Genomic DNA, 103,487 nt, shown 5'->3' on the forward strand with positions numbered 1-103,487 from the left:
CCCGCCGCGGCGGCGAGCGGCTGCGGGGCCGGTGTCCCGGAGCCGTCGCGGCGGCCGTTGGCCTCGGGCAGCTCGACCGGGGCGCCGCTGGCCGCGGCCGCGCGCGCCGGAGCGTGACCGGCCCAGGCGAAGACTAGGGCGTCCTCGCCCTTGAGGAAGCGGTGGCACCGGACGCCGCCGGTGGCCCGGCCCTTGGGCGGGTACTCGGTGAACGGCGTGACCTTGACCAGCCCATGCTCGGTGCCGGGCAGGGCGGTGGAGGACCCGGACGCGGTGACCACCACGGAGCCGGCGGGGTCGTCGACCACGCCGAACCAGGCGACCGACTCACCGGACGCGAGCCGCACCCCGGCGATGCCGCCGCCGCCGCGACCCTGGGGACGGACCCCGTCGGCGGAGAAGTGCAGCAGCTGGGCGTCGCTGGTGATGAAGCACAGGGTCTCGCTGCCGGTGGCGAGCTGGGCCGCGCCCACGACCTCGTCGCCGTCCTCGAGGCGGACGACCTCCCACTCGTCCTTGCCCAGCACCTCGGGGTTGACCCGCTTGACCGTGCCGCGGCGGGTGCCGAGGGCCAGCCCGGGCCCGTCGGCGGTGAGCGTGCACAGGGCGAGCGCCCGCTCGCCGGTGTCGAGCGGCAGCACCTCGCTCATCTGGAGCCCGCCGTTGAGGTTGGGGTCGTTGGCCGACGGCGGCAGCACGGCCGTGACCTCCAGCATGCTGAGCCGCAGCACGCGACCGGCCGAGGTCAGGACGCCGATGTCGCCTCGAGCGGTCGTGGCGACGGCCGAGACCACGACGTCGTGGTTGGTGCGGTCCCCGCCGGAGCCGAACGGCTCGTCGGTGCTCGAGCGGGCCAGCAGGCCGCTCGAGGAGAGCAGCGCGTAGCAGGGGTCGTCGGTCATCTCGACCGACGCGGAGGCCGCCACGGGCGCCGCGGCGCCGAGCAGGACCGTGCGGCGAGGGGTGCCGTAGGTCTTCGCGACCTCGGTGAGCTCGTCGCTGACGACCTTGCGCAGCAGCTTGTCGTCGCCCAGGATCGCCTCGAGCTCCTCGATCTCGCGGCGCAGCTCCTCCTGCTCCTTCTCGAGCTCGATGCGGCTGAACCGGGTGAGCCGCCGCAGCTGCATCTCGAGGATGTAGTCGGTCTGGGCCACCGAGAGGTCGAAGACCGACATCAGGCGCTCGCGGGCGGTCGCGGCGTCGTCGCTGGTGCGGATCACCTGGATCACCTCGTCGATGTCGAGCAGGGCGATCAGCAGCCCGTCGACGAGGTGGAGCCGGTCGGCGCGCTTGTTGCGGCGGAACTGCGAGCGGCGGCGCACGACGTCGTAGCGGTGGTCCAGGAAGACCTGGAGCATCTCCTTGAGGCCGAGCGTGCGCGGCTGGCCGTCGACCAGCGCGACGTTGTTGATGCCGAAGGAGTCCTCCATCGGCGTCTGGCGGTAGAGCTGCTCGAGCAGCGCCTCCGGCACGAAGCCGTTCTTGATCTCGATCACCAGGCGCAGGCCGTGCTCGCGGTCGGTGAGGTCCTTCATGTCGGAGATGCCCTGGAGCTTCTTGCCCTGCACGAGGGTCTTGATGCGCTCGACGACCTTCTCGGTGCCCACGCCGTAGGGCAGCTCGGTCACGACGATGCCCTTGCGGCGCCCGATCGTCTCGATCCGGGCGGTGGCGCGCATCCGGAACGAGCCGCGGCCGGTCTCGTAGGCGTCGCGGATGCCGTCGAGGCCGACGATCTTGCCGCCGGTGGGCAGGTCGGGCCCGGGGACGAAGCGCATCAGGTCGTCGACGGTCGCCTTCGGGTGCGAGATCAGGTGGCGCAGGGCCTGGACGACCTCGACGAGGTTGTGCGGCGCGCAGTTGGTGGCCATGCCGACCGCGATGCCGGTCGTGCCGTTGACGACCAGGTGCGGGATCGCCGCGGGCAGGACCGAGGGCTCCAGCTCGCGGGAGTCGTAGTTGGGCTTGAAGTCGACCGTGTCCTCGTCGATCGAGGCGGTCATCGCCACGGCGGCGGGCGCCATGCGGCACTCGGTGTAGCGCATGGCGGCGGGGGAGTCGTCCGGCGAGCCGAAGTTGCCGTGGCCGTCGACGGTCGGCAGCCGCAGCGAGAACGGCTGGGTCATCCGCACGAGCGCGTCGTAGATCGCGCCGTCGCCGTGCGGGTGCAGGCGACCCATGACCTCGCCGACGACGCGGGCGCTCTTGACGTGGCCGCGGTCGGGGCGCAGGCCCATGTCGTTCATCGTGTAGAGGATCCGGCGCTGGACCGGCTTGAGGCCGTCGCGGGCGTCGGGCAGCGCGCGGGAGTAGATGACGGAGTAGGCGTACTCGAGGAACGAGGCCCGCATCTCGTCGCCGACGTCGATGTCGAGGATGTGCTCCTCGAAGTCGTCGGGGACGGGCGGCTGGGGAGTACGACGTGCCATGGGCCCATCCTCTCCCGCACCGACCGGACACCTGGAGGGGGCACGCCGTACACCGGGGACGGGATAGATTGCAGCGGTGAGCGCCGAGCCGACCGAGGAGACCGTCGTTCCCAGCGCGCCCCGTCACTGGGAGGCCGACGTCCTGCTGCGCGACGGGCGCACGGCCCACATCCGGCCGATCCAGCCGGACGACGCCGAGCTGCTCGTGGAGTTCTACGCCCGGGTCTCCGACACGTCGAAGTACTACCGCTTCTTCAGCCCCATGCCGCTGCTCTCGGAACGCGACGTCAAGCGCTTCACCCAGGTCGACCACCAGCAGCGCGTGGCCCTCGTCCTGATGCTCCAGGGCCGGATGATCGCCGTGGGCCGCTTCGACGTGGTCCACCCCGGCGAGGCCGAGGTCGCCTTCCTCGTCGAGGACGAGCACCACGGCCGCGGGATCGCGCAGCTGCTGCTCGAGCACCTCGCCCAGGCCGGTCGCGAGCGCGGAGTCGAGCGCTTCACCGCCGAGGTCCTGCCCGACAACCACCGGATGATCCAGACCTTCCGCGACGCCGGCTACCGCGTCGCCAGCGAGTACGACGAGGGCGTGCTCATGCTGGAGTTCTCCATCGACCCCACCGAGACCGCGATCGGCGTGATGCGCGGGCGCGAGCACCGGGCCGAGGCTGCGTCGATCGAGCGCTTCTTCAACCCGCGGTCGGTGGCCGTCATCGGCGCCAGCCGCCGCCAGGACACGATCGGCCAGGCGCTCGTGCGCAACCTCGTGACCGGCGACTACACGGGCCGCGTCTACGTCGTCAACCAGAGCGCCACCGCCGTCTCGGGGATGCCGGCCTACAAGTCGGTGAGCGAGATCCCCGACGACGTCGACGTCGCGATCGTCGCCGTGCCCGCCGACGCCGTCGAGGACGTCGTGCTCGACTGCGCGGCCAAGGGCGTGCACGGCCTGATCGTCGTCTCGTCCGGCTTCGCCGAGACCGGCGACGAGGGCCGCAAGCGGCAGCGTCGCCTGGTCGGCCTGTCGCGCTCCTACGGCCTGCGCCTGATCGGCCCCAACTGCCTCGGCGTCATCAACACCGACCCGACGGTGTCGATCAACGCCTCCTTGTCGTCGGTCATGCCGGCGCGCGGCCGTGCGGGCTTCTTCTGCCAGTCCGGCGCGCTGGGCTCGGCCATCCTGGAGAAGGTCAAGAACCGCGGCCTGGGCCTCTCGACGTTCGTCAGCGCCGGCAACCGCGCCGACGTGTCCGGCAACGACCTGCTCCAGTACTGGGAGGAGGACGACTCCACCGAGGTCGTCCTGCTCTACCTCGAGTCCATCGGAAACCCGCGCAAGTTCTCCCGCATCGCCCGACGGGTCTCGCTGCGCAAGCCGATCATCGCCGTGCGCTCGGGCCGCACGACCCAGGGCGTCCCGATGGGTCACGCCGTACGCCGGATCGCGGCGCCGCCGCAGGCCGTCGACGCGATGTTCCGCCAGGCCGGCGTCATCCAGGTCGACACGCTGGAGGAGATGTTCGACGTCGCCCAGCTGCTCGCCCACCAGCCGCTGCCGCGGGGGCGCCGCGTGGCGGTCGTGGGCAACTCCGACGCGCTCGGGCTGCTCGCCGTCGACGCGGCCGTGTCGGTCGGGCTGGTCGTCAACAAGTCGGTGGCGCTGGGCGCCGAGGCCACGGCCGACGACTTCGAGGACGCTCTCGACGCCGCCATCGACGACCCCGACATCGACTCGGTCATCGCCGTCTACATCCCGCCGCTGAACGTCTCCGGCGAGGACGTCGCCAATGTCCTGGCCGCCGTGGGGGAGCAGTCCGACAAGCCGCTCGTGTCGTCGTTCCTCGGCGCCGAGGGCGTGCCCGAGCTGCTGCGCGTCCCCGACGTCGCCGGCTCCACCGCCGGACGCGGCTCGGTGCCGTCGTACCCCGCCGTCGAGGCCGCCGTGCGCGCCCTCGCCCGCGTCGTGGAGTACGCCGTGTGGCTGCGCACCCCCGACGGCCCCCAGCCCGACACCGCCGACGTCGACCTCGGCGCCGCCCGTCGTCTCGTGACCGCGGCCCTGGCCGAGCACCCGCAGGGCGTGGCGCTGACGCCCGCGCAGACCCGGGAGCTGCTGGCCGCCTACGACATCGACGTCTGGGAGTGCCGCTCGGTCGACACCCTGCAGGAGGCGCAGGACGCAGGCCGCGAGCTCGACTGGGACGTCGTGCTCAAGGCGACCTCGCACCCGCTGCGGGAGCGCCCCGACCTGGCCCACGTGTGGCGCAACATCGACACTCCCGACGAGATGCGCGACGCGTGGGAGACGCTCACCGAGCTGGTGGGCCAGCCCGAGACATCCGGCTTCGTGGTGCAGAAGAACGCGCCCCCGGGGGTGCCGGTGGCCGTGCGCAGCATCGAGGACCCGCTCTTCGGGCCCGTGGTGTCCTTCGGGATCTCGGGGCCGATCATCGAGCTCCTGGCCGACAAGTCCTACCGGATCCCGCCGTTGGGCGCCCGCGACGCCGCGGCCATGGTGCGCGAGGTGAAGAGCTCCCCGATGCTCTTCGGCTACCGCGGCGCCGACGTCGTCGACGTGGGCGAGGTGGAGCGGCTGATCTCGCGCGTCGCCCAGCTGCAGAACGACATGCCGCAGGTCAGCGCGCTCGAGCTGTCCCTGGTCCTGGCAGGCACGACCGGCGCCAGCGTGCTCACCGCCGAGGCGCGGGTGGAGCCGGTGGCCGACGCCCGCTCGGACCTGTTCGTGCGGCGGATGCCCGAGCTGCCGGGCGACACCCTGCCCAGCTGACCGGAGCGGCTCCCGCGGCCGCGGCGTCACCTCGGTGCCGTCGCCGGGGGAGTAGTGACAGACTGACCGCATGCGCAGCACCCGGACCGACGACCGCGACCGCACCCTGGAGCTCCGGAAGGCCATCGCCCGCACGGGCTACTACCCCGAGGTCGTCGCCGACGGCGTGGACGCGGCGGTCGCCGGCGAGCAGGTGCTCTCCTTCTACGTCCACCACGAGCCCACCTTCGAGCGCGACGAGGTGCGCCGCCACCAGAGCGTGATCGTGCTGACGCCCTCGCGGCTGATCCTGGCCCACACCGACGAGCACGCCGGCGACGACCTGCTGCCGGAGCCCTACACCTCGACGTCCACGGAGGCCATCGCCCTGTCGGCGGTGAAGTCCGTGGTGGTCACGCGGATGACCGCGAACCCGACCTCCGGGCCCACCCCGCCCGCCGAGGCCGTCATGACCATCGGCTGGGGCGGCGTCAGCCGCATCGACCTCGAGCCGGCCGCCTGCGCCGACCCCGACTGCGACGCCGACCACGGCTACACCGGGGTCCTCGCCTCCGACGACTTCTCGCTGCGGGTCAGCGCCGCCGCCGACGGCGGCGAGGCGGTCGCCGGGCTGCTATCCTTCGCCGAGACCCTGTCGGCCCGCACCCACGCCGGGTGAGCGGCTTCCTCGAGCCCGCCTACGGGCAGCGCTCGCTGGGCGACATCGTCCCCGCCGTCGCGAAGGCGCTGGGCGTGCCGGGCGCCGCCGAGCCCACGGGGCTGGTGCTGCCCGACGCGGCGTCGTACGTCGTGTTCCTGATCGACGGCCTCGGGGCCCGCCTGCTCGAGCGCTACGCGCACGCCGCGCCGTACCTCTCGAGCCTGCTGGCCGGGCAGGAGCCGGCCACCGCCGGCGTCCCGTCGACGACGGCCACGAGCCTCACCTCGCTCGGCACGGGCCTCAGCCCCGGCACCCACGGCATGGTCGGCTTCACCTCCCGCGTCCCCGGCACCGACCGGCTGCTCAACGCGTTGTTCTGGGACCAGGACGTCGACCCGCGGGAGTGGCAGCCGCACGAGACGGCGTTCGCGCGGCTGCAGCGCTCGGGCGTGCCGGTGACGGTGGTCAACAAGCGCGAGTTCCGTGACAGCGGGCTGACGGTGGCCGCCCATCGCGGCGGTGAGTTCGTGGGGGCCGACAAGGTCGGCGAGGGGATCGCCGCCGCCGTCGCCTCCTCGTCGGTGCGGCCCTCGCTCACCTATCTCTACGACGGCGACCTCGACTGGACCGGGCACCGCTACGGCGTCAGGTCCAGCCAGTGGCTGATGCAGCTGTCGATGATCGACGCCGAGGCCGAGCAGCTGCGCGAGGCGCTCCCGAGCCACACCCGACTGGTGGTCGTGGCCGACCACGGGATGGTCGACTCCCCGCCGGAGAGCCGCATCGACGTGGACGAGCACCTCGAGCTGCGCGACGGTGTCGCCCTCCTGGGCGGCGAGGCGCGCTTCCGCCACCTCTACTGCCAGCGCGGCGCCGTCGACGACGTCGTCGCGACCTGGACCGAGCGCCTGGGTGAGCGCGCCGAGGTGATGACCCGCGAGACCGCCATCGCGCGCGGCTGGTTCGGTGCGGTCGCGCCGCTCGTGCTTCCCCGCCTCGGCGACGTGGTGGTGGCCGCCCGAGGGGACCACGCCGTGCTGTCGTCGGTCGACTTCCCGTACGAGGCGAGCCTCGTCGGGCTGCACGGCTCGCTCACCGAGGACGAGATGCTGATCCCCCTCGTCGTCGACTGAGCCGGAGCCGACCTAGCCGGCGTCGACCCGCGCCGTGTGCTCCAGCACGGCGCTCGCGAGCGCCTCGGGCGCCTCCTGCGCCACCAGGTGCCCGACCCCCGCGAGGTGCACCGACGTCACGTCGGCTCCCGCCACCTGGCCGAACGTGCTCGCGGTGAACGGGTGGCTCGCGGCGTCGACGGTGAGGACCGGCATCGAGAGCGGGGACGCCTCCGCCAGGGCACGGGTCCGGCCGGCGTCGGCGAACAGCGACCGGTACAGCCCCGCGCTGCCCCGCCAGGCGTGGGGGCGGGAGTAGGTCCGGACGAACTCGACGGCGTCCTCCTCGGTGACCGTGCCCGGCGCCGCCATCAGGGACCAGGCCCAGTCGAGGAGGGCACGCTCGTGGCCGGGGAGCAACAGCTCCGGGATGCCTGGGGCGCCGAGCATCCCGACGTGCCAGGAGCCGCCGTGGTTGACGTCGGCGAGCGTCTCGAGCCCGAAGCCGGCCAGCGTGCTCTCGACGGCCACCAGGCTGAGCACGTCGTCCGGGTGCCGGGCCGCGAGCTGGAAGCCGATGCCGCCGCTGATGTCCTGGACGAGCAGGTGCACGGGTCCCTCGCCGAGGTGCTCCACGAGCCGGTGCAGGTCCGCCACGGAGTCCGCCTCGTCGTAGTCGCCGTCGCCGTTGCCGGAGTCGCCGAAGCCGCGCAGGTCGACGGCGTGGACGCGGTGCTCCCGGGCCAGCAGCGGGATCAGGCGGTGGAAGGCCCACCAGGTCTCGGGCCAGCCGTGGACCAGCAGGACGGGGGAGCCGGCCGCGCCGGCGGAGACGTGGTGCAGCCGGGTGCCGTCCAGGTCGGTGAGGTGATGCGTGACCTCCGGGATGGTGGCGGCGGACGGGGCGGTGAGCGTCACGGGGACTCCTGCATAGTGGACAACGTGGTTGTCCTCCACTATAGACAACTCAGTTGTCTTGTTCAAGTCGATCGTATGCTCTGCCGCATGTCCCGATCCGGCGCCGACCTCGCGCTGCTGATGCTGGGCGGATTCCGGGTGCTGGCCGACCGGGCGACCGCCGAGCTCGCGGCGCGGGGTCACGACGACGTGCGCCCGGTCCACGACTTCGCCCTCCAGGCGATCCTGTCGGGTGCCGACAGCGCCTCCGAGCTGGGCCGCCGGATGTCGGTGACCAAGCAGGCGGCCGCCAAGACGATCGCGGCCCTCGAGGAGCGGCGCTACGTCGTGCGCGAGCCGGACCCGGACGACCGCCGTCGGATGCGGCTCCAGGTGACCGACCACGGCCTGGCCATGCTGCGCGAGGGGGAGGCGATCTTCGACGAGATGCGCCGCTCGTGGGAGGAGCAGGTGGGCGCCGACGTCCTGCGCGAGGTCGAGAGCGCGCTGCGGGCGCTGGTCGGCGACCGGACGGTCCGGCTGGACTCACCGGGCTGGGTGGGCCACGAGCTCGAGTCGTAGCCGGAGGGGGCTCAGCCGAACGGCAGCGGCTCCGCGGCCAGGCTCACGGCGTGGGCCCGGGCGGCGGTCAGCCGGCGCCGGTGGTGCTGGCGGCAGAGGACCTCGTAGGACACCTCGGCCGGCTCGCCGGCCACCGCCTCGTCCGGCTGCTCGACGTCGCCGACGACGATGACCTCGCCCTCGACCACCATGACGCCGTCCTCGGTGCGCGCGTTGTGGGTGGCGCGCTTGCCGCACCAGCACAGGGTCTCGACCTGGAGCACGTTCATCCGGTCCGCGAGCTCGACCAGGCGCGCGCTGCCCTCGAAGAGCGAGGTGCGGAAGTCGGTGAGGATCCCGAACGCGAAGACGTCGATCTGGAGCTCGTCGACGACCTTGGCCAGGTCGTCGACCTGGGCGCGCGTGTAGAACTGGGCCTCGTCGCAGATCAGGTAGTCGATGCGGCCGCCCTGGGTGAGGGCGTCGACGACGTAGCGCCAGAAGTCGAACTCCGGCGCCACCTCGATCGCCTCGTGCGCCAGGCCGAGCCGGCTCGACAGCGTGGCCTCGCCGGCGCGGTCGAGGGTGGTGAAGATCCGCCCCTGCCGACCGCGCACCGCGTGGTTGTGGTTGGTCTGGAGCGCCAACGTACTCTTGCCGGAGTCCATGGTCCCGGTGAAGAAGTGCAGTTCCGCCACGCGGCGCATCCTGTCACGGGCCATCACGGAGAAGGGGCGGCGACCTCCCACAGGTGCCCGTCAGGGTCGGCGAACGTCCCGGTGTGGCCCCACGGACGCTGCTGCGCCGGGCTCACGACCTCGCCGCCGGCCTCTGCTGCCCGGGCCAGCAGGCCGTCGACCTCCGCCGGGGACCCGGCGGCGAGGCTGAGCAGGCACTCGGCCGTGTCGCGGGCCGCCGTCGTCCGGCCGGCCGTGACCCACCCGAAGCCGTCCGTGGGGATCAGCATCACGTGCAGCCCGTCGTTGAGTGCCACCTGGAGGGGCTCGGGCACACCGTCGTCGGCGGGCTCTCCGGGGGTGGCGAAGCCGAGGGCGGCGAAGAAGTCGTGGGCTCGCCTGCGGTCGTCGGTGGGCAGGCACAGGGTGACGCGCTGGGTCCTCATGCCTGCTGGACCCGTCGCGGACGACGGACTCATCGCTCCGGGCAGGATGGGCGCATGACGACCCCGAGCCCGCTGATCTCCACCTCCGAGCTGCGCGACCTCCTCGTTGAGGATCATGCCGGGCCCACGCTGCTGGACGTGCGCTACCGCATGGGCGGTCCCTCCGGCCCCGAGGTGTACGCCGCCGGCCACCTGCCCGGCGCGGTCTACGTCGACCTCGACGCCGACCTCGCGTCGCCTCCGGGCGCGGGCGGGCGGCACCCGCTGCCGGACCCGGCGGCCTTCGAGCAGGCGATGCGGCGGGTGGGCGTCTCCTCAGGGCGCCCGGTCGTGGTCTACGACGACTGGTCGGCGCACGCCGCGGGGCGGGCGTGGTGGCTGCTGCGCCTGCACGGACACCCGGACGTGCGCGTGCTCGACGGCGGGCTGTCGGCCTGGGTCGCCGACGGCGGTCCGGTCGCCCAGGGGAGCGTGGCCCCGGAGCCGGGCGACTTCACGCGCGCGGAGTTCCCGGGCATGCCGGTGGTCGACGCCGACGGGGTGCTCGACGTCGAGGTGCTGGTCGACGCGCGCGCCGCCGAGCGCTACCGCGGCGAGGTCGAGCCGGTCGACCCCGTGGCCGGCCATGTCCCGGGTGCGGTCAACGTGCCCACCTCGTGCAACCTCGCCGATGACGGGCGCTTCCGCTCCGCCGAGGAGCTGCGCGCCGTCTACGAGCAGGTCGGCGCGGTCCCGGGGGCCGACGTGGCGGTGTACTGCGGGTCGGGCGTGACCGCCACCCACGACGTGATCGCGATGGAGCTCGCCGGAGTCACGGCGGCGCTCTACCCCGGCAGCTGGAGCGGCTGGGTCGCCGACCCCTCGCGGCCCGTCGAGCGCTGAGCTCGGAGGGTGAGCGGGGTCACGGCGGCGCCACCCCTTGGGGGGGAGCTGCTCGGGCGCCACGGGGGCACCGGCCGCCCGTACGACGTACACGACGTGACGGGTATCCGACCCGTCGAAGACGGGCATCGTCACGTCGGCGTCATCCCCGAGGAGACACCCATGTCGAGCACCACCACGAGCAACCACGCCTCCCAGAGCGACCGCGCCACCCACGACCGGCGCCTCAGCACGGAGACCAAGGCGTCGTTCAAGACGACCGAGCTGGTCGCCTACGTCGCGGCCGTCATCGGCGTCCTGGTCGCCGCCGCCATGGTCGACCGGGGCGACTTCGGCGCGCAGGAGGCCTGGTTCTACGTCACGCTGCTGACCATCGGCTACATGGTGAGCCGCGGCCTGGCCAAGTCCGGCAGCCGCGACTTCTACAGCGACGCGAAGCGCGACCACTGATCCTCAGGCGCTGCCCCGGCCCCTCGAGGGGCCGGGGCAGCGCGCTTCCCACTGCCAGGAGTCCACGATGTTCCTCTTCTTCAACAACCGCCTCGGCTGCGCCGGCTCGCTGCTGGTCTCGCTGGCCCTGAGCACCGTCCTGCTCCTCGTCCTGCTGCTCCTCAACCGCTGAAGGTGTCCTGCCCATGATGTTCCTGCTGCGCCTGCTGCTGTGGTCGGGCGCCTCCGTGCCCGCCCCCCACGACACCGACCGCGAGGGCCCGCTGTCTCACCAGTGAACGCCCCTGAACAGTCGCGCCAGCATGATCTGCACGGACTCGCGGTCCCCGCCCGTGTCGTCGTCACCCCTGGCGGCGGGCGAGTCGGGGAAGACGTGGTAGGCCAGGTTGAGCAGCCGGAAGGACAGCTTCGGGGCGACCGTGTGGGCCACCGCGCCGACGTTGCCGAGCAGCGTGTTGATCTCGTGGGGGCGTCCGACCATGGCCTCGACCACGAGGTCCGCGGCCTGCGCGGGTGAGATCGTGGGGAACTTGTCGTAGAGCTTGGTCGGGGCGATCATCGGCGTCCGCACCAGCGGCATGTGGATGTTGGTGAAGGTGACGCCGTCCCCCACGAGCTCGGAGGACACGACATTGCTCCACGAGTCGAGCGCCGCCTTCGAGGCGACGTATGCCGAGAAGCGCGGGGGGTTGGTCTGGACCCCGATCGAGCTGACGTTGACGACGTGGCCCCGCCGCTGCTCGCGCATCTGCGGCACCAGCCCCATGACGAGGCGGATCGCGCCGAAGTAGTTGAGCTGCATCGTGCGCTCGAAGTCGTGGAACCGGTCGTGCGAGAGCTTCAGGGACCGCCGGATCGAGCGGCCGGCGTTGTTGACCACGAAGTCCACCGACCCGAGCTCGGCCACGACCTGCTCGCACAGGCGGTCGATCGCCTCGAGGTCGGACAGGTCGCAGGCGAAGACGTGGGCGGTGCCGCCCCGCCGCTCGATGGCGGCGCGCGTCTCCTCCAGCTTGTCCTTCCCGCGCGCGACCAGCACCGGGATCCCGCCGGCCTGGGCGACCTTCAGCGCGGTGACCTGGCCGATGCCGGACGAGGCGCCGGTGATCAGGACGCGCTTGCCGCTGAGCGCCTCGCGGATGCGGGGGTCGCGCCCGGTCGACGCGTCGAGGTGCTCCTCCCAGTAGCTCCACAGGACCCCGGCGTAGGCCTCCAGGTCGGGAACGCCGATCCCGGAGCCGGCGAGCGCCCGCTCGGTGCGGCGGGAGTCGAAGACCGCGGAGAACGAGCTGTGGCCCAGGACCTCCGCCGGGACCCCGAGCCGGCCGAGCGTCTGGTCGAGCACCACCTGGACCAGCGGGTTGCGCACCACCTGCGTCGCGATCGTGGCGGGCCGCAGCGCCCGGGGGACCAGCGCGAGCGGGCCGCGGGGCACGCCGCGGTCGATCGGCGTCGCGAACGTCGGGGCGCCGGCCGCGGCGCAGAACGTATTGACCATGTCGACGACCGGCTGTGGCTCGGGGTTGACCAGGTGGAAGGCCTCGCCGTCGCGGTCGGGCAGGTGGGCCAGGTGGTCCATGGCCGCGGCGACGTAGTCGACCGGTACGACGTTGGTGTCGCCCAGGTCGACGCCCACCAGGGGCAGCCAGGCCGGCAGCCGGTCGCGCAGCTGCTTCATCAGCGGGAAGAAGTAGTAGGGGCCGTCGACCTTGTCCATCTCGCCGGTCGTGCTGTCGCCCACGACGATCGCCGGTCGGTAGACCCGCCAGGGGACCTCGCACTCCTCGCGCACGATGCGCTCGGACTCGTACTTGGTGCGGTGGTAGGGCGAGGGCAGCCGCTGGCCCTCCGCGAACATCGTCTCGTCGAAGCGGCCCCGGTGGTCGCCGGCCGCCGCGACCGAGGACACCTGGTGGAAGCAGCCGGCCTCGAGCCGACCCGCCAGCTCGACGGCGTGACGGGTGCCGCCGACGTTCAGCTGCTCGTTGGTGGCGTCGTCAGCGGTCATGTCGTAGATCGCCGCGAGGTGGAACACGTGGTCGATGCGGCCGCGGTGCTCGGCCACCCAGTCCTCGTCGACGCCGAGCCCCGGCTCGGCCAGGTCGCCGACGACCGGCACCACCCGCTCCGAGCCCCACTGCCGCGTCAGCGCCTCCAGCCGCGCCAGCGACCCCTCGCGCACCAGCACGAACACCTCGCCGTCGCGGTGGTCGAGCAGCTCCTGCACGAGGTGGCGCCCGATGAACCCTGTGGCGCCCGTCACGAAGTACGACATGCCGCGAGGCTACTCGCCCTCGTGGCCGACCCACGGCGCTCCACCGTGGGTTGAGCTGGCGCCACCGGGGGTCGAGGAGGCGCGCCACCGTGGCTTGAGGAAGGCGCGCCAGCGCCTGTCTCGAAACCCTCGTCCACAGGGGGGCCTCACCGGCGTCGACGTCGGCACCACGATCGGCCGACGTGGGCGGAGGCCTGGGTCTACATCCTTCAGTGCAGTGACGGCAGCTACTACGCGGCAGCACGATCGACCTCGAGGGACGGGTCAGCGCGCACGACCTCGGTCTCGGGGCGGCGTACACGAGCCGGCGCCGCCCGGTCCGCCTGCTGCGGGCGGCGGAGTTCTCACGCAAGGACGACTGCCCGGAGGTTTCGAGACGGTTGCTAGCGCAACCTCCTCAACCTCCGGTGACTCGTGCCTCGCGCGTCATTGGTCGCTCCCGCCGAACATGATCTCGTCCCAGCTGGGGACCGAGGCGCGGCCGCGCTTCTTGGCCGGCTTGCGTCCGGCGGGCTCGTCGGCGGCCGGGTCGTCGGCCGGCGCGTGCTCGGCGGCCGCGGCGTCGCCGGCCTCCTCGCGGAGCTCGGGGTCGTCGGAGTCGGGGCTCTCGTCGAGGAAGGCCTCGACCGGCTCGTCGGCGGCGGGCGGCGCGTCGTCCTTCAGGAGCTCGAGGACGTCGTCCCCCAGCGGCAGCTCGTCGGCAGGTACGGCGGACAGCCGGCGGGTGCGGGCCTGCCGCAGGTCGTCGCGCGGCTCGGCCGGAGCCGCCGGGGCGGCCTCCTCGGCGACGGCCTCGCCGACCAGCCAGCGGGCGTCGTCGTTGTCGAGCAGGACGTAGCTGCCCGGCACGTCGTAGGTGAGCTCGGCCGTGCCCTTGCGGCGCAGCGTGCTGAAGGTCGCGCGCAGCGCCCAGCGGCCGTCCTCGCGCCGCCAGGCGTCCCACGACACGGCGTCGGAGGTGACGTTGAGCGAGCTGAGGTGGGCCGCGACGGCGTCGCCGAGGATGCGGGCGCCGCCCTCGCCGGAGCCGCGGCGCACCGAGGAGCGCTGGGCGCGCTGGGCGACGTGCTCGCGCTCGGCGAGCACCGGGCCGGCGTAGACCATGATCCGGTCGACGCTGGTCTGGGCGGACTGCGCGACCGCCTCGGGTGTCTCGCCGGCGCGGATCCGGGCCTGGATGTCGCGGGGACGGAGGGATGAGTCCATCTGTATCTCCAACTGGCCGAGGCGAGAGGCGTCGCCGCGGGTCGCGGCCCGCAGGCTCTGGTCGATGTCGAGTGTGAACTCGGCGCCCGCATCGCTGACCAGCAGGAGGCGCTTCCCGTCGTCGCTCACTCCAGCGAGCGTGAGGTGCGCCATGGGATCAGCTTCCTGGTGTCCTGCGGTGTGGGTGGGGATGAGCCTTCGGTGCGTCCGAGCCTACGCCAGCCGGACGTCCTCGCCCGGTCATGGCCCGGCGTGCCCGACGGATAAATCTGCGACCTGACCAGCCACTACGCTGCGGACGTGCCCGGCACCCTCGTGACCCTCGACCTGGTGGGGATATTCGTCTTCGCGATGTCCGGCGCCCTCGTGGGCGTCCGCAAGGAGGTGGACGTCTTCGGGGTGCTGGTCCTCGCCGGGACGACCGGCCTGGGCGGAGGCTTCCTGCGCGACGTCCTGATCGACGCCACGCCGCCCGCGGCGCTCGCGGACTGGCGCTACCTGCTGGTGCCGGCCGCCGGGGGACTCGTCACGTTCGCCTTCCACCCGGTGATCGGGCGCCTCGAGCGCAGCATCAACGTCCTGGACGCGTTCGGGCTCTCGCTCTTCTGCGTCACCGGGGCTACCAAGGCCCTGGAGTACGGCCTCGGCCCGGTGCCCGCCGCCCTCATGGGCATGGTCACGGGCATCGGCGGCGGGATGGTGCGCGACCTCCTGGCCGGCCGCGTTCCCGTCATCTTCCGCGGCGAGCTGTACGCCACGCCCGCCCTGGCCGGCGCCGCCATCGCGGTGGTGGGCACCCGCAACGACCTCCCGGTGCTGGCGGTCGCGCTGGCCGGCGCCGGCGTCTGCCTGGTCTGGCGGCTGCTGGCGATCTGGCGCGGCTGGCAGGCCCCGATGCCGACGGGCCCCGCCAGCGTCTGACCAGTCAGTCGACGCTCAGTCCAGCAGCCGCCCGTTCGGCAGGGCGATCTGCGCACGGGGGACCCCGGCGTCCTCGACGACGAGCTCGCACTCCCCGGTGGTCACCTCGCACCCGAGCAGGCTCTGGTAGCGACTGGTGATCGGCCCGGACGACAGCACCCCCACCGTGTCGTCGTCCAGCCAGCCGAACGGCAGGGCGAAGCTGAGCGCGGCCGAGGGGATGTCCAGAGGCACCGTGGTGCCGTCGACGCCGATGACCCGTGCCTCGGTGCGGCCGCCGTTCTCGATGTCGGGCAGCGGAGCCGCGTAGGCGAACCACGCGCCGTCGGGCGACAGCTCGCCCTCGACGGCGGTCACGCCGGGCAGCCGGACCGCCGACTCGCGCGTGGTCCCGACAGCCACGCCCCTGCCGTCACGGAACGCGATCACCCCGTCCTCCACGTCGAGGATGTCGCGCCCGTCGACGGCGTCGGGGTCGATGACCTCGGTGTCCTGGGTCGCGAGGTCGACGGCGACCGCCCCGCGGACGTCGCGCCAGTAGGCGGTGCCCCCGTCGAGGGCGTAGAAGTACGCCGGGTCGGCGCCGTCGGCGGCCGAGTCCATGCCGTCGGAGGTCTCTCCGCCGGCGAACGTCGCCTCGTCGTTGGTGCTCTGGTCGAACGTCATGAACGCCGGCGCGGGCCCGCTGGTGTCGTCGACCCACCCGACCAGCGCGCTCCCGGCGTCGGTGACCAGGTGGGGGTCGGTCGCGTCGGTCCGGCCGATCGGGTCCACGTCGCCGTCGGTCACGGAGTAGACCGTGCCCTCGGGGTCGGCGAAGACGTAGCCGTGCGTGGTCGCGACGTAGGCCCGGACCTCGTGGCCCACGTCCAGCGCGTCGTCGCCGGCCAGGATCACCGACGAGGTGGCCCAGGACACCACGCCGTTGGGCAGGGTCTCGGTCGCTCCGTCGCTGGGGTCGACGCTGGGACCCGGAGCGGCGTCGCCGTCCCGCAGCGTCGGGACGACCACGGCCGCCGCGAGGGCCAGGGCGGCGAGGGCGCCACCGGCCACGGCACCGCGCCGGCGCCGCACCCGGCGGTCGCCCGCTCGCACCAGCGCGTCGACGTCGCTCGCGGGGAAGTCCGTGCCGGCGGCACGGTCGTGCAGCAGGTCGCGCAGCTTGTCGGTCATCGGTTCACCACCGTGTCGGTCTGGGGGAGGAGGTCGTCGGCGGCGTCGCCCAGGTGCGCGCGCAGACTGGAGAGACCGGCCGCGACCTGGCTCTTGACCGTGCCGACGGCACAGCCCATCGCGTGCGCGGTCTGAGCCTCGGTGAGGTCCTCGTAGTAGCGCAGGACGATCGCGGCCCGCTGCCGGGGCGGGAGCCGCCGCAGCCCCTGCCAGAGCCACTCGCTCTGCGCCACGCTGTCCGCGTGCCCGGGCACGGAGCCGCCAGGGCCGCCCGGGCCACCCGGGCCGCCAGAGCCGCCCAGGTCCTCGGCGAGGATCCCGGGTCGCTCGTGGGTCCAGCTGCGCCGCCGGAACCACGAGATCGCGGTGGTGGTGATCGCCTTGCGGCAGTAGGCCTCGGCGTTCGCCGGGTCGCGCAGGCGCGGCCAGGCCGCGTAGGTCTTGACCAGGGCCTCCTGCACGAGGTCCTGGGCGAGCGCGGTGTCGCCCACCATGAGGTACGCCGCCCGGTGCAGGGCCGCCGAGCGCGCGGTGACGAGCTCCGCGAACTCCTCACGCCTGCTCATGTCTGGCCTCTCGTCATGTACCCCAGACGCGGTGAGGCCCCCGGAAGGTTCGGTCGGGCTCGCGAGGGGCTAGGGCCCCAGCACCCGCCGCAGGTAGCCGTTGGCGAAGACCCGGTCGGGGTCGAGCCGGTCGCGCATGGCCAGGAACTCCTCGAATCGCGGGTAGAGCGGGGCCAGGCCGTCGGCCTGGCGGGTGTGCACCTTGCCCCAGTGGGGGCGCCCGCCGTGGGCGCGCATGATCGGCTCCATGAGCGCGAAGTACGCGGTGTGGTCGGCGCGACGGTGCGTGTGGAACGCGAGGTAGAACGAGTCGCGGCCACCAGCGGTCGACAGCGGGATGTCGTCGGCCGGCGCGACCCGGATCTCGACGGGGAAGCTCACGTGCAGGTCGGAGGCGTCGAGGGCCGCACGGGCCTCGCGCAGCGCCGAGAGACCGGCCTCGCGCGGCACGGCGTACTCCATCTCGCGGAAGACCACGTCGCGGTCGGCGACGAAGACCCGGTGGGCGACGTCGGAGTAGGTGCGCGCCCCCAGGACGCGGGCGTTGACGCGGTTCATCGGCGGGATCACCCGCGGGGCGAGGTTGGCGGCGGCCGTCAGGGCCCCGAAGGCCCGGTTGGACAGCAGGTCGTCGTCGAGCCAGGCGCGCAGCCGTGGCAGGGGGGACGCCTCGGACAGGTCGGCGTCGAGGCGGTCGTTGCGCTTGGTGAGCAGCCGGTCGGTGTGGGGGAACCAGTACATGTCGACGTGGTGGCTCTCGGCCGTCATCTGGTCGAACGACGACAGCGCCTCGTCCCAGCCCATCGGCTCCTCTGTCGCCTCCAGCAGGAAGAGCGGCTCCACGCGGAACGTGAGCCGGGTGAGGACGCCGAGCGCGCCCAGGCCGACCCGGGCGACCTCCAGGACGTCGGCGTTCTCGGACTCGGTGGCGCGCAGGACCTCGCCGGTGCCGGTCACCAGCTCCAGGCCGACGACCTGGGCCGCCAGGCCGGCCGCGACCCCGCCCGTGCCGTGCGTGCCCGTCGAGATCGCGCCCGCCAGCGTCTGCTCGGCGATGTCGCCCATGTTGTGCAGGCTCAGACCGAGGGCCTCGAGACCCGCGTTGAGGTGCTTGAGCTGCGTGCCGGCGAGCGCGGTCACGGTCATCGCGTCGCGGTCGACGGCGACGATCCCGGTGAGGCCCTGGGGACGCAGCATCGTGTGCTCGGGGGCGGCGATGGCGGTGAAGCTGTGGCCGGTGCCGACCATCTTGACCGTCGTGCGGGCGTCGCGGGCGCGCTCCACCTCGGCCACCACGGCCTCCACGTCGGGGGGAGTCGCGGTGCGCTCCGGGCGGGCGGTCACGAGCCCGGACCAGTTCTTCCACTCAGTCACGCGTCATCACGGGCACCACGGTAGTGCGAATCGGCTGTCGTGCGGATCGCCTGCGCCGCCAGCACGGCGAGCACGCCGCCGCCGACCGGGACGAGGTAGGCCGCCGACGCGCCCTGGTGGTCGACGAGCACGCCGGCCAGGGTGGCGCCCGGTGCGACCCCGGCGACCAGGCCCGTGTGGAGGAACGCCATGCCCTCCGTCAGGCGCGACGGCGGGACGACCCGCTCGCACAGCGACATGGTCGCGATCAGGGTGGGCGCGATGGCGAAGCCGGCGACGAACAGCACCGCCCCCATCACCACCATCGAGTCGATGAAGGCCAGCGGCAGGATGGCCACGGTCATCGCGAGGGTGCCCCACCGGAGCCGGTGCTCGGGGCCTCGGCGCCACGTCACCGCGCCGCTGAGCACGCCCGCGATCAGGCTGCCGGCGGCCCAGAGGGCGAGCAGCGGTCCGGCGAAGGCCTTGGCGTCCTGCTCCTCGGCGAACGCCACGGTGGCCACCTCGGCGGCGCCGAAGAGCAGCCCCAGCATCGTGGAGACCACCGTCAGCGGGACCACGATGCGCCAGGGGATGCGGGCGCGCTCCGAGCGCGCGGCCGCCGGACGGTGCCGCGGCGGCTCGGTGCCGCGCTGGGCGGCGAACGCGTAGGTGCCCAGGACCCCGGCGACCAGCGCGGTGACCAGCCCGGCGGCGGGGTGCACCGACGTGGCGAGGACGGTCACCAGGATCGGGCCGGTGATGAAGACCGCCTCGTCGGCGACCGCCTCCAGCGCGAACGCCGTCTGCAGCTCGTCGGGGTCGCGGGTGGCGTGCGACCAGCGGGCGCGCACGCAGCTGCCGACCGAGGGCAGCGAGGCGCCGGCCAGGACCGCGAAGAGGTAGGTCAGCGCGATCGGCCAGCCGGAGTCGACCGACCACATGAGCAGCGCCAGCGCCACGCCCCACACGGTGATCACCACCGGCAGCACCCGCGACTGGCCCAGGCGGTCGAGCAGCTTGCCCTGCAGGATCGCGAAGAACGCGTTGGCGAGCAGGTGGGCCGCCGACACCGCGCCGGCCACGCCGTAGGAGCCGGACGCGTCCTCGACGAGCAGCACGATGCCCAGGCCGACCATCGCGATCGGCAGGCGGGCCACCAGGCCGGTCGCGCTGAAGAGGGCGGTGCCGGGCTTCGCGAGGATCCGGTGGTAGGCGCTGATCATGGCGTCCGAACACTAGATCCATACGATGGGGGAGTGCCCAATCCAGACGCCTCCCCGTACGACGCCGTCCTGCTCGTCTCGTTCGGGGGCCCCGAGGCACCCGACCAGGTCGTGCCCTTCCTCGAGAACGTCACCCGCGGTCGCGGGATCCCCCGCGAGCGGCTGGAGGCGGTCGGCGAGCACTACTTCCTCTTCGGCGGCCGTTCGCCGATCAACGACCTGAACCGCGACCTGCTGGCCTCCATCCGCGCCGACCTCGCCGAGGCCGGGATCGACCTCCCCGTCTACTGGGGCAACCGCAACTGGGACCCCTTCCTGCGCGACACCCTCGCCGAGATGGCCGCCGATGGCGTGACCCGGGCGGCGTGCTTCGTCACGAGCACCTACTCCTCGTGGTCGAGCTGCCGGCAGTACCGCGAGAACCTCTTCGACGCGGTCGACGGTCTCGAGGGCGCCCCCGTGCTCGACAAGCTGCGTCACTACTTCAACCACCCGGGCTTCGTGGAGCCCATGGTCGACGCCACCCTGGCGGCGCTGGCCGACCTTCCCGAGGAGGTCCGGGCGGGCGCGCACCTGGCGTTCGTCACCCACTCGATCCCCGACGCGATGGCCGACACCAGCGGGCCGGAGGGCGGCGCCTACGTCGACCAGCACCTCAGCGCCGCGGAGGAGATCGTGCGCCAGGTGTCGGAGAGCACCGGCACCGCCCACCCGTGGGAGCTCGTCTACTGCTCGCGGTCGGGCTCGCCGCAGACGCCGTGGCTGGAGCCGGACGTCAACGACCACCTCGAGGCGCTGCACGAGGCGGGCGTCCCCGCCGTCGTGATGGTGCCCAGCGGGTTCGTCTCGGACCACATGGAGGTCGTCTACGACCTCGACACGGAGGCCCTGGCGACCGCCGAGCGGCTCGGCCTGCCGGCCCGCCGCGCGGCCACCGCCGGCACCGACCGGCGCTTCGTCGCCATGGTGCGCGACCTGCTGCTGGAGCGCGCGGCCGCCGAGCGCGGCGAGGCGGTCACCCGCACCGCCATCGGCCGCCTCGACGCCCGGTGGGACCGCTGCCCCGTCGGGTGCTGCCCCAACCCCCGGGCCGAGCGGCCCGCGCTCTGCGGCGAGGCATGACCCGCCCCGACGCCGCCGCGCTCGCCGACCTCGCGCTCGACACCGCCCGGCTGGCCGCCGAGCTGGTGCGCGGGCGGCGTGAGGCGGGGGTCAGCGTGGCCGACACCAAGTCCAGCGACGTCGACATCGTGACCGAGGCCGACCGGGCCGCGGAGACCCTGATCCGCGACACCCTCCGGGCGGCCCGCCCCGACGACGCGTTCCTCGGCGAGGAGGGCGACGACGAGGCCGGCACCACGGGCGTGCGGTGGGTCATCGACCCGATCGACGGCACCGTCAACTTCCTCTACGGGCTGCCCCAGTACGCCGTCTCGATCGCGGCCGAGGTCGACGGCGAGGCGGTGGCCGGGGTCGTGCTGAACGTCGCCACCGGGGCCGAGTGCGTCGCCCGCGAGGAGGGCGGCCGCGTCGTCGCCCGCCGCGACGGGCGACCGCTCGCCGTACGGGGGGAGGCGCCGCTGTCGCACCGCCTGGTCGGCACCGGCTTCTCCTACGACCGGCACGTGCGGGTGCTCCAGTCGGAGGCCGTGACCCGGCTGCTGCCGCGCATCCGCGACGTCCGTCGGCTCGGCTCGTGCGCGCTCGACCTGTGCGCCGTGGCGGAGGGCCAGCTCGACGCCTACGTCGAGGAGGGGGTCAACCTGTGGGACCACGCGGCCGGTGGTCTGATCGCCCGCGCGGCCGGCGCGCGCACCGAGACGGTCACCGGCATCGGGGGGATGACGCTGCTGCTGTGTGCGCCAGGTCACGGGTTCGAGGAGTTCCGCGACGCCGTCGCCGAGGCCGGTTTCATGGCACCTGTCACCATCAGCCTTGAAGGGGAATAGCCGCACGTCAGAGGCTGTTCCGGCCACGTCGCGTAACCGGTGTTGGCCGGACCGCGGAGATAGTGCAAAATCTGGCCCGCCACACACAGCCGAAGGGAGTGAGCGACGCAATGGCCACCGACTATGACGCACCGCGTAAGAACGAGGAAGAGCAGTCCGAGGAGAGCATCGAGGAGCTCAAGGCGCGTCGCCACGACAAGAACTCCGGCAAGGTCGACGAGGACGAGGCGGAGGCCGCCGAGGCGTTCGAGCTGCCCGGCGCCGACCTGTCGCACGAGGAGCTCGCCGTCGAGGTGAAGCCCAAGCAGGAGGACGAGTTCACCTGCATGAGCTGCTTCCTGGTCCACCACCGCAGCCAGCTGGCCGACAGCAAGAAGATGATCTGCCGCGACTGCGTCTGAGGACGACGGTCGGGTGTCCGCTCAGGACACCGGCGTCGGGGCGGAGGCGTCCTGGCCGTCCTTCTCCATGCCCGGGGGAAGGTGCCCGGTGGAGCGCGCGTAGTAGTGGGCCGCCTTGCGGGCGGCCAGCATCCGCGCCAGGGCGATGAACGTGCCGCTGACCGTGGCCCAGGCCACGGCCTCCCAGACGTCGACGTCGGGGTCGGCCGGGTTGGCCGGCGGGTTCTTCCCGGTCGCGGCCTTCCAGGAGGTGTTGATCACCTTTTTCGAGACCGCGGCCGCGCCGATGGCGGCGCCCAGCGAGAAGAGGGTCCAGATCTTGGAGCTGTCGGAGGCCATGACCAGAGCCTAGGGCCGCACTCCTCGAGGTCGGTTAGTGACCCGCGCCACGGGCGTGCGACAGGGCCTCGGCCAGGCGCTCGGGGTGCCGTGTGCTGAGCAGCCAGTACGGCGTGGGGTCGGCCGGGTCGGCGATGACCACCCGGACCGCGCGCTTGAGGTAGGGCCGCAGCACCAGGAACGCCCGCGCGTCGGCGTCCACGCCGGCCGCCCGGCGCGCCTGGTCGGCGTCGAGGGCGGTCACGCCACCGAGGTGGCGCACCTCGATGTGGGCACGGCCGGCGCGCAGCTCGCCGTCGCGCACGACGATGCGGGCCGATCCGTAGGAGACCAGCGCTCCCGCGAGCAGCGCCATCGCCAACGCCGTGACCACCCAGGCCACCGGCCCGGGGACGGCCACCACGAGGGCCAGCCAGAGGGTCGCGACCAGCATGGTCCCCTGGACCCACCAGCGCAGCGGGACCTTGAGCCGCTCGGCGTACGCGATGTCGGCGGCGCTGGTCACGGGGCCAAGCCTCCCATCCCGGCGGTGAGCCACGGTGCACTAGGGTCCGTCCGTGCCTACGCCCGAGCCCACTCCCGCGGCTCCCGGGGCCGCCGGAGGGGTCGCCATCGAGGTGGTCCGCCTGGACCCCGAGCTGCCGCTGCCGTCCTACGCCCACCCGGGCGACGCCGGCGCCGACCTGGTGACCACCGTCGACGTGACGCTGCGCCCGGGGGAGCGCGCCCTGGTGCCCACCGGGGTCGCCATCGCGCTGCCGGACGGCTACGTCGCCCTCGTGCACCCCCGCTCCGGGCTGGCCGCGCGCCACGGGCTGTCGATCGTCAACACCCCGGGCACCGTCGACGCCGGCTACCGCGGCGAGATCAAGGTGCTCCTCATCAACCACGACCAGGCCGAGACGATCGAGCTCCACCGGGGCGACCGGGTGGCCCAGCTCGTCGTCCAGCGGTTCGAGCGCGCCCACTTCACCGAGGTCACCGAACTCCCCGGCAGCGCCCGTGGTGCCGGGGGTTACGGTTCTACCGGGGGCTTCGGCCCATCCTGACCACGAGGAGTAGCACGTGAAGTTCCGCCGCAAGTCCGACGCCGACGCCGTCCCCGAGACGGTCGTCGAGAGCGACTCGTCGGAGGCCGACCGCGGGCCCACCGGCCCCTACGACGTGGACGACCTGCCCGAGGGCGAGGACCGGGTCGACCTCGGCTCGCTCGTCATCGAGCCCGAGGCCGGCCGTGAGCTGCGCCTGCAGGTCGACGAGCAGTCAGGCGACGTCCAGGCCGTCGTGCTGGCCGGTGCCGACGGGGCCGTGGAGCTGCGGGCCTTCGCCGCGCCGCGCAACGGCGACCTGTGGGCCGACGTGCGGCCGCAGATCGCCGCCGACATGGCCCGCCGCGGCGGCACGGCCACCGAGCGCGAGGGCGCGTTCGGCCCGGAGTTGCTCTGCGAGCTCACCGTGACCCGTGCCGACGGCTCGACCGGCTCCCAGCCGTCGCGCATCGTCGGCGTCAACGGCCCCCGCTGGCTGCTGCGCGCGACGTTCCTGGGCCGCCCCGCCGTCGAGCCCGAGGGGGCCGCCGCGTGGGAGGACACCCTGCGCCGCGTGACCGTGCGGCGCGGCGGCCACGCCCTGCCCGTGGGGGAGCCGCTGCCGCTGGTCCTCCCCGAGAACGCCCGCCGTGCCGACGCCCCGTCCGAGTGAGGCGCCTGCCGTGAGCAAGCTGCGACGCACGATCAGCCGCTGGGCCAACAGCTCCGACCAGCACGCGGCCGACCTGCGGCGCACCTACGCCGACGCGGGCGTCGGCACGATCGCCGACGCGCCCGACCGCGAGACCGTGCGGCTGCGCGGCACGCTGCGCACCGTGACGCTGCGCCCGCGCGGCGGCGTACCGGCCCTGGAGGCGGAGCTGTTCGACGGCTCGGGCGTCCTCACCGTCGTGTGGCTCGGCCGCCGGCGCATCGCGGGCATCGCACCGGGCCGCTCGATCGAGGTGGGGGGGCGCATCGGCACCCACGACGGCGTCCGGATCATCTACAACCCGCGCTACGAGCTGATGCCATGAGCGAGGCCACCGCCCCGGACCAGGCGCCGCAGCCCGCGCCGCAGGCCAGCGTCGCGACGGTCGAGGAGGTCGTGCGCGCCCAGCTGTCCAAGGCGCTGGGCGGCCGGCGCGGGATGCTCGAGGCCGCGGTCCCGACCGTGCTCTTCACGATCCTGTGGCTCACCACCCGCGAGCTGACGCTGGCGCTGAGCGTCAGCATCGGCACGGCGGTCGCCGTCCTCGCCGTCCGGCTCGTGCAGCGCTCGTCCCCGCAGTTCGCGCTGAACGCGATCTTCGGCATCGGCATCGGGTGGCTCTTCGTGCGCCTGGCCGCGAGCCGCGGCGGCAGCGAGGACGAGCAGGCGTTGGCCTACTTCCTGCCCGGTCTCATCTACAACTCCGGCTACTCCGTCATGCTCGCGCTGAGCTGCCTGGTGGGCTGGCCGCTCGTCGGCTTCATGGTCGGCAGCGTCACCGGCGACCCCACCGCCTGGCACGCCAACCGCCAGGTGGTGCGGCTGTGCACGCTCCTCACCTGGCTGCTGGCCGTCCCGTGCATCGTGCGCGTCGTGGCGCAGGCGCCGATCTGGTTCGCCGGGAACTCCGGCGCCATGGACGCCGACACCGCCGTCGCCGTCCTCGGGATCCTCAAGATCGCCCTCGGCTGGCCCCTGCAGCTCGCCGCCCTCGGCTCGATGGTGTGGGTCCTGTCGCGAAACTCCACCCCGGTCGACCCCACCGAGCAGGTCGAGCTCGCCTAGCCCCCGTGGTGGCGCGGCGCGAGGAGCTGCTCGAGCTCGTCCTCGCCGGCGTCGGGGATGACGAACAGCAGCTCGTCGCCGGACTCGACCGGCTGCTCGCCGTCGGGCACGTAGACCTGGCCGTCGCGCAGGATCGTGACCAGCGCGCAGTTCTCCGGGAGCGGGATCAGCCCCGACGGCTTGCCGACGTACGGCGAGTCGGCGGGCAGCACCATCTCCACGAGGTTGGCGTTGCCCTTGCGGAAGGTGAACAGGCGCACGAGGTCGCCAACGGTGACGGCCTCCTCGACCAGCGCCGACATGATCCGCGGGGTCGAGACGTTGACGTCGACGCCCCAGGCCTCGGTGAAGAGCCACTCGTTGTTGGGGTGGTTGACCCGCCCGACCGTGCGCGGGACGCCGAACTCGGTCTTCGCCAGCAGTGAGGTGACCAGGTTGGCCTTGTCGTCGCCCGTGGCCGCGATGACCACGTCGCACTTGTCGAGGCGCGCCTCCTCCAGCGAGGAGAGCTCGCAGGAGTCGGCGAGGAGCCACTCGGCGTCGGGCACCCGCTCGGGGTGGATCGAGCCGGGGTTCTTGTCGATCAGCAGGACCTCGTGGCCGTTCTGGATCAGCTCGCGGGCGATCGAGCGCCCGACGGCGCCCGCTCCGGCAATGGCGACTCGCATGCTCAGCTCTCCTCGGGTCCGCGCTCGATGACCTGGTAGGCGTGCGCCGCGTTCTCCTCGCGCATCACCAGGTGGAGCAGGTCGCCCTCCTGGATCACCGACTCGCGCGTCGGCAGCATGCCCTCGCCCAGCCGGTCGATCCACGCGATCCGGCTGCGCGACTGCTCCTGGAACGCGACGGTGCGGTGGCCGATCCAGGGGTCGCCCACGGGGACCTGGTCGAGCCGGATGGTGCCGGAGGGGTCGCGGAAGTCCGGCTCGGCGCCGGCGGGCAGGATCCGGCGCAGCACCTGGTCGGCGGTCCACTTGACCGTCGCGACCGTGGTGATGCCCAGGCGCTGGTAGACCTCGGCGCGGCCGGGGTCGTAGATGCGGGCGACGACCTGCTGGATCCCGAACGTCTCGCGGGCGACACGCGCGGCGATGATGTTGGAGTTGTCGCCGCTGGAGACCGCGGCGAACGCGTCGGCGCGGCGGATGCCGGCCTTCTCGAGGACCTGCTGGTCGAAGCCGTAGCCGGTCACCTTGTCGCCGTTGAACCCCGGTCCCAGACGCCGGAAGGCGTCGGGCTCGGAGTCGATGACGGCCACCGTGTGGTTACGGTCCTCGAGGCTGCGGGCGAGGGTCGAGCCGACCCGGCCACAGCCCATGATCACGACGTGCACCCGGCCACCGTACTGCCACGTCACCCTTGCCGTACCCTTGCCGCTCGTGGGTGTCGGCGACGTCTCCAAACGAATCCTGCTGGGGCGCAAGCTGCGGAGCTCCCAGCTGGGGGAGACCCTTCTCCCCAAGCGGATCGCCCTGCCCGTCTTCGCCAGCGACGCCCTCTCCTCGGTGGCCTACGCGCCCGACGAGGTCTTCATCATGCTGTCGCTGGCCGGCGCCAGCGCCTACGTCTGGTCGTGGAAGATCGCGATCGCGGTCGCCCTGGTCATGGCGGCGGTCATCGCCTCCTACCGCCAGACCGTGCACGCCTACCCGAGCGGCGGCGGTGACTACGAGGTCGCCACGGTCAACCTGGGCCGTCGGGCCGGGGCGACGGTCGCCAGCGCGCTGATCGTCGACTACGTCCTGACGGTCGCGGTGTCGATCTCGTCGGGGTCGCAGTACGCCGCCGCTGCGATCCCCATCCTCCAGCACCACGAGGCCACGGTCGGCGCCGCGCTGGTCGTGATCCTCACCGCGCTCAACCTGCGCGGCATCCGCGAGTCCGGCACCCTCTTCGCGATCCCGACGTACGCCTTCATGGTCGCGATCCTGGGCATGTGCGCGTTCGGGTTCCTGCAGATGGCCTCGGGCAACCTGCCCGACGTCGAGTCGGCCGACCTGGTGATCAAGCCCGAGTCGCAGTACGACGGCGCGCTGACCACCATGGGCCTGCTCTTCCTGCTGGCCCGCGCGTTCTCGTCGGGCTGTGCGGCCCTGACCGGCGTCGAGGCGATCTCCAACGGCGTCCCGGCCTTCCGCCGGCCCAAGAGCCAGAACGCCGCCACCACGCTGCTCCTCCTGGGCATGATCGCGGTGACCATGATGGTCAGCGTCATCGTCCTGGCACGCCAGATGGGCCTGCGCTACGTCGACCCGCACGACCTGGACCGGCTCACGCGCGACGGGGAGGCACTGCCGGGCGACTACGACCAGCACGCCGTCATCGCGCAGATCGCCCGCGCGGTCTTCCAGGACTTCTCGCCCGGCTTCTACCTCGTCGTGTCCGTCACCGGGATCATCCTGGTGCTGGCCGCCAACACCGCCTTCAACGGCTTCCCGGTGCTGGGCTCGATCCTCGCCCGCGACGGCTTCGCCCCCCGCGCCCTCGACTCCCGCGGCGACCGCCTCGCCTACAGCAACGGCATCCTCTTCCTCGCGGCCCTGGCGATCGTGCTCATCATCGCCTTCGACGCCGAGACGACGAGGCTGATCCAGCTCTACATCGTCGGCGTCTTCGTGTCGTTCAACCTCAGCCAGCTCGGCATGATCCGCCACTGGACGCGCAAGCTCACCACCGAGCGCGACCCCGCGGCCCGCCGCACGATGCTCCGCTCGCGCATCATCAACGCCGTGGGCCTGAGCTTCACCGCGGTCGTGCTGGTCGTCGTGCTCATCACGAAGTTCCTCGAGGGCGCCTGGATCACGATCCTCGCGATGATCTTCTTCTACGTGATCATGAACGGCATCAAGAGCCACTACGACAGCGTCAACCTCGAGCTCGCGGCCGACGAGGGCGACAAGGCGCTGCCGACCCGCGTCCACGCGATCGTGCTGGTCTCCAAGCTGCACAAGCCGACGCTGCGCGCGCTGGCCTTCGCCAAGGCGTCGCGGCCCAACGTGCTCGAGGGCGTCTACGTCAGCACGGACGCGGCCGCGACCAACAAGCTGCTGGAGGAGTGGGACGAGCGACGCATGGACGTGCCGCTCAAGGTCCTCCACTCGCCCTACCGCGAGCTGGTGCGCCCGATCGTCGAGTACGCCACGGAGATCCGGAAGGCCAACCCGCGCGGCGTCGTGGCCGTCTACATCCCCGAGTACGTCGTCGGGCGCTGGTGGGAGCAGCTGCTGCACAACCAGACGGCCCTGCGGCTCAAGGGCCGGCTGCTCTTCACGCCCGGCGTCATGGTCACCTCGGTGCCCTACCAGCTGCGGTCGTCGCAGATCGCCCGCGAGCGCGAGGAGCGCGACGACGCCCGGGTGCGCCCCGGCGACCTGCGCCGCGGCCGCGTCGACGAGCGCACCGACCGCCAGATCCCGCGATGAAGCGCCGTCCACGCCAGCGGGTGGCCCGCGGCGCGTCCCGGGTGGGGGAGCGCTTCGAGGCCGAGGTCGGGCCGGTCGCGCACGGCGGCCACTGCATCGTCCGGCTGCCGGAGCCCGAGTCCCGGGTGGTGTTCGTCCGTCACGCCCTGCCCGGCGAGCGCGTCGTCCTGCAGATCACCGAGGGCACCGAGGGCGACCGGTTCTGGCGCGGTGACGCGGTGGAGGTGCTGGACGCCTCGACCGACCGGGTGCCGCAGCCGTGCCGCTTCGCCGGCCCCGGGCTCTGCGGCGGCTGCGACTTCCAGCACGTGACGCTGGAGCGGCAGCGCTCCCTCAAGGCCGACGTGGTGCGGGAGCAGCTCGCCCGGCTCGCGCGCCTCGACGTCGAGGTCGAGGTGGAGCCGGTGCCCGGTGACGACCACGGCCTGCACTGGCGCACCCGGCAGCGCTACGTGCCCCTGCCGGGCGGCGCCCGGGGGATGCGCAAGCACCGCTCCCACGAGGTCGTCGAGATCGACGAGTGCCTCATCGAGGCGCCCACCCGGCCGTCGTACGTCGTGGGCCCGCACTCCTTCGAGGTGGCCGACGACGGCTTCTGGCAGGTCCACCCCGGCGCCCCCGAGGTCCTCGTGTCCACCGTGCTCGACGCGCTGCGCCCGGCACCGGGGGAGCGGGCCCTCGACCTGTACGCCGGGGTCGGGCTGTTCGCGCGGTTCCTGCTCGACGCCGTGGGGGAGACGGGCCGCGTGGTCGCCGTCGAGGGTGACGAGCGGGCCTCGGAGCTGTCCATGAGCAACAGCCCCGGCATCGAGGCCACCGCCGGCCGGGTCGACCACGTCCTCGCGGCCGGCTATCCGGAGCCGTTCGACGTCGTCGTCCTCGACCCGCCGCGCGAGGGGGCCAAACGGGCCGTGGTCGAGGCGGTGGTCGCGCGCTCACCGCGCGCCGTGGCCTACGTCGCCTGCGACCCGGCCGCCCTAGCCCGCGACGTCGCGATCTTCGCCGAGCACGGCTACGCGCTCACCTGGCTGCGCGCGTTCGACCTGTTCCCGATGACGCACCACGTCGAATGCGTCGCGTTGCTGACGAGAACCGGTTCTGACCTGCGGTGATGCGATTCGGGTCGACGAGCACGCACTGCTCGCGAGCCCGGGTCAGGCCTGACGAACGCATTCGGTGGTGGTGGGCACGCGCTCAGCGCGCGTTCGGCCGGGTCGCGCTCAGACGGGGTGCATGGTGCGGCACTGGGTCAGCGCAGCGTCCGCTGCGAAGTAGGCACCGAGGTAGAGGTTCTGGTCGGCACGGGCCGCTGCGAGGGCGGCATCCGCCAACGCGCTCGCCTGATCGGCGACCTTGCGTTCCGCCGCGAGCCGGGCGTAGGCGACCTTGTAGGCGGATGCCTGGGCCACGTTCCCCGCGAGCACCCGGCGGGGGCCGGCGGCCGCCTTCGTCGCCCGGGCCTGGGCGGACCTCGCCTTCACGAGCGCCTTGGTCGCACGCTTCACCCGGGCGGCCTTCTTGACCTTCGCGGTCTTCGTCCTCGCCTTGACCGCCTTCGCCTTGACGAGCTTGGCCTTGGCGAGTCGCACGTGGTGCTTGGCCCCCGTGATCGCACGTTCGAACGGGACCAGTGCGGCGCGCGCGTCCTCCACGTAACCCGCCGTCAATGTCACGTTCGTGAGTGCCTCGGCCTCCTTCAACTGTGCCTCCATCGCGTGCGCCCCTGCCTGGACAGCATCGTTCAGGGCGGCTTGGGCGCGACCGTCCGCCTCGATCCGCTCGCCGAGTGCGGCGTCGTAGGCCGCAACCTCCACGGCGCAGGGGTCCTCGGCGGCCGCCGCCGGGGGCGCGGTGGCCAGACCGACGGCAAAGCCGCTGCTCACGAGCGCGAGCGCGACGAGGCGAAGGATGGGCTGGAATGCGCGATCACGGGTCAAGGTCGATCCTCGGGGTCGGTAGCCGCGAGGACCGACGTCCCCGATGGCGGAAGTACCACGTGCGCCACCGTAGGCCGAACATGGCGCGTCGGCAGCCGATCAGCGAAACAGGGCAGCCGCCCGCCGTGCAACTGACCGTCACTCCGGGATCGCGGCCTCGACCGGGCTGTCCAAGACAGGTGTCCGGAGACTGGAAGCGAGGGCGAATCCCCACCACCCCGTGTGAATCGGTAGCTTCCGACCCAGGACCGTAGTAGACGCGACGCCCTGGAGTGCGTCGCGCTGCTGGAGAAGACCGGCTCCGACGCCGGCACACCTCCGGTGGACTCGCGCCACGCGTGATCGCTCGGTCGGCCTCGACCAACTGTCGCGCGGCGCTACAGTCAGCGCGTGATCAAGGCCGCCGCAGGGCTCGTCGCCCTTTCCCTCGTAGCGCTCACCACGACCTCCGCCGCGGCGTCAGAGAGGCGCGACGTCTACGTCAGCGACAACGGCGCGGACCGGGTGTCGGGGTTCAGGACCGACGGCAGCGGCGCGCTGCTCACCGAGCGGACGACGGTCACGTCCAACGACGCCGAGGGGATGGTCTTCAGCGCGGACGGCCGGTTCCTCTACGTCAGCGACACCGGTGGCCAGAGCGTCAACGCCTACTCCGTCGCGGCCGACGGCACGCTGGCACCGGTGCTGGGGCCCGGTGGCCTGGCCGGCGGCGGCTTCCCCTACGCCATCACGGTGACTCCGGACGGGAAGTTCCTCTACGCGGCCTTCGGCGGACCCAACAGCTTCGTGCGTCGCTACGCGATCCGGGCGGACGGTGGCCTCACCGGCTCCCCGCAGTCGACCGTGATCGGCGGGGCGGCCGGCATCCGCGGGATCGTGGCCTCACCCGACTCCCGCTCGATCTACGTGGTCGACGAGAACCTCGACCAGCTCCGTGCCTACAGCATTGCCGCGGACGGCTCGTTGACCGAGAAGCCCGGGTCGCCGATCGCGACCGGTGACTCCCCGACCGTCGCGCAGATCACTCCCGACGGACGCAGGATCTACGTCGGCAACTACACCTCGGACGACATCTCCGGCTACTCGATCGCCGCCAGCGGCACCCTGACCGCGATCGACGGGTCGCCGTTCCCCGGTGTCGACGGGCCGTACGGCGGGATGGCGATCAGCCCCGACGGGCGCCGCCTCTACGCCACCGGCGCGAACAGCGGCCAGGTCGTCTCCTACGCGATCGCGGGTGACGGCAAGCTCGCGACGATCGGCACGCCCGTGGCCGCAGGGACCTTCGCGACCGGGCTTGCGATCACCCCGGACGGCAAGCGCGTCTACTCCTCGGCCCGCAGCTCGAGGCAGGCGTACTCCTTCACGGTGCAGTCGGACGGCTCCCTCGCCGCGAACGGGTCACCGCTCGCACTCGACAACCCGGGCGCCTCCGACTTCCAGTCCGTCGCCATCCGCCCGAACCAGCCGCCCACCGCCCGGCTGACCACCCGGACGGTCGGCGGCAGGGTCACGCTCAACGCCTCCACGTCCACCGACTCCGACGGCACCGTCTCGGCCTACACCTGGAGGTTCGGCGACGGCACGTCGGCCACGACCACGGCGCCGACGGTCACTCATACCTATGCCTCGGGCACCTACCTACCGAAGGTGACGCTCACCGACGACGAGGGCTGCTCGACGACGTTCGTCTCGACGGGGCTGTCCGCGCTCTGCAATGGCTCCGCGGTCGCCACCGCCGGGGCGCAGGTGCGTGCCGGCGTGGATCGCGTCACCGTCAAGGCGAGGAAGACGCAGAAGCAGAAGCGCAAGCTCGCGGTCGTGGTCAGGGCCGGTGCGGGCGAGGCGGTGTCCATCGCCGTCACCGGCACCGCCAAGGTCAAGGGGCTGAGGGGCAGGATCACGCTCAAGCGCGCCTCCGCCACGGTCCGGGGTGGCACCGCGACGCTCCGACTCGTGGCGACCAACAGGGCCAAGGGCAAGGCGGCCGTCGGGAGGAAGGGCACCGCCAGGCTCATCGTCATCCTCACCGACGCCGACGGCTACACCGTGCGCAGGACACTGACGGTCAGGCTGAGGTAGGACCGGGGCCGCCGGTCCCGGCTTGCATGGGAGTGCGCTCCAGGTCCTAGCGTCGAACACATGACGCAGAAGACATGGCTCATCACCGGCGCCTCGCGCGGCTTCGGCCGCGAGTGGACGATCGCCGCCCTCGAGCGCGGCGACCGGGTGGCCGCCACCGCACGCGACACCGCGACCCTCGACGACCTGGTGGAGAAGTACGGCGACGCCGTCCTGGCCCTTCAGCTCGACGTCACCGACCGCGAGGCCGACTTCGTCGCCGTGGCGCGGGCGCACGAGCACTTCGGGCGGCTCGACGTGGTCGTCAACAACGCGGGCTACGGACAGTTCGGCTTCGTCGAGGAGCTGAGCGAGCAGGAGTTCCGCGACCAGATGGAGACCAACGTCTTCGGTGCGATGTGGGTGACCCAGGCGGCGCTGCCGTTCCTGCGAGCGCAGGGCTCGGGCCACCTGCTCCAGGTCTCCTCCATCGGCGGGATCTCCGCGTTCACCAACGTCGGCGCCTACCACGCCTCCAAGTGGGCGCTCGAGGGCTTCTCCCAGGCCCTGGCCCAGGAGGTCGCCGACTTCGGCATCCACGTGACCCTGGTCGAGCCGGGTGGCTTCGCGACCGACTGGGCGGGGCCGTCCGCCCGCCACGCGACCCCGCTGGCGGCGTACGACGAGGTGCGCGAGAAGGCAGCGCAGTGGCGCGCGCAAGCGCAACGGCGCAGGCCCGGGCGACCCGACCGCCTCGGCCGCGGCCGTGCTGCGGATCGTCGACGCCGACGTGCCGCCGCTGCGTGCCTTCCTGGGCACCGCGCCGCTCGGCATCGCCAAGGCCGACTACGAGTCGCGGCTCGCGACCTGGGAGGCGTGGCAGGACAACGCGGAGCTCGCTCAGGGCTGAGGAGGGGAACTCCCTCGTTGAGTGATGACTCGATGTCGTGTATCTTGACATCAAGACATATTGCGTTGTTCCGAGTAAGGCTCGCCTTACTACCCCGCGTCGCCCAGGCGGCGGCAAGATGGGTGGAGCACACACTCGACCTCAACGAGGAGACGGCTTGATGGCCAGCCAGGACAGCTTCGGAGCCAAGAGCACGCTGGACGTGGACGGGAAGTCCTACGAGATCTTCCGTCTCGACGCGGTCACGGGGGAGGGGTTGCCCGCGGACGCTGTCGCGAGCCTGCCGTTCTCCCTCAAGGTGCTGCTGGAGAACCTCCTCCGCACCGAGGACGGCGCGGACATCACCGCCGACGACATCTTGGCGATCGCCGGCTGGGACGCCGACGCGGACCCGAGCCAGGAGATCCAGTTCACGCCGGCGCGCGTGATCATGCAGGACTTCACGGGCGTGCCCTGCGTCGTCGACCTCGCCACCATGCGCGAGGCGATGGCCGACCTCGGCGGCGACCCGACCAAGATCAACCCGCTCGCGCCCGCCGAGATGGTCATCGACCACTCGGTGATCGCGGACGTGTTCGGCACGCCCGAGGCGTTCGAGCGCAACGTCGAGATCGAGTACGAGCGCAACCGCGAGCGCTACCAGTTCCTGCGCTGGGGCCAGGGCGCCTTCGACGACTTCAAGGTCGTCCCCCCGGGCACCGGCATCGTCCACCAGGTCAACATCGAGCACCTGGCCCGCACGGTCTTCACCCGCGAGGTCGACGGTGAGCTGCAGGCCTACCCCGACACCTGCGTCGGCACCGACTCCCACACCACGATGGTCAACGGCATCGGCGTGGTCGGCTGGGGCGTCGGCGGCATCGAGGCCGAGGCCGCCATGCTCGGCCAGCCGGTCTCCATGCTGATCCCGCGCGTCGTCGGCTTCAAGCTCAACGGCGACCTGCCCGAGGGCGCGACCGCCACCGACCTGGTGCTCACGATCACCGAGATGCTGCGCAAGCACGGCGTCGTCGGCAAGTTCGTCGAGTTCTACGGACCCGGCGTCTCGGTGCTGCCCCTGGCCAACCGCGCCACCATCGGCAACATGAGTCCGGAGTTCGGCTCGACGATCGCGGTCTTCCCGATCGACGAGGAGACGACCAAGTACCTCAAGCTCACCGGCCGCTCCGACGAGCAGCTCGCGCTGGTCGAGGCCTACGCCAAGGAGCAGGGCCTCTGGCACGACCCGGACGCCGAGCCGCGCTTCTCCGAGAAGCTCGAGCTCGACCTGACGACCGTCGTCCCGTCGCTGGCCGGCCCCAAGCGCCCGCAGGACCGCGTCTCGCTGTCCGAGGCCAAGGAGGCCTTCCGCACCGCGCTGGCCGACTACGTCTCCGACGGCGACACCGGCGGCGACGACCGCAAGCCCGGCGTGCCCCAGCAGGAGAAGCCGGAGGGTGTCGTCTCCGAGGTCGACGAGGCCTCGGCGGAGTCCTTCCCCTCGAGCGACGCCCCCGCCTCCAACGGCGGCGGCGGCACCAGCCACGGCAACGGCGGCGGCAAGCCCGACGACTGGCACGACCACGCCGCGACCGGTGAGGGGCGCCCGTCGAACAAGGCGAGCGTCACCCTCGCGGACGGCACCGAGTTCGAGCTCGACCACGGCGCCGTCACGATCGCCGCGATCACGTCGTGCACCAACACCTCCAACCCGTCGGTCATGATCGGCGCGGCCCTGCTCGCCAAGAAGGCGGTCGAGAAGGGCCTGGAGCGCAAGCCGTGGGTCAAGACCACGCTGGCGCCCGGCTCCAAGGTGGTCTCCGACTACTACGAGAAGTCCGGCCTGACGCCGTACCTCGACAAGCTCGGCTTCAACCTCGTCGGCTACGGCTGCACCACCTGCATCGGCAACTCCGGCCCGCTCATCCCCGAGGTCAGCCAGGCCGTCAACGACCACGACCTCGCCGTCGTGTCGGTGCTGTCCGGCAACCGCAACTTCGAGGGCCGGATCAACCCCGACATCAAGATGAACTACCTCGCGTCCCCGCCGCTGGTCGTCGCCTACGCGCTGGCCGGCTCCATGGACGTCGACCTGTTCAACGACCCGCTGGGCCAGGACCAGGACGGCAACGACGTCTTCATGAAGGACATCTGGCCGACCTCGAAGGAGGTCGAGGACGTCATCGCGCAGGCGATCACCTCCGAGATGTTCGACGACGGCTACGCCGACGTCTTCGCGGGCGACGAGACGTGGCAGTCGCTGCCCACGCCCGAGGGCAAGACGTTCGAGTGGGACCCCGAGTCCACCTACGTCCGCAAGCCTCCCTACTTCGACGGGATGCCGGACGAGCCGGCCCCGGTCGAGGACATCTCCGGCGCGCGGGTGCTGCTCAAGCTGGGCGACTCGGTCACCACCGACCACATCAGCCCGGCCGGCGCGATCAAGAAGGACTCGCCCGCAGGGCGCTACCTCGCCGAGCACAACGTCGGCCAGCGTGACTTCAACTCCTACGGCTCGCGCCGTGGCAACCACGAGGTCATGATCCGCGGCACGTTCGCCAACATCCGGCTGCGCAACCAGCTGGCCCCCGGCACCGAGGGTGGCGTCACCCGCGACTTCACCAACGGCGGCGAGGTCACGTCGGTCTTCGAGGCCTCCGAGAACTACCTCGCGGCCGGCACCCCGCTGGTCGTGCTGTCCGGCAAGGAGTACGGCTCCGGCTCGTCGCGCGACTGGGCGGCCAAGGGAACCTCGCTGCTGGGCGTCAAGGCGGTCATCGCCGAGTCCTACGAGCGGATCCACCGCTCCAACCTGATCGGCATGGGCGTCATCCCGCTGCAGTACCCCGCGGGCGAGAACGCCGAGTCGCTCGGCCTGACCGGTGAGGAGGAGTTCTCCATCACCGGCATCACCGAGCTCAACGAGGGCCGCACGCCGAAGACCGTCAAGGTCAAGGCCGCCTCCGCAGACGGGCAGAGCGTCGAGTTCGACGCCGTCGTCCGCATCGACACCCCCGGCGAGGCCAACTACTACCGCAACGGCGGGATCATGCAGTACGTCCTGCGCAACCTGCGGCGGCAGACCGCCTGAGCGTCGGGACCCGGTGAGTTTCACCGGGTACCCGGTGAAACTCCCGCTTCCGGTACGAAGCTTCGTGCCGGAAGCGGGAGTTTCGTCATGTCGGTGGGGCGGGAGTGACGATCCCTGCCGGATCGGACCCCTCCTGATCGGGGTGTGGCGTCGTGTTGTCTGGTGACGGCACGACCGGATCCCCGGAGGACCCCATGACCTCGCTGCACGACCGTCTCGCCGACCTGGCCGAGCACGCGCCCGTCGGCGTGCCCCCGGACGCCTCCTCGGGCCACGACCTCTGGGAGCGCGGGCGCCGCTACGGACGCCGCCGCCGGGTGGAGACGCTCACGCTGACGCTCGTCCTGCTCGCCGCGGTCGGCTCCCTGGTGGGGGCGCTGCTGCCGGCGACGACGTACGACGTCGGGCCGGCGGACGCGCAGGCCGGGCTGCGGCTGCCCGACCGGCTGCAGGTCCCGAGCCCGTGGTCGCCCGGGACCGACGACGTCGGCGAGCTCGGCCCGCTGGCTGCGGTGGTCCCGGCCGAGCGGAGGACCTGGACCGGCTCCAGCACCGGCCTGGCCGGGGTCTCCACCGACGGTGACTACGCGTTCCTCGACCTGCCCGGACTGTCGAGCACGCCGGGTCTCGAGGAGGGCGCCCGCGTCGCGCTCTCGGCGGACGGTCGCCACGTGGCGTACCCGCTGGCCGGCACGCCCGCAGGTGAGCCGAACCGCATGGAGGGCGACACGTTCGTCGGCGTCGCGGTCTACGACACGGTCACGGGCGAGGTCGACCGCCACCGGGTGGAGACCGAGCACGGCATCGACGTCAGCGGGCTGGTGTGGACCGGGGACACCCTCTGGGTCCAGTACGGACAGTGGGACCAGGCCGCCGACGAGGACGCCGAGACCGGAACCGGTTCGGACTACCACCTCTACACGTGGCCCTTGGACCAGCGGCCTCGCCGCTTCGACGGTCCGCGGCCGGACCTGCTCCCACAGGCCGGCCTGTCACCTCGGGTCGTCGCCCCGGGCGCGCGTCTCGAGGTCTACGACGGCGACGGCACCGCCCTCTCGCGCGTCCTGAGGCCGGACGTGCGACCCGAGAGCCCGGCCGTCCTGAACCCCTCGGGCAACCGCGTGGCGGTGCTCGGCGACCCCGACGGCGACCCGGGGACCCGCTCCAGCGACGCAGCGCCGCTGCTGGCCGGCGTGGTGCCTGACGGTCCGGACGTCGACGTGACCACCGAGCCGGTGGGCGACGTCCGCGCCGACGACATCTGGGGTTGGCGCGACGACTGGACGGTGGTCGTGCGCGCCTACTCCGCGAACGCGCTGCTCTCCGTCGACGTCAACACCGGCGCCACCGAGCGGCTGGTGCGGCTGCCGCAGGACGGCTCCTCGTCCGAGGTGGTCGTGGCTCAGGACGCGCTCGCCGCGCCGACCTTCTCGGCGCCCGACGCCCCCTACGTGCTCGACCCCCGGCTGCGCCTGGCCCTCGTCGTCCTCGGTGTCCTGCTCGCCGGTCTCGGCGTCGTCCTGTGGAGGCGTCGTGGCCGCGTCTGAGGACCGGGCGGGCTTCGAGGAGTTCGTCCTCGCGCGCCGCTCCGCGCTGCTGCGCACGGCGTACCTGATGACCGGCAGCCACGAGGACGCGGAGGACCTGCTGCAGGTGGCGCTGGTCAAGGCCGTGCCGCAGTGGCGCAGGATCCGCGACCGGCCGGAGCCCTACGTGCGCAGGATCCTGGCGCGCGAGAGCATCTCCCGGTGGCGTCGTCGGCGCTGGCGCGAGGTCGGCACCGACGAGCTGCCGGAGACAGGCACCCACGACGCCGACGTCGACCAGCGCGAGGACCTGCGACGCGCGCTGCTGACGCTGGCGCCGCGCCAGCGCGCGGTGGTCGTGCTGCGCTACTACGAGGACCTCAGCGAGGCGCAGACCGCGGAGGCGCTGGGGATCGCGGTGGGCACGGTGAAGTCGCAGGCCCGCGACGCCCTCGCTCGGCTGCGGGCCCTCGTCCCGGACCTGGACGAGGCCACGGTCGGCGCCGGCTGAACTACGCTGCCGCGCGTGAGACGCACTCGGCAGGCGGGCCCCCTACTGCTGCTCGCCCTGCTCGCCGCGGGCTGCTCCGGCGACGGCGGAAGCGCGGAGCGTGAGATCGGCCCCACGCCCGTCCAGTCCGGGCCGATCCTGGGAGGGGAGCCGTTGGAGGGCCCGCCCTCGACGGACCCGGCCCCCGGTGAGCCGACGACGTACGACGAGGGCGTCGCCCACCTGGAGGCCGCGACCACGACGGTGGAGCTGGCGCGGTTCCTCTCGCCCGACGGCGACGTCTACTGCTCGCTCAGCGACCTCGCGGGGACGCCCGCCTGCGAGCTCGGCGACGGGCCCGTGAAGGACCTCGACGTCTGCGACCCCGGCGGGCCGTCGGTCTACGTCGGGAGGATCGAGCTCGGCGAGGACGGGCCGGTGCCGCTGTGCAACACCGACACGATCCGCGGCGCGCAGGGGGCGACGGTCGAGCACGGCACCCGGGTCACCTGGCCCCGCAGCCCGGTCGAGTGCGTGGTGGAGGAGATCGGCGTCACCTGCCTGGACGACGACCTCGGTGCGGGCTTCTTCCTCACCCCGGGGCGCTACCTTCTGCTGGGCTGACTGGCCGGCTTGGCTACGGTTGCGGACATGATCGTGGCCTTCAGCATCAGTCCCTCCACCGGCGACGAGACCGGCGGCGTCTCCGAGGCCGTGGCCGCCGCCGTGCGCGTCGTCCGCGAGTCCGGCCTGCCCCACGAGACCAACGCGATGTTCACCAACATCGAGGGGGAGTGGGACGAGGTGATGGCCGTGGTGAAGCGCGCCGTGGACGTCGTCGCCGAGGTGTCGCCCCGCGTCGGGCTCGTGCTCAAGGCCGACATCCGCCCCGGCTGGACCGGTGAGCTCACGGCCAAGGTGGAGCGCATCGAGCGGGCCCTGGAGGGCTGATGTCCTACCCGCCGCCCCCGGGACCGCCGCCGTCCGGCCCACCGCCGTCGGGCCCTCCCTCCTCCGGCCCGCCCCCGTACGGCCCGCCCCCGTCCGGCCCGTCGGCCGGGCCCCCGACGGGCCCGCCGTCGTACCAGCCGCCACCGCCGCCCCCGCCCGGCTGGACGCCCTACGGACCTCCGCCCCCGCAGCAGCCGCCGCCGTCCGGTGGCGCGCGACGCCTCGCGATCGTGCTGGGCGTGCTGGGCGCCGCCCTCGTCATCGGCCTGGCCGTGCTGGTGCCGGTCGTGCTGTCCGACGACGACCCCGAGCCCGGCGCGGGACCTCGCAAGGGGCAGAGCTCTGCCGGCACCGAGGGGGGCGCCGAGGGCGGCACGGACGGGCCGGGCGCCGGCACGGACCTCGCGGCCGTGGAGGAGTTCTCCGACCTGGAGCCGACCCACACCGAGGACGACGTCGACTACGAGCAGTCGCCCCCGGCCGGCGGCCCCCACGACCCGACGTGGCTCGACTGCGGGGTCTACGACGAGCCCGTGAGCGAGGAGAACGTCGTGCACGACCTCGAGCACGGCACGGTCTGGATCACCTACGAGCCCGACCTCGACGAGGAGTCGGTCGCCGCGCTGGAGGAGGCCCTGCCGCAGAACGGCATCCTCTCGCCGTACGACGACCTCCGCGCGCCGGTCGTCGTGACCGTGTGGGAGCGCCAGCTCGAGCTGACCGGCGCCGACGACCCCCGCCTGCAGCTCTTCATCGAGGAGTACGGCGCGGGGGAGACCGCCCCGGAGCCGTTCGCGTCCTGCGCGGGCGGGGTCCGCGACCCGGCGGGGACGTCGGTGTGATGGACAGCGAGACCCGCCGCTACCGCACCGGTGCCGACGAGGCCGTGCTGGACCTGACCGACGACTGCGCGGAGTTCGTGCGCGGTCGTGGCGACGGGCTCCTGAACGTGTTCGTGCCGCACGCGACGGCCGGCATCGCGATCATCGAGACCGGCGCCGGCAGCGACGACGACCTGCTCGCGGCCCTGGGCGACCTGCTCCCCGCCGACGACCGGTGGCGCCACCGCCACGGCTCGCCCGGTCACGGCCGCTCGCACGTGATGCCGGCGATCGTGCCCCCGTCGGCGACGGTGCCGGTGCTGGGCGGCCGGCTCGCCCTCGGCACGTGGCAGAGCGTGTGCCTGGTGGACCTCAACGTCGACAACCCCGACCGCGAGGTGCGGCTCAGCTTCCTGGGCTGACCCACCATGGAGGTCGAACAGGTGTTCGACTAGCCTCGGGTCATGGCACTCGTCGCTCCTCCCGGATGGCCGCGGGGCGTCCGTCCCCCCGACGCTCCCGACTGGGAGCGCACGGCCGCCGACTGGCTGCTCGACCAGTGCCCGCCCGACTACCGGCGCTACGCCGGGCTGCGGCGTCACGTCGTCGTCCTCGCGCGCTTCGCGGTGCTGCACGTCGAGGCCAGCCAGGCGGCCTGTCGGCGCGGGATGAGCGAGGCGCGCGCCGACCTGCGCGAGGTGGCCTCCGACGAGGTGGTCGAGGCCGCGGTGCAGACCTTCCAGCTCGAGGAGGCGCGGCTGCTCGGGCTGCGCCGCGAGGTCGGTCTCGTCGAGGAGGCGCTGCGCGGGCGCCGCTACGTCGCCCGCCTCTAGCCGCCTACGGCAGCGGGTCCGCCGACCCCAGCCGCCACAGCGCGAGACCGTGGACTCCGAGCTCGCTCACGAGCCGGGCCCGCAGCCGCCAGGAGCGGGCGTCGGACCACCACAGGACGGTGCCGTTCGAGAGTCGCGCCGACCACTCCCCGGAGCGGGGGTGCCAGACGGCGCGGGCGCCGTCGCGGCGCACCAGGCGCCGGGCGCCCGCCACGGACACGGTGCGGCCGGTGCCGCGCCGCGGCCAGGTGTAGCCGTAGCCGGCGACGCCGAGGTCGAGCCGCTCGGCGGGCACGGCCTTCAGGGCGGCGCGCAGCGCCTGGCGCTGCCAGCGCAGGGGGCCCACCGGTCCGGGGCCGGACCAGGCGGGTCCGTGGAAGTCGTAGGTCATCAGGACGACGACGTCCGCCGATCGACCGAGGTCGCCCAGCCGGTAGCCGTGGGAGCGGTACGCCGCCAGGCTGGTCGAGGCGCTCACGTCGACCGAGACCGTCCGGGCCGCCGGCATCAGCGCCTGCAGCCGTCGCACGAGACGCACCAGCCCGGCGGCGCGGCGGCGCGGCACCAGCTCCAGGTCGACGTTGACGCCGCCCCAGCCCTGGGCCGCGACGAGCCCGGCGAGGCGTCGCGCGACGCGCTCGATGTTGGCCCGGCTGCCCAGCAGCCGGCTGGCGGCGCGTGCGTCGAAGTCGCCCAGCCGGTTGCTGTAGTTGCTCACCAGCAGCTCGCTGCGCAGGCCCTCGCGGCGCGCGGTGCCGGCGAGGCGGCGGGTGCCGGCGTCGGGACGGATCACGCCCCTGCCGTCGGCGGTGATGCTGACGCCGGCCACGGTGAGGGTGGTCAGGGCGTGCGCCTCCCGCGCCACGAGGCGGTGGGTCGCGCCGCCCAGCGCGAAGCCGGTGACCGCGGGTCCGCCGTCCGCCGCGGCTGCCCTCGGCGCGGGGACGGCCGGCGCGGCGGCGGCGGAGCCGGTGACGAGCAGTGCCGCCGTCAGCGCCGCGGTGAGGGGGAGGGTGCGCAGGCGAGTCATGGGACCACCCTGTCACCTCGGGTCGTGGTGCGTCGCAGCACTACGGTGGCGCCGTGCACCACTTCGCGAGCGTCGTCCTGGTCGACCGGCAGGGGCGGGTGCTGCTGCAGGAGCGCGACTCCCGTCCGCGGCTCGACCCGGACCGCTGGGGCTACCCCGGAGGCGGCGTCGAGGCGGGGGAGACCTACGAGCAGGCGGCGTACCGCGAGCTCGAGGAGGAGACCGGGGTGCGGCTGTCGCCCGGCACCCTGGAGCTGGTCGGCGAGTTCCGCTTCTGGAGCGAGCCGTGCGGCGAGGACGACGAGTTCCGGCTCTACGCGGCCGGCACCGCGCTGACCGAGGTGGAGTGCCACGAGGGTCGGCAGATGGCGTTCGTGGAGCCGGCCGTCGCGCTCGGTCTGGACCTGACCGTCTCGGCGCGCCTGACCCTGGGCGACTTCCTCGCGTCGCCCCTGTACGCCAAGGTGGGTCCATGACCTCCCGCTTCCGCGTGTTCCCCGTCCCCGGCCCCGGCGCGGAGGACGTCGTCGTCGCCACCAGCGGCCCCGACGAGGGCGCGGTCTTCACCGGCACCGCGGACGGCGCGATCCTCCGCGTGAGCCACGACGGGCAGCGGGTCGAGCGCGTCGCGCACACCGGTGGTCGTCCGCTCGGCCTCGAGCTGGACCTCGACGGCCGGCTGGTCGTCTGCGACGCCCACCTTGGCCTGCTGCGCGTCGACCCGGCCAGCGGCGCGGTCGAGGCCGTCACCGACAGCGTCGGCGGCACCCGGATGGTCTTCTGCAACAACGCGGCGGTGGCCTCCGACGGGACGGTGTGGTTCAGCGACTCCTCGACCCGCTACGGCGTGGAGCGGTGGAAGGACGACTTCGTCCAGAACACCCGCACCGGCCGGCTGCTGCGGCTCTCGACCGACGGCACGGTGGAGGTGGTGCTCGACGGCCTCGCCTTCGCCAACGGCGTGGCGCTGTCGGCCGCCGAGGACTTCGTGTGCGTCGCGGAGTCCGGTGCCCGCACCGTCGTGCGCCGCTGGCTCACCGGCAACCGCGCCGGGATGCGTGACCTGCTGTGCTCGGGGCTGCCGGGATACCCCGACAACATCGCCCGCGGCAGCGACGGCCTGATCTGGGTCACGATCGCCAGCCCCGTCGACCCGCTGGTGGAGCGCCTGCAGGCCGGCCCCCTGGCGCTGCGCCGCCTGGTCACCAGGATCCCGCAGCGCCTCCAGCCGAAGCCGCAGCAGACCGTGCGCGTGCAGGCCTACGACGACGCCGGCACGCTCGTGCACGACCTCGACGTCGACCCGGCCGAGCACGGGACGGCGTACCACATGGTCACGGGCGTGCGGGAGCACGAGGGACGGGTGTGGATGGGGAGCCTGCACGAGCCGGCCATCGCCGTGCTGGATCGCTGATCTCGGCTACCGACCCGTAAACTCCACGACATGGGTGTCCTCGAGTCTGTCTCCGGTCCGCGCGACCTGCGGGACCTCTCCGACGACCAGATGACGGCGCTGGCCGCGGAGATCCGGGACCGGCTCGTCCAGGCGTGCTCGCGGGTCGGGGGGCACCTCGGCCCCAACCTCGGGGTCGTCGAGCTGACGCTGGCCATCCACCGCACCTTCGACTCCCCGCGCGACCGCGTCGTCTTCGACACCGGCCACCAGGCCTACGTCCACAAGATGCTCACGGGCCGCGCCGACGACTTCTCCGGGCTGCGCACCGAGGGCGGCCTGTCGGGCTACCCCAGCCAGGCCGAGTCCGAGCACGACATCGTCGAGAACTCCCACGCCTCCACCGCGCTGAGCTACGCCGACGGCATCGCGAAGGCCTACGCCATCCGCGGCGAGGACCGCCACACCGTGGCGGTGATCGGCGACGGCGCGCTCACCGGCGGCATGGCCTGGGAGGCCCTCAACAACATCGCGATCGCCAAGGACTCGCGCCTGGCGATCGTCGTCAACGACAACGGCCGCTCCTACACCCCGACCATCGGGGGCCTCGCCACGGCGCTGACCTCGCTGCGCACCAGCCCGCGCTACGAGCACTTCCTCGACCTGGTCAAGAAGCGCCTCAACGCCGTCAAGGGCGTCGGCCCCGCCGCCTACGACGCGCTGCACGCGATGAAGAAGGGCCTCAAGGACGCGCTGGCGCCCCAGGGCCTGTTCGAGGACCTCGGCCTCAAGTACGTCGGTCCGGTCGACGGCCACGACCTGACGGCGATGGAGCACGCCCTGGCCCAGGCCAAGAAGTTCGGCGGGCCGGTCATCGTGCACGCGATCACCCGCAAGGGCTTCGGCTACGACGCCGCGGAGCGCCACGAGGCCGACCAGTTCCACTCCCCGCAGCCCTTCGACATCGAGACCGGCGAGGAGAAGGTGCGCGGCCAGATCTGGACCGACGTGTTCTCCGACGAGATCGTCCAGATCGGCCAGCGCCGCCAGGACGTCGTGGCCATGACCGCGGCGATGATGCACCCGGTGGGGCTCGACCAGTTCCAGGCGCGCTTCCCCGAGCGGACGTTCGACGTCGGCATCGCCGAGCAGCACGCCGCGACGTCCGCGGCGGGTCTCGCCATCGGCGGGCTGCACCCCGTCGTCGCCATCTACGCGACCTTCCTCAACCGGGCCTTCGACCAGGTGCTGATGGACATCGCCCTGCACCGGTGCGGCGTCACGTTCGTGCTCGACCGGGCCGGCGTCACCGGCGACGACGGCGCCAGCCACAACGGCATGTGGGACATGTCGGTGCTCCAGGTCGTGCCGGGGCTGCGCCTCGCGGCGCCTCGCGACGCCACGCGCCTGCGCGAGCTGCTCAACGAGGCGGTCGACGTCGACGACGCCCCCACCGTCGTCCGCTTCCCCAAGGGCCCGCCGCCCACCGACATCCCGACGCACGCCAAGGCCGGCGGCGCCGACGTCCTGGTCCGCACCGGCCCCCACGACGTGCTGGTGGTGGCCGTGGGCTCGATGGCCACGGTCGCGGTCGACGTCGCCGAGCGGCTGGACGCCCAGGGCATCGGCGTGACCGTGGTCGACCCGCGCTGGGTCAAGCCGGTCGACCCGGCGATCGTGGAGCTCGCCCGCCAGCACCGTCTGGTGGTCAGCGTCGAGGACAACGGCCGCGTCGGCGGCTGCGGCGCGACCCTGCTGCAGACGCTCAACGACGCCGGCGTGACGACGCCGTTCCGGCTGCACGGGATCCCGCAGGAGTTCCTGGGGCACGCCAAGCGCGCCGCGATCCTGGAGCGGGTGGGGCTCACCCCGCAGGCGATCGCGCTCGGCATCGTCGAGGACATCACGGCGCTCGCCGAGGGGCGAGCGGTCGTCGATGTCGACCAGCTCGGCTGACGTCCTCCCGACCCGCGCGCTGCGGGCCGCGGTCGCCGGTCTCTCCTGCTGCCTGGCCCTCGCCGGCTGCACCGGCTCCTCGAGCGACGGCGCGCCGCCCGCCCCGAGCGACGCCGCGTCCGGCGCCGCCGCCCCGGCGCCGGTGCCGCCGGACCTGCTCCAGGCGTTCGGAGGCGTGCTGGAGCGACGCTCCGCCGCGCTCCTCGGCGGTGACCTGACGGCGTTCCGCCGTGACGTCGCGCGCGCCGGCGGCTTCCGGGCCGCCCAGGAGACCTACTTCGACAACCTCCAGCAGCTGCCGCTGGCCACGGTGTCCTACCGCGTCGACCCCGCCAGCCTGGTGCGCCGCGGGGACGCCTACTGGGTGGCCGTCCACGTGACCCTCCAGCTCGAGGGCTACGACACCGCCCCGGTGGAGTCCGTCGACCGCTACCGCTTCTCGGCGTCGCGCAGGGACGACACCCGGTTCGTGCTCAGCTCGGTGGAGGACGCCGCCTGGGAGGAGCGCCAGGAGGTGCGGCCGCAGCCGTGGGACCTCGGTCCGATCGAGGTGCGTGAGGGCACCGGGGTGCTCGGGATCTTCGACGCCGGCAGCGTGGGGGCCGCCGGGCCGCTGCTGCGCTCCGTCGAGGACGGCGCGGCCGACGTCGCCGTCCGGGTGCCCTACCCCTGGGACGGGCGCGTGGTGGTCTACGCGCTGTCGGACCCCACGTTCCTCACGACGCTCGACGACGTGCCCGGAGGGGACCCCGAGGCGCTCGACGCCCTCACGTTCCCGGTGGCCACGGCTCCGGGGAGCCCCACGGTCGCCTCGACCCGCTTCCTGCTGAGCCCGGCCATGGTGGGGCGCGACGGCCCCGAGCGGGACCGGCTGGTGCGCCACGAGCTGACCCACGTGGCGCTGGGCCAGCTCGACGACCAGGCGCCGCTGTGGCTGAGCGAGGGGATCGCGGAGTACGTCTCCGTGCAGCCGCTGGCGCCGGAGGACCGGCGCGTCGAGAGCGCGGCGCTCGAGGCGGCCGAGGCCGGGGTCGACGACCTGCCGGCGGACAAGACCTTCAACGACGCCGACTCCGCCGTCCACTACGGGCTGTCCTGGTGGGCGTGCGAGTACCTCGCGCTGACCTACGGCGAGTCGGCGCTGTGGTCGCTGGTCGACCAGCTCGCGACGCCGGGGACCGACCCGGACGAGCTGCTGCGCTCCTTCCTGGGCCTCAGTCCCCGCCAGCTGGCCCGTCGAGGGGCGAGGCTGATGATCACGACGTTCGACCCCTCGTTCCTCGAGCCGGAGCCGACTCCCTCGCCGTCGCCCACACCCACCCCGACGGCCCCTGCTGCGACGCCCTCGGCGAGCCCGTCCGCGAGCGCCTCGGTGCCGCCGGGCTGAGCGCGGCGGCCCGCCGGCGGGCTGTGGGGCGGGTCACCCCGGGCCCGGACCGCCGTACGGCATGTGGCGCGTGGGCATATCGTTCCCTCGTGACCTCCGAACCCCGGCTCGTGCACATCGTCGACGACGTCCCCGAGCTCGAGGACACCTCCGCGCTGACGATGGTCGTGGTGCTCGACGGCTTCCTCGACGCCGGCAGCGCCGCGGCGATCTCCAGCCGCTTCCTCGTGCAGCTCACCGAGGGACGCGACGGGCGTGACGCCGGACCCGTGGTCGCGACGTTCGACGTCGACCAGTTCCACGACTACCGCGCCCGCCGGCCGGCGATGTCGTTCGTGCGCGACCACTACGAGGCCTACGACGCGCCACGCCTGGTCGTCCGGCTGCTGCACGACTCCGGTGACACCCCCTACCTGCTGCTGCAGGGCCCCGAGCCCGACAACCGGTGGGAGGCCTTCGCCCGGGCCGTCCGCGAGGTCGTGGAGCGCTTCGGCGTGACGCGCGTGGTCAGCCTCGGCTCGGTGCCGATGGCGGTGCCGCACACGCGTCCGGTCGCGATCACCCACCACGCCAACAACCCCGACCTTCTGACCGGCGAGAGCCCGTGGCGCGGCGAGCTGCGGATCCCGAGCAGCGCCCAGTCGCTGCTCGAGGTGCGCCTGGGGGAGTGGGGTCACGACGCGCTGGGCTACGTCGCGCACATCCCGCACTACCTCGCCCAGCTCGACTACCCGCGGGCGTCGCTGTCGCTGATGGAGCAGCTCGAGCTCGGCGGGCGGCTCACCTTGGACCTGACCGTCGTACGGGAGGAGGCGGAGGCGCGCGAGGACGAGATCACCCACTACCTCAGCGCCAACGAGGAGGTCGCGGACGTCGTCGACGCCCTGGAGCGCCAGTACGACGCCTTCGAGCGCGCGGAGGAGTCCGGCAGCAGCCTGCTGGCCGAGAACCAGCCGCTGCCCACGGGCGACGAGCTCGGCAAGGAGTTCGAGCAGTTCCTGGCCGGCCTGGAGGGCCCGGACGACGAGCCGGGCAGCCGCTAGTGCCGCGCAACGCCGAGGAGCTGGTGCAGCTCCTCGACCTGGAGCGCCTCGACGACAACCTGTTCCGCGGCCGGCAGATGCCCTCGGCGCTGCCTCGCGTGTTCGGGGGGCAGGCCGCGGCGCAGGCAATAGTGGCCGCGACGCGCACCGTGGACCCGGCCTACGCCGTGCACTCGCTGCACTCCTACTTCCTGCAGCCCGGTGACACCGAGGCGCCGACGATCTTCGACGTCGAGACCCTGCGCGACGGCAAGTCGTTCGCGACGCGGCGCGTCCTGGCCCGCCAGCACGGGCGACCGATCTACGCGCTGACGGCCAACTTCCAGCGGCCCGAGGAGGGCTACGAGCACGCCGAGCCGATGCCGACGGTCGTCCCGCCCGAGGAGGCCGTGGACGCGCGCGCGGCGAGCCGGGCACTCGACCCGGGGCGCGACACGACGCACGACTCGGAGTGGGACGTCGTCGACTTCCGCTACGTCGGCAGCTCCGCCGACGGGCGCCTGGCGCCGGACGACGATCACCCGGCGCGCCAGCAGTTCTGGCTGCGAGTGTCCTCCGCGCTGCCGGACGACCCGTTCTGGCACGTCGCGGCGTTCACCTACCTCTCGGACATGACGCTCATGGGGGCGGCGCTGGCGCCCCACGGCGTCCGGATGGGCGACGAGGACATGCTCATCGCCTCGCTCGACCACTCCGTGTGGTTCCACCGGCCCTTCCGTGCCGACCAGTGGTGGCTCTACGACCAGGTCTCCCCGTCGGCCGCGGGCGGGCGCGGGCTGGTGCTGGCCAAGGTCTACACGCAGGACGGCACGCTCGCGGCGAGCGTGGCCCAGGAGGCGCTGCTGCGCCGCCGTACGGCACCAGGAGGCGGCTCGTGAGCGAACCGGACGCCTCGGCGCAGCTCGCGACGGACGAGCTGGTGCGCCTGCTCGACCTCGAGCGCCTCGACGAGGACCTCTTCCGCGGCGCCCAGCCCGACTCCGCGCGAGCGCGGGTCTACGGCGGCCAGGTGGCGGCCCAGGCGATGATCGCCGGCGCTCGGACCGTCGACCGGGAGTACACCGTGCACTCGCTGCACTCCTACTTCCTGCTGCCCGGCGACTACCAGGTGCCCATCATCTACGACGTCGAGCGGATCCGCGACGGGCGCGCGTTCGCCACGCGCCGCGTCGTCGCCCGCCAGCACGGGCGCCCGATCTACTACCAGACGCTGAACTTCCAGCGCGACGAGGACGGCTTCTCCCACCAGGACGCCATGCCCGCCGTCGGCGCGCCGGAGGACGGGCTCGACCTCGTCGAGCTGATGCGCGGGCGCGGCAACGAGGACGCCGACGCGCTGGGCAAGGAGTGGTCGGCGCTGGACGTGCGCTACCTCGGCAACTCGCGCATCGGCCTGCCCGCCGACCCCGAGCACCCGGCGCAGGCGCGGATGTGGATCCGCGTCACCGGCGCGCTCGGCGACGACCCGCTGGAGCACCTGGCGGTCTTCACCTACGCCAGCGACGTGAGCCTGCTGGGGGCGTCCCTGGCCGCCCACGACGCCGACCCGACCAAGACGATGATGGCCTCGCTGGACCACGCCCTGTGGTTCCACCGGCCGTTCCGCGCCGACGAGTGGTGGCTCTACGACCAGTGGTCGCCCTCGGCGAGCGGCGGGCGCGGGCTGTCGTTCGGACGGGTCTTCCGGCAGGACGGCACCCTGGTGGCCACCGCGGCCCAGGAGGGCCTGATCCGGCCGCGGCGGCCGCGCTAGTCCGTCGTACGTCGGTGGGCGGGGCTCAGAGCGCGGTGGTGGCTCCGGCGAGGTGCGGGGCCCCCGAGCGCGGGCTGCTGAGCCCGAACGCGTAGCCCTCCTCGGTCGGGCGCGACCCGAACGCCACCGTGCCGGGCAGCAGGATCGGCTTCTTGAAGGCCACGTCGACGCGGACGTGCTGAGGCAGCCGGTTCTCCAGGGCGCCCACGCAGCGCGCCATGCTCCACATGCCGTGGGCGATCTGGCGCGGGAAGCCCAGCGCCTTGGCGGTCAGCGCGTAGAGATGGATCGGGTTGTGGTCGCCGGAGACGGAGGCGTAGCGGCGGCCCAGGTCGCCGGCCAGCCGCCACTCGGTGCCGGTCGGGGCAGCGGCCGGGAGGGACGTGCCGCCGGGCGCCGTCTCGTCGCCGCGTCCACGACGCAGGAACGTCGAGGTCTCCTCCCAGACCAGCTCGCCGCGGGAGTGGACCTTCGTGACCATGTCGAAGGCGCGTCCCTTGGCGTGCGGGCGCAGGTGCTCGGCGTGGGCGGTCACCTGGAGCTGCTCGGTGACGGCGATCGCACGGTGCTGGGTGATCGAGTTCTCGAGGTGGACGGTGCCGATGGCCGGGAACGGGAACGAGGCGTCGGTCATGATCTGCATGTGCAGCCCGAACGCCAGCAGGTGCGGGTAGGGCAGCGGCAGGACGTCCTTGCGCGGGAAGCCGCACAGGGCGGCGTACGCCGCGGCGTGCTCGACGTCGACCTCGACGTCGTAGCGGCTCAGGGTGAGGTCGGGCAGGTCGCCGCCGCTCTTGCGGATGCCCGGCAGCAGGTTGACCCCGGGGACCGCCGGCAGCGCCGCCTTCACCATCACGGGCAGGCCGGCCACGTCAGGCGCCCAGCATCATCTGGCCGCACACGCGGACGACGTTGCCGTTGACGGCGGTCGACGCGGGGTTGGCGTACCAGGCGATGGTCTCGGCGACGTCGACCGGGAGCCCGCCCTGGGACATGGCGTTGAGCCGCTGTCCGACCTCGCGCGTCGCGAACGGCACGGCCGCCGTCATCTGCGTGATGATGAAGCCGGGAGCGACGGCGTTGACGGTGATGCCGTCGGTGAGCTCGTCGGCCAGGGAGTCGACCAGCCCGATGACGCCGGCCTTGGAGGTCGCGTAGTTGGTCTGGCCGACGTTGCCCGCGATGCCGGCGATGCTGGCGACCCCGACGATCGAGCCACCGGCGTTGACCACGCCCTGGTCGAGCAGCTCGCGGCTGATGAGCTCGGGTGCGGTGAGGTTGACGGCGATCACGGAGTCCCAGCGGGCGTCGTCCATGTTGGCGAGCTTGCGGTCGCGGGTGATGCCGGCGTTGTGGACGACGACGTCGACGCCGCCGTGCTTCTCCTTGAGGTGGTGCGCGATCCGCTGCGGCGCGTCCTTGCCGGTGATGTCGAGCGTGAGCCAGTCGCCGTCGAGCTCCTTCATCAGCGACTGCAGCTCGCTGGCGGCCTGCGGGACGTCGACGCCGAGCACGGTCGCGCCGTCGCGGTGCAGCACGCGCGCGATCTGCTCGCCGATGCCGCGGCTCGCGCCGGTGACCAGGGCGACCTTGCCGGCGAGGGGCTTGGCCCAGTCCGTGACCGTGGGGGCGTCGGTGGTGCCGTGGGCGCCGATGCGGACGACCTGGCCCGAGACGTAGGCGGACTTGGGGGAGAGCAGGAAGGCCAGCGTGCTGCTCACGGCACCCTCCGCGCCGTCGGCGACGTAGACGAGCTGGACGGTGCCGCCGCGGCCGATCTCCTTCCCGAGGCTGCGCGTGAAGCCCTCCAGAGCCCGCTGGGCGACCCGCTCGGCGCCGCTCACCGCCTCCGGCGGCGTGCCGATGACGACCACGCGCGGGCAGCTCTCGAGGCTGCGGAGCACCGGGGTGAAGAACTCGCGGAGCGCGTGCAGGTCGGTGGTCGAGGTGAGGCCCGTGGCGTCGAAGACCAGACCCTTGAACCGGGCGCCCTCCTCGACGGTCTCGGTGGAGGCGATCCCGAGGGTGTCCAGCAACTCGGACAGCGACTCGGCGAGGCGCCCGCGGCCGCCGAGGAGGACGGTGCCGTCCACGAGCGGGGCGCCCTCGGTGTAGCGCTCGAGCGGGGTGGGTGCGGGCAGGCCGAGGTTCTTGACCAGCAGCTTGCCGAGGGGGGACCGGGTGAAGCCCTGGTAGCGGTCGCTCATGGGTGGGAGTCCTCCGAAGTCGTGGGTGTGCAGCCTCATGCAACTCCAGGTGTAACTCGGAGTCCATGTTTCGTGACCTGGCCCTCATTGGCTTCTCCGCGTGCGTCCCGCGAGGAAGGATGGGGTCATGATCGAACGTACCCGTCGCGTCGCCGTCCTCGGCGGCAACCGGATCCCCTTCGCCCGCTCCAACACCGTCTACGCCGGGGTGTCCAACCAGGACATGCTCACGGCCGCGATCGACGGTCTCGTCGCGCGCTACGGCCTGGAGGGCGAGCGCATGGGGGAGGTGGTGGCCGGGGCCGTGCTCAAGCACGCCCGCGACTTCAACCTGACCCGCGAGTCCGTCCTGGGCTCCAAGCTGTCGCCCGAGTCGCCGGCCACCGACATCCAGCAGGCCTGCGGCACCGGCCTGCAGGCGGCCATCCAGGTCGCCAACAAGATCGCGCTCGGCCAGATCGAGGTCGGCATCGCCGGCGGCACTGACACCACCTCCGACGCGCCGGTCGCGATCAGCGACCGGCTGCGCAAGAAGCTGATGAAGGTCAACGCGGCTCGCGACACCAAGTCGCGCCTGGCGGCGCTGGCCTCGATCCGCCCGGGTGACATCGGGATCGAGATCCCGCAGAACGGCGAGCCGCGCACCCGGCTGTCGATGGGCGAGCACGCGGCGCTCACCGCCCTGGAGTGGCAGATCGGGCGTGAGGAGCAGGACGAGCTCGCGGCAGCCTCGCACCAGCACCTGGCGCAGGCCTACGACGCCGGCTTCCTCGACGACCAGGTGACGCCCTTCCGCGGGGTCGAGCGCGACAACAACCTGCGTCCGGACTCCTCGGTGGAGAAGCTGGGCAAGCTCAAGCCGGTCTTCGGCAAGGGGGAGGCGGCCACGATGACGGCCGGCAACTCCACGCCGCTCACCGACGGCGCCTCCGTCGTGCTGCTGGCCTCGGAGGAGTGGGCCGCGGAGCACGACCTCCCCGTCCTCGCCTACCTGACGGCCTACGAGACCGCCGCTGTCGACTACGTCCACGGCGGCGAGGGCCTGCTGATGGCCCCGGCGTACGCCATGGCGCGGATGCTCGAGCGCGAGGGTCTGGGACTGCAGGACTTCGACTACTACGAGATCCACGAGGCGTTCGCCTCGCAGGTGCTCTCCACGCTGAAGGCCTGGGAGGACCCGGTGTTCTGCAAGGAGCGCCTCGGTCTCGACGAGCCCCTGGGATCCATCGACCGCGCGAAGCTCAACGTGCACGGGTCCTCGCTCGCTGCCGGACACCCGTTCGCGGCCACCGGCGGTCGGATCATCAACGTCCTGGCCAAGCTCTTGGCCGAGAAGGGCAGCGGGCGCGGCGTCATCTCCATCTGCGCCGCCGGCGGCCAGGGCGTGACTGCGATCCTCGAGCGCCCCTGACCTCAGGAGCAGTGCTCGCTGCACCAGCGCCCGGCACCCATCAGGGGGCCGGGCGCTGGTGCGTGCGCTGTGGATCAGCGCGTGACGAGGGCGAGCGCGGACGCCACGAGGTGGCTGCGCACCTGGTCGGGCGAGATCTCGCCGACGGTGGGGATCCCGGGCGCCGACTCCGCCACGAGGATCCCGACCCGCGCCAGCTGGAGCGCGCCCAGACCGCTCGCGTAGAGCATGTTGGCGAGCAGCGTCGCGTCACCGGTGTCAGCCGAGAAGTCGCCCGACTCCACGCCGGTCTCGATCACCGTCGAGAGGATGGTGAGGCAGGCCGAGATGCTGCGCCCGAGGCGGAAGAGCGCCCCCTCGGAGATCTCCTCGAGCAGCTCCGGTCCGCGTCGCCGCATCAGCGCCTGGGCGCAGTCGACGAAGGCCGGATGCTCGATTCCGTAGTCGACGAAGGAGCCGACGATCTCGGCCAGCGCGCCGCCCGGACCGTCACCGCGCCCGGCGGCGGCAGCCAGGGCGTCGCGCAGCTCGTCGAGGTAGCCGACCAGGGTGAGCGCGAAGAGCTCCTCCTTGCCGGTGAAGTGCCGGTAGACGATCGCGCGGTTGATGCCGACGGCTCGGGCGATGTCCTCGATCTGCGCGTCGCGCACCCCGCGCTCGTCGAAGAGCGTGCGGGTCGCGGCGATGATCTCGGCCTCGCGGGCGCGCCGACGAGCGGCACCTGCGCGGCGCCGGCCGTCGGTCTCAGGAGTCGTGCCAGGCATGCGCCCAGCGTAGACATTGGTGCAACTCCTAGTTGCACAGGTGTGACAGGTTCGGCGCGGCGGCGCCGCGCGGAGTGGACCGTCGGCCTACTCCCGCCGAGGTCGTGCCCGGATCCAGTCGCGCGCGACCCCCAGTCGCGGGGGTGGCAGGAAGTCCGCGCGCCCGGCGTCGCCGATGCGCACCTCCCACGGCGTCCGGTGCACGGTCCGGTGGTGGTGGCCGCAGAGCATCACGAGGTTGGACAGCGAGGTGGTCCCGCTGTCGAACCAGGGCACGACGTGGTGGGCGTGGCACATGACCGGCGGGCGGGTGCACCCGGGGAAGGCGCAGTGGCGGTCCCGCACGACCAGAGCGCGCCACAGCGGCGCCGTCACGAGGCGTCGGGTGCGCCCGACGTCGAGCACCTCGCCGTCGGTGCCCAGCACCATGGGGATGATCTCGGCGTCGCAGGCCAGCCGGCGAGCGACGTCAGGGGAGACGTCGAGGCCGTCGTCGGTGTGGCCCCGCTCGAAGAGAGTGCCCCGCAGCGCCTCCAACCCGACGGTGACGGCGACCCGTGGCCGCGCGCCGTGCGACTCCGGAGGAAGGTCGGTGTCCATGGCGTGCTGCGCGAGCTGGATGAGGGCGTCCCACATGCGGACGCCGTAGTCGCGCCGGTCGGGCAGCTCCTGACAGGTGTCGGGGTCGATCTCGGGGACGGGAGCGGTCAGCGGCAGCATCGCGGCCCGGAGCACGGCCCCGTCCTCGACGGACCCACGGCCCTTGACGACGATGCCGCCGGCACCGTCGTCGGTGATCGACAGGAAGCGACGCTGGTGGGCTACCCGGTCCTCGCGGGCCAGCTGTGCCTCCAACGTGCGCGCCGTCAGGTCGGGGTCCAGGGTCTCGACCACCCCTCGGGCGTGGCGCGTGAGCTCGGTGGCGGTGACGCGCGACGCCTCGTCGAGCATCTGGGTCTCGGCCGACTCGCGGAGCGCCTCGTCATCGGGGAGCCGGTCGAGGGCGTTGAGCACGATGTCGGCCTGCTCGGGGCTGATGTCACCCGACGCCAGTGCGGACCACGTGGCCGGCCGATGGCTGACGAGCTCGGTGGCGTGGTCGACCGTCTGCTTGGCCTGACCGTGCCGGATCCCCGCGAGGTGGGCGAGCCAGTCGGCCGTCGAGCCCCAGCCGAGCGAGTCCTTCGCGACGTCGCGGGCGTCGATCTCGGCCAGCAGGACGGCCTCGACGGCGTGCTGCTGCGCCCTCATGCCCTGCAGGCCCTCGACGGCCGAGACGAGCTCCAGGTCCGTCGCTTCCGACCAGTCATGACGGGCCAGGACGTGCAGCAGGGCAGCCCCTTCGTTCACCAGGTCAGTGGGGCTGGGGAGGGGGAGCGCCGAGATCGCCATGCCGTCAGGCAACCACCGTCCCTCGCCCTCCGCCACCGCCTCCCGCGCTCCCTGTGGACGACCCACTGTCTCCACCCGACCTGTGGACGTCCGGTGGACATCAGCGCTCGAACAGCTCCCGCACCGTCTGCACGGTGTCGGCCTCGGCCGGGGTCTTGTCGTCGCGGTAGCGCACCACCCGGGCGAACCGCAGCGCCATCCCCGCCGGGTAGCGCGGCGAGCGCTGCACCCCGTCGAGCGCGATCTCCACGACCTGCTCCGCACGCACGTGCACGACGTGACCCTCGCGGTGCGTCTCGAGGGCCAGGAACCGCTCGGTCTGCCAGGCGAGCACCTCGTCGGTCATGCCCTTGAACGTCTTGCCCAGCATCACGAAGCCGCTCTCGCTGGAGTCGTCGCGGGCGCCGAGGTGGATGTTGGACAGCCAGCCGCGGCGGCGCCCGGAGCCCCACTCGACGGCCAGGACGACGAGGTCGAGCGTGTGGACCGGCTTGACCTTGACCCAGGACGCGCCGCGGCGACCGGCGTCGTAGGGCGCCGACGGGTCCTTGACGACGACCCCCTCGTGCCCGGCGGCGAGCACCCGGGCCACGAACGTCTCGGCCTCTTCGGGGTCGTCGGTCACGACGCGCTCGGTGAGGTGCCCGGCGGGCACCAGTCCCTCCAGCGCGGCCACGCGCTCGGTGAGCGGGGCCTCCAGGAGGTCGGTGCCGTCGAGGTGCAGCAGGTCGAAGAAGTACGGCGTGACGTGCACGCCGCTGGCCTGCGCGGTGCGCGAGGCCGTCTCCTGGAAGGGGCGGGGCCGACCCGACTCGCCCAGCGCCAGCGCCTCGCCGTCGAGGACGAACGACGACGCCGGCAGGCCCAGCGCCACCTCCACCACCTCGGGCAGGCGGGCGGTGATGTCCTCCAGCGTCCGGGTCGCGATGCGCACGGTGTCGCCGTCGCGGTGCACCTGGATGCGAATCCCGTCGAGCTTGGTGTCGATCGACACGGGGCCCTCCCCGCCGGCCTTGGTCATCGCCTCGGTGACGCTCGGGGCCGAGGACGCGAGCATCGGCAGCACCGGACGCAGGACCTCCAGGCCGACGGCTGCCAGCGCCTCCTCGCCGCCGGTGAACGCCAGTCGGGCGACCGAGACGGTGGAGCCCGACAGCATCGCCGCCCGTCGTACGGCGGTCAGGTGCACGCCGGCGGCGGCCGCGACGGCCTCCTGCACCAGCGCGTCGAGCGCTCCCTGGCGCACCTCGCCGGTGACGACCCCGCGCAGCCAGGTCTGCTCCTCGGCCGTGGCCCGCCCGAACAGCTCGGCCACCGCGGCCGAGCGGGCCGCCTGCGACCCCGCGCCGGACAGGACGGACAGCGCCGCGAAGGCGGCATCGGCGTCGCGCACCTCCAGCGACGGCGACTCCGCCGCCGGCGGCAGGGTGGTGAGGCCACGCCAGCCCAGGCCGGTGCGGCGCTGGAGCAGGGTGCCGCCGAGGTAGGCGGTCACGACCTCGAGCTCGTCGACCTCGGCGCGCGCGAGCAGCTCGGCGATCGCGGCGACCTTGGCCTTGCGCGAGCGGGTCGCGGCCACCGCGCCCGAGGTGGTGACGACGTCGTGGAGAAGCACCCGCCCATTCTGACCGACACCGCCGACACCCCTTGCGCCGGAACGAGAACACGTTCTAGATTGGACACGTGTCCAGTCAGGTGTCCAGCGTCCCGCGGCGCGGGCTCAACGCCCGCCAGGCGGAGACCGTCGAGCGGCTCCTCGCCGCCGCCGACCTGGAGCTGCGCGAGGTCGGGCCCGAGGCGCTCACCGTGCGCACCGTCGCGCTGCGCGCCGGTGTCTCGGCCGCGACGGCCTACACCTACCTCGCCTCGAAGAACCACCTGTTCGCCGAGCTCTTCCTGCGCCACCTCCAGGGCGACGTCGCTCCGACGCCGGCCGGGGCAGACACCGTGGCGCGGGTCCAGGCGGTCACCCGCCACCTCGCGGCCTCGCTCGCCGCCTCGCCCGAGCTCGCCGCGGGCGTCACCTCCGCCCTGCTCGGCAGCGACCCCGAGGTCGCGCGGCTGCGGCTGCGCATCGGCGCCGAGTACGTCGACCGGTTCGCCGAGGCGCTCGGGGAGCGTCCCGACCAGGCCGTCGTCGAGACCCTCGCCCTCGCCTTCTCCGGGGCCCTGCTCCAGGCCGGCATGGGGCTGATGACGTACACCGAGATGGGCGCCCGGCTCGACGTCGTCGTCGCCACGATCCTGCGAGGCAACCCATGAGCGCCCTGGTCTTCGACCCCTTCGACTACGCGTTCCAGGAGGACCCCTACCCGGTCTACGCGCGCTGCCGCGAGGAGGACCCGCTCCACCACGACGAGCGCCACGACTTCTGGGTGCTCACCCGCCACGCCGACGTCCAGCAGGCCTTCCGCACCGAGGGCGTCTACTCCAACGCCATGGGCGTCTCGCTCGAGCCGAGCGCCTGGGGACCGCACGCCCACAAGGTGATGTCGTTCCTCGGCATGGACCCGCCCCGCCAGCAGCGGCTCCGCTCGCTGGTCTCCAAGGGCTTCACGCCGCGCCGCGTCACCGCCCTGCGGCCGCGCATCCAGGAGCTCACCGACCACTACCTCGACCGCTGCCTCGAGCAGGGCTCGTTCGACTGGATCGCCGACTTCGCCGGCAAGCTCCCCATGGACGTCATCTCCGAGATGATGGGCGTGCCCGAGGCCGACCGCGACGAGGTACGCCGCCTGGCCGACCTCGTCGTCCACCGCGAGGACGGCGTCCACGACGTGCCCCAGGCCGGCATGGTGGCCAGCCTCGACCTCGTCGTCTACTACGCCGACATGGTCGCGCAGCGCAAGAGGCAGCCGACCGAGGACCTCACCAGCGCACTGCTCGCCGTGGAGCTCGACGGCGACCGGCTCACCGACGACGAGATCATCGCGTTCCTCTTCCTCATGGTGGTCGCCGGCAACGAGACCACCACCAAGCTGCTCGGCCACGCGCTGTTCCACCTCACGCGCCACCCCGACCAGCTCGACCGGGTCTTCGCGGACCCGGAGGGGGCCGACCTGGTCGTGCCCTGGATCGAGGAGACGCTTCGCTACGACACCTCCAGCCAGCTGCTCGCCCGGCACCTGCTCCAGGACGTCGAGCTGCACGGCAAGGTCGCGCCGAAGGGCGCCAAGATGCTGCTGGCCATCGGCTCGGCCAACCGCGACGACCGCGTCTTCGACCGTCCCGACGACTACGACCTCGACCGTTCGAAGGACGAGCTGTCCCAGCTGGTCAGCTTCGGCGGCGGGCGCCACTTCTGCCTCGGCGCCAACCTCGCCCGGCTCGAGGCCCAGGTCGCGCTCCACTCCCTCGTGCAGCGCGTGCGGCAGATCGAGGTCGCCCACGACGAGTGCGTGCGCGTCCACTCCGTCAGCGTGCGCGGCTTCGCCTCGGTGCCGGTCCGGACGGAGGCCCGCTGATGGGTAAGTACGACCAGCCGACACGGCGCCCCGCCGTCGTGACCGGCGCCTCGTCCGGCATCGGCGCGGCCACGGCGCTCGTGCTGGCGGCCGCCGGGCACCCGGTCGCGCTGGGCGCCCGTCGGACCGAGAAGTGCGAGGAGGTGGCCGCTCAGGTGCGGGAGAGCGGGGGAGAGGCGAGCGTGCACCCGCTCGACCTCACCGACGCCGACTCCGTGGCCGACTTCGCGGCCGCCGTCACCGCCGACCTGGGTGACATCGAGGTCGTCGTCAGCAACGCCGGGGCCGTCGCCCCCGGCACCACCCACGAGGTCGACACCGAGCGCTTCGCCCGCGAGCTCGACCTCACCGTCCTCGGCGCCCATCGGCTGGTCCGCGCGTTCGTTCCCGGCATGGTCGGCCGCCGCCGGGGCGACCTCGTCTTCGTCTCCTCCGACGTCGCGGTGCGGCCGCGCCCCTTCATGTCCGCCTACGCCGCCGGGAAGTGGGGCCTCGAGGGCATGGCGCAGGCGATGCAGATGGAGCTCGAGGGCACCGGCGTGCGCGCCAGCATCGTCCGACCCGGCCCGACCTGGAGTGGCATGGGCACCGACTGGGACGACGACGAGGCGGCGTTCGTGCTGAACCAGTGGGTGCGCTTCGGGCTCGCCCGCCACGGCCACTTCATGAAGCCCACCGCGGTCGCCGAGGCCATCGCCACCGTGGTCGCGGCCCCGCGCGGCGTCCACCTCAACCTGATCGAGGTCTCGCCCGAGGCCCCCCTGGAGGACCGATGAGCGAGACCGTCAAGAGCCAGCAGGACGTCCCCGAGGTCTCCTACGTCGTCGAGGACGGCGACGGCGAGGACTGGGGCCACCTCGCCGAGATGCGCGTCGACCCGATCGGGCTGTTCCAGCGGGTGCGCGACGAGTGCGGCGACATCGGCCGCTTCCGCCTCGCCGACCGCGACGTCGTGCTCGTCAGCGGCGCCGAGGCCAACGAGCAGTTCTTCCGCGCCCCCGACTCCACGCTCGACCAGGCGGCGGCCTACCCGTTCATGACCCCGATCTTCGGCAAGGGCGTCGTCTTCGACGCCTCGCCCGAGGAGCGCCAGCAGATGCTGAAGAACCAGGCGCTGCGCGGCGACATGATGCGCGGCCACGCCGCGACCATCGAGGCCGAGATCAACCGGATGGTCGCCGAGTGGGGCGACGAGGGCGAGATCGACCTGCTCGACTGGTTCGCCGAGCTCACCATCTACACCACCAGCGCCTGCCTGATCGGCAAGCCGTTCCGCGAGGAGCTCGACGGCACCTTCGCCCGGCTCTACCACGACCTCGAGAAGGGCACCGACGCCCTCGCGTACGTCGACCCCTACCTCGACATCGAGTCCTTCCGCACCCGCGACGCCGCCCGGGTCGAGCTCGTCGCGCTCGTGCAGGCGGTCATCGACAAGCGCCTTGCCCGCGCCAAAGCACATGGGGGGAGCGTGCCGCGCGAGGAGCGCGACCTGCTCGACGTCCTGATCTCGGTGGAGATGACGGCCGACTACATCACCGGGATCTTCATCTCGATGATGTTCGCGGGCCACCACACCTCCTCGGGCACCGCCGCCTGGGCGCTGATCGAGCTGATGCGCCACCCCGAGACGCTGGAGGACGTCGTCGCCGAGCTTGACGACCTCTACGCCGACCCCGACGGATCCGGTGCCGTGGAGATCTCCTTCCAGGCGCTGCGCTCGATCCCGCGCCTGGAGGCGGCGCTGAAGGAGACCCTGCGGCTGCACCCGCCGCTGATCATCCTGCTGCGCGTCGTGCAGGAGGAGATCGAGCTGGCCGGCCACACGATCGCGCCGGGCACCATGGTCGCCGCCTCGCCGAAGGTGTCCAACCGGATCCCCGAGGACTTCCCGGAGCCCGACTCCTTCGACCCGGGGCGCTACCTCGACCCGCGCCAGGAGGACCTGGTCAACCGCTGGACCTGGATCCCGTTCGGCGCCGGCAAGCACCGCTGCGTCGGCTCGGCGTTCGCGATGATGCAGCTCAAGGCGATCTTCTCGGTGATCCTGCGCGACTACGAGTTCGAGCTGGCGCAGCCCTCGGAGACCTACGCCGACGACGTCTCCAAGATGGTGATCCAGCTCCAGCAGCCGTGCCGCGTGCGCTACCGCCGGCGGGCCCGGTGACGGTCCGGTGAGGGTGGTCGCCGACCTGGACCTGTGCCAGGGACACCAGATGTGCCAGGGGGAGGCGCCGAGCGTCCTCGGCTTCGACGACGCCGCCGACGTGGTCGTCGTCCTGCAGGAGCACCCCGAGGAGTCACTGCGGCCGCAGGTGCGCGCCGCCGTCCAGTACTGCCCAGCCATGGCGCTGGCCATCGAGGAGGAAGCATGAGCACGTTGACCCGCGCCGAGATCGAGGAGTTCTGGGAGACCTGGTTGGAGGTCAACCGGGAGGCCGAGCGCAACGCCGACTGGCGGCCGATGGCCGAGTGGTACGCCGAGGACGCCACCTACGGCTGGATGCTGACGCCGGAGGAGCACTTCATGGCGGTCGGGCGCGACCAGATCCGGGACTGGGCGATCGGCATCGAGATGGACGGCTTCGACGGCTGGCACTACGACTACCAGGCGACGGTCATCGACGATCAGAAGGCGATGGTCGTCGGCTTCTGGAAGCAGCGTGCCGGCATCGTCGACGACACCACGGGCCGGGAGTTCGAGATCCCGGGCCTCGGCGGCAGCTGGTTCGGGGTCGCGCGGCAGGCCGACGGTGACCTCAAGTTCTCCTGGCAGCGCGACTGGTTCGACTTCGGTGCCATGGCCCACACGATGGGCGAGGTCATGAAGTCGGGCAAGGCCCCGGACAGCCTGCGCGAGCGCCTGAAGGTCTTCGGTCTCGGCGTGCCCGGTCACTACCGCCCGGAGGACCTGCCGTCGACGGTGTGGCCGCCGCCCGTCGAGGCGGGGGAGCACGTCACCCAGCAGGCGCCGCCCGCGGCCGGGACGGCCGGGACATGACGATCGCGACACCGCCGGCCCGCCTGCTCGTCGACGGCGAGCTCGTCGCGGCCTCGGACGGCGCGACGTACCCGATCCTCAACCCGGCCACCGGTGCGGAGATCGGGCGGGCGCCCGACGCCACGGCCGAGGACGTCGACGCCGCGATCGCCGCCGCCCGTCGCGCCTTCGACGAGTCCGGCTGGGCCACCGACGTCGCGCTGCGGGTGCGCTGCCTGCGCCAGCTGCACCAGGCGCTGCTCGACCACGCCGACGACTTCCGGGCGCTGACCACCGCCGAGGTCGGCATGCCCGGCTTCATGATGGGCGCGGCCGGCTTCGACGTGCCGGTCGAGGGCTTGGCGTGGGTGACCGACCTGCTGGAGTCCTACGAGTTCGAGACCGACCTGGGCGTCGCCAAGCCGATGGGCATCGCGTCGCGGCGCACCGTGCGGCGTGAGCCGGTGGGCGTCGTCGCGGCCATCACCCCCTGGAACGTCCCGACCCAGATCAACCTGGCCAAGGTCGGGCCCGCGCTGGCCGCCGGCTGCACGGTCGTGCTCAAGCCCGCCCCCGACACCCCGTGGGTGGCGTGCGAGCTGGGCCGCCTGGTCGCCGAGCACACCGACCTGCCGCCCGGCGTCCTCAACGTCGTCACGCCGCGCTCCAACGACGTCGCGGCGGTGCTCTCGACCGACCCGCGCGTCGACATGGTGTCGTTCACGGGCTCCACCGCGACCGGCCGCGCCATCATGGCCGCGGCCGCGCCCACGCTGAAGAAGGTCTTCCTCGAGCTGGGCGGCAAGTCCGCGGCCATCGCGCTCGACGACGCCGACGTGGCGGCCGTCGCCGGCGCCGCGGCGTTCACCGCCTGCATCCACGCGGGTCAGGGCTGCGCGATCACGACGCGGCTGGTCGTGCCGCGCGAGCGGTACGACGAGGCGGTGCAGGTCGCCGCCGCGACGATGGAGTCGATCGGCGCCAAGGACCCCGCCGACCCCGGCGCGATCTGCGGCCCCGTGATCTCGCAGGCGCAGCGCGACCGCGTCGAGGGCTACCTCCGGCTCGCGGTCGAGCAGGGCGGCACGTTCGCCACCGGCGGGCACGTCATCGACCAGGAGGGCTTCTGGGTCCAGCCCACCGTCATCGCGGGCCTGGGCAACGACTCCACCCCGGCCCAGGAGGAGATCTTCGGGCCCGTGCTCGTCGTGCTGCCGCACGACGGCGACGACGACGCCGTGCGCATCGCCAACGACTCGCCCTACGGACTGTCCGGCTCGGTCGACTCCGGCTCCCTGGTGCGCGCGAAGGCCGTCGCCGCCCGCATCCGCACCGGCACGCTGTCGGTCAACGGCGGGGTGTGGTTCAGCCCCGACGCGCCGTTCGGCGGCTACAAGCAGTCGGGCATCGGCCGCGAGATGGGCGTCGCCGGGTTCGAGGAGTACCTCGAGACCAAGACGCTGGCGGAGCCCGCGTGAGGGCGAGCGGAGCTCGTCCTCACGAAGAAGGGCGAAGGTTGAGGAGCGTCGACGCAGGCCGGAGCGCAGCGACGGCCCGCGTGACGCGTCTCGAAACCCGGTGAGACGAACGCAGACAGCGACCCCTGACATGCAGCAGGTCTCGAGACGGTTGCCGGCGCAACCTCCTCGACCATCGACGGAGAGGCAACGAGCATGAGCAAGCGTTTCAAGGACAAGGTCGTCATCGTGACGGGCGCGGCGCAGGGCATCGGCGAGGCCTACGCGAGGGCGCTCGCGGCCGAGGGCGCGGCGGTCGTCGTGGCCGACGTCAACGACGAGGCGGGCAAGAGGGTCGCGGCCGCCATCAACGAGTCGGGCGGACGCGCGATCTTCGTGCACACCGACGTCTCCTCGGCCGAGTCGGCCGCGGCGATGGCCGAGCGCACGGTCGCCGAGCTCGGCGGGATCGACGGTCTGGTCAACAACGCGGCGATCTACGGGACGATGGAGTTCGACCTGCTGATCACCGTCGACTGGGACTACTACAAGAAGTTCATGTCGGTGAACATGGACGGCGTCCTCGTCGTCACCCGCGCGGTCTGGAAGCACATGCAGGCCCGCGGAGGCGGCTCCATCGTCAACCAGAGCTCGACCGCTGCCTACCTCTACTCCGGCTTCTACGGCCTGGCCAAGACCGGCGTCAACGGGCTGACCCAGCAGCTGGCCCACGAGGTCGGCGGCATGGGCATCCGTGTCAACGCCATCGCCCCGGGCCCCACCGACACGGAGGCCACGCGCACCCAGGCCGGCGACGCCGCCAAGGACCTGGTGAAGGGCCTCGCCCTCAAGCGCATGGGCCAGCCCGAGGACATGGTCGGCGCCTGCCTGTTCCTGCTCTCCGACGAGTCGGCCTGGGTGACCGGCCAGATCATCGCGGTCGACGGCGGACAGACGTTCCGCCCGTGAGCACGCCCGGCAGCACACCCGGGAGCATGCTCGCGGTCGGCTTCGTCGGCCTCGGCAACATCGGCCGTCCGATGGCGCTGCGGCTGGCGTCGCAGGCCGAGGAGCGGGGGCTGGACGTCCATGTGTACGACGTCGCACCGGAGCCCGTGGCCGAGCTGGTCGCCGGGGGAGCCATGGCCGCGGCCAGCGTCGCCGAGCTCGCGGCGCGGGTCGACGTCCTGTGCGTGATGGTCCGCGACGACGACCAGGTGCGCGAGGTCCTCGGGGCCGCGCTCGGCGTCGCCGACGAGCGGCTGACGGTCGTCATCCACTCCACGGTGGCACCCACGACACCGGCCGAGCTGGCCGACACCGCCGCCCGCCACGGGGTGAGGGTCGTCGACGCGCCGGTCAGCGGCGGGGCGATGGGCGCCGCCGACGGCACCCTCGCGATCCTGGTGGGCGGCAGCGACGAGGCGTTCGCGACCTGCCGACCGGCGCTGGACGCCATGGGCACCAAGGTGGTCCACGCCGGCCCCGTCGGAGCGGGCACCCGCCTCAAGCTGGCCCGCAACCTGATGCACTTCGTGGCGTTCACCGCCGCGACCGAGGCGCAGCGCCTCGCCGAGGCGGCCGGCCTGGACCTGCGGGCGCTCGGCGACGTCGTGCGCCACACCGACGCGATCACCGGCGGTCCCGGCGCGATCATGCACCGCGCGACGACGGCGCCGCTGGCCGAGGACGACTTCTGGTTCGGGGTGTTCTCGCACGTCCGTGCGCTCGGGGAGAAGGACCTAGGGTTCGCCACGGAGCTCGCCGACCAGCTCGGGGTCGACGTGCCCCTGGCCCGTCTGGCCCTCGACCGGCTCGGCCCCGGCCTGGGCCTCCCACCCAAGGAGCAGCCATGACCACCCCGATGAGCGGGAAGTTCGACGACCTCCCGGAGACCCGCCGCCGCGGCCTGGAGCGGATGGAGGCCGTCTACGGCTTCGACATGACCGACGGCCAGGGCGACTTCTTCGCCTACACCGCCGACCACCTCTTCGCCGACATCTGGAGCCGCCCGGGGCTCTCCGACCGCGACCGCCGGCTGCTGCTCATCGGCCTGCTCGCGGGCAGCGGCGGAGCCGACGTCCTCGGGATCCAGATCCCGGCCGCCTACGCGAACGGCGAGCTCGACGAGACCGCGCTGCGCGAGATCGTGATCTTCCTGTGCCACTACGCCGGCTGGCCCAACGGCGCCCGGCTCAACGCGATCGTCGAGGAGACCATCGCCAAAGCCAGGCGAGCGGCGGACAGGGCGGCCCGGCAGGCCGAGGACGGCTCGTGAGCGACCGGGCCACCCTGGCCGAGCTGCCGGCCGGCGACGCCGGCATCGCCTCCGCCACACCGGGTCCGGACCTGGTGACGGCCGGCTACACCGAGATCGAGCACACCGCGTCCGGCACGGCCGTCTCCTACGTCGCCGACGACCTGCCGGTCGACGGGCACTGGTCGCTGCGCGAGGGCGACCGGGCGCCCTACGTCACTCGGGTGGTGGTGCGCCGTCCCGCACGGGAGGCGGCGAGCGGCACCCTGGTCGTGGAGTGGCTCAACGTCAGCAGCGGCAGCGACGCCGCGCCGGGCTGGACGTTCTACGCCGACGAGGTGGTCCGCCGCGGGCACGCCTACGCCGCCGTGTCGGCGCAGTACGTCGGCGTCGAGGGCGGCCTGAGCTCCGTGGCCGTCGGCGACCTCGGGAGCCCGGGGCTGCGCGGTCGCGACCCCGAGCGCTACGCCGCGCTGACCCACCCCGGCGACGCGTTCGCCTACGACGTCTTCACCCAGGTCGCCCGCGCCGTCGCCGACGAGGTCGGCGCCACGTGCGTGCTGGCCACGGGGGAGTCCCAGTCGGCGTTCGCGCTGACGTCGTACGTCGACGGCGTGCAGCCGCTGGCCGGCCTCTTCGACGGCCTGCTGGTCCACAGTCGCGGGGGAGCGGCGCTGCCGCTGGGCCGCCCCGGGGTGGGGCTGCCGATGGCCGACGTCGTCACCGGCGCTCCGACCCGGCTGCGCACCGACCTGGACGTCCCGGTGCTGGTGGTGCAGACCGAGACCGATCTCTTCGGCCGGCTCGGCTTCCTGCCGGCCCGCCAGCCCGACCACGAGCGCCTGCGCACCTGGGAGATCGCCGGGGCCGCCCATGCGGACAAGCACGTCATCGGCGACTTCGAGGACTTCCTCGGCTGTCCGACCCCCGTCAACCGCGGCCAGCAGGTGTTCGTCGTCCGCGCCGCCCTGCACCACCTCGAGCGCTGGGCGCGCGGGGGCGAGGCGCCCCCGGCGGCCGAGCCGCTCGCCGTCGAGGGCGACTCCTTCGTCCTCGACGATGTCGGCAACGTGCGCGGCGGCCTGCGCACCCCCGTGGTGGACGCGCCGGTCGAGCGGCTGTCGGGCAGCACGGAGCCCGGGGCCTCGGTGATCTGCCAGCTCTTCGGCAGCACCAGCGCGCTCCCGCGCGAACAGGTCGCCGAGCGCTGGCGCGACCGCGACCACTACCTCGCGTCGTACGCCGAGTCGGCGGACCGCGCGATCGCCGACGGCTTCGTCCTGGCCGACGACCGCGACGCGCTGCTCGCCGACGCGCGCCCGGAGCGCGTCGACGAGGCGCTCGCGTAGCGTGCCGGTCGATCGAGCACCCCGACGTGGACTCGTGGTCGTCCTCGCCATGACCGGCACGTCCACCGTCGCGCCGTAGCCGATTCGGTCGCGGGGCTGGACCTTGCCCCAGGGGCAGGGCACAGCCTGGCGTGACCGGTGAGCCTCGCCGGGGACGAGGATGACGCTGTGCACCTGACCATCGGCGACTTCGGTCGCGCGTCCGGCCTGAGCGCCAAGGCGCTGCGGCTCTACGACGACCTCGGCCTGCTCCGGCCGGCCGAGGTGGACCCGTGGACCGGCTACCGCCGCTACGCGCCCGAGCAGCTCGACCAGGCCCGCCTGGTCGCCCGGCTCCGGCTCGTCGGCATGCCGCTGGCCCGGATCCGCGAGGTGTGCGCGGCGAGCCCGGACGCCCGTGCGTCGATGGTCTCGGCGTACTGGTCCCAGGTCGACGCCGACCACGCCTCCCGGCGTGCGGTCGTCGCCACCCTCGTCGACGAGCTCGCGACGAAGGAGCACCCCATGTCCACCACCCCCACCCAGCGCCTGAATGCCCGCCCCGCCGTCAGGCACGGTCAGGGCGCGCGAGACGCCCAGCTCGACGCGGTCCACGCCGGCACGCTGCTCTTCGCCGTCGCCGACGGGTTCGGCTCGTCGCCGAGCGTCGCCGCGGCGGCGGTCGCGGCCGCCGCCGAGCTGGAGCGTGCGCCGTTCGACGCGACGCCGGAGGCCGCACTGCAGGCCGCCGTCGCCCGGGCCTCCGCCCGCGTCGGCGAGCTCGGCGAGGACGGCGACGGCACGACGCTGACCGCGCTGTGGCTGGTCGGCGACCGCGCGCACGTCGCGCACGTGGGCGACGCCCGGGTCCACCGTGTCCGCGACGGCGAGGTCGCGACCCTGACCCGCGACCACACGCTCGTGCAGGCGCTCGTGGAGGAGGGGCGTCTGAGCGACGACGAGGCGCGCGCCCACGAGCACCGCGCGCTGCTCAACCGGGCGCTCGCGCCGGGTGCCGCGGTCGAGGCCGACCTGCTCGCGACCGACGTACGGCCGGGCGACCGGTTCGTGCTCACCACCGACGGCGTCCACTCCGTGCTGGAGCGGGACGTGCTCGACGGGCTGCTGCGCGCCGCGGCGGACGCCGATGCGGTCGCCGAGGGAGTCGAGGCCGCGGTCGTCTCGGCCGGGGCGAGCGACAACTACACCGTCGTCGTGGTCGACGTGACGCCGTAGCGGCGGGGTGACGTTTCACCAAGGTATGCAGGGAAGGCGTCACTTCCCGGGGACTGCACCCCGAGGGAAGTGACGCTCGAGCGACATCCCTTGGTGAAACTGCCGACGTCCACGACGGCCACGCCGCCCGGCGTGGACGACGGGGACGAGGGCCTTCGTGCTCCTCGGGGGTGTCCGCGACGCCGGTGTTCTCCTCGGCCGCGCCGCGCTCGCTGCTCTGCTCTGCTCTGCTCGGACATGGTGCTCCTCGCGCTCGGGTCCCCGCCTGAGGAGGGACCGGTCCGGGTCCGCGCCCCTGAGCCGGCGGAGCATGCCGGACGCGACCCGCGCCCGGCTGGACGCTCGGGCGGCTCAGGCGGTGGCGGCGACGGGCTCCGTGGCCTCCAGGACCGCCGCGGTCACGGCGCCGCGGATGACCTGGGCGAAGACGGTGTCGAGCTCGTCGACCCCGCCGAAGTAGCCGCTGACCTCCAGCGAGACGAAGCCGTGGAGCGCGGAGAAGACCGCCATCCCGGTCTGCAGGATCCGGTCCTCGGGCAGGCCGGTGGAGCGCACCATCACCGACAGCGCCTCGATGGTGCCGGCGGCCGCTTCGAAGAAGGCCTCCCGGTCCAGGGGCGCGCGGGTCATGGCGGCGTAGCGGTGGGGGTGGTCGCGGGCGAAGGCGCGCAGCGAGTGGCTCAGCACCTGCAGCCCGTCGGCGCCCGCGCGCCCCATGGCGGCGGCGCGGACGTGCCCGCCGAGCAGCGTCATCGCGCGCACCTGGAGGGTGGCCCGCAGGTCCTCGAGGTTCGCGACGTGGTTGTAGAGCGAGGAGACGCGGGTGTCGAGCTCGGCCGCGAGCAGCGTCATGGTCAGGGCGTCGTAGCCGTCGCGGTCCACGAGCGCCTCGGCGGCCCGGAGCACCGACTCGTGGTCGAGCCGGGGCCGGCGACCGCGGGCGGCGGCGGGGGAGGACGGCACGGGTGCTCCTGTCGATGAACCGGTTTCGTGCAGGAGTGAATGACTATAGCGAGCGGGGTCGCGGCGGCGGCGTCACCAGCCGGGCGGCAGGGAGGTGAAGTCGGGCTCGCGGCCCTCGGCGAACGCCGTCAGCGCCTCGAGGTTGGCCGGGCCGCCCATGAGCTCGGCGAACGCCGCGTTCTCGCGCTCGCGGGCGGCGCGGATCCCGGCCCGCAGCGGCTCGGTCATGGTGCGCTTCACCGCGACCAGGGAGGAGATCGGGCGCGCGGCCAGCACCTCGGCGTGCCGCCGCGCCTCCGCGAGCAGCTCCTCGGGCTCGCAGACCCGCCACACCAGGCCCATCTCGAGCGCCTGTGCGGCGTCGACCCACTCCGCGGACAGCAGCATCCAGGCGGCGTCCTGCCGTCCGACGAGCCGTGGGAGCAGGTACGACGACGCGGCCTCGGGCGCGACCCCGAGGCTGGTGAACGGGCACTTGAGCCGGGCCGTGCTCGACATGAACGCCAGGTCGGCGTAGCCCAGGATCGTCGCCCCGATGCCGAGCCCGACGCCGTTGACCGCGCAGACCAGCGGCTTCGGGAAGTCGACGAGGGTGTCGAGGAGCCCGAGGAAGCCGTGGCGCCCCGGCACGAAGTCCGGGTCGGTCGCCCGCGCGTGCATCTCCAGGAGGTCGGTGCCCGCGCTGAAGCCGCGGCCGTTGCCGGTGAGCAGCACCACCGCGACGCCGGGGTCGGCCGCGGCGTCGATCAGCGCGTCCGTCGTCGCGTCGTAGAGCGCCTCGTTGAAGGCGTTGAGGGCCTCGGGCCGGTCCAGGGTCAGGGTCCGCACGCGGTGGGAGTCGGCGATCTGCAGCGTCATGGCGGCAGCGTACCCAGAACTAGAACGCGTTCTACGTCGGTCGCGGTCGCTGTCGGCCCGGCCGATTAGGCTCGGGGACATGGGAGACGACGGGCTGACGCGCGAGTGGCGCCCGGCCTGGCCGTGCTCCGTGGGCTCGGTGCTGCGCCCGCACCGCCGCGGCGCCGGCGACCCGACCTACCGCGTCGACGAGGCCGGCCGCCACTGGCGCGGCATCCGCACCCCGCTGGGCCCCGCGACGCTGTGCCTCCAGTCACGACCGCGCGAGGGCGACGTGCTGGCCCGCGCCTGGGGCCCCGGCGCGGAGTGGGTGCTCGAGTCGGTCCCGGCCATGCTCGGCGCCGACGACGACTGGTCGGCGTTCGAGCCGCGGCTCCCGGTCCTGGCCGACGCGCTCAAGCACCACCCCCACTCCCGGCTCGGCCGCACCGGCCTGGTCATGGAGGCGTTGGTGCCGGCGATCATCGAGCAGAAGGTCACCGGCCAGGAGGCGTTCGCGGGGTTCCGGATGCTGGTGCACCGCTTCGGCGAGCGCGCCCCCGGCCCCGGCGCCGGGCTCAAGCTGTGGGTGCAGCCGACCCCCGAGCAGCTGCGGCAGGTGCCGTCCTGGGAGTGGCTGCGACTGCACGTCGACCCGGCCCGCTCCCGCACGATCGTGACCGTCGCCCGCGTGGCCGACGCCGTGGAGCGCACCGCCTCGCTGTCCCCCGAGGAGGCCGAGCGCCGGCTGCGCTCGCTGCCCGGCATCGGCGTGTGGACCTCCGCCGAGGTGCGCCAGCGCGCCTTCGGCGACCCCGACGCCGTCTCCTTCGGCGACTACCACGTCGCCAAGGACGTCGGCTGGGCGCTGACCGGCACGCCGTTCGACGACGCCGAGCTGGAGCAGTACCTCGAGCCCTGGCGCCCGCAGCGCGGACGCGTGGTCACGCTCGTCTACCTCGCGGGGCTGCGTCGTCCGCGCCACGGGGCGCGCATGTCGCCGCGCACGCACCTGCCCGCCAAGGTGACCCGTACGTGACGCCGGCGGCGACCCACTAGATTGAGGTCCGTGTTCACGAGCAGCAGCGTCGCAGCCCGCGCGCTGAGGGTCGTCCGCAAGACCCTGCTGCGCCTGCTCGCGATCCAGCTCGCCGTCGCCGCGATCATGTCGCTGGTCGACTCCTACCGCCGCCGCGGCAAGAAGCCCAAGCCGTTCCCGGTCACGCCGCCGAGCACGGTCGAGGTCGGCGACGGGACCGTGACGACGTACACGTTCGGCAAGGACCTCTACGCCGACATGCTCGCGGCCATCGAGGGCGCCCAGCGCCAGATCCTCTTCGAGACCTACATCTGGAAGGGCGACGAGACGGGGGAGCGGTTCAAGGCCGCGCTCGCCGCCGCCGCCGACCGCGGCGTGGAGGTCTACTGCATCTACGACGGCTTCGCCAACCTCGTCGTCTCGCCGGTGTTCAAGCACTTCCCCGACAACCTCAAGGTGCTGCGCTACCCCGTCTACGCCGCCGGCTGGCGCTTCTTCGACCTGGCCCGCTACGGCCGCGACCACCGCAAGATCCTCGTCGTCGACGAGACCGTCGGGTTCGTGGGCGGCTACAACATCGGCTCGGCCTACGAGACCGAGTGGCGCGACACCCACATGCGCATCACCGGCCCCGCGGTCTGGGACCTCAAGCGCGCCTTCGCCGACTTCTGGAACCTCAACCGGCGCCGCCGCCTGCGCGCCAGCGAGCGGCCGCTGCTGCTCGAGACGGCCTCCACCTGGGAGCCGCGGATCCGGGTGCAGCGCAACGTGCCGCGGCTGTGGATGTTCCCGATCCGCTCGATGTACATCGAGGCCATCAACCGCGCCAGCCGCAACGTCTGGCTCACCACCGCCTACTTCACGCCCGACCAGGACTTCGTCGACGCGATGCGCCACGCCGCCCAGCGCGGGGTCGACGTCCGGCTGCTGCTGCCGCTGAAGTCCAACCACATCGTGGCCGACTGGATCTCGCGCGGATACTTCACCCAGCTCCTCGACGCCGGGGTGCGGGTGTTCCGCTACAAGGACGCGATGGTGCACGCCAAGACCGCCACGGTCGACGGCACCTGGGTCACGGTCGGCACGGCCAACATCGACCGGCTCAGCCTGACCGGCAACTACGAGATCAACGTCGAGGTCATCGACGAGTCGCTGGCCAAGCAGCTCGAGGACGTCTTCGCGACCGACGAGACCAACTGCCTGGAGCTCACCAGCCTCGAGTGGGAGGCCCGTGACCTGCACCGCAAGTTCACCGAGTACTTCCTGGCGCCGCTGCGCCCGCTCCTCTAGCACCTCCCGACGGCCCGCTGAGGACCCCCTGTCGGTGGCCGCCCGTACGCTGGATCCATGCGTCCCGTCACCGATCTCGAGCGTCGTCTGGCCCCCTTCAAGGTGGAGGCCGACTACCAGCCGAGCGGCGACCAGCCCGCCGCCATCAAGGAGATCACCCAGCGCATCAACGACGGCCTCCAGGACGTCGTCCTGCTGGGCGCCACCGGCACCGGCAAGACCGCCACGGTCGCGTGGGTGGCCGAGCAGATCCAGCGGCCGATGCTGGTGCTGCAGCCCAACAAGACGCTGGCCGCGCAGTTCGCCAACGAGCTGCGCCAGCTCTTCCCGAAGAACGCCGTCGAGTACTTCGTGTCCTACTACGACTACTACCAGCCTGAGGCCTACGTCCCCCAGACCGACACCTACATCGAGAAGGACTCCTCCATCAACGAGGAGGTCGAGCGGCTGCGCCACTCGGCCACCAACTCGCTGCTGACGCGTCGCGACGTGATCGTGGTCTCGACGGTCTCGTGCATCTACGGCCTCGGCACCCCGCAGGAGTACGTCGACCGGATGCTGCGGCTCAAGGTCGGCGAGGAGCGCGACCGCGACTCGATCCTGCGCCAGCTCGTCGAGATCCAGTACACCCGCAACGACATGTCGTTCACCCGCGGCACCTTCCGGGTGCGCGGCGACACCCTCGAGATCTTCCCGGTCTACGAGGAGCACGCCGTCCGCATCGAGTTCTTCGGCGACGAGATCGAGCGGCTGATGACGCTGCACGCGGTCACGGGCGAGGTCCTCACCGAGGACAACGAGCTCTACGTCTTCCCGGCCACCCACTACGTCGCCGGCCCCGAGCGCATGGAGCGGGCGATCAAGGGCATCGAGCTCGAGCTGGAGGACCAGCTGGCGACGTTCGAGAAGCAGGGCAAGCTCCTCGAGGCCCAACGCCTGCGGATGCGCACCACCTACGACGTCGAGATGATGCGCCAGGTCGGCTCGTGCTCCGGCATCGAGAACTACTCGATGCACATGGACGGCCGCACCCGCGGCTCGGCTCCCAACTGCCTGCTCGACTACTTCCCCGAGGACTACGTCGTGGTCGTCGACGAGTCCCACGTCGCGGTGCCGCAGATCGGCGGCATGTACGAGGGCGACATGTCCCGCAAGCGCAACCTCGTCGACCACGGCTTCCGCCTGCCCAGCGCGATGGACAACCGGCCGCTGCGCTGGGAGGAGTTCCTCGAGCGCATCGGTCAGACGATCTACCTCTCGGCCACCCCGGGCAACTACGAGCTCGACAAGGTCACCGGCCCCGACGGGGAGCCGGACACCGTCCAGCAGATCATCCGACCGACCGGCCTGATCGACCCCGAGGTGGTCATCAAGCCGACCAAGGGCCAGATCGACGACCTGATCCACGAGATCCGCACCCGGGCCGAGAAGAACGAGCGGGTGCTGGTCACCACGCTGACCAAGAAGATGTCCGAGGACCTCACCGACTACCTCCTCGACGCCGGCATCCGCACCCGCTACCTCCACTCCGAGGTCGACACCCTCAAGCGCATCGAGCTGCTGCGCGACCTGCGGCTGGGCGACTACGACGTCCTGGTCGGCATCAACCTGCTGCGCGAGGGCCTCGACCTGCCGGAGGTGTCGCTGGTCTCGATCCTCGACGCCGACAAGGAGGGCTTCCTGCGCTCCGACAAGTCGCTGATCCAGACGATCGGTCGCGCGGCCCGCAACGTGTCGGGCCAGGTGCACATGTACGCCGACAAGATCACCCCCTCAATGGAGAAGGCGATCGACGAGACCAACCGTCGCCGCGCCATCCAGGTCGCCTACAACACCAAGCACGGCATCGACCCCACCCCGCTGCGCAAGAAGATCGCCGACATCACCGAGATGCTGGCCCGCGAGGACGAGAACACCCAGGAGCTGCTGCAGACGTGGGCCGGCACGGCCGCGTCCGGCCGCGCCGGGGGAGTCAAGGCCAAGCAGCCGGTGCCGGGGCTGTCCAAGGCCGCGTCCGGCCAGCACGCCAAGGACATCGCGGGCCTGCCCAGCTCGGAGCTGGCCTCGCTGATCCAGGAGCTGACCGACCAGATGAAGAACGCCGCCGCGGAGCTGCAGTTCGAGCTGGCGGCGCGCCTGCGCGACGAGATCGGCGACCTCAAGAAGGAGCTGCGCCAGATGATGGAGGCCGGCGCCCGCTAGGCGGCGTCGCCGGCGCCGCGGCGCCGCAGCCAGCGCGCGAGCAGCGGCATCGTGAGCAGGATGACGAGCAGCCGGAACAGCTGCACCGCCATCACGTAGGTGACGTCGGAGCCGCTGTCGGCCGCGATGGCCAGCACCGCGAACAGGCCGCCGGGCGTCGTCGCGAGGTACGCCGTCAGGCCGTCGACCGGGGTGAGCCAGGCCAGGGCGGCTCCCATGAGCGCGCTCAGGCACAGCATCGCCACGATCAGCAGCGTCACGACCGGCAGCATCCGGGCGATCGAGGCCAGGCTGCGGCGCGTGAACCGCAGCCCCACCTGCACCCCGATGAGGGCGTAGCCGACCCACTGCACCGGCTCGGGCACGGCCACGTCGCCCAGCCACCCGGCCGAGGCGATCACCGACGCGATCAGCAGCGGCGCGAGCAGGGTGGCGGTCGAGAACCGCACGACGCGGGCCAGCAGCAGCCCGCCGCCCGCCGCCGCCACGACGTACACGAGGTCGAGCGCGAGCGGACCGTGCTCGCTGGACAGGGTCCCGAGGCCGGTCTCGGGCTCGAAGACGACGCCGATGACGAGCGGCAGCGTCACCAGGACGATGAGGACGCGCAGGTACTGCACCACCGTCACCACCCGCTCGTCCGCGTCCAGGTCGCGGGCCAGCGCCACGATCCCCGACGCGCCGCCGGCGATCAGGGCGAAGGCGCCGGTCACCAGCGAGACGTCGCGCCGCAGCGCGAGCAGCCAGCCGGCCGCGAGGCTGAGCGCGACGGTCCCGAGCGTCACGAGCAGCACCGCCCCGATCTCGCCGCCCATCCGCTGCAGCGCCTCGACGCTCACCAGCGTGCCGATGGTGACGCCGATGAGGGCCTGCCCCAGGCGGAAGGCGAGGGCCGGGACCTTGATCTCGGTCGGGGACGTGAGCGCGTGGGTCATGCCGCCCAGCAGCGACCCGAACAGCACCGCCGAGGGCACCCGCAGCAGCGAGAAGGCGAGCGTGAGCGTGACCGTGGCGGCGAGCACGAGCAGGGCTCCCGTCAGCGGGGAGCGGGCGCGGCCGGTCACCGCTCCACCCTAGGCACGCACCACCGGACCCATGTCGGCGGCGGTGCCTAGCCTGGGCGGATGGACACCAAAGAGATCCAGGTCACCGTCGACTGTGCCGATCCCCGGGCGCTCTCCCTCTTCTGGAACGCCGTGCTGGGGTACGACTTCCCGCCGCCCCCGCCGGGGTTCGGCTCGTGGGACGACTTCTCCGCCTCGCTCCCGCCCGAGCACCGCAACTCCGCCTCCGCGTCCGAGGACCCGGCCGGGAGGGGACCGCGGCTCTTCTTCCAGCGGGTCCCCGAGCCCAAGAGCGGCAAGAACCGGCTCCACCTCGACGTCCGCGCCGCTCCCGGTCTCGAGGGCGAGGAGCGCATGACGGCGCTGGAGTCGGAGTGCGAGCGGCTGGTGGCGCTGGGCGCGACCCGCGTGCAGCGCCACGAGCCGGCGCCGCCGATGAGCCACGGGTTCATCGTCATGCAGGACCCCGAGGGCAACGAGTTCTGTCTCGACTGACCGGCCTACGCTGGGAGGTGTGAGAGAGGCGCCGGCGACGAGGACCGTCGCGCTGGTGTGGGGCGTCGCGCTGCTCACCTACATGGTCGCGGTGTTCCACCGCTCCTCGCTGGCGGTCGCCGGGCTCGAGGCCTCCGACCGGTTCGGCATCTCGGCGGCCCAGCTGGCGACGTTCACGATGCTCCAGCTGCTGGTCTACGCCGGCATGCAGATCCCAGTGGGCCTGCTGGTCGACCGGTTCGGCTCGCGCAGCGTCATGCTCGCGGGCACCGTCATGCTGGTCGTCGCCCAGACGGCGTTCGCCCTGGCCGACACCTACGCGCTGGCCCTGCTGGCGCGCACGCTCGTCGGCATCGGCGACGCGCTCACGTTCATCTGCGTGCTCCGGCTGGTGAGCCGCTGGTTCGCGCCGCTGCGGGTGCCGTTCGTGACGCAGGTGACCGGCACCCTCGGCCAGCTCGGCGCCGTGGGCGCCGCCGTCCCGATGACCTGGGCGCTGGGCCGCTGGGGCTGGACGACGGCGTACCTCGCCGCGGCCGCGCTCGGCCTGGTGCTCGCGATCGCCACCCTGCTGGTCGTCCACGACTCGCCCGACGACCGCAACCTGCGTGGCCCGCGGCTCTCGCTCTCCGCGGTGGGCGCGAGCCTGGCCGCGTCGTGGTCGCACCCCGGCACGAGGCTAGGGTTCTGGATGCACTTCACGACCCAGTTCAGCTCCACCGCCCTCTCCCTGCTGTGGGGCTACCCGTTCCTGGTGCGCGGGGAGGGCCGCTCGCCCCACGAGGCCGGTCTGCTCCTGTCACTGATGATCGTGGCGGTCATGGCGAGCGGCCCGGTGCTGGGCTGGCTGATCGGACGGCACCCCTGGCACCGCTCGAGCATGGTCCTGGGGATCGTCTGGTCGATCGTGGCAGTCTGGACGGTGGTGCTCCTCTGGCCGGGCCCCGCCCCGCTGTGGATGCTGGTCGTCCTGGTGCTGGTCGCCGGCATCGGCGGCCCGGCGTCGATGATCGGCTTCGACCTGGGCCGCACCTCCAACCCCGTGGAGCGGCTGGCGAGCGCCAGCGGGATCATCAACCAGGCCGGCTTCACCGCCTCCCTGATCCTGGTGGTGGCCGTCGGCGTCATCCTCGACTGGCAGACGCCCGGGGGCAGCACCGCCTACACGCCGGAGGCGTTCCGGTGGGCGATGAGCGCTCAGTACGTCCTGTGGGCCCTCGGCCTCGCCCAGATCTGGCGCTACCGCCGCAAGGCCCGCGCCGTGATCGACCGCACCCAGCTCGAGGCCGGGGTGCTGGCGTGACGCGCGAGGGTCCCGAGCTCACGGACGACGGCCACCACGTGGTCATCGACGGGCGCAAGTGGCGCGCCACCGACCCGCTCATCCCCGACGAGCGGCGCTCGGAGCTCCAGAAGGCGCTGATGGCCTGGCGCCGCGACGTCCGTCGCACCAAGGGCACCGACGAGGAGGCCACCTCCCGCGCCGGCGTCCAGGCCGCCAAGGTCGCCCTCGGTGAGCGCGGCACCCCCTGGTGGGAGCAGACCGAGGCCGAGCGCCGCGCGCGCTGGGAGACCGAGGTCCCGACGCCGGGCTGAGACCCGCCGCTCGACGGTACGGTCGTCGGGTGGATGTCGAGACGATGCTCGCCCACTGCCTGGCCAAGCCCGGTGCGTGGCCCGACAACCCGTGGGAGCACGAGCACCCCGTCGTGAAGGTCGGTGAGGGGGAGCGGGGCCGGATCTTCGCCTTCCTGCGCAGTGCCGGCGTCGGCCTGAAGGGTGGCCCGAGCCGCGAGGCAGCCGACGAGTGGCTCGACCGCTTCCCCGGTGAGGCCACGGTCATGGCCTACATCGGCCGCTCCGGCTGGAACGACCTCTCCTTCGCCGGCATCCCCGACGAGGACCTCATCGACGCGGTGGACGAGTCCTACCGTCTGGTCGTCGCGAAGCTCCCGAGGAAGCACCGGCCGGAGGGCTGGGAGGACGCCTGAAGGGCGCCGGGACGTGCCGATGACCCCGCGGTGGCTGGGTGTGGTGGGCGAAGGGGGTCTCAGGAGGCCTTGCCCCCAAGGGGTCTGAGGATTTCTCGATCTTCTTCTGTGGGGTGGTTTCGAGGCTCGCTTCGCTCGCACCTCAACCACCGTGGTCGGGGCCCCATCGGTGGTCGAGCAGCGAGCGCAGCGAGCGTCCGTCGAAACCCTCGCACCCGAACGCCCTGCCTAGCGTGCGGGGGTCTCGACGGGCGCTCCTCGCTGGCGCTCGTCGCTGCTCGACCGCCGGTCGTGGTCGGCCTCGTTGGTTGAGGAGGTTGCGCTGGCAACCGTCTCGAGACCAACCCCGCCACACCGCCCTGCCTAGCGTGCGGGGGTCTCGACGGGCGCTCCTCGCTGGCGCTCGTCGCTGCTCGACCACCGGTAGTGGTCGGCCTCGTTGGTTGAGGAGGTTGCGCTGGCAACCGTCTCGAAACCAACCCCGCCACAACGCCCTGCCTTCGCTGCGGGGGTCTCGACGGGCGCTCCTCGCTGGCGCTCGTCGCTGCTCGACCACCGGTCGTGGTCGGCCTCGTTGGTTGAGGAGGTTGCGCTGGCAACCGTCTCGAAACCAACCCCGCCACACCGCCCTGCCTTCCCTGCGGGGGTCTCGACGGGCGCTCCTCGCTGGCGCTCGTCGCTGCTCGACCACCGAGGCGGGGTCCCATCGGTGCTCCTCGCTGGCGCTCGTCACTGCTCGACCACCGGTCGGGGACGGTCAGCGGCGGGAGTGGCGGATGGCGTTGAGGCCGACGAGGCGGGCGACGACGAGGGCGACGTAGAAGACGCCGGCGACCTGCTCGACCATCACCAGCGAGCGGGCGTTGTCCTGGACCGGCATGATGTCGGACAGGCCGACGCTGGTGAGCGTGGTGAAGGACAGGTAGAGCAGCTTGAACCAGCCCTGGTCGCCGGTGCCGTCGATGCCGACGAAGGACTCCGGCCAGACGACCTGGGCCGCGGCGTAGACGTAGGCGAAGCCCCAGGCGACGACGGTGAAGGCGGCGCCGGTCGCGAAGAGCTCGTCGCGGGTCACCTTGTCGTCGTGGAAGAGGTAGCGGATCATCGCGTAGGAGACGTAGAAGTAGAACGGCACGTGGAAGACCGCGGAGACCAGCACCACCCACTCCGTCGAGGGCTGCAGCGCCTCGAAGATCGTGAAGACCATCGCCGGCCCGCCGAGCAGCACCGCCACCCAGCTCAGCGCCGGGGTACGGCGCACGGCCCAGGCCGCGAGGAACACCACCGACATCTGGACCACGCCGACCACCGCCCGGCCGGCCACGGAGCCGTCGAGGAACGGGTAGGACAGCACGGCCACCAGCTGCATGACCAGCAGGACGGCGGACGGGTGCTCCCGGAGGGTGCGCATCCTGCTCATGCCTCGTCGTCCCCGTCGTCCCGGCGGTCCTCGTCGTCCTCGCCACGGCGCCGGTCGAGCTCCTTGTCACGCTTCTTCTCGAGCCGCCGGACGTGCTGGTCGACGATGTCCTGGCGGCGCACGAGGGTCTGGACCAGGTTGACGCCGGTGCCGAGGATGACGAACGCCGGCCAGAAGAAGCCGCCGAACATCACGACCGACCAGATCACCAGACAGATGACGCTGGGCACCAGGAAGCCGGCCAGCGCCTCGCGCCGGTCGGCGTCGTACTTGCGGGTCGCCTGGGCCACCAGGTCGGTGGAGGGCGGGCGGACCACGGCGCCGGAGCCCGCCGGCGATCCCGGGGCGACCAGGTCGGCGACGATCGGCGGCAGCTCGCCGAGGGTGCGGGCGCTCGTGACGGACTCGCTGCGCTCGTCGAACTCGGCGCGGTCCAGGCGCCCGTCGGCGTAGGCGGTCGTCAGCAGGGAGCGCACCACCTCGCGATCCTGGTCGGAGGCGCGCAGCCCGGCGTAGGCCGGGTCGCGCGGGTCGTGGGCGAGCGCCGCCCAGAGCTCGTCGGCGGTCACGCTCGCCCCCGCAGGGAGGGGACGACGGCGAGGATCACACCTCGCATCCTAGGGAGCGGCGCCCGCTCCGGCCCCCTCGACGCGGCGGTCGACTGCCACGGGACGACCCGTAACCACACCACATGCGTGTCGTTAGCCAAGAACGAGAACACGTTCTATTGTGTCCGTCGTCGCACTCCGGGGAGGTACGAATGGCGTTCAGCGCTGTGTCCGTGCTCCGGGGACCCGGTGAGCTGGCAGCGATGACCGTCGACGTGGCGAAGCTGACCTTCACCACGCGCTTCCAGTTCCGCGAGTTCGTCGAGCAGGCCTGGTTCATCACGAGTGTGACGCTGATGCCGACCATCCTGGTCTCGATCCCGTTCGGCGCGGTCATCTCGCTCCAGGTCGGCAACCTCACCGGCCAGCTCGGCGCCCAGTCCTTCGCCGGCGCCACCGCGGTGCTCGCCGTCGTCCGGGAGGCGGCGCCCATCGCGGCCGCGCTGATCATCGCCGGGGCGGCCGGCTCGGCCATCTGCTCCGACATGGGCGCTCGCAAGATCCGCGAGGAGATCGACGCCATGGAGGTCCTCGGCGTCAACCCGCTCGCCCGGCTCGTCGTGCCCCGGGTCCTCGCCACCATGTTCGTGGCGCTGATGATCATCGGCATCGTGATCGGCGCCGGCATCGGGGGCGGCTACTTCTTCACCGTCATCGTCCAGGGTGGCTCCGCCGGTGCCTTCCTGTCGTCGTTCACGGCCCTCGCGTCGATCTCCGACCTCTACATCGCGATCGTCAAGGCCGTGGTCTTCGGCGGCATGGCGGCGATCGTGGGCGCCTACAAGGGCCTGAACGCCGGCGGCGGCCCCAGCGGCGTCGGCCGCGCGGTCAACGAGTCGGTGATCGTCGCGTTCATGCTGCTCTTCTTCATCAACGCGGTGATCACGGCCATCTACTTCCAAGTCGTCCCACCCCCGGGGCTCTGACATGGCGACCATCGGCACGATCGCGAGCGCGGTCATCGACGGGCGGCGACGCTCGCTCGAGGCGTACGGCGACCAGCTGATGTTCTACGTCAAGGCGCTGGCGTGGACCCCGCGGGCGATCCGCCGCTACCCGCGCGAGATCACCAACACCCTCGCCGAGGTCTCCTTCGGCGCGGGCGGTCTCACGCTGATCGCCGGCACCGTCGGCGTCATCGCCTTCCTGTCCTTCTTCGCCGGCACCGAGGTCGGCATCCAGGGCTACGCCTCCCTGAGCCAGCTGGGCGTCGCGAAGTTCAGCGCCTTCATCTCCGCCTACTTCAACACCCGCGAGGTCGCGCCGCTGATCTCCTCGATCGCCCTCGCCGCCACCGTCGGCTGCGGCTACACCGCCCGGCTGGGCGCGATGCGCATCTCGGAGGAGATCGACGCGCTCGAGGTCATGGGCATCCCGTCGCTGCCGTTCCTGGTCACCACGCGGATGATCGCCGCGTTCGTCGCCGTGATCCCGCTGTACGTCGTGGCGCTGAGCGCGTCCTACCTCTCGCCGCGGCTGATCACCACGCTCATCTACGGCCAGTCCTCGGGCACCTACGACCACTACTTCCTGCAGTTCCTGCCACCGATCGACATCCTGTGGTCGTTCTTCAAGCTGCTGTTCCTCGCCTCGGCGATCATCCTGATCCACTGCTACTACGGCTACACCGCCTCCGGCGGCCCCGCGGGCGTCGGCACCGCGGTCGGCCGCGCGATCCGCACCAGCATCGTGTTCACCGTCGTGGCCGACTTCTTCCTCAGCTTCGCCATCTGGGGCTCCACCACCACCGTGCGGATCACGGGGTAGCGGCATGGGACTCCTGGTCAACATCCACCACGACAGCCCGGCGGAGCACCGCCGGCTGCTGGTCGCGGGCGTCGTCTTCCTGGCGGTGATGTCGACGCTCGTGTGGCTCTCGATCGCGGTCTACCAGAAGAAGTTCGACACGGTCACCACGATCACGATCAAGGCGGACCGCGCCGGGCTGCAGCTCGCCAAGTTCGGCGACGTCCGGCTCAACGGCGCGCTGGTCGGCCAGGTCCGCAGCGTCGAGCAGGACGGCAAGGAGGCCTCCATCGAGGTGGCCCTCGAGCCCGAGGCGGCCGAGGAGATCCCCGAGAACGTCGAGGTGCAGATCCTGCCGACGACGCTGTTCGGCCAGAAGTTCATCGCGTTCGTGCGCCCGGATTCCCCCTCGTCCAGCTCGCTGCAGGACGGCGGCACGATCCCGTCCGACCGGGTCGAGACCAACGTCGAGCTGAGCCGGATCCTCGCCAACCTCTTCCCCCTGCTGCGGTCGGTGCGGCCGGCGGAGCTGAACGCCACCCTCAACGCGCTGGCCACCGCGCTCGAGGGCCGCGGGGAGCAGCTCGGCGTCACCATGGACAAGCTCGACCGCTACCTCGGCGCGATCGACCAGAGCCTGCCCACCCTGCGCGAGGACCTGGTCACCCTCGCCGACGTGGCCGACACCTACGACGAGGCCGCGCCCGACCTGGTCGGCGTCCTGCGCAACCTCACCGTCACCAGCCGCACGGTCCTCGACGAGCGCCAGCAGCTCGACGTCTTCTTCGGCGACGTCGCCGGGCTCGCCGACACCACGACGCGGGTCCTGGGCGACAACGAGGACGACCTGATCCGCATCGGCGAGGTCACCGAGCCGGTGCTCAAGCTCCTCGACATCTACTCCCCGGAGTTCCCCTGCCTGATCCGGGGCGCCGCGCGCTACAAGCCGGTGCTCGCCTCGACGTTCGAGGGCAAGCGGGTCAAGCAGTACATCGAGTTCGGCACCGCCCAGTACCGCGCCTACGACGAGCGCGACCTGCCCGAGTACGGCGAGGTCGGGCACGGCCCCTGGTGCGCAGGGCTGCCCAACCCCCCGGTGCCGATCGGTCCCAACTCCTTCAAGGACGGCTCCGACCTCGACGACGACCCGCCCACCAGCGACCTGCCCGGGCTGCCCCTGCCGGCCATCCCCGGCTTCCCGCTGACCCGCGCGGAGGCGACCGGCGCCTCGCAGCGCGGCTTCGGAGCCGGCATGTCCAGCGGGTACGCCGGCAGCGAGGCCGACCAGGCGGTCGTCAACGCCGTGCTGGCCGGCGAGTCCGGCCGCGCCGCCGACCGCTACGGCTCCCTCGGCTCGCTGCTGTACGGCCCCGTGCTGCGGGGAGGTGACAGCTGATGTCGCGCAACTCGACCACCATCGCCGCCGGCGTGAAGCTGCTGATCTTCACGATCGTCTCGATCCTGGTCACCGGCCTCCTGGCCGCGATCATGGGCAACATCGGCTTCGGCGCCGGACGCGAGTACCAGGCCGTCTTCACCACCGCCTCGATGCTGGAGAAGGGCGACGACGTCCGCGTCGCCGGCGTCAGCGTCGGCGAGGTCAAGGAGGTCGAGCACTACGAGCGCAACCACGCGCTGGTGACCTTCCGGGTCAAGGCCGACGTGCCGCTCACGACCGCGTCGAGGGCCGAGATCCGCTTCCTCAACCTCGTGGGCGACCGCTACCTCGCGCTGGAGGAGGGTGCCGACGTCAAGGCGAAGCCGCTCGACGACGGCGGCCGCCTGCCGCTCGAGCAGACCAGCCCGGCGCTGGACCTCACCACGCTCTTCAACGGCTTCAAGCCGCTCTTCCAGGCGCTGCAGCCCGAGCAGGTCAACGACCTGACGCTCAACCTGATCCAGGTGCTGCAGGGGGAGGGCGGCACGGTCGGGGGGCTGCTCGAGCACACCGCCTCGCTGACCAACACCCTCGCCGACCGCGACCAGCTCATCGGCGAGGTCATCGACAACCTCAACGGCACCCTCACCACCGTCTCCGGCCGCCGTCAGCAGCTCTCGCAGCTGCTCGTGGAGCTGAAGGGCTGGATGACCGACCTGGCCGCCGACCGCTCGGTCATCGGCGACTCACTGGCCAGCATCAGCGACCTGACCATCGTGCTGTCCGACCTCCTCCGGGAGACGCGCCCGGTGCTCAAGTCCGACATCGCCGAGCTGCGCCAGCTGGCCGTCCTGCTGAACAAGAAGGCCAACCGCGACCAGATCGTCGAGCTGCTCGACCGGCTGCCGGAGTCGATGACCGACCAGACCCGCACCGGCACCCACGGGTCCTGGTACAGCTACTACATCTGCGGCTTCTCCGGCACGATCACGCTGCCCGAGATCCCGGGCATCCCGCCCGCGCTGCTCAAGCAGCTCACCAGCGGCCTCGAGAAGATCGAGTTCCACTCCACGGCGCAGCGGTGCAACCTGTGAGCCGGCACAGCGACGCCCGCATCCTGCGGCTGGGCGCCATCTCGCTCGTCGTGATGCTCGTGATCATGGCGGCGGCGTTCAACCTCTCGAAGTTCCCCGGCTTCGGCGGCACCTCCTACACGGCGCAGTTCTCCGACGCGAGCGGCATCCACCGGGGCAACACGGTGCAGGTCGGCGGGATGCGCGTGGGACGCGTGCAGGACGTCCGCCTCGAGGACGGCCTGGTCGTCGTGCAGTTCGAGGTCGACAACGGCGTGGAGTTCGGCACGGAGAGCGAGGCCTCCGTGGAGGTCCTCAACCTGCTGGGCGAGAAGTACCTCGAGCTGACCCCCGCGGGGGAGGGCCAGCTCGACCAGGACACGCCGATCCCGCTCGCCCGCACCCAGTCGGCCTACGACATCGTCGGGGTGTTCGGCGATCTCACGCAGACCACCGAGGACATCGACAAGGACCAGCTGGTCGAGGCCCTGGGCGTGGTCGCCGACACCGTCGACGCGGCGGCGCCGGAGATCGAGTCGTCCTTCGAGGGCATCTCGCGCCTCTCGCAGACGGTGGCGTCGCGCGACGAGCAGATCAAGTCCCTGCTCGACAGCTCCCAGGACGTCAGCGCCCTGCTGGCCGAGCGCAGCGACGACATCGTCGACCTGATGCGGAGCAGCGACCTGGTCTTCCGGGAGGTGCAGCGCCGCAAGGACGCCATCCACCAGCTCCTCGTCAACGCCCGTTCGCTCGCGGTCGAGCTGCGCGGCGTCGCGACGGACAACCAGGCCCAGCTCGCCCCGGCCCTGGCCGAGGTCGACCAGCTGCTCGGTCTGCTCAACTCCAAGGAGAAGCAGCTGAAGGCGACGCTCGACGCCCTGGGCCCCTACGTGTCCATCCTCGGCAACATCGTCGGCACCGGTCCGTGGTTCGACGCCTACGCCGCCAACCTCGCCTCGGTCGCCACGCCGGAGTTCCAGCCCGGGCTGGCGGAGGACTGACGCGATGAGGAAGGTCAGCATCAAGGTCGTCGCGCTCGTGGGCGTGCTCGCCGTGCTCGCCGCGACGCTGCTGGTCAGCGGCGGCAGCAAGGAGACCCGCACGGTGACCGCCCACTTCCCCCGCGCGGTCAGCGTCTACGTCGGCACCGACGTGCGGATCCTGGGCGTCAACGTCGGCGAGGTCACCGCGGTGTCGCCCGAGGGGGAGTCGGTGCGCGTCGACATGGAGTACGACGCGCAGTACGACGTGCCCGCCGACGCGCAGGCGGTCGTGGTGACGCCGACCCTGGTCGCCGACCGCTTCGTCCAGCTCACGCCGGTCTACACCGAGGGCGCCACGATGGCCGACGGCGCCGACATCCCGCTGCCCGAGACGGGCGTCCCGGTCGAGCTCGACCGCATCTACGCCGCCCTGCGCGACCTGACCCACACGCTGGGGCCCAACGGGGTCAACGCCGACGGCACGCTCGACAACCTGCTCGAGGCCGGCGCCGAGGGCCTCGACGGCCAGGGCAAGCGGGCCAACGAGATGATCCGCAACCTCGCCGCCGCCGCCACGACGTTCGGTGAGGGCAGCGGTGACCTCTTCGACACCGTCAGCCAGCTTGCGGAGTTCACCAGCGCCCTGGCCACCAACGACAAGCTGGTGCAGGCGTTCATGAAGGACCTCGCGGGAGTCTCCAACCAGCTGGCCGCCGAGCGTCAGGAGCTCGAGGCGGCGCTGGCCTCGGTCGCCGACGCCGTCGGCACGGTCGAGAAGTTCGTCCGCGGCAACCGCAAGGCGCTGGCCAAGGACGTGAGGGGGCTGACCCGGGTCGTGCGCACCATCAACTCCGAGAAGGGCAACCTCGACGACGCCCTGCGGATCGCCCCGGTCGCCATCGGCAACCTGGTCCTGGCCTACAACTCCGAGTCCGGCACGATCGGCTCGCGCATCGGCATCGAGGGCAACGTCGCGGATGCCGACGGCTTCCTGTGCGCCGTGGTCCAGCAGTCCGAGCTGCCCGCGGCCAGCAAGGCCCTGGCCTGCACGATCTTCGAGGCCCTGCTGGAGCAGATCACCACCCAGGTGCCCGCCCGCGCACCCGGCGCGAAGGGCGGCGCCGCCCGCCAGGTGATCCCGCCGCTGCAGCCCGCGGCCGACCCCGACCCCACGCTCGACGGCCTGATCGGGGGCACGCCGTGATGCGCCGACGCTGGCCGGCCCTGGTCGCCGCCCTCGCGCTCCTCACGACGGGGTGCGAGTTCGACGGTGCCTACGACCTCCCGCTGCCGGGGTCGCCGGTCGACGAGGACCACGCCTACGAGGTCACGGCGGAGTTCGCCGACATCCTCAACGTCGTCCCACGCTCCCCGGTGATGGTCGACGACGTCACCGTCGGGGAGGTCACCGAGGTCGACCGGGTCGGCTGGCACGCGAAGGTGACCCTGCGCATCCGCGACGACGTCGAGCTGCCCGACAACGCCGTCGCCGACATCCGCCAGGTCAGCCTCCTCGGCGAGAAGTACGTCGCCCTCGAGCCGCCCAGCGAGGGCGCCAGCGACAACCCGCTGGGCGAGGGCGACGCGCTCCCGCTCAGCAGCACCGGCCGCAACCCGGAGGTCGAGGAGGTGCTCGGCGCGCTGTCGTTCCTGCTCAGCGGGGGAGGCGTGGCCCAGCTCGGCACCATCACCGAGGAGATGAACAACGTCATGGGCGGGCGCACCGACCGCCTGCGCCACCTCCTCGGCTCGCTCGAGAGCGTCGTGGGGACCCTCGACGAGCAGAAGGGCGACATCATCAGCGCCCTGGAGTCGCTCAACAACCTCACCGCGACCCTCAACGCCGAGCGCACCACGATCCAGGGCGCCCTCGACGTCGCCGGCCCGGCCATCAAGGTGCTCGGGGCCCAGCACGACGAGCTGGTCGCGATGCTCGGCTCCCTGGACCGGCTCGGCGTGGTCGGGACCCGCGTCATCAAGGCCAGCAAGGACGACCTCATCGCCTCGCTGCGCCACCTGGAGCCCGTCGTGCGCCGGCTGCGGGCGGCCGACGACAAGCTCGCGCCCGGCCTCAACCTGCTGCTGAGCTTCCCGTTCCCGCAGGAGGCCTCCGAGATCGTGCTCGGCGACTACGCCAACACCTCGATCCGCGCCGACATCAACCTCGCCAACTTCTTCTCCCGCGGAGGCGGCGGCCCGCTGCCGGACCTGCCCGACGTGCCGGTGCTGCCGCCGGGCACGCTCAACAACGTGCTGGACTGCCTCACCAGCGCCAGCCTCGCCAGCGCCGCGTGCGTCAAGGTGCTCGCGAACGTCGGCCAGCTGGCCGAGCTGGTCACCCGCTGCGAGCGGCCCCGCAACGAGCAGCGCCCGGTCTGCGTCGCGCTGGCCGCGCTGGCGGCCGGCGAGATCGAGCTGCCCGACCTGGGCCTGCCCGGCGGCCTCCTGGACCGCGACCTGCCCGGGCTGTCCCGCCTGAGCCGGTCGCTGACCGACGACGCGCCCAGCGCGGCGCCCACCACCGACGCGCTCTACGGAGGTGGTGCGCCGTGACCCGCGCCGGCATCAAGGTCCGACTCGTGGCGTTCGCCCTGCTCAGCGCGATCGGCATCGTCTACATCGCCGCCTCCTACCTCGGCCTGGTCGACCGGGCCCTGGGAAGGGGCATCACCGTCGAGGCCACCCTGCCGACGTCCGGCGGGCTCTTCGAGGGCAGCGAGGTGACCTACCGCGGCGTCAAGATCGGCAAGGTCTCGAAGATGACGCCCACCGAGGACGGCGTCACGCTGGAGCTGGCGCTGGAGCACGAGACGCGGCTGCCGGTCGACTCGCCGATGTACGTGCACAACCTCTCGGCCGTGGGGGAGCAGTACCTCGACTTCGAGCCGCCCGACGACGACGGGCCCTACGCCGAGAACGGCACCACGCTGAAGGGCTCGCTGGAGTCGCTGCCCGTCGACGAGGCGGACCTGCTCGTCGAGCTCGACTCCTTCGTCAGCTCGGTCGACCAGGAGAACCTCCAGACGCTGATCACCGAGCTCGGCGCGATGTTCGAGGACACCGGCGTCCCGATCCAGCAGCTCCTCGACGGCGGCGGGCAGTTCATCGACGAGGCCTCCGCCCACACCGAGGAGACGATCCGCCTGCTCGAGACCGGGTTGACCGTCCTGCGCACCCAGCGGTCGCAGGGCGAGAGCATCCGCTCCTTCTCGCGCGACCTCCGGCTGCTCACCGGGTCGCTGCGCCGCGCCGACCCCGACCTGCGCGCCACGCTCCAGGGCACGCCGGGCGCCGCTCGCGAGGTCCAGGCGCTCCTCGAGGACCTGGAGCCCACGCTGCCGGCGCTGCTCGGCAGCGCGGTGAGCGTCAACCAGGTCGTGGTGTCCCACCTCGCCGGCCTCGAGCAGCTGCTCGTCACCTTCCCCCGCACGATCGCCGGCGGCTTCACCGGCACCGACGCGCAGGGCTACGGCCACGTGAGCCTGCAGTTCGACCAGACGCGCCCGTGCACGGCCGGCTACAAGCCGCCCAAGGACTGGCGCCTGACCACCGACCTGACCGACGCCCCGATCTACCCCGCGGAGTGCACGAGCGGACCGCCGTACGTCATGCGCGGACCGAAGTACGTCCCCGGCGCGCGAGGCGCCGCCGCGTCGGCCCCGCGTGCGTACGGTGGGTCCTACGACCCGGTCTCGGGGTTGCTCGACGGTGCCGTGGACCGCCAGGGTGGCCGCGTGCGCTACGTCGACCCGGGGGACCTGGCCATCCTGGGAGAGGACTCGTGGAAGTGGCTGCTGATGGGACCGGTGGCCGGCAAGTGACGGCCTCACGCAAGCCGGCGCGTCGTGCGCCGTGGCTCGACGCCGTCCTCTACGGGCTGGCGCTGGTGCTCGCCGCGGCGTGCGTGGCCGGTGGGGTCGCCTCGTTCCGCGCCCACGAGGACCGCCAGGACGCCACCGCGGAGCAGGAGCGCTACGGCGACGTCGTGAAGGCCGCCTCCGCCCAGGCCGAGGCGCTGGTCAACCTCGACTACCGCGACCTGCAGGCCACCTACGACCAGGTGACGGCCGGAGCCACCGGCGACTTCCTCCAGCAGTACACCGACTCGTGGAAGGACCAGCAGAAGATCTTCGCCCAGGCCAAGTCGGTCTCGACCGGCAAGGTCCGCGCCGCCGCGGTGTCCAACATCGACAACGACAGCGCGACCGTGATGGTCGCCGTCCAGGGCACCACGCGCAACACCGCCACGGGCGAGGAGGCGCAGCAGCGCCGCTTCCGCTTCCGCGTCGACGTCGTCGAGGTCGACGGCGCGTGGCTCACGCAGAAGCTGGAGTTCGTCGGATGACCGCCTCCGGATCCGGCCGGCCGCCGCGCCGCCCGCTGGGCGCCCGCACGCCGGTCTCCCGCCCGCGCAAGGTCGCCGGCCGGCAGGGCGCGTCCACAGAGCCCGCCGAGCCGCTCGAGACGGAGCAGGAGACGCAGGCGGTCGCCGAGCCCGTGCACGACGAGCCGGTCGAGCCGGACGAGCCGGTCCTCGCCGAGCACGAGCCCGACCCGGACGACGAGACCGACGAGTCCGACGACCTCGACGACCTCGACGACCTCGACGAGACCGACGAGACCGAGCCCGACTGGCCCACGGAGGACGCCCGACGGCCGGCCTCGCGCCGGGCCACGGGGGTGCTGGTCGCGGTGATCGTGCTGCTGGCCGGCGTCGCCAGCGCGGAGGCGTGGTACCTCTGGGGCGACGACGACCCGGTCGTCTCCTCGGGGCGCCCGGTCGTGGTCGGCCAGGTCAACGCCGCCTCCGCCGTGGACGTCGCCGCGACCTCGGCGCAGGAGATCTCGCAGTGGTCCTTCGAGACCTACGACGAGGACACCGAGGCCGACGCCGCGCTGATGACCGAGGAGTTCGCGTCGCGCTTCCGTGAGACCAAGGCCGACGCGCGCGAGCGGGTGCTGGCGCAGAAGACCGCGGTCACCGCGGAGGTCGCCATGCAGGGCGTCGTGCGCGCCTCGCCCGAGCAGGTCGAGGCGCTGGTCTACCTCGACCAGTCGACCACCACCGGCGGCCAGGACTCGACGTTCAGCCAGTACATGATCCTGGTGACCGTGGTCCGCACCGGCTCGGGCTGGCTCGTCTCCAAGATGGAGACTTTCTGATAGCGTTCCGCTGGAACTAGAACACGTTCCAGTAATCGCCGGCCGCGCCCCGCCGCGCGGTGGTTGAGCCCGGTTGCCGAGCACGGAAGGATCGCGACGTGACCACACCCGCACCCGCGACCGGGCAGACCGTCGAGACCGACCTGCTCATCGTGGGGGCCGGACCGACGGGCCTCTACGCCGCCTACTACGCCGGCTTCCGCGGCCACCGGGTGGCGGTCGTCGACTCGCTGCCCGAGCTCGGCGGCCAGATCACGGCGATGTACCCCGAGAAGCAGATCCTCGACGTCGCGGGCTTCCCGAGCGTCAAGGGCCGCGAGCTCGTCGAGGGGCTGGTGGAGCAGGCGGCCACCGCCCGCCCGCACTACCTGCTCGACCGCACCGCCGCCACGCTCGTCCACCACGACGACGGCGTGACGGTCGGGCTCGACGACGGCACCCAGGTCCGGGCCGGCGCCGTGCTGATCACCGCCGGCATCGGCAAGTTCAGCCCCCGGCCCCTGCCCGCGCAGGGCGACTGGCTGGGCCGCGGCCTGGAGTTCTTCGTGCCGAGCTTCGCGCCGTACGCCGGCAAGGACGTCGTCATCGTGGGTGGAGGCGACAGCGCGTTCGACTGGGCGGTCCACCTGGAGCCCGTCGCGAGGTCGGTCACGCTCGTGCACCGCCGCGACGCCTTCCGGGCCCACGAGCGCACCGTGCAGCAGGTGCGCGACTCCTCGGTGCGGATCATCACCAAGGCCGAGGTCAGCGCCATCGACGGCGAGCACACCGTGTCGTCGGTCGACGTCACGGTCGGCGGCGAGACCACCCGGCTCCCGGCGCAGGCCGTCGTGGCGGCGCTGGGGTTCATCGCCGACCTCGGACCCCTGCAGCAGTGGGGGATCGAGGTCCTCAAGCGCCACATCGTCGTCGACCCCGCGATGCGCACCAACCTGCCCCGCGTGTTCGCGGCCGGCGACATCACCGAGTACCCCGGCAAGGTCCGCCTGATCGCGGTCGGCTTCGGCGAGGCCGCGACCGCCGTCAACAACGCGACCGTCGCCATCGACCCCACGGCCAAGGTGTTCCCTGGCCACTCGTCCGAGGCCTGACCCAGGTCATGAAGGAGGCACCATGAAGATCAAGGTCGACTTCGACCTGTGCGAGTCCAACGCCCTCTGCGAGGCCATGGCCCCCGAGGTGTTCGAGCTCGACGACGACGACTACCTCCAGCTCAAGACCGACGAGACGACCGACGAGAACGTCGAGAACGTCAAGCGCGCCGTGGCGGCCTGCCCGCGCGCGGCGATCTCGCTCACCGAGTAGGAGCCGCATGTCCTCGCCCGACCTGTCCCTCGACGGCCGCGTCGCCGTCGTCACCGGGGCCGGCGCCGGTCTCGGCCGCGCCGAGGCGCTCGCCCTCGCGGCCGCCGGTGCCCGCGTCGTCCTCAACGACCTGCCTGGCGCCGCCGACGAGGCGGCCGAGGAGATCAGGGCCGCGGGTGGGGAGGTGAGCATCGTGGAGGGCGACGTCGCCGAGCGCGCCACCGCCGACGCCATGCTCGCCGCGGCCGTCGACGGCTTCGGCTCCCTCGACATCGTCGTCAACAACGCCGGCATGACCCGCGACCGGATGCTCTTCAACATGAGCGACGACGAGTGGGACGCGGTCCTCCGGGTGCACCTGCGCGGGCACTTCCTGCTCTCGCGCAACGCCGCGTCGTACTGGCGGGCGCGCTCGAAGGAGCTCGACGCCCCGGTCTACGCACGGGTCGTCAACACCGCCTCCGAGGCCTTCCTGGGAGGCTCGCCCGGACAGGCCAACTACGCCGCCGCCAAGGCCGGCATCACCGCGCTCACGCTCTCGACCGCGCGCGGGCTGGGCAAGGTCGGCGTGCGCGCCAACGCGATCTGTCCCCGCGCCCGCACCGCCATGACCGCGCAGGTGTTCGGCGAGGACGAGTCGGGACTCGAGGTCGACCCCTACTCGCCCGAGCACGTCGCGCCGCTGGTCGCCTACCTCGCCTCGCCCGCGGCCGAGAGCATCACCGGCCAGGTCTTCGTGGTCTACGGCGGGATGGTCGCCCTGGTCGCCGCGCCGGTCGTCGAGCAGCGCTTCGACAAGGCCGGCTCGGCGTGGACGCTGGACGACCTCGACCGCCAGCTCGGCGGCTACTTCGAGGGCCGCGACCCCGCCCGGGGCTTCGCGGCCGACTCGATCATGCAGCTCACCCTCTAGCCACTCACCAGGAGAACCACATGGGTCGTCTCGACGGCAAGGTCGCGATCGTGACCGGCGGCGCGCAGGGACAGGGCGCCGGGATCGTCCGGGCCTACGTCGCGGAGGGCGCCCGCGTCGTCCTCGCCGACGTCGCCGAGGAGCAGGGCCGCGCGCTGGCCGACGAGCTCGGCGCCGACGCCCACTTCGTGCGGCACGACGTCAGCGACGAGGCGTCGTGGACGGCCGTCGTGGACGACGCCCACGCCCGATTCGGCCCCGTGAGCGTGCTCGCCAACAACGCCGGGATCCTGCGCTTCGGCGACATCGAGCGCATGGGCTCCGACGAGGTGGAGCTGCTGTGGCGCGTCAACCAGCTGGGGTGCTTCCTCGGCATGCAGGCGGTCACCCGCACCATGCGCAAGAACGGCGGCGGCTCGATCATCAACGCCTCCTCGGTCGAGGGCCTGGCCGGCATGGCCGGCTGCACGGCCTACGCCGCGACCAAGTGGGCGATCCGCGGGATGACCAAGTGTGCCGCGATGGAGCTCGGCCCGAAGGGCATCCGGGTCAACTCCGTCCACCCGGGCATGATCGACACCCCGATGACCCGCGTGCACGGCGGCGACGCCGCCATGGAGTACGGCGCCTCGCGGGTGCCGCTGCGCCGGGTCGGGCACCCCGAGGACGTCGCGCCGCTCTACGTCTTCCTCGGCAGCGACGAGTCGGCCTACATCAACGGCGCCGAGATCGCGGTCGACGGCGGGGTCACGTCCACGCACGCGTTCGGCGGCTGACACGTGGACCTGATGACACTGACAGTGTCACTGTGACAGTCTGAGCGCATGGCCAACCAGCGAGCACAGATCGTCATGAGCCCCGACGAGGTCGAGGAGTTCCTGCTCCAGCAGCGCAGCGCCACCGTCGCCACCCTCGGGCCGCAGGGCCGGCCGCACCTGGTCGGAATGTGGTACGCCGTGCACGACGGCCACGTGTGGATCGAGACCAAGCTGAAGTCGCAGAAGGTGGTCAACCTGCGCCGCGACCCGACGATGTCGTTCCTCGTCGAGGCCGGGCACACCTACGACCAGCTGCGCGGCGTGGCGATGGAGGGCACCGGCACCGTCATCGAGGACCCCGACGTGGTGTGGGACGTGTGCGTCAACGTGTTCGAGCGCTACAACGCCCCCTACACCGAGGAGCTCAAGCCCTTCGTGGAGCTGATGGCCAAGAACCGCGTCGTGGTGCGGCTCGACGCCGTCCGCACCCGCTCCTGGGACCACCGCAAGCTCGGCATGGCGCCGATGGACCTCGGCGGCTCCACGGCGCCCTTCATCGAGTAGCTGCCTCCGGCCCGGGCGCCGGTGCACCATGATGGGGACATGGACGATCGCCCCGTGGAGACCTGGCTGACCGACATGGACGGCGTGCTCGTGCACGAGGAGGTGCCGATCCCCGGCGCCCAGGAGTTCGTGAAGGCGCTGAAGAGCTCGGGGCTGCCGTTCCTGGTGCTCACCAACAACTCGATCTTCACCCCGCGCGACCTGCGCGCGCGGCTGCTCGGCAGCGGCATCGACGTGCCCGAGGACGCGATCTGGACCTCGGCGCTGGCCACCGCGCAGTTCCTGCTCGACCAGCGCCCGCACGGCACGGCGTACGTCGTGGGTGAGGCCGGGCTGACGACGGCGCTGCACGACATCGGCTACGTGATGACCGACCGCGACCCCGACTACGTCGTGCTGGGGGAGACTCGCACGTACTCCTTCGAGGCGATCACCCGGGCCATCCGGCTGGTCGACGCCGGTGCGCGGTTCATCGCGACCAACCCCGACGCGAGCGGGCCCAGCCACGCCGGCAAGCTGCCGGCGACCGGCTCGGTCGCCGCGCTGATCAGCACCGCCACGGGCCGCCAGCCCTACTTCATCGGCAAGCCCAACCCGCTGATGATGCGCTCGGCGCTCAACCGGCTCAACGCCCACTCCGAGACGACCGTGATGATCGGCGACCGCATGGACACCGACATCATCAGCGGCCTGGAGGCCGGGCTGCGCACGATCCTGGTGACCACCGGCTCGACCCAGCCGGGCGAGGTCGAGCGCTTCCCCTACCGGCCCACGATGGTGTGCGACTCGATCGCCGACCTGGTGGGGCTGGTCGGCAAGGGGCTCTAGGCCCCTCGATCGCTCAGTCGCTCAGTCGCGTAGGAGCAGGTGGACGGCGTTCTCCATGTGGGCGCCGGTCTCGGCCGCGGTGGAGCGCCCGGTGACCCAGGCGACCAGCGCGGAGAGCCACACGTCGCCGATGACGCGGGCGATCGCCACGTCGTCCTCGGTGAGCTCGGTGGCGCCGGGGTGCATGGCGTGGGTCAGCATCGAGGTCATCAGCATGCCGACGGAGTGGATCTCGTGGGCCACCGAGCCGTCGGCGAACATGAACGCGCGGGTCAGCGCCTCGGTGAGGTGCGGGTCGCCCTGCAGGCCGCGGGTGGTCTTCTTCAGCACGAAGATGACGCGCTCGGCGGCGGTGTCGCCGGGGATCGGCTTCTCGCGCAGCAACGACTCCGCCCGCTCGAACTCACGGCCCAGGGCGGAGACGAGCAGGTGGATCTTGGAGGGGAAGTAGCGGTAGAGCGTCCCGAGCGCGACCTCGGCCTTGTCGGCCACGGCCCGCATCTGCACGGCGTCGAAGCCGCCCTCGGAGGCGAGCTCGTAGGTGGCGTCGAGGATGCGCTTGCGGCGGTCGCGCTGGGCGGCTGATCCGAGATCGTCCACCGTCAAGGAGTTGGCGATGCTCACTGGGGCTCCCCAAGATCGTGTGTCCCTCAGCACGTTGCGACGGTGGAATGTGCGGAGGACCGTAGGCGGTTCGTCACTTGCGTCACCAGGCTACCAAGTCGTGGGACATGATAGGAACACGTTCCACTTCGTCCGGCCGGCGTGTCAGCCACCGACGAGGGTCCGGATGCCGACGCACCCCCACGACGGGGGCGCACCAGAGAGAGGGCCGTGCCACGTGCGCATCGCCATGCTGTCCTACCGCAGCAAGCCGCACTGCGGGGGACAGGGGATCTACCTGCGCCACCTCAGCCGCGAGCTGACCAACCTGGGACACACCGTGGAGGTGTTCTCGGGCCAGCCCTACCCCGACCTGGACCCGGGGGTGACGCTGACCAAGGTGCCGAGCCTGGACCTGTACCGCGAGCCCGACCCGTTCCGGGTGCCGAAGCTGAGCGAGTTCCGCGACCGCATCGACGTCGAGGAGTTCGCGACGATGTGCACGGCCGGGTTCCCCGAGCCGAAGACCTTCAGCTCCCGCGTCGCCCGGCTGCTCGCGGAGCGTCGCGAGGACTTCGACATCGCGCACGACAACCAGGTGCTCGGCTACGGCATGCTCGACATCGAGAAGCTCGGCCTCCCGCTGATCGCCACCGTGCACCACCCGATCACCTTCGACCGCCGCATCGACCTCCAGCAGACCCGCAACCCGTGGCGCAAGCTCACGCTGCGCCGCTGGTACGGCTTCCTGCGCATGCAGGGCAAGGTCGCGCGCCGGATGCGCTGGATCCTCACGCCGTCCGAGACCTCCAAGCGCGACATCGCCCACGACTTCGGGGTCGACCCGGCCCGGATGCAGGTGATCCTGCTGGGCGTCGACGACGGCTTCACGCCGCCGACCAAGCCCCGCGTCCCGGGCCGGATCATGGCCATGGCCAGCGCCGACGCCCCCATGAAGGGCATCAACACCCTGCTGGAGGCGTTCGCCAAGATCCGCACCGAGCGCGACGTCGAGCTGGTCCTGGTGACCAAGCCCGCTCCCGGAGGACGCACCGAGAAGCTGATCGAGAAGCTCTCGATCGGCGACTCCGTGCGCTTCGTGCACGGCATGACCGAGGAGGAGCTCGTCGAGCTGATGGGCTCGGCGGAGGTGGCCTGCGTGCCGTCGCTCTACGAGGGCTTCTCGCTGCCCACGGCCGAGCTGATGGCCTGCGCGACCCCGCTGGTGGTGTCGCGCGCCGGCGCCATCCCGGAGGTCGTCGGCGAGGAGGGCGTGTGCGCCGAGGTCGTCACCCCGGGCGACGTCGGCGAGCTCAAGACGGCGATCGAGGGACTGCTCGACGACCCCGAGCGCCGGGCCCGCATGGGCGCCGCCGGACGCAAGCGGGTGGAGGAGCTGTTCAGCTGGCGCGCGGTAGCCGCTACCGTCGCCGCGGCGTACGAGCACGTCATCGCCGACTTCGAGAAGGAGCGTTCCGATGCTGACCGTTGATTTCGACCGCCTGGGCCTGCGCCCGGGGGACCGGGTCCTCGACATGGGGTGCGGCGCCGGGCGTCACGCCTTCGAGATGTACCGCCGCGGCGGTGACGTCATCGCCTTCGACATGGACGCCGACGAGCTGGCCGGCGTCCGGGAGCTCTTCTCGGCGATGAAGGAGGCCGGCGAGGTGCCCGAGGGCGCCGAGGCCGACATCAAGCAGGGCGACGCCCTGCAGCTGCCGTTCGCCGACGGCGAGTTCGACCGCATCGTGGCCGCCGAGGTGCTCGAGCACATCCACGCCGACGTCGACGCCATCAAGGAGCTCGTGCGCGTGCTGCGCCCGGGCGGCACCATGGCCATCTCGGTGCCGCGGTGGCTGCCCGAGGTCATCAACTGGAAGCTCTCCGACGACTACCACAACGCCGAGGGCGGTCACATCCGCATCTACACCGACCACGAGCTCGTCGACAAGGTCACCAAGGCCGGCCGGTTCAACGACGGCACGCCCGGCGACGCGATGGTGTTCGAGGGCAAGGACTACGCCCACGGCCTGCACGCGCCGTACTGGTGGATCAAGTGCGCGGTCGGCGTCGAGAACGACGACCACCCGCTCGCCAAGGCCTACCACCGGCTTCTGGTCTGGGAGATCATGAAGCAGCCGAAGGCGCTGCAGGTGGCCGGCAAGGTGCTCGACCCGCTGATCGGCAAGAGCATGGTGCTCTACTTCCGCAAGCCCGCGTCCGCGGACGTCGATGTCTGAGTCGCTGGCCCAGCTCCCGTACGTCGACGGGGTCCTGACCGCGGAGCAGGTGGCGCAGACGGCCGCCTCGATCGCGTCGATGCAGGAGCCCTGCGGGGCCATCCCGTGGACCACCGGCGAGCACGTCGACGTCTGGAATCACGTCGAGGCGGCCATGGCGCTCCTGGTCGGCGGCCAGGTGGAGGCCGCCGAGCGCGCCTACGAGTGGGTCCCCACGCTGCAGCGCGAGGACGGCTCGTGGCCGATGAAGATCGTCGGCGGCGAGGTCGACGACCCGCGGGGCGAGGTCAACATGTCGGCCTACCTCGCGGTCGGCGTCTGGCACCACTGGCTCGTGCGCCGCGACCTCGCGTTCGTGCAGCGCTTCTGGCCCTCGGTGCGCGCGGGGCTCGACTGGGTGGTCTCCCAGCAGCTGCCGTTCGGCGGCATCAACTGGACGCCCACCGAGTCGTTCGCCCTGCTGGCGGGCTCCTCGAGCATCTACCACTCGCTGCGCGCCGGCGTGGCCCTGGCCGACCTGCTCGACGACCCGCAGCCGGAGTGGGAGCTGGCCGGCGGCCGGCTCGGACACGCGCTGCGCGAGCACCGGGACCTGTTCGAGGACAAGGCGACCTACTCGATGGACTGGTACTACCCGGTCCTCGGCGGCGCCGTGCGCGGCCCCGCGGCGTTCGACCTCGTCGCCAGCCGGTGGGACGAGTTCGTGGTGCCCGGCCTGGGCATCCGCTGCGTCGACACCAACCCGTGGGTGACCGGCGCCGAGACCTGTGAGCTCGTGATGGCCCTCGACGGCCTCGGCGACCAGCGCCGGGCGATGACGCTGCTGCGCGACATGCAGCACCTGCGCGGCGACGACGGCGCCTACTGGACCGGCTGGGTCTTCGGCGACGACGTCCACTGGCCCCACGAGCACACGACGTACACCGCGGCCGCGGTGATCCTCGCCGTCGACGCGCTGGGCGAGACCCACGGCCACAGCACCGCCGGCTCCGGCATCTACCGCGGCACCTCGCTGGCCCCCCACTTCACCGAGCTGATGCTCGAGTGCGACTGCGTGGTCGGCGACCCCGTCTGAGCGCCGGGGGAGGCGGGGGTGACGTCGTGGGCTACTTCTTCTCGCAGGCGATGCCGTCCTTGTCCCGGTCGCTCTTGGTGTTGGCCTGGTAGAGCGCCTTGCTGCGCTTGAAGTTCGTGACGGGCGTGCCGGAGGTCTTGTCACGGGCGTGGGGCTTGCCGACCCCGTGCGGGTAGACCTTGTTGAGGGCGGTGCAGTTCTTGTACGTCTTGGCCTTCGCGACCGAGGCGGACGCCGAGGGCGCCGAGTCGGCCGCGGCAGCGGTGGCCGGGGCGGCGAGGCAGAGGCCGGCGACGGCGGCGAGGGCGACGAGGTGACGTGCGGGGGACATGAGGGCTCCTTGGCGTTGACTGCGCAGTAGTGCACCAGGCTTCGCCACGCCTCGCAGGAGAACGGGGCAAGTCGCGGCCCTACCGGTTCGGTGGCGCCGGCCACCGCGGCTAGACTGCTCGGCTGTCGCCCGAGACGTCTCGGGGACGTACCGAACCCCCGGACACGAAGGCTGACTCGCGCGCATGGCATCGACCAACGACCTCAAGAACGGCATGGTGCTCAACATCGACGGTCAGCTGTGGGCTGTCGTCGACTTCCAGCACGTGAAGCCGGGCAAGGGCCCCGCCTTCGTGCGGACCAAGCTCCGCAACGTCGAGTCGGGCAAGAACGTCGACAAGACCTTCAACGCCGGCACCAAGGTCGAGACCGCGACGGTCGACCGCCGCACGATGCAGTACCTCTACAACGACGGCACGTCGTTCGTGTTCATGGACACCGGCACCTACGAGCAGACGGAGGTCTCGCCCGAGGTCCTGGGCGACGGCGCCAACTTCCTGCTCGAGAACCAGGACGCGATCGTGGCCACCAACGAGGGCCGCGTGCTCTTCGTCGAGCTGCCCGCCTCCGTCGAGCTGGTCATCACGTTCACCGAGCCGGGCCTCGCGGGCGACAGCGCCACCGGACGCACCAAGCCGGCCACGCTCGAGACCGGCCACGAGATCCAGGTCCCGCTGTTCATCAACCAGGGCGAGAAGGTCAAGGTCGACACCCGCGACTCCTCCTACCTGGGTCGCGTCAAGTCCTGATGGCGGTCGTCTGATGGGGGCTCGCTCCAAGGCCCGCAAGCGCGCGCTCGACGTCCTCTACGCCTCCGAGATGCGCGCGGAGTCCGCCACCGAGGCCCTCGACCGGGCCATCGCCGACGGCGAGGGCCCGACCAACGACTACACCGCCACCCTCGTGCGCGGGGTCGTGGCGCACCAGGCCGAGATCGACGAGCTGCTGGCGACGCACTCCGAGGCCTGGACCCTGGACCGGATGCCGGCCGTGGACCGCAACGTCCTGCGCCTGGGCGTGTGGGAGATGCTCTACGCCGACGACGTGCCCGACACCGTCGCCGTCACCGAGGCGATGGCGCTCGTGCGCGAGCTCTCGACCGACGAGTCGCCGCCGTTCGTCAACGGCATCCTGGGCGCCATCCAGCGACAGCGGGCCACTCCCGCCTGACTCGGCCGAGCGGCCTGACATGCTGCACCGCATGACCACCACCTCGGACCAGCAGGACGCCATGGACATCGCCGGACGGGTGGGGCTCGTGGCCTACGGCATCGTGCACCTGATCGTCGGCTGGCTGGCGCTTCAGCTGGCCTTCGGCGACCGCGAGGGCGAGGCCTCGAGCTCGGGGGCGGTCAAGCAGCTCGCCGAGCAGCCCATGGGCGGCTTCCTCGTCTGGGCCGTGGCCATCGGCATGTTCCTCCTGGCCATCTGGCGGGTGCTGGACGCGATCCTCGGCCACGCCACCGACGACGACTCCGACCGCCTGAAGGCCGGCGCCGTGGGCGTCGGCAAGGCCGTCCTGTACGTCGCGGTCGGCATCAGCGCCGTGCGGGTAGCCACCGGCTCGGGGTCCGGCGGCAAGAGCGGGACCGACTCGACCACGGCCAAGGTGATGGACGTGACCGGCGGCCAGCTGATCGTCGGCGCCGCCGGCCTGGCCGTCATCGGCTACGGCGGCTGGCTCATCTACACCGCGTGGTCCGAGCGCTTCCTGAAGAAGATCGACGGCAAGGACCAGAGCGGCAACACCGGCACCGCCTTCAAGTGGCTCGGCAAGGCCGGCTACGCCGCCAAGGGCGTCGCGATCGGGGTGATCGGCTCGCTGTTCGTCTACGCCGCCGCCACCCACGAGCCGAAGAAGTCCGGCGGCCTGGACGAGGCGCTGCACGAGGTGCTCGAGCAGCCCTTCGGCCCGGTGCTGCTCACCCTCGTCGCGCTCGGCATCGTCGCCTACGGGCTGTTCGCGTTCGCGCGGGCCAAGCAGGACTCGCCCAGCTGACGGCGACGACGAGGACCCCCGTGGCAGGCTGACCGCATGGTTGCCACGGAGGTCGACGTCGTCGTGATCGGACTCGGCCCGGGTGGCGAGTACGCCGCCCAGAAGCTCGCCGAGGCAGGCCTGCGGGTCGTCGGGGTCGACAAGGGCCTGGTCGGCGGCGAGTGTCCCTTCTACGGGTGCATCCCGTCGAAGATGATGATCCGCGCGGCCGACACCCTCGCCGAGGCCCGGCGCGCGGTGACCCTCGCCGGCCAGGTGGAGGTGACGCCCGACTGGCGGCTGGTCGCCGAGCGCATCGACAAGCAGGCCACCAACCACTGGGACGACAGCGCGCACGTCGACCGCCTCACCGACGCCGGGGTGCGGATCCTGCGCGGGACCGGGCGCCTCGACGGCCCCGGACGGGTCGTGGTCGCCGGGACCGACGGCGCCACCCACGAGCTCGTCGCGACGCGGGGCGTGGTCCTCAACGCCGGCACGGTGCCCGCGACGCTGCCCATCGACGGCCTCGACGGCACGCCGTACTGGACGAACCGGGAGGTCGTGAAGGTCGCCGAGCTCCCGGCGTCGCTGGTGGTCGTCGGCGGTGGCCCGATCGGCTGCGAGCTGACGCAGGCGTTCGCGCGGTTCGGGGTGCGGGTGACCCTGCTGGAGGTGGCCGATCGCATCCTCGGCCCCGAGGAGCCGGAGAGCAGCGCGGTCATCCACGACGTCCTCACCACCGAGGGCGTGGACGTCCGGACGGGGGTGCGGATCGACTCCGTCTCCCACGACGGCGGCTTCCACGTGAGCCTCGACGGCGGCGAGGTCGTCTCGGCCGAGCAGCTGCTGGTGGCCGCCGGGCGGCGCACCCAGCTCAGCGGCACCGGGCTGGAGACCGTCGGACTGGACGACGACCTCAAGCTCGTCGACACCGACGAGCGGATGCGCGCCGCCGAGCGTCTCTGGGCCGTCGGCGACATCACCGGCAAGGGCCAGTTCACCCACGTCTCGATGTACCAGGCGGCCGTGGTGGTGCGCGACATCCTCGGGGAGGACGGCCCGTGGGCCGACTACCGCGCCGTCAGCCGGGTGACCTTCACCGACCCGGAGGTCGGCTCGGTGGGGATGTCGGAGCACCAGGCGCGCGAGGCGGGCCTCCAGGTCCGGGTCAGCGTCGCGGACGTGCCGGAGTCCAGCCGCGGGTGGATCCACCAGGCCGGCAACGAGGGCATCATCAAGCTGGTCGCCGATGCCGAGCGCGGCGTGCTGGTCGGCGCGTCGGCCGTCGCGCCCGCGGGAGGCGAGGTACTGGGGCTGCTGGCGGCGGCCGTGCACGCGGAGATCCCGATCGCCACGCTGCGCACGATGCACTTCGCCTACCCCACCTTCCACCGCGCCATCGAGGTCGCGCTGGATGCCCTGGTGGACTGAGACGCCTGTGGTTTGAGGGGCGGGCGGATGGACACACTTCGCCCATGTCCTCCACGATGCCCGCCCTCGGCGTCGTCCTGGCCTCCGCCCTCCTCCTGACCGGCTGCAGCGGCGACGACGACGGTGACGCCGACCGTCGTACGTCGAGCAGCCCGTCGCCGCAGCCGCCCGCGAGCCCGACCGACGAGGCGTCCCCGGTGGACGTCCCGAACGCGCCCTGCGCCGTGCGCAGCCACGTGCCGGGGGAGCGGGTGACCCTCCAGTCCGTCAAGGCCGTGGCGGTCTACGCCAACGCCTACACGCTGGCGCCCGGCACGAGCACCACCAGCGAGCGGGAGATGCTCGGCGCCTACGACCTCACCCCGATCAGCGTCACCGCCAAGGGCGCTGAGGTCCCGGCCGCCGTGCGGCGCGCGGTGCTGGGCTCGAACCTCGGCCGCTGGCCGGCGTCCGGCCCGCCGGACGAGGACGGTCCGCACCGGGTCACGGTGCGCAACGACAGCGACGAGTCCCGCCAGTACGTCGTCTACCGCGGCGGCGAGACGAGGCGCGGCACGTGGGCCACCAAGCTCTGCGGCGCGCCGTACAACGACGGCACCCGGGTGGAGCGCCTGGCCGGGAGGTTCTCCACGCTGTCGCGGCCGCTCACGAAGGTGCGCACCTACGTCTGCGGATCCGGCCCCCAGGACGACTACGAGCGCGCCGCCTCGCGCGTGTGCGGCGCCTGACACCACCCCCAGCCGACCCGTCGGCTCGACACGGAGGAACCACATGAACCAGCAGGAGCCCCCGGCCCCCGGGGAGCACGACGTCACCGACACGAGCGACCGCCTCTACACCCCCGAGGAGCTCGCCGCGTACGCCGCGACGCAGGAGGCGGCCCCTCCGCCGCCGGTGCAGGGGGACCCGCTGACCGACCCGATGCCGGCGTACCCCTCCGGCCCGCCGCCCGCCGCGCCTCCGAGCGCCCCGCCCGAGCCGACGCCGGCGCCGGCGATCCCCGAGCCCACCCTGGCGCCGCCCCCGCCCGCGGGG

Annotated in this window: 105 protein-coding genes and 1 pseudogene; 78 read left to right on the plus strand and 28 right to left on the minus strand. The window is 72.4% G+C overall.

What is annotated here, in order from left to right; translation table 11 throughout:
- Positions 1–2,429: DNA gyrase/topoisomerase IV subunit A (locus IRQ30_RS14835; protein WP_193613804.1), on the minus strand; the 2,429-nt coding region annotated here is incomplete at its 3' end.
- Between the two features lie 76 nt (positions 2,430–2,505).
- On the opposite strand from IRQ30_RS14835, the gene IRQ30_RS14840 reads away from it, so the two are divergent.
- The 3 genes from IRQ30_RS14840 (at position 2,506) to IRQ30_RS14850 (ending at position 6,990) form a co-directional block, all read left to right on the plus strand.
- On the plus strand, positions 2,506–5,217 hold the full coding sequence (locus IRQ30_RS14840) for a GNAT family N-acetyltransferase (RefSeq protein ID WP_193613806.1): 2,712 nt from the start codon (positions 2,506–2,508) through the stop codon (positions 5,215–5,217).
- A gap of 70 nt (positions 5,218–5,287) precedes the next feature.
- Complete coding sequence (locus tag IRQ30_RS14845; protein ID WP_193607166.1) at positions 5,288–5,875, plus strand: DUF5998 family protein; 588 nt, start codon at positions 5,288–5,290, stop codon at positions 5,873–5,875.
- Complete coding sequence (locus tag IRQ30_RS14850) at positions 5,872–6,990, plus strand: alkaline phosphatase family protein (protein WP_193613808.1); 1,119 nt, start codon at positions 5,872–5,874, stop codon at positions 6,988–6,990. Before IRQ30_RS14845 ends, IRQ30_RS14850 begins: the two co-directional genes overlap by 4 nt.
- A 12-nt stretch (positions 6,991–7,002) precedes the next feature.
- On the opposite strand, the gene IRQ30_RS14855 is transcribed toward IRQ30_RS14850, so the two are convergent.
- Positions 7,003–7,887, minus strand: a complete 885-nt coding sequence (locus tag IRQ30_RS14855; RefSeq protein ID WP_193613810.1) for an alpha/beta fold hydrolase — start codon at positions 7,885–7,887, stop codon at positions 7,003–7,005.
- A gap of 87 nt (positions 7,888–7,974) precedes the next feature.
- On the opposite strand from IRQ30_RS14855, the gene IRQ30_RS14860 reads away from it, so the two are divergent.
- Entirely contained in the window at positions 7,975–8,448 is a 474-nt protein-coding gene (locus IRQ30_RS14860; RefSeq protein ID WP_193613812.1) for a MarR family winged helix-turn-helix transcriptional regulator, read from the plus strand.
- Between the two features lie 11 nt (positions 8,449–8,459).
- On the opposite strand, the gene IRQ30_RS14865 is transcribed toward IRQ30_RS14860, so the two are convergent.
- Positions 8,460–9,125 (minus strand): thymidine kinase, encoded by a 666-nt coding sequence (locus tag IRQ30_RS14865; RefSeq protein ID WP_193607170.1) that lies wholly within the window; start codon positions 9,123–9,125, stop codon positions 8,460–8,462.
- Positions 9,126–9,148: 23 nt separating this feature from the next.
- Positions 9,149–9,550 carry a VOC family protein gene (locus IRQ30_RS14870; protein ID WP_338089720.1) on the minus strand — a complete coding sequence of 134 codons (402 nt, stop codon included), beginning with the start codon at positions 9,548–9,550 and terminating at the stop codon, positions 9,149–9,151.
- Positions 9,551–9,604: 54 nt separating this feature from the next.
- Between IRQ30_RS14870 and IRQ30_RS14875 the strand changes: the two genes are divergently transcribed.
- Positions 9,605–10,432, plus strand: coding sequence for a sulfurtransferase (locus IRQ30_RS14875; protein WP_227467645.1), 828 nt, complete (start codon positions 9,605–9,607; stop codon positions 10,430–10,432).
- 162 nt (positions 10,433–10,594) lie between these two features.
- Positions 10,595–10,882, plus strand: coding sequence for a hypothetical protein (locus tag IRQ30_RS14880; protein ID WP_193613818.1), 288 nt, complete (start codon positions 10,595–10,597; stop codon positions 10,880–10,882).
- 268 nt (positions 10,883–11,150) lie between these two features.
- On the opposite strand, the gene IRQ30_RS14885 is transcribed toward IRQ30_RS14880, so the two are convergent.
- Complete coding sequence (locus IRQ30_RS14885) at positions 11,151–13,157, minus strand: SDR family oxidoreductase (protein WP_193613820.1); 2,007 nt, start codon at positions 13,155–13,157, stop codon at positions 11,151–11,153.
- 426 nt (positions 13,158–13,583) lie between these two features.
- The gene (sepH, locus tag IRQ30_RS14890; RefSeq protein WP_227467646.1) at positions 13,584–14,516 is read right to left on the minus strand and encodes a septation protein SepH; all 933 of its coding nucleotides are present in this window, start codon (positions 14,514–14,516) and stop codon (positions 13,584–13,586) included.
- A gap of 147 nt (positions 14,517–14,663) precedes the next feature.
- On the opposite strand from sepH, the gene IRQ30_RS14895 reads away from it, so the two are divergent.
- Positions 14,664–15,284 (plus strand): TRIC cation channel family protein, encoded by a 621-nt coding sequence (locus IRQ30_RS14895; RefSeq protein ID WP_193607177.1) that lies wholly within the window; start codon positions 14,664–14,666, stop codon positions 15,282–15,284.
- Between the two features lie 15 nt (positions 15,285–15,299).
- Here the strand turns inward: IRQ30_RS14895 and IRQ30_RS14900 are convergent, their stop codons facing one another.
- The 4 genes from IRQ30_RS14900 to IRQ30_RS14915 all read right to left on the minus strand — a co-directional run bounded on the left by IRQ30_RS14900 (position 15,300) and on the right by IRQ30_RS14915 (position 19,602).
- Positions 15,300–16,457: a hypothetical protein gene (locus IRQ30_RS14900; RefSeq protein WP_193613824.1), complete on the minus strand. Its 1,158-nt coding sequence runs from the start codon at positions 16,455–16,457 to the stop codon at positions 15,300–15,302.
- Entirely contained in the window at positions 16,454–17,023 is a 570-nt protein-coding gene (locus IRQ30_RS14905) for a SigE family RNA polymerase sigma factor (RefSeq protein WP_193613826.1), read from the minus strand. Before IRQ30_RS14905 ends, IRQ30_RS14900 begins: the two co-directional genes overlap by 4 nt.
- A 69-nt stretch (positions 17,024–17,092) precedes the next feature.
- Positions 17,093–18,397, minus strand: coding sequence for a D-arabinono-1,4-lactone oxidase (locus IRQ30_RS14910; RefSeq protein WP_193613828.1), 1,305 nt, complete (start codon positions 18,395–18,397; stop codon positions 17,093–17,095).
- The gene (locus IRQ30_RS14915; protein ID WP_193613830.1) at positions 18,394–19,602 is read right to left on the minus strand and encodes an MFS transporter; all 1,209 of its coding nucleotides are present in this window, start codon (positions 19,600–19,602) and stop codon (positions 18,394–18,396) included. Before IRQ30_RS14915 ends, IRQ30_RS14910 begins: the two co-directional genes overlap by 4 nt.
- Positions 19,603–19,635: 33 nt before the next feature.
- Here IRQ30_RS14915 and IRQ30_RS14920 point away from each other — a divergent pair, with 33 nt between their 5' ends.
- From IRQ30_RS14920 to IRQ30_RS14930, 3 genes are all read left to right on the plus strand, one after another.
- On the plus strand, positions 19,636–20,724 hold the full coding sequence (locus IRQ30_RS14920; RefSeq protein WP_193613832.1) for a ferrochelatase: 1,089 nt from the start codon (positions 19,636–19,638) through the stop codon (positions 20,722–20,724).
- Positions 20,721–21,551: an inositol monophosphatase family protein gene (locus IRQ30_RS14925; RefSeq protein ID WP_193613834.1), complete on the plus strand. Its 831-nt coding sequence runs from the start codon at positions 20,721–20,723 to the stop codon at positions 21,549–21,551. Before IRQ30_RS14920 ends, IRQ30_RS14925 begins: the two co-directional genes overlap by 4 nt.
- 110 nt (positions 21,552–21,661) lie before the next feature.
- On the plus strand, positions 21,662–21,952 hold the full coding sequence (locus IRQ30_RS14930; RefSeq protein WP_193607185.1) for a DUF4193 domain-containing protein: 291 nt from the start codon (positions 21,662–21,664) through the stop codon (positions 21,950–21,952).
- A 21-nt stretch (positions 21,953–21,973) separates the two neighbouring features.
- On the opposite strand, the gene IRQ30_RS14935 is transcribed toward IRQ30_RS14930, so the two are convergent.
- Together IRQ30_RS14935 and IRQ30_RS14940 are read right to left on the minus strand one after the other, a co-directional pair.
- A complete protein-coding gene (locus IRQ30_RS14935; RefSeq protein ID WP_193607186.1) occupies positions 21,974–22,291 on the minus strand; it encodes a DUF4235 domain-containing protein in 318 nt (105 codons plus the stop codon).
- Positions 22,292–22,325: 34 nt separating this feature from the next.
- Positions 22,326–22,796 carry a DUF3093 domain-containing protein gene (locus IRQ30_RS14940; RefSeq protein ID WP_338089721.1) on the minus strand — a complete coding sequence of 157 codons (471 nt, stop codon included), beginning with the start codon at positions 22,794–22,796 and terminating at the stop codon, positions 22,326–22,328.
- 106 nt (positions 22,797–22,902) lie between these two features.
- Between IRQ30_RS14940 and dut the strand changes: the two genes are divergently transcribed.
- The 4 genes from dut to IRQ30_RS14960 are packed head-to-tail and all read left to right on the plus strand — an operon-like array spanning position 22,903 to position 25,096.
- On the plus strand, positions 22,903–23,340 hold the full coding sequence (gene dut / locus IRQ30_RS14945) for a dUTP diphosphatase (RefSeq protein WP_338089737.1): 438 nt from the start codon (positions 22,903–22,905) through the stop codon (positions 23,338–23,340).
- 16 nt (positions 23,341–23,356) lie between these two features.
- Positions 23,357–23,992 (plus strand): DUF3710 domain-containing protein, encoded by a 636-nt coding sequence (locus tag IRQ30_RS14950; protein ID WP_193613837.1) that lies wholly within the window; start codon positions 23,357–23,359, stop codon positions 23,990–23,992.
- 10 nt (positions 23,993–24,002) lie between these two features.
- Complete coding sequence (locus IRQ30_RS14955; protein ID WP_420827607.1) at positions 24,003–24,356, plus strand: OB-fold nucleic acid binding domain-containing protein; 354 nt, start codon at positions 24,003–24,005, stop codon at positions 24,354–24,356.
- Positions 24,353–25,096, plus strand: coding sequence for a DUF3159 domain-containing protein (locus IRQ30_RS14960; protein ID WP_193613839.1), 744 nt, complete (start codon positions 24,353–24,355; stop codon positions 25,094–25,096). The genes IRQ30_RS14955 and IRQ30_RS14960 overlap by 4 nt, the downstream gene beginning before the upstream one ends.
- Here the strand turns inward: IRQ30_RS14960 and IRQ30_RS14965 are convergent.
- Positions 25,093–25,764 (minus strand): potassium channel family protein, encoded by a 672-nt coding sequence (locus IRQ30_RS14965; protein ID WP_193613840.1) that lies wholly within the window; start codon positions 25,762–25,764, stop codon positions 25,093–25,095. The two genes, IRQ30_RS14960 and IRQ30_RS14965, sit on opposite strands and share 4 nt — an antisense overlap.
- A 2-nt stretch (positions 25,765–25,766) precedes the next feature.
- Complete coding sequence (locus tag IRQ30_RS14970) at positions 25,767–26,414, minus strand: potassium channel family protein (protein WP_227467658.1); 648 nt, start codon at positions 26,412–26,414, stop codon at positions 25,767–25,769.
- 61 nt (positions 26,415–26,475) lie between these two features.
- Here IRQ30_RS14970 and IRQ30_RS14975 point away from each other — a divergent pair, with 61 nt between their 5' ends.
- Entirely contained in the window at positions 26,476–28,518 is a 2,043-nt protein-coding gene (locus IRQ30_RS14975) for an APC family permease (RefSeq protein WP_338089723.1), read from the plus strand.
- Positions 28,515–29,630 (plus strand): class I SAM-dependent RNA methyltransferase, encoded by a 1,116-nt coding sequence (locus IRQ30_RS14980; RefSeq protein ID WP_193613843.1) that lies wholly within the window; start codon positions 28,515–28,517, stop codon positions 29,628–29,630. The genes IRQ30_RS14975 and IRQ30_RS14980 overlap by 4 nt, the downstream gene beginning before the upstream one ends.
- Positions 29,631–29,738: 108 nt before the next feature.
- Here IRQ30_RS14980 and IRQ30_RS14985 read toward each other — a convergent pair whose 3' ends face one another.
- A complete protein-coding gene (locus tag IRQ30_RS14985; RefSeq protein ID WP_193613844.1) occupies positions 29,739–30,455 on the minus strand; it encodes a hypothetical protein in 717 nt (238 codons plus the stop codon).
- A gap of 390 nt (positions 30,456–30,845) precedes the next feature.
- Between IRQ30_RS14985 and IRQ30_RS23875 the strand changes: the two genes are divergently transcribed.
- The 10 genes from IRQ30_RS23875 to IRQ30_RS15035 all read left to right on the plus strand — a co-directional run bounded on the left by IRQ30_RS23875 (position 30,846) and on the right by IRQ30_RS15035 (position 41,117).
- The gene (locus IRQ30_RS23875; protein ID WP_193613845.1) at positions 30,846–32,537 is read left to right on the plus strand and encodes a beta-propeller fold lactonase family protein; all 1,692 of its coding nucleotides are present in this window, start codon (positions 30,846–30,848) and stop codon (positions 32,535–32,537) included.
- Positions 32,538–32,597: 60 nt separating this feature from the next.
- Positions 32,598–33,587 (plus strand): SDR family NAD(P)-dependent oxidoreductase, encoded by a 990-nt coding sequence (locus tag IRQ30_RS14995; RefSeq protein WP_227467648.1) that lies wholly within the window; start codon positions 32,598–32,600, stop codon positions 33,585–33,587.
- Positions 33,587–36,496 (plus strand): aconitate hydratase, encoded by a 2,910-nt coding sequence (locus tag IRQ30_RS15000; RefSeq protein WP_193613846.1) that lies wholly within the window; start codon positions 33,587–33,589, stop codon positions 36,494–36,496. Before IRQ30_RS14995 ends, IRQ30_RS15000 begins: the two co-directional genes overlap by 1 nt.
- 194 nt (positions 36,497–36,690) lie before the next feature.
- Positions 36,691–38,043 (plus strand): hypothetical protein, encoded by a 1,353-nt coding sequence (locus IRQ30_RS15005; RefSeq protein ID WP_193613847.1) that lies wholly within the window; start codon positions 36,691–36,693, stop codon positions 38,041–38,043.
- Positions 38,030–38,533 (plus strand): SigE family RNA polymerase sigma factor, encoded by a 504-nt coding sequence (locus tag IRQ30_RS15010; protein WP_193613848.1) that lies wholly within the window; start codon positions 38,030–38,032, stop codon positions 38,531–38,533. Before IRQ30_RS15005 ends, IRQ30_RS15010 begins: the two co-directional genes overlap by 14 nt.
- Before the next feature lie 15 nt (positions 38,534–38,548).
- Positions 38,549–39,136 (plus strand): hypothetical protein, encoded by a 588-nt coding sequence (locus IRQ30_RS15015; RefSeq protein WP_193613849.1) that lies wholly within the window; start codon positions 38,549–38,551, stop codon positions 39,134–39,136.
- Positions 39,137–39,163: 27 nt separating this feature from the next.
- Positions 39,164–39,463: a thiamine-binding protein gene (locus IRQ30_RS15020; protein WP_193607213.1), complete on the plus strand. Its 300-nt coding sequence runs from the start codon at positions 39,164–39,166 to the stop codon at positions 39,461–39,463.
- Between the two features lie 239 nt (positions 39,464–39,702).
- The gene (locus IRQ30_RS15025; protein WP_193613850.1) at positions 39,703–40,305 is read left to right on the plus strand and encodes a DUF3105 domain-containing protein; all 603 of its coding nucleotides are present in this window, start codon (positions 39,703–39,705) and stop codon (positions 40,303–40,305) included.
- Positions 40,305–40,706, plus strand: coding sequence for a YjbQ family protein (locus IRQ30_RS15030; RefSeq protein WP_193607215.1), 402 nt, complete (start codon positions 40,305–40,307; stop codon positions 40,704–40,706). The genes IRQ30_RS15025 and IRQ30_RS15030 overlap by 1 nt, the downstream gene beginning before the upstream one ends.
- 42 nt (positions 40,707–40,748) lie before the next feature.
- Positions 40,749–41,117 (plus strand): hypothetical protein, encoded by a 369-nt coding sequence (locus IRQ30_RS15035; RefSeq protein WP_193607216.1) that lies wholly within the window; start codon positions 40,749–40,751, stop codon positions 41,115–41,117.
- A gap of 4 nt (positions 41,118–41,121) precedes the next feature.
- Here the strand turns inward: IRQ30_RS15035 and IRQ30_RS15040 are convergent, their stop codons facing one another.
- Positions 41,122–42,147, minus strand: a complete 1,026-nt coding sequence (locus IRQ30_RS15040; RefSeq protein WP_193613851.1) for a glycosyl hydrolase family 18 protein — start codon at positions 42,145–42,147, stop codon at positions 41,122–41,124.
- Between the two features lie 53 nt (positions 42,148–42,200).
- Between IRQ30_RS15040 and IRQ30_RS15045 the strand changes: the two genes are divergently transcribed.
- From IRQ30_RS15045 to IRQ30_RS15075, 7 genes are all read left to right on the plus strand, one after another.
- Positions 42,201–42,623 carry an NUDIX domain-containing protein gene (locus IRQ30_RS15045; RefSeq protein WP_193613852.1) on the plus strand — a complete coding sequence of 141 codons (423 nt, stop codon included), beginning with the start codon at positions 42,201–42,203 and terminating at the stop codon, positions 42,621–42,623.
- Positions 42,620–43,561: an SMP-30/gluconolactonase/LRE family protein gene (locus tag IRQ30_RS15050; RefSeq protein WP_193613853.1), complete on the plus strand. Its 942-nt coding sequence runs from the start codon at positions 42,620–42,622 to the stop codon at positions 43,559–43,561. The genes IRQ30_RS15045 and IRQ30_RS15050 overlap by 4 nt, the downstream gene beginning before the upstream one ends.
- Positions 43,562–43,591: 30 nt before the next feature.
- On the plus strand, positions 43,592–45,496 hold the full coding sequence (gene dxs / locus IRQ30_RS15055; protein WP_193613854.1) for a 1-deoxy-D-xylulose-5-phosphate synthase: 1,905 nt from the start codon (positions 43,592–43,594) through the stop codon (positions 45,494–45,496).
- Positions 45,477–46,883 (plus strand): gluzincin family metallopeptidase, encoded by a 1,407-nt coding sequence (locus IRQ30_RS15060; RefSeq protein WP_193613855.1) that lies wholly within the window; start codon positions 45,477–45,479, stop codon positions 46,881–46,883. Before dxs ends, IRQ30_RS15060 begins: the two co-directional genes overlap by 20 nt.
- Positions 46,884–46,972: 89 nt before the next feature.
- Positions 46,973–47,926, plus strand: coding sequence for a PAC2 family protein (locus IRQ30_RS15065; RefSeq protein ID WP_338089728.1), 954 nt, complete (start codon positions 46,973–46,975; stop codon positions 47,924–47,926).
- Positions 47,926–48,804: an acyl-CoA thioesterase domain-containing protein gene (locus IRQ30_RS15070; RefSeq protein WP_193613856.1), complete on the plus strand. Its 879-nt coding sequence runs from the start codon at positions 47,926–47,928 to the stop codon at positions 48,802–48,804. Before IRQ30_RS15065 ends, IRQ30_RS15070 begins: the two co-directional genes overlap by 1 nt.
- Positions 48,801–49,679 carry an acyl-CoA thioesterase domain-containing protein gene (locus IRQ30_RS15075; RefSeq protein WP_193613857.1) on the plus strand — a complete coding sequence of 293 codons (879 nt, stop codon included), beginning with the start codon at positions 48,801–48,803 and terminating at the stop codon, positions 49,677–49,679. Before IRQ30_RS15070 ends, IRQ30_RS15075 begins: the two co-directional genes overlap by 4 nt.
- A 25-nt stretch (positions 49,680–49,704) precedes the next feature.
- On the opposite strand, the gene IRQ30_RS15080 is transcribed toward IRQ30_RS15075, so the two are convergent.
- Complete coding sequence (locus tag IRQ30_RS15080) at positions 49,705–50,550, minus strand: MaoC family dehydratase (protein WP_338089729.1); 846 nt, start codon at positions 50,548–50,550, stop codon at positions 49,705–49,707.
- A 1-nt stretch (position 50,551) separates the two neighbouring features.
- Positions 50,552–51,886 (minus strand): 3-oxoacyl-ACP reductase, encoded by a 1,335-nt coding sequence (locus IRQ30_RS15085; protein ID WP_193613858.1) that lies wholly within the window; start codon positions 51,884–51,886, stop codon positions 50,552–50,554.
- Between the two features lie 127 nt (positions 51,887–52,013).
- Here IRQ30_RS15085 and IRQ30_RS15090 point away from each other — a divergent pair, with 127 nt between their 5' ends.
- Positions 52,014–53,297, plus strand: coding sequence for an acetyl-CoA C-acetyltransferase (locus IRQ30_RS15090; protein ID WP_193613859.1), 1,284 nt, complete (start codon positions 52,014–52,016; stop codon positions 53,295–53,297).
- Positions 53,298–53,371: 74 nt separating this feature from the next.
- On the opposite strand, the gene IRQ30_RS15095 is transcribed toward IRQ30_RS15090, so the two are convergent.
- From IRQ30_RS15095 to IRQ30_RS15105, 3 genes are all read right to left on the minus strand, one after another.
- Positions 53,372–54,061: a TetR/AcrR family transcriptional regulator gene (locus IRQ30_RS15095; protein ID WP_193613860.1), complete on the minus strand. Its 690-nt coding sequence runs from the start codon at positions 54,059–54,061 to the stop codon at positions 53,372–53,374.
- An 87-nt stretch (positions 54,062–54,148) separates the two neighbouring features.
- A complete protein-coding gene (locus tag IRQ30_RS15100) occupies positions 54,149–55,411 on the minus strand; it encodes a DUF222 domain-containing protein (protein WP_193613861.1) in 1,263 nt (420 codons plus the stop codon).
- A 142-nt stretch (positions 55,412–55,553) separates the two neighbouring features.
- On the minus strand, positions 55,554–57,068 hold the full coding sequence (locus IRQ30_RS15105) for an ATP-dependent DNA ligase (protein ID WP_193613862.1): 1,515 nt from the start codon (positions 57,066–57,068) through the stop codon (positions 55,554–55,556).
- Positions 57,069–57,136: 68 nt separating this feature from the next.
- Here IRQ30_RS15105 and IRQ30_RS15110 point away from each other — a divergent pair, with 68 nt between their 5' ends.
- From IRQ30_RS15110 to IRQ30_RS15165, 12 genes are all read left to right on the plus strand, one after another.
- Positions 57,137–57,715, plus strand: a complete 579-nt coding sequence (locus tag IRQ30_RS15110; RefSeq protein WP_193613863.1) for a TetR family transcriptional regulator — start codon at positions 57,137–57,139, stop codon at positions 57,713–57,715.
- Positions 57,712–58,917: a cytochrome P450 gene (locus IRQ30_RS15115; RefSeq protein ID WP_193613864.1), complete on the plus strand. Its 1,206-nt coding sequence runs from the start codon at positions 57,712–57,714 to the stop codon at positions 58,915–58,917. The genes IRQ30_RS15110 and IRQ30_RS15115 overlap by 4 nt, the downstream gene beginning before the upstream one ends.
- Positions 58,917–59,693 (plus strand): SDR family oxidoreductase, encoded by a 777-nt coding sequence (locus tag IRQ30_RS15120; RefSeq protein ID WP_193613865.1) that lies wholly within the window; start codon positions 58,917–58,919, stop codon positions 59,691–59,693. The genes IRQ30_RS15115 and IRQ30_RS15120 overlap by 1 nt, the downstream gene beginning before the upstream one ends.
- Complete coding sequence (locus IRQ30_RS15125; protein WP_193613866.1) at positions 59,690–61,081, plus strand: cytochrome P450; 1,392 nt, start codon at positions 59,690–59,692, stop codon at positions 61,079–61,081. Before IRQ30_RS15120 ends, IRQ30_RS15125 begins: the two co-directional genes overlap by 4 nt.
- Positions 61,082–61,088: 7 nt before the next feature.
- Positions 61,089–61,289, plus strand: coding sequence for a ferredoxin (locus IRQ30_RS15130; protein WP_193607232.1), 201 nt, complete (start codon positions 61,089–61,091; stop codon positions 61,287–61,289).
- Entirely contained in the window at positions 61,286–61,915 is a 630-nt protein-coding gene (locus IRQ30_RS15135) for a nuclear transport factor 2-like protein (protein WP_193613867.1), read from the plus strand. Before IRQ30_RS15130 ends, IRQ30_RS15135 begins: the two co-directional genes overlap by 4 nt.
- A complete protein-coding gene (locus IRQ30_RS15140) occupies positions 61,912–63,372 on the plus strand; it encodes an aldehyde dehydrogenase (RefSeq protein WP_193613868.1) in 1,461 nt (486 codons plus the stop codon). Before IRQ30_RS15135 ends, IRQ30_RS15140 begins: the two co-directional genes overlap by 4 nt.
- 195 nt (positions 63,373–63,567) lie before the next feature.
- The gene (locus IRQ30_RS15145) at positions 63,568–64,320 is read left to right on the plus strand and encodes an SDR family oxidoreductase (RefSeq protein WP_193613869.1); all 753 of its coding nucleotides are present in this window, start codon (positions 63,568–63,570) and stop codon (positions 64,318–64,320) included.
- Entirely contained in the window at positions 64,317–65,207 is an 891-nt protein-coding gene (locus IRQ30_RS15150; RefSeq protein ID WP_338089731.1) for an NAD(P)-dependent oxidoreductase, read from the plus strand. The genes IRQ30_RS15145 and IRQ30_RS15150 overlap by 4 nt, the downstream gene beginning before the upstream one ends.
- Entirely contained in the window at positions 65,204–65,629 is a 426-nt protein-coding gene (locus IRQ30_RS15155) for a carboxymuconolactone decarboxylase family protein (protein ID WP_227463522.1), read from the plus strand. Before IRQ30_RS15150 ends, IRQ30_RS15155 begins: the two co-directional genes overlap by 4 nt.
- On the plus strand, positions 65,626–66,957 hold the full coding sequence (locus IRQ30_RS15160; protein ID WP_193613870.1) for an alpha/beta hydrolase domain-containing protein: 1,332 nt from the start codon (positions 65,626–65,628) through the stop codon (positions 66,955–66,957). The genes IRQ30_RS15155 and IRQ30_RS15160 overlap by 4 nt, the downstream gene beginning before the upstream one ends.
- Before the next feature lie 168 nt (positions 66,958–67,125).
- Positions 67,126–68,172, plus strand: a complete 1,047-nt coding sequence (locus IRQ30_RS15165; protein WP_193613871.1) for a MerR family transcriptional regulator — start codon at positions 67,126–67,128, stop codon at positions 68,170–68,172.
- Positions 68,173–68,523: 351 nt separating this feature from the next.
- Here the strand turns inward: IRQ30_RS15165 and IRQ30_RS15170 are convergent, their stop codons facing one another.
- Both IRQ30_RS15170 and IRQ30_RS15175 read right to left on the minus strand, forming a co-directional pair.
- Complete coding sequence (locus IRQ30_RS15170; RefSeq protein WP_193613872.1) at positions 68,524–69,135, minus strand: WHG domain-containing protein; 612 nt, start codon at positions 69,133–69,135, stop codon at positions 68,524–68,526.
- A gap of 72 nt (positions 69,136–69,207) precedes the next feature.
- The gene (locus tag IRQ30_RS15175; RefSeq protein WP_193613873.1) at positions 69,208–69,993 is read right to left on the minus strand and encodes an enoyl-CoA hydratase/isomerase family protein; all 786 of its coding nucleotides are present in this window, start codon (positions 69,991–69,993) and stop codon (positions 69,208–69,210) included.
- Positions 69,994–70,072: 79 nt separating this feature from the next.
- Here IRQ30_RS15175 and IRQ30_RS15180 point away from each other — a divergent pair, with 79 nt between their 5' ends.
- Genes IRQ30_RS15180 through uvrB form a run of 3 tightly spaced genes read left to right on the plus strand, consistent with a single transcriptional unit; the run spans position 70,073 to position 74,503 of the window.
- Positions 70,073–71,011, plus strand: a complete 939-nt coding sequence (locus tag IRQ30_RS15180) for a DNA-3-methyladenine glycosylase family protein (protein ID WP_193613874.1) — start codon at positions 70,073–70,075, stop codon at positions 71,009–71,011.
- A 30-nt stretch (positions 71,012–71,041) separates the two neighbouring features.
- Complete coding sequence (locus IRQ30_RS15185; RefSeq protein WP_338089732.1) at positions 71,042–72,301, plus strand: phospholipase D-like domain-containing protein; 1,260 nt, start codon at positions 71,042–71,044, stop codon at positions 72,299–72,301.
- 57 nt (positions 72,302–72,358) lie between these two features.
- On the plus strand, positions 72,359–74,503 hold the full coding sequence (gene uvrB / locus IRQ30_RS15190) for an excinuclease ABC subunit UvrB (RefSeq protein ID WP_193613875.1): 2,145 nt from the start codon (positions 72,359–72,361) through the stop codon (positions 74,501–74,503).
- On the opposite strand, the gene IRQ30_RS15195 is transcribed toward uvrB, so the two are convergent.
- Positions 74,500–75,567 carry an AbrB family transcriptional regulator gene (locus tag IRQ30_RS15195; protein WP_193613876.1) on the minus strand — a complete coding sequence of 356 codons (1,068 nt, stop codon included), beginning with the start codon at positions 75,565–75,567 and terminating at the stop codon, positions 74,500–74,502. The two genes, uvrB and IRQ30_RS15195, sit on opposite strands and share 4 nt — an antisense overlap.
- 60 nt (positions 75,568–75,627) lie before the next feature.
- Between IRQ30_RS15195 and IRQ30_RS15200 the strand changes: the two genes are divergently transcribed.
- From IRQ30_RS15200 to IRQ30_RS15215, 4 genes are read left to right on the plus strand one after another with little or no spacing between them, the layout of a single operon-like run.
- Entirely contained in the window at positions 75,628–76,062 is a 435-nt protein-coding gene (locus IRQ30_RS15200) for a VOC family protein (protein ID WP_193613877.1), read from the plus strand.
- 19 nt (positions 76,063–76,081) lie between these two features.
- Positions 76,082–77,365 carry an MFS transporter gene (locus IRQ30_RS15205; protein WP_338089734.1) on the plus strand — a complete coding sequence of 428 codons (1,284 nt, stop codon included), beginning with the start codon at positions 76,082–76,084 and terminating at the stop codon, positions 77,363–77,365.
- On the plus strand, positions 77,362–77,658 hold the full coding sequence (locus IRQ30_RS15210; RefSeq protein WP_193613878.1) for a hypothetical protein: 297 nt from the start codon (positions 77,362–77,364) through the stop codon (positions 77,656–77,658). The genes IRQ30_RS15205 and IRQ30_RS15210 overlap by 4 nt, the downstream gene beginning before the upstream one ends.
- A gap of 29 nt (positions 77,659–77,687) precedes the next feature.
- Positions 77,688–78,053, plus strand: a complete 366-nt coding sequence (locus IRQ30_RS15215) for an MmcQ/YjbR family DNA-binding protein (protein ID WP_193613879.1) — start codon at positions 77,688–77,690, stop codon at positions 78,051–78,053.
- 757 nt (positions 78,054–78,810) lie between these two features.
- On the opposite strand, the gene IRQ30_RS15220 is transcribed toward IRQ30_RS15215, so the two are convergent.
- Together IRQ30_RS15220 and IRQ30_RS15225 are read right to left on the minus strand one after the other, a co-directional pair.
- Complete coding sequence (locus IRQ30_RS15220) at positions 78,811–79,473, minus strand: two pore domain potassium channel family protein (protein WP_193613880.1); 663 nt, start codon at positions 79,471–79,473, stop codon at positions 78,811–78,813.
- Positions 79,470–80,042 (minus strand): DUF1707 SHOCT-like domain-containing protein, encoded by a 573-nt coding sequence (locus tag IRQ30_RS15225; protein ID WP_338089735.1) that lies wholly within the window; start codon positions 80,040–80,042, stop codon positions 79,470–79,472. The genes IRQ30_RS15220 and IRQ30_RS15225 overlap by 4 nt, the downstream gene beginning before the upstream one ends.
- A gap of 191 nt (positions 80,043–80,233) precedes the next feature.
- On the opposite strand from IRQ30_RS15225, the gene IRQ30_RS15230 reads away from it, so the two are divergent.
- From IRQ30_RS15230 to IRQ30_RS15305, 16 genes are all read left to right on the plus strand, one after another.
- Positions 80,234–81,007 carry an MlaE family ABC transporter permease gene (locus IRQ30_RS15230; RefSeq protein ID WP_193607254.1) on the plus strand — a complete coding sequence of 258 codons (774 nt, stop codon included), beginning with the start codon at positions 80,234–80,236 and terminating at the stop codon, positions 81,005–81,007.
- Position 81,008: 1 nt separating this feature from the next.
- Positions 81,009–81,848, plus strand: a complete 840-nt coding sequence (locus tag IRQ30_RS15235) for an MlaE family ABC transporter permease (RefSeq protein ID WP_193613881.1) — start codon at positions 81,009–81,011, stop codon at positions 81,846–81,848.
- A gap of 4 nt (positions 81,849–81,852) precedes the next feature.
- Positions 81,853–83,223, plus strand: a complete 1,371-nt coding sequence (locus IRQ30_RS15240; RefSeq protein ID WP_193607256.1) for an MCE family protein — start codon at positions 81,853–81,855, stop codon at positions 83,221–83,223.
- Positions 83,223–84,299 carry an MCE family protein gene (locus tag IRQ30_RS15245; RefSeq protein ID WP_193613882.1) on the plus strand — a complete coding sequence of 359 codons (1,077 nt, stop codon included), beginning with the start codon at positions 83,223–83,225 and terminating at the stop codon, positions 84,297–84,299. Before IRQ30_RS15240 ends, IRQ30_RS15245 begins: the two co-directional genes overlap by 1 nt.
- Positions 84,296–85,279, plus strand: coding sequence for an MCE family protein (locus IRQ30_RS15250; RefSeq protein ID WP_193607258.1), 984 nt, complete (start codon positions 84,296–84,298; stop codon positions 85,277–85,279). Before IRQ30_RS15245 ends, IRQ30_RS15250 begins: the two co-directional genes overlap by 4 nt.
- 4 nt (positions 85,280–85,283) lie before the next feature.
- Positions 85,284–86,465: an MCE family protein gene (locus IRQ30_RS15255; RefSeq protein WP_193607259.1), complete on the plus strand. Its 1,182-nt coding sequence runs from the start codon at positions 85,284–85,286 to the stop codon at positions 86,463–86,465.
- Positions 86,465–87,814: an MCE family protein gene (locus IRQ30_RS15260; RefSeq protein WP_193613899.1), complete on the plus strand. Its 1,350-nt coding sequence runs from the start codon at positions 86,465–86,467 to the stop codon at positions 87,812–87,814. Before IRQ30_RS15255 ends, IRQ30_RS15260 begins: the two co-directional genes overlap by 1 nt.
- Positions 87,811–89,082 (plus strand): MCE family protein, encoded by a 1,272-nt coding sequence (locus IRQ30_RS15265; RefSeq protein WP_193613883.1) that lies wholly within the window; start codon positions 87,811–87,813, stop codon positions 89,080–89,082. Before IRQ30_RS15260 ends, IRQ30_RS15265 begins: the two co-directional genes overlap by 4 nt.
- Entirely contained in the window at positions 89,079–89,606 is a 528-nt protein-coding gene (locus IRQ30_RS15270) for a hypothetical protein (protein WP_193613884.1), read from the plus strand. Before IRQ30_RS15265 ends, IRQ30_RS15270 begins: the two co-directional genes overlap by 4 nt.
- Positions 89,603–90,424 carry a hypothetical protein gene (locus IRQ30_RS15275; RefSeq protein WP_193613885.1) on the plus strand — a complete coding sequence of 274 codons (822 nt, stop codon included), beginning with the start codon at positions 89,603–89,605 and terminating at the stop codon, positions 90,422–90,424. Before IRQ30_RS15270 ends, IRQ30_RS15275 begins: the two co-directional genes overlap by 4 nt.
- Before the next feature lie 98 nt (positions 90,425–90,522).
- The gene (locus IRQ30_RS15280; protein WP_193607264.1) at positions 90,523–91,515 is read left to right on the plus strand and encodes an FAD-dependent oxidoreductase; all 993 of its coding nucleotides are present in this window, start codon (positions 90,523–90,525) and stop codon (positions 91,513–91,515) included.
- A 22-nt stretch (positions 91,516–91,537) separates the two neighbouring features.
- Complete coding sequence (locus IRQ30_RS15285) at positions 91,538–91,729, plus strand: ferredoxin (RefSeq protein ID WP_193607265.1); 192 nt, start codon at positions 91,538–91,540, stop codon at positions 91,727–91,729.
- Between the two features lie 7 nt (positions 91,730–91,736).
- A complete protein-coding gene (locus IRQ30_RS15290; protein WP_193613886.1) occupies positions 91,737–92,642 on the plus strand; it encodes a 3-oxoacyl-ACP reductase in 906 nt (301 codons plus the stop codon).
- 20 nt (positions 92,643–92,662) lie between these two features.
- On the plus strand, positions 92,663–93,418 hold the full coding sequence (locus IRQ30_RS15295; protein WP_193613887.1) for a glucose 1-dehydrogenase: 756 nt from the start codon (positions 92,663–92,665) through the stop codon (positions 93,416–93,418).
- Between the two features lie 48 nt (positions 93,419–93,466).
- Positions 93,467–93,964: a pyridoxamine 5'-phosphate oxidase family protein gene (locus IRQ30_RS15300; protein WP_193613888.1), complete on the plus strand. Its 498-nt coding sequence runs from the start codon at positions 93,467–93,469 to the stop codon at positions 93,962–93,964.
- A 39-nt stretch (positions 93,965–94,003) separates the two neighbouring features.
- A complete protein-coding gene (locus IRQ30_RS15305) occupies positions 94,004–94,792 on the plus strand; it encodes an HAD-IIA family hydrolase (protein ID WP_193607270.1) in 789 nt (262 codons plus the stop codon).
- Positions 94,793–94,813: 21 nt separating this feature from the next.
- On the opposite strand, the gene IRQ30_RS15310 is transcribed toward IRQ30_RS15305, so the two are convergent.
- Positions 94,814–95,416, minus strand: coding sequence for a TetR family transcriptional regulator (locus IRQ30_RS15310; RefSeq protein WP_193607271.1), 603 nt, complete (start codon positions 95,414–95,416; stop codon positions 94,814–94,816).
- Between the two features lie 217 nt (positions 95,417–95,633).
- Here IRQ30_RS15310 and IRQ30_RS15315 point away from each other — a divergent pair, with 217 nt between their 5' ends.
- Genes IRQ30_RS15315 through IRQ30_RS15325 form a run of 3 tightly spaced genes read left to right on the plus strand, consistent with a single transcriptional unit; the run spans position 95,634 to position 98,710 of the window.
- Complete coding sequence (locus IRQ30_RS15315; protein ID WP_193613889.1) at positions 95,634–96,887, plus strand: glycosyltransferase; 1,254 nt, start codon at positions 95,634–95,636, stop codon at positions 96,885–96,887.
- The gene (locus IRQ30_RS15320) at positions 96,874–97,635 is read left to right on the plus strand and encodes a class I SAM-dependent methyltransferase (protein ID WP_193607273.1); all 762 of its coding nucleotides are present in this window, start codon (positions 96,874–96,876) and stop codon (positions 97,633–97,635) included. Before IRQ30_RS15315 ends, IRQ30_RS15320 begins: the two co-directional genes overlap by 14 nt.
- Positions 97,628–98,710: a prenyltransferase gene (locus IRQ30_RS15325; protein WP_193607274.1), complete on the plus strand. Its 1,083-nt coding sequence runs from the start codon at positions 97,628–97,630 to the stop codon at positions 98,708–98,710. The genes IRQ30_RS15320 and IRQ30_RS15325 overlap by 8 nt, the downstream gene beginning before the upstream one ends.
- A gap of 31 nt (positions 98,711–98,741) precedes the next feature.
- Here the strand turns inward: IRQ30_RS15325 and IRQ30_RS15330 are convergent, their stop codons facing one another.
- A complete protein-coding gene (locus tag IRQ30_RS15330; protein ID WP_193613890.1) occupies positions 98,742–99,041 on the minus strand; it encodes an excalibur calcium-binding domain-containing protein in 300 nt (99 codons plus the stop codon).
- A gap of 184 nt (positions 99,042–99,225) precedes the next feature.
- On the opposite strand from IRQ30_RS15330, the gene efp reads away from it, so the two are divergent.
- The 6 genes and pseudogenes from efp to IRQ30_RS15360 form a co-directional block, all read left to right on the plus strand.
- Positions 99,226–99,789: an elongation factor P gene (gene efp / locus IRQ30_RS15335; RefSeq protein ID WP_091025947.1), complete on the plus strand. Its 564-nt coding sequence runs from the start codon at positions 99,226–99,228 to the stop codon at positions 99,787–99,789.
- Positions 99,790–99,802: 13 nt separating this feature from the next.
- Entirely contained in the window at positions 99,803–100,210 is a 408-nt protein-coding gene (gene nusB / locus IRQ30_RS15340) for a transcription antitermination factor NusB (RefSeq protein WP_193607276.1), read from the plus strand.
- A 31-nt stretch (positions 100,211–100,241) separates the two neighbouring features.
- Complete coding sequence (locus IRQ30_RS15345) at positions 100,242–101,039, plus strand: DUF1206 domain-containing protein (RefSeq protein WP_193607277.1); 798 nt, start codon at positions 100,242–100,244, stop codon at positions 101,037–101,039.
- Positions 101,040–101,075: 36 nt separating this feature from the next.
- Positions 101,076–102,452 (plus strand): dihydrolipoyl dehydrogenase family protein, encoded by a 1,377-nt coding sequence (locus tag IRQ30_RS15350; protein ID WP_193613891.1) that lies wholly within the window; start codon positions 101,076–101,078, stop codon positions 102,450–102,452.
- Between the two features lie 44 nt (positions 102,453–102,496).
- Positions 102,497–103,180 (plus strand): hypothetical protein, encoded by a 684-nt coding sequence (locus IRQ30_RS15355; RefSeq protein ID WP_193613892.1) that lies wholly within the window; start codon positions 102,497–102,499, stop codon positions 103,178–103,180.
- 43 nt (positions 103,181–103,223) lie between these two features.
- Positions 103,224–103,487, plus strand: a pseudogene (locus IRQ30_RS15360) (hypothetical protein); the annotation flags it as partial.

Origin of the sequence: Nocardioides lijunqiniae (assembly GCF_015024225.1) — a bacterium.
GTDB lineage: Bacteria > Actinomycetota > Actinomycetes > Propionibacteriales > Nocardioidaceae > Nocardioides > Nocardioides lijunqiniae.

Excerpts from the sequence above, each read along its gene's own strand:
- IRQ30_RS14845 (WP_193607166.1), top strand. The coding sequence starts at position 5,288 with ATGCGCAGCACCCGGACCGACGACCGCGACCGCACCCTGGAGCTCCGG.
- IRQ30_RS14860 (WP_193613812.1), top strand. The coding sequence starts at position 7,975 with ATGTCCCGATCCGGCGCCGACCTCGCGCTGCTGATGCTGGGCGGATTC.
- IRQ30_RS14870 (WP_338089720.1), bottom strand. The coding sequence starts at position 9,550 with ATGAGGACCCAGCGCGTCACCCTGTGCCTGCCCACCGACGACCGCAGG.
- IRQ30_RS14875 (WP_227467645.1), top strand. The coding sequence starts at position 9,605 with ATGACGACCCCGAGCCCGCTGATCTCCACCTCCGAGCTGCGCGACCTC.
- IRQ30_RS14880 (WP_193613818.1), top strand. The coding sequence starts at position 10,595 with ATGTCGAGCACCACCACGAGCAACCACGCCTCCCAGAGCGACCGCGCC.
- IRQ30_RS14885 (WP_193613820.1), bottom strand. The coding sequence starts at position 13,157 with ATGTCGTACTTCGTGACGGGCGCCACAGGGTTCATCGGGCGCCACCTC.
- sepH (WP_227467646.1), bottom strand. The coding sequence starts at position 14,516 with ATGGCGCACCTCACGCTCGCTGGAGTGAGCGACGACGGGAAGCGCCTC.
- IRQ30_RS14900 (WP_193613824.1), bottom strand. The coding sequence starts at position 16,457 with ATGACCGACAAGCTGCGCGACCTGCTGCACGACCGTGCCGCCGGCACG.
- IRQ30_RS14905 (WP_193613826.1), bottom strand. The coding sequence starts at position 17,023 with ATGAGCAGGCGTGAGGAGTTCGCGGAGCTCGTCACCGCGCGCTCGGCG.
- IRQ30_RS14915 (WP_193613830.1), bottom strand. The coding sequence starts at position 19,602 with ATGATCAGCGCCTACCACCGGATCCTCGCGAAGCCCGGCACCGCCCTC.
- IRQ30_RS14925 (WP_193613834.1), top strand. The coding sequence starts at position 20,721 with ATGACCCGCCCCGACGCCGCCGCGCTCGCCGACCTCGCGCTCGACACC.
- IRQ30_RS14930 (WP_193607185.1), top strand. The coding sequence starts at position 21,662 with ATGGCCACCGACTATGACGCACCGCGTAAGAACGAGGAAGAGCAGTCC.
- IRQ30_RS14935 (WP_193607186.1), bottom strand. The coding sequence starts at position 22,291 with ATGGCCTCCGACAGCTCCAAGATCTGGACCCTCTTCTCGCTGGGCGCC.
- IRQ30_RS14960 (WP_193613839.1), top strand. The coding sequence starts at position 24,353 with ATGAGCGAGGCCACCGCCCCGGACCAGGCGCCGCAGCCCGCGCCGCAG.
- IRQ30_RS14965 (WP_193613840.1), bottom strand. The coding sequence starts at position 25,764 with ATGCGAGTCGCCATTGCCGGAGCGGGCGCCGTCGGGCGCTCGATCGCC.
- IRQ30_RS14970 (WP_227467658.1), bottom strand. The coding sequence starts at position 26,414 with ATGGGCTGTGGCCGGGTCGGCTCGACCCTCGCCCGCAGCCTCGAGGAC.
- IRQ30_RS14980 (WP_193613843.1), top strand. The coding sequence starts at position 28,515 with ATGAAGCGCCGTCCACGCCAGCGGGTGGCCCGCGGCGCGTCCCGGGTG.
- IRQ30_RS14995 (WP_227467648.1), top strand. The coding sequence starts at position 32,598 with ATGACGCAGAAGACATGGCTCATCACCGGCGCCTCGCGCGGCTTCGGC.
- IRQ30_RS15000 (WP_193613846.1), top strand. The coding sequence starts at position 33,587 with ATGGCCAGCCAGGACAGCTTCGGAGCCAAGAGCACGCTGGACGTGGAC.
- IRQ30_RS15005 (WP_193613847.1), top strand. The coding sequence starts at position 36,691 with ATGACCTCGCTGCACGACCGTCTCGCCGACCTGGCCGAGCACGCGCCC.
- IRQ30_RS15020 (WP_193607213.1), top strand. The coding sequence starts at position 39,164 with ATGATCGTGGCCTTCAGCATCAGTCCCTCCACCGGCGACGAGACCGGC.
- IRQ30_RS15030 (WP_193607215.1), top strand. The coding sequence starts at position 40,305 with ATGGACAGCGAGACCCGCCGCTACCGCACCGGTGCCGACGAGGCCGTG.
- IRQ30_RS15035 (WP_193607216.1), top strand. The coding sequence starts at position 40,749 with ATGGCACTCGTCGCTCCTCCCGGATGGCCGCGGGGCGTCCGTCCCCCC.
- IRQ30_RS15040 (WP_193613851.1), bottom strand. The coding sequence starts at position 42,147 with ATGACTCGCCTGCGCACCCTCCCCCTCACCGCGGCGCTGACGGCGGCA.
- IRQ30_RS15050 (WP_193613853.1), top strand. The coding sequence starts at position 42,620 with ATGACCTCCCGCTTCCGCGTGTTCCCCGTCCCCGGCCCCGGCGCGGAG.
- dxs (WP_193613854.1), top strand. The coding sequence starts at position 43,592 with ATGGGTGTCCTCGAGTCTGTCTCCGGTCCGCGCGACCTGCGGGACCTC.
- IRQ30_RS15060 (WP_193613855.1), top strand. The coding sequence starts at position 45,477 with ATGTCGACCAGCTCGGCTGACGTCCTCCCGACCCGCGCGCTGCGGGCC.
- IRQ30_RS15085 (WP_193613858.1), bottom strand. The coding sequence starts at position 51,886 with ATGAGCGACCGCTACCAGGGCTTCACCCGGTCCCCCCTCGGCAAGCTG.
- IRQ30_RS15090 (WP_193613859.1), top strand. The coding sequence starts at position 52,014 with ATGATCGAACGTACCCGTCGCGTCGCCGTCCTCGGCGGCAACCGGATC.
- IRQ30_RS15095 (WP_193613860.1), bottom strand. The coding sequence starts at position 54,061 with ATGCCTGGCACGACTCCTGAGACCGACGGCCGGCGCCGCGCAGGTGCC.
- IRQ30_RS15115 (WP_193613864.1), top strand. The coding sequence starts at position 57,712 with ATGAGCGCCCTGGTCTTCGACCCCTTCGACTACGCGTTCCAGGAGGAC.
- IRQ30_RS15120 (WP_193613865.1), top strand. The coding sequence starts at position 58,917 with ATGGGTAAGTACGACCAGCCGACACGGCGCCCCGCCGTCGTGACCGGC.
- IRQ30_RS15125 (WP_193613866.1), top strand. The coding sequence starts at position 59,690 with ATGAGCGAGACCGTCAAGAGCCAGCAGGACGTCCCCGAGGTCTCCTAC.
- IRQ30_RS15135 (WP_193613867.1), top strand. The coding sequence starts at position 61,286 with ATGAGCACGTTGACCCGCGCCGAGATCGAGGAGTTCTGGGAGACCTGG.
- IRQ30_RS15140 (WP_193613868.1), top strand. The coding sequence starts at position 61,912 with ATGACGATCGCGACACCGCCGGCCCGCCTGCTCGTCGACGGCGAGCTC.
- IRQ30_RS15145 (WP_193613869.1), top strand. The coding sequence starts at position 63,568 with ATGAGCAAGCGTTTCAAGGACAAGGTCGTCATCGTGACGGGCGCGGCG.
- IRQ30_RS15155 (WP_227463522.1), top strand. The coding sequence starts at position 65,204 with ATGACCACCCCGATGAGCGGGAAGTTCGACGACCTCCCGGAGACCCGC.
- IRQ30_RS15175 (WP_193613873.1), bottom strand. The coding sequence starts at position 69,993 with ATGACGCTGCAGATCGCCGACTCCCACCGCGTGCGGACCCTGACCCTG.
- IRQ30_RS15180 (WP_193613874.1), top strand. The coding sequence starts at position 70,073 with ATGGGAGACGACGGGCTGACGCGCGAGTGGCGCCCGGCCTGGCCGTGC.
- uvrB (WP_193613875.1), top strand. The coding sequence starts at position 72,359 with ATGCGTCCCGTCACCGATCTCGAGCGTCGTCTGGCCCCCTTCAAGGTG.
- IRQ30_RS15200 (WP_193613877.1), top strand. The coding sequence starts at position 75,628 with ATGGACACCAAAGAGATCCAGGTCACCGTCGACTGTGCCGATCCCCGG.
- IRQ30_RS15220 (WP_193613880.1), bottom strand. The coding sequence starts at position 79,473 with ATGAGCAGGATGCGCACCCTCCGGGAGCACCCGTCCGCCGTCCTGCTG.
- IRQ30_RS15230 (WP_193607254.1), top strand. The coding sequence starts at position 80,234 with ATGGCGTTCAGCGCTGTGTCCGTGCTCCGGGGACCCGGTGAGCTGGCA.
- IRQ30_RS15235 (WP_193613881.1), top strand. The coding sequence starts at position 81,009 with ATGGCGACCATCGGCACGATCGCGAGCGCGGTCATCGACGGGCGGCGA.
- IRQ30_RS15240 (WP_193607256.1), top strand. The coding sequence starts at position 81,853 with ATGGGACTCCTGGTCAACATCCACCACGACAGCCCGGCGGAGCACCGC.
- IRQ30_RS15245 (WP_193613882.1), top strand. The coding sequence starts at position 83,223 with ATGTCGCGCAACTCGACCACCATCGCCGCCGGCGTGAAGCTGCTGATC.
- IRQ30_RS15255 (WP_193607259.1), top strand. The coding sequence starts at position 85,284 with ATGAGGAAGGTCAGCATCAAGGTCGTCGCGCTCGTGGGCGTGCTCGCC.
- IRQ30_RS15260 (WP_193613899.1), top strand. The coding sequence starts at position 86,465 with ATGCGCCGACGCTGGCCGGCCCTGGTCGCCGCCCTCGCGCTCCTCACG.
- IRQ30_RS15275 (WP_193613885.1), top strand. The coding sequence starts at position 89,603 with ATGACCGCCTCCGGATCCGGCCGGCCGCCGCGCCGCCCGCTGGGCGCC.
- IRQ30_RS15285 (WP_193607265.1), top strand. The coding sequence starts at position 91,538 with ATGAAGATCAAGGTCGACTTCGACCTGTGCGAGTCCAACGCCCTCTGC.
- IRQ30_RS15290 (WP_193613886.1), top strand. The coding sequence starts at position 91,737 with ATGTCCTCGCCCGACCTGTCCCTCGACGGCCGCGTCGCCGTCGTCACC.
- IRQ30_RS15295 (WP_193613887.1), top strand. The coding sequence starts at position 92,663 with ATGGGTCGTCTCGACGGCAAGGTCGCGATCGTGACCGGCGGCGCGCAG.
- IRQ30_RS15300 (WP_193613888.1), top strand. The coding sequence starts at position 93,467 with ATGGCCAACCAGCGAGCACAGATCGTCATGAGCCCCGACGAGGTCGAG.
- IRQ30_RS15305 (WP_193607270.1), top strand. The coding sequence starts at position 94,004 with ATGGACGATCGCCCCGTGGAGACCTGGCTGACCGACATGGACGGCGTG.
- IRQ30_RS15320 (WP_193607273.1), top strand. The coding sequence starts at position 96,874 with ATGCTGACCGTTGATTTCGACCGCCTGGGCCTGCGCCCGGGGGACCGG.
- IRQ30_RS15325 (WP_193607274.1), top strand. The coding sequence starts at position 97,628 with ATGTCTGAGTCGCTGGCCCAGCTCCCGTACGTCGACGGGGTCCTGACC.
- IRQ30_RS15330 (WP_193613890.1), bottom strand. The coding sequence starts at position 99,041 with ATGTCCCCCGCACGTCACCTCGTCGCCCTCGCCGCCGTCGCCGGCCTC.
- efp (WP_091025947.1), top strand. The coding sequence starts at position 99,226 with ATGGCATCGACCAACGACCTCAAGAACGGCATGGTGCTCAACATCGAC.
- nusB (WP_193607276.1), top strand. The coding sequence starts at position 99,803 with ATGGGGGCTCGCTCCAAGGCCCGCAAGCGCGCGCTCGACGTCCTCTAC.
- IRQ30_RS15345 (WP_193607277.1), top strand. The coding sequence starts at position 100,242 with ATGACCACCACCTCGGACCAGCAGGACGCCATGGACATCGCCGGACGG.
- IRQ30_RS15350 (WP_193613891.1), top strand. The coding sequence starts at position 101,076 with ATGGTTGCCACGGAGGTCGACGTCGTCGTGATCGGACTCGGCCCGGGT.
- IRQ30_RS15355 (WP_193613892.1), top strand. The coding sequence starts at position 102,497 with ATGTCCTCCACGATGCCCGCCCTCGGCGTCGTCCTGGCCTCCGCCCTC.